General features: G+C 61.2%; 92 protein-coding genes, 5 tRNA genes and 3 pseudogenes (1 of these 100 running past the window's edge). 56 read left to right on the forward strand and 44 right to left on the reverse strand.

Going from position 1 to position 103663, the window contains the following annotated elements; all coding sequences use genetic code 11:
• Window positions 1-862 carry the 3' portion of a tripartite tricarboxylate transporter permease gene (locus Q8O29_RS08635; RefSeq protein WP_305562018.1) on the forward strand. Its footprint begins 632 nt before the window's first position, so 862 of the gene's 1494 nt are visible here — the last part of the coding sequence; the start codon falls outside the window, past its left edge; it ends in the stop codon at window positions 860-862.
• A 110-nt stretch (window positions 863-972) separates the two neighbouring features.
• Here Q8O29_RS08635 and Q8O29_RS08640 read toward each other — a convergent pair whose 3' ends face one another.
• A complete protein-coding gene (locus Q8O29_RS08640) occupies window positions 973-1374 on the reverse strand; it encodes a hypothetical protein (protein ID WP_305561843.1) in 402 nt (133 codons plus the stop codon).
• Between the two features lie 98 nt (window positions 1375-1472).
• Between Q8O29_RS08640 and Q8O29_RS08645 the strand changes: the two genes are divergently transcribed.
• The 9 genes and pseudogenes from Q8O29_RS08645 (at window position 1473) to Q8O29_RS08685 (ending at window position 11126) form a co-directional block, all read left to right on the forward strand.
• On the forward strand, window positions 1473-2570 hold the full coding sequence (locus tag Q8O29_RS08645) for a hypothetical protein (RefSeq protein ID WP_305561845.1): 1098 nt from the start codon (window positions 1473-1475) through the stop codon (window positions 2568-2570).
• Between the two features lie 287 nt (window positions 2571-2857).
• The gene (locus Q8O29_RS08650; protein WP_305561847.1) at window positions 2858-4357 is read left to right on the forward strand and encodes a sigma-54-dependent Fis family transcriptional regulator; all 1500 of its coding nucleotides are present in this window, start codon (window positions 2858-2860) and stop codon (window positions 4355-4357) included.
• A gap of 143 nt (window positions 4358-4500) precedes the next feature.
• Entirely contained in the window at window positions 4501-5703 is a 1203-nt protein-coding gene (locus tag Q8O29_RS08655) for a substrate-binding domain-containing protein (protein WP_305561849.1), read from the forward strand.
• Between the two features lie 155 nt (window positions 5704-5858).
• Window positions 5859-6632, forward strand: a complete 774-nt coding sequence (locus tag Q8O29_RS08660) for an ABC transporter ATP-binding protein (RefSeq protein WP_305561851.1) — start codon at window positions 5859-5861, stop codon at window positions 6630-6632.
• A complete protein-coding gene (locus tag Q8O29_RS08665) occupies window positions 6629-7429 on the forward strand; it encodes an ABC transporter ATP-binding protein (protein ID WP_305561853.1) in 801 nt (266 codons plus the stop codon). Before Q8O29_RS08660 ends, Q8O29_RS08665 begins: the two co-directional genes overlap by 4 nt.
• Window positions 7426-8409, forward strand: a complete 984-nt coding sequence (locus Q8O29_RS08670; RefSeq protein ID WP_305561855.1) for a branched-chain amino acid ABC transporter permease — start codon at window positions 7426-7428, stop codon at window positions 8407-8409. The genes Q8O29_RS08665 and Q8O29_RS08670 overlap by 4 nt, the downstream gene beginning before the upstream one ends.
• A 10-nt stretch (window positions 8410-8419) precedes the next feature.
• Complete coding sequence (locus Q8O29_RS08675; RefSeq protein WP_305561856.1) at window positions 8420-9511, forward strand: branched-chain amino acid ABC transporter permease; 1092 nt, start codon at window positions 8420-8422, stop codon at window positions 9509-9511.
• Window positions 9512-9765: 254 nt separating this feature from the next.
• A pseudogene (locus Q8O29_RS08680) lies at window positions 9766-10191 on the forward strand (ABC transporter substrate-binding protein); the annotation flags it as partial.
• A 47-nt stretch (window positions 10192-10238) separates the two neighbouring features.
• On the forward strand, window positions 10239-11126 hold the full coding sequence (locus Q8O29_RS08685) for an alpha/beta fold hydrolase (RefSeq protein WP_305561858.1): 888 nt from the start codon (window positions 10239-10241) through the stop codon (window positions 11124-11126).
• Between the two features lie 98 nt (window positions 11127-11224).
• Here Q8O29_RS08685 and Q8O29_RS08690 read toward each other — a convergent pair whose 3' ends face one another.
• The 6 genes from Q8O29_RS08690 to hemH all read right to left on the reverse strand — a co-directional run bounded on the left by Q8O29_RS08690 (window position 11225) and on the right by hemH (window position 14867).
• Window positions 11225-11656, reverse strand: coding sequence for a GNAT family N-acetyltransferase (locus tag Q8O29_RS08690; RefSeq protein WP_305561860.1), 432 nt, complete (start codon window positions 11654-11656; stop codon window positions 11225-11227).
• Window positions 11657-11776: 120 nt separating this feature from the next.
• On the reverse strand, window positions 11777-12247 hold the full coding sequence (locus Q8O29_RS08695; protein ID WP_305561862.1) for a GNAT family N-acetyltransferase: 471 nt from the start codon (window positions 12245-12247) through the stop codon (window positions 11777-11779).
• A 35-nt stretch (window positions 12248-12282) separates the two neighbouring features.
• A complete protein-coding gene (locus Q8O29_RS08700; RefSeq protein ID WP_305561864.1) occupies window positions 12283-12903 on the reverse strand; it encodes a hypothetical protein in 621 nt (206 codons plus the stop codon).
• A 225-nt stretch (window positions 12904-13128) separates the two neighbouring features.
• Window positions 13129-13362, reverse strand: coding sequence for a SlyX family protein (locus Q8O29_RS08705; RefSeq protein ID WP_305561866.1), 234 nt, complete (start codon window positions 13360-13362; stop codon window positions 13129-13131).
• Window positions 13363-13382: 20 nt separating this feature from the next.
• The gene (locus Q8O29_RS08710; RefSeq protein ID WP_305561868.1) at window positions 13383-13616 is read right to left on the reverse strand and encodes a hypothetical protein; all 234 of its coding nucleotides are present in this window, start codon (window positions 13614-13616) and stop codon (window positions 13383-13385) included.
• Between the two features lie 147 nt (window positions 13617-13763).
• Window positions 13764-14867, reverse strand: coding sequence for a ferrochelatase (gene hemH, locus Q8O29_RS08715; RefSeq protein WP_305561870.1), 1104 nt, complete (start codon window positions 14865-14867; stop codon window positions 13764-13766).
• 19 nt (window positions 14868-14886) lie between these two features.
• On the opposite strand from hemH, the gene Q8O29_RS08720 reads away from it, so the two are divergent.
• Window positions 14887-15597 carry an HAD family hydrolase gene (locus Q8O29_RS08720; protein ID WP_305561872.1) on the forward strand — a complete coding sequence of 237 codons (711 nt, stop codon included), beginning with the start codon at window positions 14887-14889 and terminating at the stop codon, window positions 15595-15597.
• On the forward strand, window positions 15594-16232 hold the full coding sequence (locus Q8O29_RS08725) for a glutathione S-transferase family protein (protein ID WP_305561874.1): 639 nt from the start codon (window positions 15594-15596) through the stop codon (window positions 16230-16232). Before Q8O29_RS08720 ends, Q8O29_RS08725 begins: the two co-directional genes overlap by 4 nt.
• A 63-nt stretch (window positions 16233-16295) precedes the next feature.
• Here the strand turns inward: Q8O29_RS08725 and hpnE are convergent, their stop codons facing one another.
• From hpnE to hpnC, 3 genes are read right to left on the reverse strand one after another with little or no spacing between them, the layout of a single operon-like run.
• Complete coding sequence (gene hpnE, locus Q8O29_RS08730) at window positions 16296-17573, reverse strand: hydroxysqualene dehydroxylase HpnE (RefSeq protein ID WP_305561876.1); 1278 nt, start codon at window positions 17571-17573, stop codon at window positions 16296-16298.
• Window positions 17570-18412: a presqualene diphosphate synthase HpnD gene (hpnD, locus tag Q8O29_RS08735; RefSeq protein WP_305561878.1), complete on the reverse strand. Its 843-nt coding sequence runs from the start codon at window positions 18410-18412 to the stop codon at window positions 17570-17572. The genes hpnE and hpnD overlap by 4 nt, the downstream gene beginning before the upstream one ends.
• A 49-nt stretch (window positions 18413-18461) precedes the next feature.
• Complete coding sequence (gene hpnC, locus Q8O29_RS08740; RefSeq protein ID WP_305561880.1) at window positions 18462-19346, reverse strand: squalene synthase HpnC; 885 nt, start codon at window positions 19344-19346, stop codon at window positions 18462-18464.
• A gap of 122 nt (window positions 19347-19468) precedes the next feature.
• Between hpnC and Q8O29_RS08745 the strand changes: the two genes are divergently transcribed.
• The 12 genes and pseudogenes from Q8O29_RS08745 to Q8O29_RS08800 form a co-directional block, all read left to right on the forward strand.
• A complete protein-coding gene (locus Q8O29_RS08745) occupies window positions 19469-20620 on the forward strand; it encodes an efflux RND transporter periplasmic adaptor subunit (protein ID WP_305561882.1) in 1152 nt (383 codons plus the stop codon).
• 7 nt (window positions 20621-20627) lie between these two features.
• Window positions 20628-23783, forward strand: coding sequence for an efflux RND transporter permease subunit (locus Q8O29_RS08750; RefSeq protein ID WP_305561884.1), 3156 nt, complete (start codon window positions 20628-20630; stop codon window positions 23781-23783).
• A 123-nt stretch (window positions 23784-23906) separates the two neighbouring features.
• Window positions 23907-23993: transfer RNA gene (locus tag Q8O29_RS08755), tRNA-Leu, on the forward strand.
• A gap of 91 nt (window positions 23994-24084) precedes the next feature.
• A complete protein-coding gene (gene tig / locus Q8O29_RS08760; protein WP_305561886.1) occupies window positions 24085-25395 on the forward strand; it encodes a trigger factor in 1311 nt (436 codons plus the stop codon).
• 117 nt (window positions 25396-25512) lie between these two features.
• A complete protein-coding gene (gene clpP, locus Q8O29_RS08765; protein WP_305561888.1) occupies window positions 25513-26133 on the forward strand; it encodes an ATP-dependent Clp endopeptidase proteolytic subunit ClpP in 621 nt (206 codons plus the stop codon).
• A 126-nt stretch (window positions 26134-26259) separates the two neighbouring features.
• Window positions 26260-27525 carry an ATP-dependent Clp protease ATP-binding subunit ClpX gene (clpX, locus tag Q8O29_RS08770; RefSeq protein WP_305561889.1) on the forward strand — a complete coding sequence of 422 codons (1266 nt, stop codon included), beginning with the start codon at window positions 26260-26262 and terminating at the stop codon, window positions 27523-27525.
• A 134-nt stretch (window positions 27526-27659) separates the two neighbouring features.
• Window positions 27660-30095, forward strand: a complete 2436-nt coding sequence (lon, locus tag Q8O29_RS08775; protein ID WP_305561891.1) for an endopeptidase La — start codon at window positions 27660-27662, stop codon at window positions 30093-30095.
• 64 nt (window positions 30096-30159) lie between these two features.
• Window positions 30160-30235, forward strand: a tRNA-Gly gene (locus tag Q8O29_RS08780).
• 88 nt (window positions 30236-30323) lie between these two features.
• Window positions 30324-30397: transfer RNA gene (locus tag Q8O29_RS08785), tRNA-Cys, on the forward strand.
• A gap of 58 nt (window positions 30398-30455) precedes the next feature.
• A tRNA-Leu gene (locus Q8O29_RS08790) sits at window positions 30456-30549 on the forward strand.
• Between the two features lie 98 nt (window positions 30550-30647).
• Window positions 30648-31286: a DUF6806 family protein gene (locus Q8O29_RS08795; RefSeq protein ID WP_305561893.1), complete on the forward strand. Its 639-nt coding sequence runs from the start codon at window positions 30648-30650 to the stop codon at window positions 31284-31286.
• A gap of 165 nt (window positions 31287-31451) precedes the next feature.
• A pseudogene (locus Q8O29_RS08800) lies at window positions 31452-31619 on the forward strand (multidrug transporter); the annotation flags it as partial.
• Window positions 31620-31688: 69 nt separating this feature from the next.
• Here Q8O29_RS08800 and Q8O29_RS08805 read toward each other — a convergent pair.
• Window positions 31689-32306: an alternative oxidase gene (locus Q8O29_RS08805; protein ID WP_305561895.1), complete on the reverse strand. Its 618-nt coding sequence runs from the start codon at window positions 32304-32306 to the stop codon at window positions 31689-31691.
• 212 nt (window positions 32307-32518) lie between these two features.
• Here Q8O29_RS08805 and Q8O29_RS08810 point away from each other — a divergent pair, with 212 nt between their 5' ends.
• Window positions 32519-33829, forward strand: coding sequence for an MFS transporter (locus Q8O29_RS08810; RefSeq protein ID WP_305561897.1), 1311 nt, complete (start codon window positions 32519-32521; stop codon window positions 33827-33829).
• Between the two features lie 36 nt (window positions 33830-33865).
• Here Q8O29_RS08810 and murI read toward each other — a convergent pair whose 3' ends face one another.
• The 3 genes from murI to Q8O29_RS08825 all read right to left on the reverse strand — a co-directional run bounded on the left by murI (window position 33866) and on the right by Q8O29_RS08825 (window position 37376).
• On the reverse strand, window positions 33866-34681 hold the full coding sequence (murI, locus tag Q8O29_RS08815) for a glutamate racemase (RefSeq protein ID WP_305561899.1): 816 nt from the start codon (window positions 34679-34681) through the stop codon (window positions 33866-33868).
• Complete coding sequence (locus Q8O29_RS08820) at window positions 34678-35727, reverse strand: GSU2403 family nucleotidyltransferase fold protein (protein ID WP_305561901.1); 1050 nt, start codon at window positions 35725-35727, stop codon at window positions 34678-34680. Before Q8O29_RS08820 ends, murI begins: the two co-directional genes overlap by 4 nt.
• 95 nt (window positions 35728-35822) lie before the next feature.
• Window positions 35823-37376: a fumarate hydratase gene (locus tag Q8O29_RS08825; protein ID WP_305561903.1), complete on the reverse strand. Its 1554-nt coding sequence runs from the start codon at window positions 37374-37376 to the stop codon at window positions 35823-35825.
• Between the two features lie 107 nt (window positions 37377-37483).
• Between Q8O29_RS08825 and fumC the strand changes: the two genes are divergently transcribed.
• Window positions 37484-38875, forward strand: coding sequence for a class II fumarate hydratase (gene fumC, locus Q8O29_RS08830; protein ID WP_305561905.1), 1392 nt, complete (start codon window positions 37484-37486; stop codon window positions 38873-38875).
• A gap of 19 nt (window positions 38876-38894) precedes the next feature.
• Here the strand turns inward: fumC and Q8O29_RS08835 are convergent, their stop codons facing one another.
• The 8 genes from Q8O29_RS08835 to Q8O29_RS08870 are packed head-to-tail and all read right to left on the reverse strand — an operon-like array spanning window position 38895 to window position 46672.
• Window positions 38895-39260 carry a Na+/H+ antiporter subunit G gene (locus tag Q8O29_RS08835; RefSeq protein WP_305561907.1) on the reverse strand — a complete coding sequence of 122 codons (366 nt, stop codon included), beginning with the start codon at window positions 39258-39260 and terminating at the stop codon, window positions 38895-38897.
• An 8-nt stretch (window positions 39261-39268) separates the two neighbouring features.
• Window positions 39269-39538, reverse strand: a complete 270-nt coding sequence (locus Q8O29_RS08840; RefSeq protein ID WP_305562020.1) for a K+/H+ antiporter subunit F — start codon at window positions 39536-39538, stop codon at window positions 39269-39271.
• 2 nt (window positions 39539-39540) lie between these two features.
• Window positions 39541-40038 (reverse strand): Na+/H+ antiporter subunit E, encoded by a 498-nt coding sequence (locus Q8O29_RS08845; RefSeq protein ID WP_305561909.1) that lies wholly within the window; start codon window positions 40036-40038, stop codon window positions 39541-39543.
• Window positions 40035-41699, reverse strand: coding sequence for a monovalent cation/H+ antiporter subunit D (locus tag Q8O29_RS08850; RefSeq protein WP_305561911.1), 1665 nt, complete (start codon window positions 41697-41699; stop codon window positions 40035-40037). Before Q8O29_RS08850 ends, Q8O29_RS08845 begins: the two co-directional genes overlap by 4 nt.
• Window positions 41696-42061 carry a Na+/H+ antiporter subunit C gene (locus Q8O29_RS08855; RefSeq protein ID WP_305561913.1) on the reverse strand — a complete coding sequence of 122 codons (366 nt, stop codon included), beginning with the start codon at window positions 42059-42061 and terminating at the stop codon, window positions 41696-41698. The genes Q8O29_RS08850 and Q8O29_RS08855 overlap by 4 nt, the downstream gene beginning before the upstream one ends.
• Entirely contained in the window at window positions 42058-44934 is a 2877-nt protein-coding gene (locus Q8O29_RS08860; protein WP_305561915.1) for a monovalent cation/H+ antiporter subunit A, read from the reverse strand. The genes Q8O29_RS08855 and Q8O29_RS08860 overlap by 4 nt, the downstream gene beginning before the upstream one ends.
• The gene (locus tag Q8O29_RS08865) at window positions 44931-46019 is read right to left on the reverse strand and encodes a calcium/sodium antiporter (RefSeq protein WP_305561917.1); all 1089 of its coding nucleotides are present in this window, start codon (window positions 46017-46019) and stop codon (window positions 44931-44933) included. Before Q8O29_RS08865 ends, Q8O29_RS08860 begins: the two co-directional genes overlap by 4 nt.
• Before the next feature lie 50 nt (window positions 46020-46069).
• A complete protein-coding gene (locus Q8O29_RS08870) occupies window positions 46070-46672 on the reverse strand; it encodes a TIGR00645 family protein (RefSeq protein ID WP_305562022.1) in 603 nt (200 codons plus the stop codon).
• A 157-nt stretch (window positions 46673-46829) separates the two neighbouring features.
• Here Q8O29_RS08870 and acs point away from each other — a divergent pair, with 157 nt between their 5' ends.
• The gene (acs, locus tag Q8O29_RS08875; RefSeq protein WP_305561919.1) at window positions 46830-48827 is read left to right on the forward strand and encodes an acetate--CoA ligase; all 1998 of its coding nucleotides are present in this window, start codon (window positions 46830-46832) and stop codon (window positions 48825-48827) included.
• Window positions 48828-48905: 78 nt separating this feature from the next.
• Here the strand turns inward: acs and Q8O29_RS08880 are convergent, their stop codons facing one another.
• Window positions 48906-49220 carry a c-type cytochrome gene (locus Q8O29_RS08880; protein ID WP_305561921.1) on the reverse strand — a complete coding sequence of 105 codons (315 nt, stop codon included), beginning with the start codon at window positions 49218-49220 and terminating at the stop codon, window positions 48906-48908.
• Window positions 49221-49337: 117 nt separating this feature from the next.
• Between Q8O29_RS08880 and Q8O29_RS08885 the strand changes: the two genes are divergently transcribed.
• Entirely contained in the window at window positions 49338-49577 is a 240-nt protein-coding gene (locus Q8O29_RS08885; protein ID WP_305561923.1) for a TIGR04438 family Trp-rich protein, read from the forward strand.
• A gap of 190 nt (window positions 49578-49767) precedes the next feature.
• Here the strand turns inward: Q8O29_RS08885 and ilvD are convergent, their stop codons facing one another.
• On the reverse strand, window positions 49768-51477 hold the full coding sequence (gene ilvD / locus Q8O29_RS08890) for a dihydroxy-acid dehydratase (RefSeq protein WP_305561925.1): 1710 nt from the start codon (window positions 51475-51477) through the stop codon (window positions 49768-49770).
• 101 nt (window positions 51478-51578) lie between these two features.
• Here ilvD and Q8O29_RS08895 point away from each other — a divergent pair, with 101 nt between their 5' ends.
• From Q8O29_RS08895 to Q8O29_RS08925, 7 genes are all read left to right on the forward strand, one after another.
• Window positions 51579-52493: a LysR family transcriptional regulator gene (locus Q8O29_RS08895; RefSeq protein ID WP_305561926.1), complete on the forward strand. Its 915-nt coding sequence runs from the start codon at window positions 51579-51581 to the stop codon at window positions 52491-52493.
• Between the two features lie 37 nt (window positions 52494-52530).
• Entirely contained in the window at window positions 52531-53337 is an 807-nt protein-coding gene (gene lgt / locus Q8O29_RS08900; RefSeq protein ID WP_305561928.1) for a prolipoprotein diacylglyceryl transferase, read from the forward strand.
• A gap of 446 nt (window positions 53338-53783) precedes the next feature.
• Window positions 53784-54452, forward strand: a complete 669-nt coding sequence (locus tag Q8O29_RS08905) for a GntR family transcriptional regulator (RefSeq protein WP_305561930.1) — start codon at window positions 53784-53786, stop codon at window positions 54450-54452.
• 295 nt (window positions 54453-54747) lie between these two features.
• Window positions 54748-56220 (forward strand): malonyl-CoA decarboxylase, encoded by a 1473-nt coding sequence (locus tag Q8O29_RS08910; protein ID WP_305561932.1) that lies wholly within the window; start codon window positions 54748-54750, stop codon window positions 56218-56220.
• A gap of 49 nt (window positions 56221-56269) precedes the next feature.
• A complete protein-coding gene (locus Q8O29_RS08915; protein WP_305561934.1) occupies window positions 56270-57268 on the forward strand; it encodes a tripartite tricarboxylate transporter substrate binding protein in 999 nt (332 codons plus the stop codon).
• A gap of 196 nt (window positions 57269-57464) precedes the next feature.
• Complete coding sequence (locus Q8O29_RS08920; protein ID WP_305561936.1) at window positions 57465-58241, forward strand: enoyl-CoA hydratase/isomerase family protein; 777 nt, start codon at window positions 57465-57467, stop codon at window positions 58239-58241.
• A gap of 45 nt (window positions 58242-58286) precedes the next feature.
• Window positions 58287-59807 carry a malonyl-CoA synthase gene (locus Q8O29_RS08925; protein WP_305561938.1) on the forward strand — a complete coding sequence of 507 codons (1521 nt, stop codon included), beginning with the start codon at window positions 58287-58289 and terminating at the stop codon, window positions 59805-59807.
• Here the strand turns inward: Q8O29_RS08925 and Q8O29_RS08930 are convergent.
• Complete coding sequence (locus Q8O29_RS08930; RefSeq protein WP_305561939.1) at window positions 59793-60737, reverse strand: DMT family transporter; 945 nt, start codon at window positions 60735-60737, stop codon at window positions 59793-59795. The genes Q8O29_RS08925 and Q8O29_RS08930 overlap by 15 nt on opposite strands.
• A 91-nt stretch (window positions 60738-60828) precedes the next feature.
• Here Q8O29_RS08930 and Q8O29_RS08935 point away from each other — a divergent pair, with 91 nt between their 5' ends.
• From Q8O29_RS08935 to Q8O29_RS08985, 11 genes are all read left to right on the forward strand, one after another.
• A complete protein-coding gene (locus tag Q8O29_RS08935; RefSeq protein ID WP_305561941.1) occupies window positions 60829-61239 on the forward strand; it encodes a gamma-glutamylcyclotransferase in 411 nt (136 codons plus the stop codon).
• 361 nt (window positions 61240-61600) lie between these two features.
• Window positions 61601-62920, forward strand: coding sequence for an isocitrate lyase (gene aceA, locus Q8O29_RS08940; RefSeq protein ID WP_305561943.1), 1320 nt, complete (start codon window positions 61601-61603; stop codon window positions 62918-62920).
• Between the two features lie 355 nt (window positions 62921-63275).
• Window positions 63276-65183, forward strand: coding sequence for a threonine--tRNA ligase (gene thrS, locus Q8O29_RS08945; RefSeq protein ID WP_305561945.1), 1908 nt, complete (start codon window positions 63276-63278; stop codon window positions 65181-65183).
• 87 nt (window positions 65184-65270) lie between these two features.
• Window positions 65271-65888: a translation initiation factor IF-3 gene (gene infC, locus Q8O29_RS08950; RefSeq protein ID WP_305562024.1), complete on the forward strand. Its 618-nt coding sequence runs from the start codon at window positions 65271-65273 to the stop codon at window positions 65886-65888.
• A gap of 234 nt (window positions 65889-66122) precedes the next feature.
• Window positions 66123-66326 (forward strand): 50S ribosomal protein L35, encoded by a 204-nt coding sequence (gene rpmI, locus Q8O29_RS08955; RefSeq protein WP_188708569.1) that lies wholly within the window; start codon window positions 66123-66125, stop codon window positions 66324-66326.
• A 24-nt stretch (window positions 66327-66350) separates the two neighbouring features.
• On the forward strand, window positions 66351-66710 hold the full coding sequence (rplT, locus tag Q8O29_RS08960) for a 50S ribosomal protein L20 (RefSeq protein WP_188708570.1): 360 nt from the start codon (window positions 66351-66353) through the stop codon (window positions 66708-66710).
• Between the two features lie 191 nt (window positions 66711-66901).
• Window positions 66902-67954 (forward strand): phenylalanine--tRNA ligase subunit alpha, encoded by a 1053-nt coding sequence (pheS, locus tag Q8O29_RS08965; protein ID WP_305561950.1) that lies wholly within the window; start codon window positions 66902-66904, stop codon window positions 67952-67954.
• A 134-nt stretch (window positions 67955-68088) separates the two neighbouring features.
• On the forward strand, window positions 68089-70515 hold the full coding sequence (gene pheT / locus Q8O29_RS08970) for a phenylalanine--tRNA ligase subunit beta (protein WP_305561952.1): 2427 nt from the start codon (window positions 68089-68091) through the stop codon (window positions 70513-70515).
• A 38-nt stretch (window positions 70516-70553) separates the two neighbouring features.
• Entirely contained in the window at window positions 70554-70907 is a 354-nt protein-coding gene (locus tag Q8O29_RS08975; RefSeq protein ID WP_305561955.1) for an integration host factor subunit alpha, read from the forward strand.
• 170 nt (window positions 70908-71077) lie between these two features.
• Window positions 71078-71569: a MerR family transcriptional regulator gene (locus Q8O29_RS08980; RefSeq protein WP_305561957.1), complete on the forward strand. Its 492-nt coding sequence runs from the start codon at window positions 71078-71080 to the stop codon at window positions 71567-71569.
• 39 nt (window positions 71570-71608) lie between these two features.
• Window positions 71609-71685: transfer RNA gene (locus Q8O29_RS08985), tRNA-Pro, on the forward strand.
• Between the two features lie 65 nt (window positions 71686-71750).
• On the opposite strand, the gene Q8O29_RS08990 is transcribed toward Q8O29_RS08985, so the two are convergent.
• The 9 genes from Q8O29_RS08990 to Q8O29_RS09030 all read right to left on the reverse strand — a co-directional run bounded on the left by Q8O29_RS08990 (window position 71751) and on the right by Q8O29_RS09030 (window position 80406).
• The gene (locus Q8O29_RS08990; RefSeq protein WP_305561959.1) at window positions 71751-72734 is read right to left on the reverse strand and encodes a recombination-associated protein RdgC; all 984 of its coding nucleotides are present in this window, start codon (window positions 72732-72734) and stop codon (window positions 71751-71753) included.
• A 152-nt stretch (window positions 72735-72886) separates the two neighbouring features.
• Window positions 72887-73432 carry an NUDIX hydrolase gene (locus Q8O29_RS08995; RefSeq protein WP_305561961.1) on the reverse strand — a complete coding sequence of 182 codons (546 nt, stop codon included), beginning with the start codon at window positions 73430-73432 and terminating at the stop codon, window positions 72887-72889.
• Between the two features lie 66 nt (window positions 73433-73498).
• The gene (locus Q8O29_RS09000) at window positions 73499-74551 is read right to left on the reverse strand and encodes a TRAP transporter substrate-binding protein (RefSeq protein ID WP_305561963.1); all 1053 of its coding nucleotides are present in this window, start codon (window positions 74549-74551) and stop codon (window positions 73499-73501) included.
• Window positions 74552-74687: 136 nt separating this feature from the next.
• Window positions 74688-75383: a fumarylacetoacetate hydrolase family protein gene (locus Q8O29_RS09005; RefSeq protein ID WP_305561965.1), complete on the reverse strand. Its 696-nt coding sequence runs from the start codon at window positions 75381-75383 to the stop codon at window positions 74688-74690.
• On the reverse strand, window positions 75380-76447 hold the full coding sequence (gene gtdA / locus Q8O29_RS09010) for a gentisate 1,2-dioxygenase (RefSeq protein ID WP_305561967.1): 1068 nt from the start codon (window positions 76445-76447) through the stop codon (window positions 75380-75382). Before gtdA ends, Q8O29_RS09005 begins: the two co-directional genes overlap by 4 nt.
• 16 nt (window positions 76448-76463) lie before the next feature.
• Entirely contained in the window at window positions 76464-77822 is a 1359-nt protein-coding gene (locus Q8O29_RS09015) for an FAD-dependent oxidoreductase (protein ID WP_305561969.1), read from the reverse strand.
• Window positions 77823-77868: 46 nt separating this feature from the next.
• Window positions 77869-78876: a tripartite tricarboxylate transporter substrate binding protein gene (locus tag Q8O29_RS09020; RefSeq protein ID WP_305561971.1), complete on the reverse strand. Its 1008-nt coding sequence runs from the start codon at window positions 78874-78876 to the stop codon at window positions 77869-77871.
• 25 nt (window positions 78877-78901) lie between these two features.
• The gene (locus Q8O29_RS09025) at window positions 78902-80095 is read right to left on the reverse strand and encodes a 3-hydroxybenzoate 6-monooxygenase (RefSeq protein WP_305561973.1); all 1194 of its coding nucleotides are present in this window, start codon (window positions 80093-80095) and stop codon (window positions 78902-78904) included.
• Window positions 80096-80256: 161 nt separating this feature from the next.
• Entirely contained in the window at window positions 80257-80406 is a 150-nt protein-coding gene (locus tag Q8O29_RS09030) for a hypothetical protein (protein WP_305561975.1), read from the reverse strand.
• Window positions 80407-80427: 21 nt separating this feature from the next.
• On the opposite strand from Q8O29_RS09030, the gene Q8O29_RS09035 reads away from it, so the two are divergent.
• The 4 genes from Q8O29_RS09035 to Q8O29_RS09050 all read left to right on the forward strand — a co-directional run bounded on the left by Q8O29_RS09035 (window position 80428) and on the right by Q8O29_RS09050 (window position 82906).
• Window positions 80428-81327: a dienelactone hydrolase family protein gene (locus Q8O29_RS09035; protein WP_305561977.1), complete on the forward strand. Its 900-nt coding sequence runs from the start codon at window positions 80428-80430 to the stop codon at window positions 81325-81327.
• A gap of 130 nt (window positions 81328-81457) precedes the next feature.
• The gene (locus tag Q8O29_RS09040) at window positions 81458-82327 is read left to right on the forward strand and encodes a ZIP family metal transporter (protein WP_305561978.1); all 870 of its coding nucleotides are present in this window, start codon (window positions 81458-81460) and stop codon (window positions 82325-82327) included.
• Between the two features lie 103 nt (window positions 82328-82430).
• A complete protein-coding gene (locus Q8O29_RS09045) occupies window positions 82431-82592 on the forward strand; it encodes a hypothetical protein (RefSeq protein WP_305561979.1) in 162 nt (53 codons plus the stop codon).
• 2 nt (window positions 82593-82594) lie between these two features.
• Entirely contained in the window at window positions 82595-82906 is a 312-nt protein-coding gene (locus Q8O29_RS09050; RefSeq protein ID WP_305561981.1) for a hypothetical protein, read from the forward strand.
• Window positions 82907-83023: 117 nt separating this feature from the next.
• Here the strand turns inward: Q8O29_RS09050 and Q8O29_RS09055 are convergent, their stop codons facing one another.
• Window positions 83024-83968 carry a sugar kinase gene (locus Q8O29_RS09055; RefSeq protein ID WP_305561982.1) on the reverse strand — a complete coding sequence of 315 codons (945 nt, stop codon included), beginning with the start codon at window positions 83966-83968 and terminating at the stop codon, window positions 83024-83026.
• A gap of 338 nt (window positions 83969-84306) precedes the next feature.
• Here Q8O29_RS09055 and Q8O29_RS09060 point away from each other — a divergent pair, with 338 nt between their 5' ends.
• A complete protein-coding gene (locus tag Q8O29_RS09060; protein ID WP_305561984.1) occupies window positions 84307-84789 on the forward strand; it encodes a hemerythrin domain-containing protein in 483 nt (160 codons plus the stop codon).
• 71 nt (window positions 84790-84860) lie between these two features.
• Here the strand turns inward: Q8O29_RS09060 and Q8O29_RS09065 are convergent, their stop codons facing one another.
• The 4 genes from Q8O29_RS09065 to Q8O29_RS09080 all read right to left on the reverse strand — a co-directional run bounded on the left by Q8O29_RS09065 (window position 84861) and on the right by Q8O29_RS09080 (window position 90727).
• Complete coding sequence (locus tag Q8O29_RS09065; protein ID WP_305561986.1) at window positions 84861-87458, reverse strand: PAS domain S-box protein; 2598 nt, start codon at window positions 87456-87458, stop codon at window positions 84861-84863.
• Between the two features lie 77 nt (window positions 87459-87535).
• On the reverse strand, window positions 87536-88432 hold the full coding sequence (locus tag Q8O29_RS09070) for a sulfurtransferase (protein ID WP_305561988.1): 897 nt from the start codon (window positions 88430-88432) through the stop codon (window positions 87536-87538).
• 134 nt (window positions 88433-88566) lie between these two features.
• Window positions 88567-89508, reverse strand: a complete 942-nt coding sequence (locus Q8O29_RS09075) for a DMT family transporter (protein ID WP_305561990.1) — start codon at window positions 89506-89508, stop codon at window positions 88567-88569.
• Window positions 89509-89608: 100 nt separating this feature from the next.
• A complete protein-coding gene (locus Q8O29_RS09080; protein ID WP_305561992.1) occupies window positions 89609-90727 on the reverse strand; it encodes an aromatic ring-hydroxylating dioxygenase subunit alpha in 1119 nt (372 codons plus the stop codon).
• A 220-nt stretch (window positions 90728-90947) separates the two neighbouring features.
• Between Q8O29_RS09080 and Q8O29_RS09085 the strand changes: the two genes are divergently transcribed.
• The 5 genes and pseudogenes from Q8O29_RS09085 (at window position 90948) to Q8O29_RS09105 (ending at window position 96560) form a co-directional block, all read left to right on the forward strand.
• A complete protein-coding gene (locus Q8O29_RS09085; RefSeq protein WP_305561994.1) occupies window positions 90948-91187 on the forward strand; it encodes an exodeoxyribonuclease VII small subunit in 240 nt (79 codons plus the stop codon).
• Window positions 91188-91194: 7 nt separating this feature from the next.
• Window positions 91195-92109, forward strand: coding sequence for a polyprenyl synthetase family protein (locus Q8O29_RS09090; protein WP_305561996.1), 915 nt, complete (start codon window positions 91195-91197; stop codon window positions 92107-92109).
• A 58-nt stretch (window positions 92110-92167) separates the two neighbouring features.
• Entirely contained in the window at window positions 92168-94075 is a 1908-nt protein-coding gene (dxs, locus tag Q8O29_RS09095; RefSeq protein ID WP_305561998.1) for a 1-deoxy-D-xylulose-5-phosphate synthase, read from the forward strand.
• A gap of 156 nt (window positions 94076-94231) precedes the next feature.
• The gene (locus Q8O29_RS09100; protein WP_305562001.1) at window positions 94232-95311 is read left to right on the forward strand and encodes a TRAP transporter substrate-binding protein; all 1080 of its coding nucleotides are present in this window, start codon (window positions 94232-94234) and stop codon (window positions 95309-95311) included.
• A gap of 166 nt (window positions 95312-95477) precedes the next feature.
• Window positions 95478-96560, forward strand: a pseudogene (locus Q8O29_RS09105) (TRAP transporter substrate-binding protein).
• A gap of 215 nt (window positions 96561-96775) precedes the next feature.
• Here Q8O29_RS09105 and Q8O29_RS09110 read toward each other — a convergent pair.
• The 5 genes from Q8O29_RS09110 to Q8O29_RS09130 all read right to left on the reverse strand — a co-directional run bounded on the left by Q8O29_RS09110 (window position 96776) and on the right by Q8O29_RS09130 (window position 103348).
• Complete coding sequence (locus Q8O29_RS09110) at window positions 96776-98572, reverse strand: TRAP transporter large permease subunit (protein WP_305562003.1); 1797 nt, start codon at window positions 98570-98572, stop codon at window positions 96776-96778.
• Between the two features lies 1 nt (window position 98573).
• A complete protein-coding gene (locus Q8O29_RS09115; RefSeq protein WP_305562005.1) occupies window positions 98574-99176 on the reverse strand; it encodes a TRAP transporter small permease subunit in 603 nt (200 codons plus the stop codon).
• Window positions 99177-99458: 282 nt separating this feature from the next.
• Entirely contained in the window at window positions 99459-100535 is a 1077-nt protein-coding gene (gene selD, locus Q8O29_RS09120) for a selenide, water dikinase SelD (RefSeq protein WP_305562006.1), read from the reverse strand.
• A complete protein-coding gene (senB, locus tag Q8O29_RS09125) occupies window positions 100532-101518 on the reverse strand; it encodes a selenoneine biosynthesis selenosugar synthase SenB (RefSeq protein WP_305562008.1) in 987 nt (328 codons plus the stop codon). Before senB ends, selD begins: the two co-directional genes overlap by 4 nt.
• Before the next feature lie 48 nt (window positions 101519-101566).
• Window positions 101567-103348, reverse strand: coding sequence for a hypothetical protein (locus tag Q8O29_RS09130; protein WP_305562010.1), 1782 nt, complete (start codon window positions 103346-103348; stop codon window positions 101567-101569).
• Between the last annotated feature and the right edge of the window lie 315 nt (window positions 103349-103663).

Raw genomic sequence — 103663 nt, forward strand, 5'->3', positions numbered from 1 at the left:
CGGCCTGTTCGCCGTGGCCGAAGCCATGTACGCCGTGCTGTACGAGGGCCGGGTTGTTGATTCGCAGAACAAGCTCAGCAAGGTGCACATGACGGCCAAAGACTGGCGCCGCTCCTGGCCGGCGTGGCTGCGCGGCACGGCGATAGGCGCACCGTTTGGTTGCATCCCGGCCGGCGGCACCGAGATACCGACTTTCCTGAGTTACGCGACCGAGAAAAAGCTGGCGAAAGACAACACCGAGTTTGGAACCAAGGGCGCCATCGAAGGTGTGGCCGGCCCGGAAGCTGCCAACAATGCCACCGTCACGGCCGCGATGATCCCGCTGCTGACGCTTGGCATCCCGACGTCCAACACCACAGCCATCCTGCTCGGCGCCTTCCAGAACTACGGCATCCAGCCCGGCCCGCAACTGTTCAGCAGCTCGTCGGCCTTGGTCTGGGCGCTGATCGCTTCGCTCTACATCGGCAACGTGATGCTCTTGGTGCTGAACCTGCCGCTGGTCGGCCTGTGGGTCAAGCTGCTGAAAATTCCCAAGCCTTATCTGTACGCCGGTATTTTGATTTTTGCGACCGTCGGCGTCTACGGCATGCGGCAAAGTGCTTTTGACCTGTTCCTGCTCTACGGCATCGGCGTGCTGGGTGTGGTGATGCGGCGCTTCGATTTTCCGACGGCACCGGTGGTGGTCGGTATGATCCTCGGCCCGCTTGCCGAGGCGCAGTTTCGCAATGCGATGTCGATAGGCGAGGGCAGTGCGATGGTGTTTTTGCAGCGGCCGATGTCGGTGAGCTTGCTGGTCATCGTGGTGGCGGTGCTGGTGTTGCCGCGTGTGGCCAAGGCCTTGTCGGCGTGGCGTGCGCGGTAGACCGGCACTGCTTGAGACTGAAAATTAAGTTTGACTAGACGGGTTGTCAGATAAGCTAAGGTAAATTTATTCGTGAAAGCTCGTTGCGAAAAATTTGTTAATGGCAATCTTTAGTAGAGCATTAGCCCCAACAAATCACCGTAACCCCATATCAAAGTTCCCACAACTAGAAACCCAGCCCCTAAAAAGCCAGCTCTCTGATCAAGAGCATGCTCCAGAAATTGCCGTTTTGTGTCTTCGCTATATGCCACTTTGAGTTTTTGCCCAGCCGCTGTCTCATTTGTCGAAACGATAGTTACTCGCGCAAAAGAAATAGCTGCGCCGCCGACCCCATGCGATCCCAAGCGAACAATACTTCTGTATCCCAATATGGCACCAACCAAAACAATCACTGAGCCAGAGCGTTGGAACCAAAACCATGACTTGTTGCCCATATCTTGGTGAATCGACAAAAAAACCGTAATAACGGTTATTGTCAGAAGGACTGGCATGCTCAATAAAAGTTTTTTCATTCCCATCCTTTTTTAATAGAGGTCAACTAGATCTCTTTTGAATTAAAGAGTGTTCCGCGATAGCCTTCCACACACGCTTTACGTAATTGGGAACAGGTATGTACAAAAGAGATTGGTCGACGTACATGGTCAAGAGTGTTATGGCAGAGCGCGAGGAAGCTAAGTGGCCAACTCTCTCAGAAGAGCAACTTCAACAATATAACGAAAGTAAACTCATTGGGTGGCAGGCTTTAGTCTTGCATTTGCCGGCACCAATATTCGCCTTGACTGCCCGAGTATTCAATGTTTTTGAAGTTTCTCAAAACGGAAAACGGGCGCGGCTTTATCCCCCATTTCAGCTAAATCACTCAGAGGTAGAAAGCGCTGCTTTTAAGAATGCTTGGCTTCCCGAGGGACACATGGAGGTTAATCATTGCGTACAAATTGGAGACACTGCAGTAAAAGGACTGCAGATTATTCCGGGCTTTGATGTTAGTGCTTCTTTTTACCAGGGAATGCGTATTGATGAAGAGATGGGATTCAATACTCCAAAGGTCGTTAACGCTTTGATGGAGCATATCTGCCAACAAACTGGGCAGTGGTGGTTGAGAGGCCGAACCAACCCGTTCAAAGGCATGGTTCGTTTGGGGTGTGAGGTCAATAAGGACTTCACCATTCGCGAAATCTTGAAGCATTCTGGTCAAAAACAGCTTGAATCAACTTGGATGGGCGTAGACCAGAGTCTTCGCCCTGATGGCTTTGCGCTGCCTTTGACAAATAGCCTTTGGCTTCGCTGTTGTCACGATGTTTCAGTAGGTTTAAAAGCAGACTCTGCCCTACTGACATTTTACGACGCGGTTAATAACTTTATGAATAGCGAAGATGAACTTTGCGTGCTTAATCTGGCTATCTCAATTGAAATTATGGCGAATAAAGTTAGGCTTTCAAAGGGGCAGCATCCGGCGGCTGTCCCCCAGCTTTTGAAAACCAGCGAGTTATTCTTGAAGGAAGATCGGGCTTTGATTCAAAAAATGTATGCAGATCGCAACAATGTTGCCCATGGAGGAAGGCCACTTTATCTTGGGAAAACTGAAGCCGTATCAATAGAAAAATATCTGGAAATCGTTCTCGCTGTGAAGTCTAAATATATGGAATGTTTGAAAGGCACTGCTTGGCATCGTCTGTCGCAGATCGACGCGACTCCTGCTCGAAAATGAACCGGCCGTGAGAATTCTCAGTTACTTTGATTCGAGCGTTTATGCGCCTGAATGAATGTGTGAAAAGCGGCCAGACATCTCGCAACAAGTTGGCTATCAATTAATTTAATTTTGATTGCGTCCTTGGTGGGACTGGACACTAGCTGCAGAGCATGTCGCTGCCTTTACCCTAGATTTGGGATTAGTCGTCGTCAATGATGAGTTGGAGCGGATGATGCCCATAGGTTTGACCCGTTTGGCAATTGGCTTGAGAGCCAGCATGGCTCGATGGGCGTTACCATCGATGCATGGAACAGCTTGACACCACAACGCATGGCCTGCCGCGCGATGCCCAGAGCATTCTGGAGCTGGCGGCGCGGTCCATGTTTCATTTGTTCTCCAGCATCAGCCAGGGCATGTTTCTGGTGGACCGCAGCGGCCGCATCGTCTGGGTCAACGAGGGTTACAAGCGTTTTTTGCCGGCGCTGGGCTTTTCGTCGGTCGACCAGTTTGTCGGCCACATGGTGGAAGAGGTCATCCCGAATACGCAGATGCGGCGCGTGCTGGAAACCGGCGAAGCCTTTCTGATCGACCTGCTGACCAACCGCGCCGGCACCTTTGTCGTCAGCCGCATTCCGCTGCGTGACGAAAGCGGCGACGACATCATTGGCGCCATCGGCATCGTGCTGTTCGACCACCCCGAGACCACGCTGCAGCCGCTGATCAGCAAGTTTGCGCTGCTGCACCGCGACTTGGACGACGCACGCAGAGAGCTGGCCAGCCAGCGCCTGCAGCACACCGGCGGGCAGCGCCAGTCCAAACACACGTTTGCCAGTTTCATAGGCACCAGTCCGGCGGCGGTCGAGGTCAAGCGCCAGGCGCGCCGCGCCGCGCAGACCACCAGCCCGGTGCTGCTGCTCGGCGAGACCGGCACCGGCAAGGAGTTGCTGGCCCATGCCATCCATGCGGCGTCGAGCCGCGCGCGCGGGCCGTTTATCAGCGTCAACATCGCGGCCGTGCCCGACACGCTGCTGGAGGCCGAGTTTTTCGGCGTGGCGCCCGGCGCCTATACCGGCGCCGACCGCAAGGGCCGCGACGGCAAGTTCAAGCTCGCCGACGGTGGCACCTTATTTCTCGACGAGATCGGCGACATGCCGCAGGCGCTGCAGGCCAAGCTGCTGCGCGCCTTGCAGGAAGGCGAGATCGAGCCGCTGGGATCCAACAAGCTGATTCCGTTTGACGCGCGGCTGATTGCCGCCACCTCGCGCGACCTGGCGGTGCTGGTGCGCGAAGGCAAGTTTCGCGAAGACCTGTTTTACCGCCTCAACGTGTTGCCGGTGCGTGTGCCACCGCTGCGCGAGCGGCGCTCCGACATCCCGGCGCTGCTGGAGGTGCTGGGCGAGGAAATGACCTTGCGCAGCGGCGACCGCCAGCCTGAACTGTCGGCCGATGCGCTGGCCTTGTTGTCGGCGCAAACCTGGCGCGGCAACATCCGCGAGCTGCGCAATGTACTGGAGCAGGCCGCCATGCGCAGCGACTCGGCCAACATCGAACGGGCGCAGTTCGAGCAGGTGCTGAAAGAGGCCGGCATCGAACGTATCGCACCCGCGCCCGCCGCGCTTGAAGGCGCGGACCTGTCGGCAAGCGACCCCCTGCGGCCGCTGGCCGAGCAGATTGCGCAGGTCGAGCGGCGGGCGATTGCCGCCGCTATGGAGGCCACGGGCGGCAACAAACTGGCGGCGTCCCGGCTGCTCGGAATCTCCCGCGCCAAGCTGTATGAACGTCTGGATAACCCTGATCAAAAATAAGGCAATTGCCTGAAATAAATACAAAAATATTGTATTTATTTCAGGCAATTTAAAGGTTATAAAAAAAATATCCATATAAATCAGCGATTTAAAACTGGCACGACCTGTGCAATCCTGGTGCATAACCACAACAGGAGACATCCATGCACCGTCGCACCCTGATCGCGCTTGCCGCCATCACCACCGCCCTGGCTTCGCCACTGGCTTTTGGCCAATCCACCCCGTCCAAAGACATCAAGATTGCGTTGATCGCCAGCAAGACCGGCCCGCTGGAGGCTTACGCCAAGCAGACCATTGTTGGCTTCAATATGGGCCTGAGCTACGCCACCGGCGGCAGCATGATGGTCGCCGGCAAGAAGCTGGTCGTGATTGAAAAGGACGACCAGGGCAAGCCCGATGTGGGCAAGAGCCTGCTGGCCGCAGCCTATGCCGACGACAAGGTCGATATCGCCGTCGGCCCGACCGCCTCTCCGGTGGCGCTGGCCATGCTGCCGGTCGCCGAGGAATACAAGAAAATCTTGCTGGTCGAGCCGGCCGTTGCCGATTCGATCACCGGCGACAAATGGAACAAGTACATCTTCCGCACCGGCCGCAACAGCTCGCAGGATGCCGCCGCCAACGCGGCCGCGCTGGACCAGCCGGGCAACGTGATTGCCTTTTTGGCCAACGACAATGCTTTCGGCCGTGACGGCGTGAAGGCGGCCAAGGACTTCACCAAGAAGGCCAAGGTGGTGCATGAGGAATACCTTCCCGTTGGCACCACCGACTTCACCGCCGGCTTGCAGCGCATCATCGACAAGCTCAAGGACCAGCCGGGCCGCAAGTACATCTCGGTGGGATGGTCCGGTGCGCCCACACCCTTCGGCAAGATCGCCGACCTGGACCTGAAAAAACGCTACGGCATCGAACTGGCCACTGGCGGCAACATCCTGCCCGCGATGGTGGCCTACAAGCAGTTTCCCGAGATGGAAGGCGCCCTGTATTACTACTTCGGCATCCCCAAAAATCCGGTGAACGAGGCGATGGTGGCCGAGCACTACAAGCAGTTCAAGACGCCGCCTGACTTCTTCACCGCCGGTGGTTTCTCGGCTGCGATGGCCGTCGTGACCGCGCTCAAGAAGACCAATGGCGACACCAACACCAACAAGCTCATCACCGCCATGGAAGGCATGAGTTTTGACACGCCCAAGGGCAAGATGACTTTCCGCAAGGAAGACCACCAGGCCATGCAGAGCATGTACCACTTCAAGATCAAGGTAGACCCGGCCTTTGCCTGGGGCGTGCCTGAGCTGGTGCGTGAGATCAAGGCGGAAGAGATGGCTATCCCGATCCGCAACAAACGCTAAAACAGCGTGCTCGGCTACTGCGCAACCGCCATGCCGCGTTGCGCAGTGCTCGAAACCCTCATGGACCGTTAGTCCACTCCGGTTTCTGCGCGCTGTGCGCCTTGCCTGACGATTGCTCGCTACGCCGCTCCCGCTGTTTGGGGGAGCCAAAGAATATGCTTCAAACAAACGAACTCACGGTCCGCTTCGGCGGGCATGTGGCGGTCAATGCTGTCTCGTGTACTTTTACACCGGGCACGCTGACGGCCATTGTTGGCCCCAATGGCGCGGGCAAGACGACCTATTTCAATTTGATTTCGGGGCAGCTCAAGGCCAGCAGCGGCACGGTCACGCTTTATGGTCAAACCTTGTCCGGCATGAGTGCTTCAGCGCGCACACGCGCCGGCCTGGGCCGGGCCTTTCAGTTGACCAACCTGTTTCCGAATCTGACGGTGCTGGAAAACGTGCGGCTGGCCGTGCAGGCGACCAGGCAGGGCGCGCACCGCCACGGCTTAAACCTGTGGAGCATCTGGAGCGACCACAAGGCGCTGGTACAACGGGCCGAAGAAATTCTTGAAGCGGTGGCCATGAACGACAAGGCCGGCATGCCGGTCGCCAGCCTGCCGCATGGCGACCAGCGCAAGCTCGAAGTGGCGCTGCTGATGGCGCTGGAGTCGCAGGTCTTCATGTTCGACGAACCTACCGCCGGCATGAGCACCGACGAGGCGCCGGTGATTCTGAATTTGATCCGCCGCCTCAAGCAGGACAAGACCAAAACAATCTTGCTGGTGGAGCACAAGATGGACGTGGTGCGCGAACTGGCCGACCGCATCATCGTGCTGCACAACGGCGCGTTGGTCGCCGATGGCGAGCCGGCCGAGGTGATTGCCTCACCCCTCGTTCAACAGGCCTACCTCGGCATCAACCCCAGCGAAGAGGAGGCGACATGACAGACCGGAGCCAGCGCGGAACCGGCTTTGCCGGGCCGCGGGTGGCGCGCCCCTGGGGGGGTGACGCCGAAGGCGGCGCAGGGGGGCTTGTCCTTCGTGGCGTCCACACCCACATAGGTGCGTACCACATCCTGCATGGCGTGGACCTGGCCATACCGAAGGGGCAACTGACCATGCTGCTGGGCCGCAACGGCGCCGGAAAAACCACCACGCTGCGCACCATCATGGGCCTCTGGCAGGCCTCGCAGGGCAAAGTCAGTTTTGCCGGCCGCGACATCACCCGGCTCAACACGCCGCAAATCGCCGAACTCAACATTGCCTATGTGCCTGAAAGCATGGGCATTTTTTCGGACCTCACCGTCAAGGAAAACATGCTGCTGGCCGCGCGCAGTGCCAGCCGTGCCAGCCAGATGGACGAGGCGCGCCTCAAGTGGATTTTCTCGCTGTTTCCTCCGGTGGAGAAATTCTGGAACCACCCGGCCGGCAAACTCTCGGGCGGTCAAAAGCAGATGCTGGCCGTGGCCCGTGCGATTGTCGAGCCGCGTGAACTGCTGATCGTCGACGAGCCCAGCAAAGGCCTGGCGCCGGCCATCATCAACAACATGATTGACGCGTTTGCGCAGCTCAAGGCCAGCGGGGTCACGATCTTGCTGGTCGAGCAAAACATCAACTTTGCCAAACGCCTGGGCGACACCGTCGCCGTGATGGACAACGGCCGCGTCGTGCATGCCGGCTCCATGGCGGAACTGGCAGCAGACGCCGCGTTGCAGCAATCGCTGCTGGGACTTGCCATATGAAAACTCTTGATTTCGACTGGAAGCCGCTGGCGTTGGTCCCGCTGCTGGCCGTGTTGGTTTTTCCCTTCATCGGCTCCAGCTCCACCTGGCTCACGCTGACGGTGGCGGGCCTGGCCATGGGCATGATCATCTTCATCATCGCCTCCGGCCTGACGCTGGTGTTCGGCTTGATGGACGTGCTCAATTTCGGCCATGGGGTCTTCATCGCACTCGGTGCGTTTGTGGCTACCAGCGTGCTCGGCGCCATGAGCGACTGGACCGGTTCGCAGGAACTCTGGCGCAACCTGGTGGCGGTGCTGCCGGCCATGCTGATTGCCATGCTGGTGGCGGGTGGCGTTGGCCTGGCGTTTGAGCGTTTCATCGTGCGGCCGGTGTATGGCCAGCATTTGAAGCAGATCCTGATCACCATGGGCGGCATGATCATCGGCGAGGAGCTGATCAAGGTGATTTGGGGGCCGGCGCAAATTGCGCTGCCGCTGCCCGAAGGCATGCGCGGCTCGCTGCTGGTCGGCGATGCGGCGATTGAGAAATACCGCCTGATCGCCGTGGTGGTGGGCCTGGCCGTGTTTGCTGTGCTGGCCTGGACCTTGGCACGCACCAAGATCGGCCTGCTGATTCGTGCTGGCGTGCAGGACCGTGAAATGGTCGAGTCGCTGGGCTACCGCATCAAACGCCTGTTTGTCGGCGTGTTTGTGGTCGGCAGTGCGCTGGCCGGCCTGGGCGGCGTGATGTGGGGGCTGTACCAGCAGGGCGTGACGCCGCAGATGGGTGCCCAGGTCAATGTGCTGATTTTCATCGTCATCATCATCGGTGGCCTGGGCTCGACCGGCGGTGCGCTGATAGGTGCCTTGCTGGTCGGCCTGATGGCCAACTACACCGGTTTTCTGGCGCCCAAGGTGGCGCTGTTCTCGAACATTGCGCTGATGGCCGCGGTGCTGCTGTGGCGGCCCCAGGGCATTTACCCCGTGACCAACCGCTGAGGATGAGGCCATGAACCCCTTCCTCACCCGCGTTCTTTCCAACGACTTTCCGCGCAGCCGCGTGCTGGCCGTCATTCTGGTGGGCCTGTTGCTGGCGCTGGCCTTTGCGCCGTTTATTTTTCCCGGCGTGAAGGCGCTCAACGTTGCGGCCAAGGTGCTGATTTTTATTGTGCTGGTGGCCAGCTTTGACTTGCTGCTGGGTTATACCGGCATCGTCAGTTTTGCGCACACCATGTTTTTTGGCATTGGTGCTTATGGCATCGCCGTAGCGACAACCCGCCTGGGGCCGACCTGGGAGGCGCTGGCAGCCGGGCTGCTGTCGTCGCTGGCCTTGTCCTTTGTGCTGTCGCTGCTGGTGGGTCTGTTTTCGCTGCGGGTCAAAGCCATCTTCTTTGCCATGATCACGCTGGCGGTGGCCTCGGCCTTCCAGACCCTGGCCTCGCAGTTGTCGGAGATCACCGGCGGCGAAGACGGCCTGAGCTTCAAGGTGCCCGAGCTGCTGTCGCCCAGCATGGAGTTTTTCGAGCAACCCTTTCTCGGTGTGTCCATCGACGGGCGTCTGCTGACCTACTACCTGCTGTTTGTGGTCACCGTGGTGCTGTTGCTGAGCCTGCTGCGCATCGTCAATTCACCGTTTGGCCGCGTGCTGCAGGCGATCCGCGAAAACGAGTTTCGCGCCGAAGCCATCGGTTACCGCGTGGTCGTCTACCGCACCACCTCCAGCGTGTTGTCGGCGCTGTTCGCCACGCTGGCCGGTGCCATGCTGGCACTCTGGCTGCGCTACAACGGGCCCGACACTTCGCTGTCGTTTGAAATCATGATCGACGTGCTGCTGATCGTCGTGATCGGCGGCATGGGCACGATTTACGGCTCCGCCATTGGCGCGGTGCTGTTTCTGGTGGCGCAAAGTTACCTGCAAGACCTGCTGCGCCTGGGCAGCGAAGCGGCCTCTGGCCTGCCCTGGCTGGCGGCCCTTCTTTCGCCCGACCGCTGGCTGCTCTGGCTGGGCCTGCTGTTTGTGTTGTCTGTCTATTACTTTCCCACTGGTGTGGTGGGGCGGCTGCGCGCCGCGCAAATCAACAAGTTAGCGAGGCGGTCGTAAGGAGGTAGCAAATGGAAAAGCCTGAGTTCAGGCAACAACAAGCAGGAGACAACACCATGATGAGCAAGACGTTTGGACACGGGGGTCGACAGACGGTGGCCGCGCTGGTGACGCTGGCTTTGAGCGCGGCAGGCGGGCTGGTGTCGGCAGCCGACATCGTGATCGCTCAGGTGGTGCCGCTGTCGGGCGTGCTGGCCAGCACCGGTCACCAGATGGTGGTCGGCGGGAAAATCTACTTTGAGCACATCAACGCCCAGGGGTACCGCGAAACCGGCGGCGGCGCGCAGCTCTACAACATCTCGGTGGTGGACCCGGCCGAACTGGTCAAGCTGGCCGGCCTGAAAAACGCCCACGGCCTGGGCATCAGCCAGGTGGTGCCTTACCCCTTCATGCCCAACGCACCGGTGGTGCGCGAGTACCAGGCGCTGCTCAAGAAGTACGCGCCGAAGGAGCTTGTGAACTACACCAGCTTTGAGGAGTTTGTGGGTGCCAAGGTGCTGGTGGAAGCCTTGCGCCGCGCCGGCCCGAACCCGACGCGCGCCAAGGTGGTCAAGGCCCTGGAAGGCATGACCAGCTACGACACCGGCGGCGTGATCGTCAACTACTCGCCCAGCAACCGCATCGGCTCGCGTTATGTCGAGGTCACGGTGATCGGCAGCACCGGCAAGCTGCTGAAGTAACACCGCCCGCGGTACGCACAACAACAGATCACAGAGAGTCCTGTCCAATGTCCTTCACGTCGCATTACCTGAGCTGCGCCGGCCGCGAAATCCATTACACCGAATGGGGCTCGCAGCACAGCGCCACCGTGATCGCCTGGCATGGGCTGGCGCGCACCGGGCGCGACATGGACGAACTGGCGGCACACCTGAGCACGCGTTACCGCGTGATCTGCCCCGACACGATTGGCCGTGGCCTGAGCCAGTGGAGCCCGGACCCGGCCAAGGAGTACCAGCTCGCGTTTTACGCGCGTATTGCGGCTGAGCTTTTTGACCAGTTGAAGATAGAGCGCGCGCACTGGGTCGGCACCTCCATGGGTGGTGCCATCGGTTTGGTCTGCGCGTCGGGCTTGTTCGAGCCCAGCCTGAAAGCCCGCATCCAGAGTCTGGTGCTCAACGACACCGCGCCAAAAATTGCCGACGCGGCGATACAGCGCATACGCTCTTACGCCGGCAACCCGCCGGCCTTTGACACCGTGCGCGAGCTCGAAGCCTTCTTGCGCCAGGTTTACAAGCCCTATGGCTGGCTCAGCGATGCGCAGTGGCGGCGGCTGACTGAAACCTCAACACGCCGCCTGCCCAATGGCCAGGTCACGCCGCACTACGACCCGGCGATGGTGCAGCAGTTCACGCACCACCCCGACGACTACCTGATCTGGGACCACTACGACGCGCTGAGTATTCCGGTGCTGTGCCTGCGCGGCGCCGACTCCGACCTGGTGCTGCGTGAGACCACAGCCGAGATGCTGATACGCGGCCCCGGAGCGCAGGGCTTGACGCAAGTGGTAGAGATCGAAGGCTGCGGCCATGCGCCAGCACTCAATGTGCCGGATCAGCTCGAGCGGGTATCGGGGTTTATCAAGGCGGCCAGCCGGGCCGGGGTTGCTACTGAATAGATAGCTGCTTGTGCCCGCTGGCTATGGGCTGGAGGCCGATTTGATGCCCAAACGGCGCGTTTGGCTTGTGATTGCGGGCTTGACCCACCATCCAGGAGTCAGGTCTCGTTGATGTAGCCGCGCGCCATGGCACCTGCCTGGTCGTCGAAAATGGCCATCGCGGTTGTCATGCGTTTGAAACCCAGCTTGCGGTAAAAGCCTTCTTTGCCGGGAACCGCGTAAAGAATGATCTTGCGGTGACCGCAGGACAGGTTCACCAGATGGCTGACGATCTCCTTGCCGAGGCCGGTGCCCTGGTGGCTGGGCAACACGGCGATGTCGCAGATGTAAGCGCAGTCCACGCCGTCAGCCAGCACGCGGCCCACGCCGACGAGTTTTCCGTTTTCATGGACGAAGCAGCGGAACATGCTGTGGGTGAAGACGGTTTGCAGGCTGGCAGGACTCTTGTTGCCTAAAGGCGTCGCTGCATACAACGCGGAAAGTTCGTTCCAGTCGATGTCCGTTAACTGATCGGTCCAAATGAAGGGCATACTTTTTTGGATAAAGCTTGACATTTTAGCTGAGCAGCCCGCGCCGGCAGGACACGCATGGCCCAGGATGAAATGAACGCCATGAGCGCCATGCCGATGTGGGTCCAATCGAATGATGGGTTAGGCCGCACTCTCGGGCAGCCGAAGTTCCATGAACAGGCTGTGCGGGTCTTCTTTGTAGTTGGCGAATGGGCCTGACTCTTGGAAGCCTGCACTCCTGTACAACTGCTGTGCAGCCAAGAACGCGGGATGCGTGCCAGTCTCCAGGCTGACCAGGCTATACCTGCGTTGTCTTGCGGTCTCGATGATTCGATGGAGTACTGCACGGCCAGCGCCGCGGCCGCGAAGCTTTTGCGGCGTGCGCATGGACTTTATTTCTCCATGCCTTGAAGTCAACTCCTTCAGTGCGCCACACCCGAGCAACAGGTCGTCGTCCCAGACGGTCCAGAAGGTGATGTCTGGAGACTTTAACTTTGACAGATCCAGGGCGAACACCTGCTCGGGCGGGCTCAACTCGTACATGTTTGCCAAGTGCTCGCTCAGGAGTTCTTGGATTGCAGGGCGGGAGAGGTCGTCGAATTCTATTCGCATGATGTAGGTGTCGTATTGAGCGGCCTAACGTTGAGTTATACGTTCTTCAGTTGCTCCCATACGGCTACCGAAAAATGTGGGGAAACTGGTGCTGGATCAGCAATGAAACCATTGCTCTGCTTAATGGAACTCGGAAGATCCCACAAGCCATGCCGCTTGCCGACAATAACCCTACTACCCGCCTGCATCTGGGGTAGAACGACCTCAATTAGCCAACGCCGAGTGAACTGAGCAGAGTGAAGCTTCTTGATGAGTCTTCGATTGTCGGGTTCTTCGCTGATCTTCGGACTGCGATAAGCGCAAGCATTGACTATCGCAGCCTTGCCGCTGAAGACCAATTCCGAATAGTTGATACCTCGATAGTACGGCGCAACTTCCTGCCAGTCTGCTTCCGCCGGAAATGAAAGGCGCTTCAAATATCGGTCCGCTGCACCAATCGCAGCAAACTCGCCAGGCGTAACGCTTGCGCTGTAGCCCCCATTCGCGGCCAAGACAATAATCTTTGCGTTCTCTATGTCACCCACGAACGCTGGCGGTGGAAAGTCAAGATTGAACGTATGCGGCTCTCTACCAAGCAAGTCTTCGTCATCTGGATGCGCCCATCCTTGCTTTGTCTGCCGCACCTTTGACCAGTATCCGGAAAGATCGATGCTCACTTGCTTGCCCTTGACGTAAAAAGTAATGTATCCCGCAAGAGCAGCGGTATAACTTGGCGGCTGCGGTCTAACTCAGACACCGAGTTATGGTTCAAGGGCTTGTCACGAAACAGTTTTTTGAACATCGCGTCTTCCTCGCAGATCGATAAAAGGCCGTCAAATACCGCACGATTCTAGGCTGGGCAAGGGGGCGGGCGCATCCTGCGAAAGAAGGGGATAAAACCCTCAAAAATGCGGCGGCAAGTCATCCCGCAAACTGCGCACCGCACCCACACCACCCTCCACCGGCGCCTGCTGTTTCAAATCGGCGATCTCGCGGATCAGGGCGTCGATTTGTTGTTGCTGGCGCACGATGACGCTGTCGAGTTTGTCGAGCAGGTCTTCGGTGAAGGAGGCCTTGATCTCGAGCTCGGTCAGGCGCTGGTCTGTCGTGGCGTTTGTGTTGCTGCTGGGTTCCATGGCGCTATTGGACAGGATTTTTAGGGCGACCTTAGCGCTGCATTGACCAGCGCTTCATCGGGCGCCGCAAACACTGTGTTGTGGCGTTCGGTCAGCGGGCCTCCTCCGGGAAAAACTTCACCACCGGGGCCGTAACCCACCGCCTTGAACTTCCACACGCTGCCGATGCGCTTGAGGTTGCCGACGTGGCCCTGCTGGCTGTGCATCACGCGCCAGACACCGTCGTTGAGTGGGCTGAGCAGGAATTCAGGCATCAGTGCGCCCCTCGTCGGTCGCTGAAAGTTTTCGCCTTGCCCCGACAAAACCGATCACTTCCATTTGTTTCATCAAGCATAAAAAAGATGCTAGCCCATGCTGGACGGACGCGAGCAGCTATCAAAAACAGAGCGCCTATTGCCTGCTTACTGCTTGGCACCTAGCGCCAGCGCCGCAGCGCGTGACGCGGCCAACGCTTGCGCATCCGGCGCGGCCCGCGTAGGCCAGCCGGCCAGGTGCTGCTCGGCGATGTCGCCCAGCGCCTCAAGCCATTCGGGGCTGTTGTTGAGGCAGGCGATGTAGCTGAAGCTTGTGCCGCCGGCGTGCAGAAAGGCTTCGCGCGCTTCCATGCTGATTTCTTCCAGCGTTTCCAGGCAGTCACCGGTGAAGCCTGGGCACATCACATCGACGCTGTGGGTGCCGGCCTGCGCCAGCGCCACCAGGGTCGGCTCGGTATAGGGTTCCAGCCATTTGGCCTTGCCGAAGCGCGACTGGAAGGTCACCACGTATTGATCCTTCGCCAGACCCAGCGCTTCGGCCAGCAGGCGCCCGGTTTTGTGGCACTCGCAGTGGTAAGGGTCGCCCAGATGCAGTGTGCGTTCGGGCACGCCGTGAAAACTCATGACCAGTTTGTCGGCCCGGCCCTGTGCGGCCCAATGCGCACGCACGCGTGCCGCCAGCGCTGTCATGTAGCCTGGGTGGTCGTGGTAGTTGTTGACAAAACGCAGCTCGGGAATGCGCCGCACTTTGGCGGCCCAGCTGTACACCGCGTCGAACACGCTGGCGGTGCTGGTGCCGCTGTATTGCGGGTAGGCCGGCAGCACCAGAATACGCGTGGCGCCTTCGGCCTTGAGTGCATCGAGTTGCGAGGCGATCGACGGGTTGCCGTAACGCATGGCGTAAGACACGGCGACGTGGTGGCCACGCGCGCCCAGCGTGTTGCCCAGCGCTGCCGCTTGTGCCGCAGTCCACACCTTGAGCGGGGAGCCTTCCGCCGTCCAGATGCTGGCATATTTGGCCGCCGACTTTTTGGGCCGCACGCGCAGAATGATGCCGTGCAGGACCAGCCACCAGACGGCTTTGGGAATCTCGATCACACGGTGGTCGCTGAGGAACTGCGCCAGGTAGGGGCGCAGCGCGGCGGCCGTCGGTGCATCGGGCGTGCCGAGGTTGCAATACAACACGGCGGTGGCCGATGCGGCTTTTGCGGGCTGGCCGTGCGTGAAGGGTGGTTCGGGGGCGAAAGTCATGGGTTATTCTCCCCTACCTATGCTTGACCTGACAATTATTAAAGCCATATCCATTGACCTTGACGATACCCTCTGGCCCGTGTGGCCCGCCATAGAGCGGGCCGAGGCCGCACTCGATGAATGGCTGGGCCGCCACGCGCCCATGACCGCCGCCATGTTTGCCAACCCCACCGCCAGGCACGATATCCGCGAACAGATCGTGCGAACCCGGCCCGAACTCAAACACAACCTCAGCGCGATCCGGCGCGAGGCGATCCGTCTGGCGCTGTACCGCTCCAAGGAAAATCCGCTGCTGGCCGACGACGCCTTCGAGGTTTTTTTTGCGGCACGCCACGAAGTCACGCTGTTTGACGACGCGCTGATGGCGCTCGAATTTTTGTCCTCGCGTTACCCGGTGGTGGCCTTGTCCAACGGCAATGCCGACATCCAGCGCGTCGGGCTTGACAAGTATTTCCGGGCCGCGATCAGCGCGCAGCAGTTCGGCGTGGGCAAGCCGGACCCGCGGATCTTTCATGCGGCGGCCGGCGCCGTGGAGGTGCCGGCGCACAACGTGCTGCATGTGGGCGACGACGCCACGCTGGACGTGCTGGGCGGGCTCAATGCCGGCATGCAGACCGCCTGGATCAACCGGCTGGACCATTTGTGGACGCATGATGCCTCGCCGCACGAAACCGTGACCAGCCTGACCGAGTTGTGCGACCTGTTCAAGGCCGCAGAGGCGCAGGCATGACCTTGAAGATTTACGGCATCGCCGCCTCGCGCACCTCGCGCCCGCTGTGGGCCGCGCAGGAACTGGGCCTGGCGTACGAACACATCGCGCAGGTCTACGAAGGCGGCGCCACGCGCACGCCAGCGTTTCTGGCGCTCAACCCCAACGGCCACATCCCGGTGATCGACGACGACGGCATCGTGGTGTGGGAGTCCATGGCCTGCGCGCTCTACCTCGCGGAACGTTTCACTGGCCCGGACGGCCAGTCGCTGGCGGCGCAGAACCATGCCGAACGCGCCGAGATCCTGCGCTGGACCTTCTGGGCCGTGACCGAGTGCGAAAAAGACGCGCTGACTTTCCTGATGCACCGCGTGGCGATGGCTGAAGAACGCCGCAAGCCGGAACTGGCGCTGCAAGCCGACCGACGCCTCGCACCAGTGTTGCAGGTGCTGGAGCAACACCTGCAGGGCCGCAGCTATATTGCCGGCGACCGTTTCACCGTGGCCGACATCTGCGTGGCTTCGGTGCTGGCCTGGGCCCAGCGCGCCGACGCGATGGCTGCTTGCCCGCGTGTGGGCGAGTGGCTGGAGCGCTGCCTGGCACGGCCCGCGCAACTGCAGGTGCGTGTGATGGCACGCAACCGGGTCAAGACCTGAGTTCCCGTAGATTTACAAGCAAAAGAGGCCTCCAGCCCTTATCGGGCGGGCGCTAGCAGCTATTTATTTGATAGCATGTTGTGCTGCCTGCAAGCCAGAACGCACCGCGCCTTCGAGTGTCGCCGGGTAGGGGCCGTCCACATAGTCGCCGCAGGCCAGCAGCCCTGGCAGCAGTTGCGCTGCAGGTCGCAGCAAGCCGGGCAGGCAGGCGAAGGTCGCGCGTTTTTCAACAATGCTTTGCACAGCGACAGCCTGCGTCAGGCTGAGCTGCTGGCGAGCCTGCGCCAGCACGCGCTGCGTCAGCGCGGCGCTGTCGCCCTGGCTGGCACTGACCACAAAGGCCAGCAGGCCGTCGGGGCCGCCGAGCTGGCTGCGGTCAAACACAAACTGCGCCGGCGCATCATCTTCCGGTTCGCTGGCGCGCAAGGCGAGCATGGGCTGCGCCAGACGCGTGCCGGGTGACGAGACATACACCGTGGTGATGGCTTCAAACTGCAGCGCGCTTGCCCGCGCCACCCAGACATCGCAGGGCAGGTTGCTGCTCAAGGCAAGCCGCGCCGCTTCGCCCGGCGGGCAGGCCAGGATCACGCGCTCAAAAGTTTCGCCATCGACCTGCCAGCTCGCGCCTGCAGGTGCGAGGGCCAACACGCGTGTACCGAGGCGCACATTGGCGCCGTGCTGCGCCAGCCAGGCCAGTGCCGCGTCGGGCAATAGCGCGCTCAGGTCGGTGCGCGGCAGCAGCAGATTCGAGCCGCCGGACTGCGAAAACAGCGCATCGCGCAGCACGCGCAAAAACACCTGGCCGCTGGCGCGGTCGGCGGGGGTGTTCAACGCGGCGACACACAGCGGTTCAATCAGCGTGGCCATGACGGCGGGCGAGAGCTTGCCGCACAAATGCGCGACGGACAGATCCGGGTTGCAGCGGAAACCGCTGAGTTGCCACTGCACTGCGGCGCGCAACAATGAAAACTTGTCGCGCCAGGACCAGCCGCGCGCGCGCAGGATGCCTGCGAATGCGTCCAGCGGTGTCGGCAGCGAAGGAAAGCCCAAACCGCTGCCATCGGAAAACTGCAGCGTCAGCGGCATGCGCAGCAACAGCGTGTTGGCATCCAGGCCCAGGTCGGCCATTAACTGCAAAGTGTCGCTGTAGGCGCCGATCAGGATGTGCTGACCGTTGTCCAGTGGCAGTGCAGAGCCATCGGGCCACTGGCCATCGACGCGCCGCGCTCGGCCACCCGGAATGCGGGCTGCTTCAAACAGCGTGACCTGCTGGCCGAGTCGCGTGGCTTCGACCGCCGCAGCGCAACCAGCCCAGCCCCCGCCGATGACGGCGACCTTCACACCACTTTTCCGAAGGCTTGGGTCTTCCACGCCAGCCAGAACTTGCGCAGTGGCGTCAGACTGACGCGCTGGTGCAGCACCTGGTAGTTGTCGGCCGCGATCTCGCGCAGCAGGGTTCGGTAGATGCTGGCCATCATCAGGCCGGGTTTTTGCGCGCGACGGTCAGCCTCGGGCAGCAGCGCCAACGCCTCGTCGTACAGGGCCAGCGCGCGCCCGGTCTGAAACTTCATCAGCGCGGTGAAACGCTCCGAGTATTGGCGCTTCAAAATTTCGTGCGCCTTCACATCAAACTGCTGCAACTCATTGACCGGCAGGTAGATGCGGCCGCGCAGCGCGTCTTCGCCCACGTCGCGGATGATGTTGGTCATCTGGAAGGCCAGACCGAGCTTGTGCGCGTAAGTTGTGGTCGCCTCGTCGGTCTGGCCGAAGATGCGCGCAGCGACTTCGCCGACGATGCCGGCCACCAGGTGGCAGTAGGTCTTGAGATTCGGGAAGTCGAGGTAGCGGTTTTGCGCCAAGTCCATCTGGCAACCCTCGATCACCGCCTGCAGATGCCGCGCTTCGATGCGGTAGGCGGGCGCCAGCGGCATCAGCGCCTTCATCACCGGGTGTGTCGGTTCGCCGGCATAGGACTTGAGAACCTCGGCATGCCACCAGGTGAGCTTGGTGTAGGCCACGCCGGGGTCGCTCACCTCATCGACCACATCGTCAATCTCGCGGCAAAACGCGTAGAAGGCGGTGATGGCCGCGCGTCGCTCCTTCGGCAAAAACAGGAAGGCGTAGTAAAAACTGCTGCCGGACGCGGCGGCTTTCTGCTGGACGTATTCCTCAGGGCTCATGCTTCGGATTGTCGCAGGCCGGTACGGTCTTTTGTCAGTGTGTACTGCGTCACGGCCACAGAGCCTTGCCAAAAATCACCACCGCATCCCAGGCGCCTAGCTTGGGCCGTTGCACGAGGGTTCGGTGCTCCATCGCTGCCATTTTGTCGAGGATGCGCAAGCCGCCCTGGATCACGCAGCGCAGCTCCAGCGCGGCGCGCCAGCCGTCGAAACCGCCCAGCCGGCGCGCCACGGCGGCCGGAAGTTTGATGCCCTGGAGCATCCTGGCCCTTGCCGCACGGGTGCAAGTTGCTATCAATTCAGTAGTGGCGGGGTTGACGTCGCGGGCCATTAGCTGCGCCTCGTCCACGCCGTGTACCGCCCACAACTCGCGCGGGATGTAGATGCGGCCGCGCGGAATGTCCACGCTGAGGTCTTGCCAGAAGTTGATCAGTTGCAGGGCGCTGCAGATGTTGTCGCTCTGGCCCAGGGATTCGGCGTCGTGCACGCCGTACAGGTGCAGCAGCAGGCGCCCGACCGGGTCGGCCGAGCGGCGGCAGTAGTCCAGCAGCTCGGCCTCGGTGGCGTAGCGCTGCTTGACCACGTCCTGCTCAAAGGCGCTGAGCAGGTCGGCCAGCAAGCCCACCGGCAGGTCAAATTCGGCGATGACCGGTTGCAGCGCGTCAAATACAGGGGGCCAGCGCCTCGAACCGGGCCGCCCTTCTGCCGCCGCGAACAGGTCGTCGCGGCAGGCCGCCAGGTCTTGCAGGCGTTGGGCGGGTCGGGCCTCGCCTTCATCGGCGATGTCGTCGGCGGTGCGGGCAAACCAGTAGATGGCGGCGATGGCCGGCCGCAGGCGCGGCGGGCACAACACGGAGGCCACCGGGAAGTTTTCATAGTGGCTGGACGGCGGCTGCAGCGCCGGCGGCGTGCTGTGGGGGGAGCCTGAATGCATGGCCCGGATTGTCGCTTGACAGCGCTAGTGATTTACCCTAGATTACTAACCGGTCAGTCATTAGCGCGGGATTTGTTCCTCAATCTTGCTGATCCTCCGCCACCGCTTTTTCCCACCACATCATGCATAAAACAGCCTTTGTTCTCCTCAGCAGCGCCCTGATTCTGGCCGCCTGTTCCAAGCCTGCCCCGCCTGAGGAGCCGGTCCGTGCGGTCAAGGTGGTGACGGTGGGAACCGATTCTTTCACGGCCAGCTACGAGTTTGCCGGCGAGGTGAAAGCCCAGGTCGAGTCTCGGCTGGGGTTCAGGGTCGGCGGAAAAATCATCCGGCGCCAGGCCGAGCTCGGCCAGCATGTGAAAGCCGGCCAGGTGCTGGCGCAACTGGACCCGCAGGACTACAAGCTTGCCGCCGATGCCGCACGCGCCCAGGTGGCCGCCGCCAGTACTAACCGTGACCTGGCGGCTGCCGACTACAAGCGCTACAAGGAACTCAAGGACCAGAACTTCATCAGCGGTGCCGAACTGGAGCGCCGCGAAACCACGCTCAAAGCCGCGCAGGCGCAGCTCGAGCAGGCGCAGTCGCAACTGGCAGTGCAGGGCAACCAGGCCAATTACGCGTCGCTGGTCGCCGACGTGTCGGGTGTGGTGACTGCGGTCGAGGCTGAGGCCGGCCAAGTGGTCACGGCCGGCACGCTGGTGCTGCGTATTGCCGCAGACGGCCCGCGTGATGTGGTGTTTTCGGTGCCCGAAGACAAGGTGGCCGCGATCAGGGTCGGCACGCCGGTCAAGGTGCGCGTCTGGTCGCAGGCCGGTGAACTGGCCGGCCGGGTGCGCGAGGTGTCGGCCAGCGCCGACACCGCCACCCGGACCTACCCGGTGAAAGTGGCCCTCGACACCAAAGAGCCACCCGTGCTGGGCGCCACGGTGTATGTGCAGCCGCAGGGCCTGGGCGCGACCAAGTTGCCGGTCATCAAGCTGCCGACCAGCGCCTTGCGCCAGGAAGGAAAAAACAGCGCGGTCTGGGTCCTCGACAAGGCAAGCATGACGCTCAAGTCGCAGGTCATCCAGATCGCCACCGCCGACGGCAACGAAGCGGTGGTGGCCGCCGGCCTGCAGCCCGGCATGCTGGTGGTCAGCGCCGGGGTGCATGTGCTTTCACCCGGCCAGAAGGTCACCATTTATCAGTCAAAAGTGGCTGTAGCCCCTGTCCCGCCTGCGCAAGCCGCTATCAATTCAATAGCGACTGCAGCCGCTGCTGCGCCTGCGGCGAAGTGAGGCTGGTATGAACCAGAAACAACCAAAAGACAGCTTCAACCTGTCCAAATGGGCGCTGGACCATCCGGCGCTGACGCGCTACCTGATGGTGGTGCTGATGCTGCTGGGGTTTGCCGCCTACTTCCAGCTCGGGCAGGACGAAGACCCGCCGTTCACCTTCCGCGCCATGGTGGTGCGCACTTACTGGCCGGGCGCGACGGCGCAGCAGGTGGCCGAGCAGGTGACCGACAAGCTCGAACGCACGCTGCAGGAAGTGCCTTACGCCGACAAGATACGCAGCTACTCCAAGCCGGGTGAGTCGCAGATCATTTTCCAGATCAAGGACTCGTCGAAAGCAGACGACGTGGCCGGCGTCTGGTACGCGGTGCGCAAAAAGATCGGCGACATGCGCGGCACCTTGCCGGGCGGGGTGGTGGGGCCGTTTTTCAACGACGACTTCGGTGATGTGTATGGCGTGATCTACGCGCTGCAGGCCGACGGCTTCAGTTATGCCGAACTCAAGACCTTTGCTGACGATGTGCGCCAGCAGTTGCTGCGTGTGCCCGATGTGGCCAAGGTCGAGCAGTTTGGTGTGCAGGACGAAAAGCTGTTCATCGAAATTTCGCAGAAACGCCTGGCCCAGCTCGGGCTGGACTTCAACCAGGTCTTGAGCCAGCTCGGCCAGCAAAACGCCGTGGAATCGGCTGGCGCCATCCAGACCCCGCTCGATGTGGTGCAGGTGCGGGTGGCCGGGCAGTTTGAGGCGGTCGATCAACTGCGCGCCATGCCGATACGCGGCAATTCGGGCAGCCAGTTGCGCCTGGGCGACATTGCCGAGATCAAGCGTGCTTATGTCGATCCGCCGGCGGTCAAGGTGCGGCACCAGGGCAGGGAGGTGATTGCGCTGGGTGTGTCCATGGGCAAGGGCGGTGACATCATCGCGCTGGGCAAAGCGCTCAAGGCCACCACGGCCCACATCAGCACCACTTTGCCGGCAGGGATCGAGCTGGTGCAAATCCAGGACCAGCCGACTGCCGTGGCGACCTCGGTCAATGAATTTTTGCGTGTGCTGATTGAGGCCGTGGCTATTGTGCTGGCCGTCAGTTTCATCGCGCTGGGTTTTCATCGGCGGCCGGGTCAGCACCCGCTGTGGCGGCGTTATTACATCGACATGCGGCCGGGGCTGGTGGTCGGCATCACGATTCCGCTGGTGCTGGCGGTGACTTTTCTGGCCATGAGTTATTTCGGTATCGGGCTGCACAAGATTTCTCTGGGCTCGCTGATCATCGCGCTGGGCCTGCTGGTCGATGACGCCATCATTGCGGTCGAGATGATGGTGCGCAAGATGGAAGAGGGTTACGACAAGGTGCGCGCCGCGACCTTTGCCTACGAGATCACCGCCATGCCGATGTTGACCGGCACGCTGATCACGGCGGTGGGCTTCCTGCCGATTGGCATGGCCAAATCGACGGTGGGCGAATACACCTTCGCGATTTTTGCAGTCACGGTGATTGCGCTGGTGTTGAGCTGGATCGTGTCGGTGTATTTTGTGCCCTACCTGGGCACCTTGCTGCTCAAGGCCAAACCGCTGCCGGAAGGTGCAGATGCCGGCCACCAGGAGCATTTCGACACGCCGTTTTATCGCGGCTTTCGGCGCCTGGTGAACTGGTGCGTGGAATACCGCTGGGTCACCATCGGCGCCACGGTGCTGACCTTCGCGCTGGGCATCGTCGGCATGGGCCAGGTGCAGCAGCAGTTCTTCCCCGATTCAAGCCGGCCCGAGATCATGGTGGACATCTGGTTCCCGGAAGGCACCTCGTTCGCAGCCAATGAGTTGACGGCAAAACGTGTCGAGGCGCGTCTGCTTCAGGAGGAAGGCGTCAGATCGGTCAGCACCTGGGTGGGCTCGGGCGTGCCGCGCTTCTATTTGCCGCTGGACCAGGTTTTCCCGCAGACCAATGTGTCGCAATTTATTGTGCTGCCCAAAGACCTGAAGCTGCGCGAATCGCTGCGCATCAAGTTGCCGGCACTGCTGGCGCAGGAGTTTCCGGAGGTGCGCGGCCGCATCAAGCTGCTGCCCAACGGCCCGCCGGTGCCCTACCCGGTACAGTTCCGCGTGGTCGGCATCGACCCGCTGGTGCTGCGGGAGCGGGCTGACGAGGTCAAGGCCGCCATGCGCGAAAGCGCCAACACCCGCGGCGTCAACGACAACTGGAACGAGTCGGTCAAGGTGCTGCGCCTGGAAGTCGACCAGTCCAAGGCGCGCGCCTTGGGCGTGACCAGCCAGTCGATTGCGCAGGCGTCCAAAACCTTGCTGAGCGGCAGCACTGTGGGGCAGTTTCGCGAGGGCGACAAGCTCATCGACATCGTGCTGCGCCAGCCGATGGACGAGCGCAACGCCATCACCGACATTGCCAATGCCTACCTGCCAACGGCGTCCGGCAAGTCGATTCCGCTGACGCAGATCGCCAAGCCGGTGTTCACCTGGGAGCCGGGCGTGATGTGGCGTGAAAACCGCGACTACGCGATAACGGTACAGAGCGACATCGTGGAAGGCCTGCAAGGCGCGACGGTGACCGCCGAATTGCTGCCAGCCCTGAAGGCAATTGAGGCCAGGTGGCAGAAAAACGGCATGGGCGGCTACCGCATTGAGGTCGCCGGCGCCGTCGAGGAGAGCAGCAAAGGCTCCAGCTCGATTGTGGCCGGCGTGCCCATCATGCTGTTTCTGACCTTCACCCTCCTGATGCTGCAATTGCACAGCTTCAGCCGCGCGATGCTGGTGTTCCTGACCGGGCCGCTGGGTATTGCCGGCGTGGCCGGCGCGTTGCTGCTGCTGGGCCGGCCGTTTGGATTTGTCGCGCTGCTGGGTGTGATCGCGCTGATGGGCATGATCCAGCGCAACTCGGTGATCCTGATTGACCAGATCGAGCAGGACCGGGCAGCCGGCATTCCGGCCTGGGACGCGATTGTCGAGTCGGCGGTCCGGCGCCTGCGCCCCATCGTGCTGACGGCTGCGGCGGCCGTGCTGGCGATGATTCCGCTGTCGCGCAGCGTGTTCTGGGGGCCGATGGCCGTCGCCATCATGGGCGGGCTGATTGTGGCCACGGTGCTGACCTTGCTGGCCCTGCCTGCGATGTACGCTGCGTGGTTTCGGGTAAAAAAGGAAACACCCCTGCCAGCCTAAATCCAAGCGTGGGGTAATCGGCGGTCGAATCTGGCGCCGATACAGGCTAAAATAGAAAGTTAACCGATTTCAGGCGGGGGTCCAGCAGCCTAAAAGCTGAGGATTCCCGTTTTTATTTCAGGCGCGCGGGTGGCGAAATTGGTAGACGCACCAGGTTTAGGTCCTGACGGTAGCAATACTGTGCGGGTTCGAGTCCCGCCCCGCGCACCACTATTTGAGATTTTCAGGACGATTGCCGCACAGCCTTGAAGTGCCGTGCGCCGGTCCGTCTTTTACATATTCTGGATATTAGGAGCAGACCATGGCCGTGACTGTTGAAACCCTTGAAAAGCTGGAACGCAAGATGACCTTGACCCTGCCGGTCAACACCATCCAGTCCGAAGTCGATTCCCGTCTGAAACGGCTGGCGCGCACGGTCAAGATGGACGGCTTCCGTCCCGGCAAGGTCCCCATGAATGTGGTGGCCCAGCGTTACGGCTACTCGGTGCATTACGAAGTCATGAACGACAAGGTCGGCGAGGCTTTCTCGCAGGCCGCCAACGAGGCCAAGCTGCGTGTGGCTGGCCAGCCGCGTATCAGCGAAAAGGAAGGCGCGCCCGAGGGCGAGCTGGCTTTCGACGCCATTTTTGAGGTCTACCCCGAGGTCAAGATCGGCGACCTGGCCAACGCCGAAGTCGAAAAGCTGACGTCTGAAGTCAGCGACGAAGCCATTGACAAGACCGTGGACATTTTGCGCAAGCAGCGCCGCACCTTTGCCCAGCGCGCCATGGACGCTGCGGCCCAGGACGGTGACCGCGCGACCATCGACTTTGAAGGCAAGATCGACGGCGAAACCTTTGCCGGCGGCAAGGCTGAGGCTTTCCAGTTTCTGGTCGGCGAAGGTCAGATGCTCAAGGAATTTGAAGATGCGGTGCGCGGCATGAAAAGCGGCGAAAGCAAGACCTTCCCCCTGAGTTTCCCGGCCGACTACCACGGCAAGGACGTGGCTGGCAAACAGGCGGACTTCATGGTCACGGTCAAGAAAATCGAAGCCGCACACCTGCCCGAAGTCAACGAAGCCCTGGCCAAGTCGCTCGGCATTCTTGACGCCAGCGTCGAGGGCTTGCGTGCCGACATCAAGAAAAACCTGGAGCGTGAAGTCAAGTTTCGCTTGCTGGCCCGCAACAAGAATGCCGTGATGGACGCACTGCTGGCCAACGCCGAACTGGATGTTCCACAAGCGATTGTCCAGGCCGAGCTGGAGCGCATGGTCGAAGGCGCCCGCGCCGACCTCAAGCAACGCGGTATCAAGGACGCCGACAAGGCGCCGATTCCCGACGACATCTTCCGCCCGCAAGCCGAAAAACGCGTGCGCCTGGGCCTGGTGGTGGCCGAATTGACCCGCGCCAACAACTTGTTCCCCACCAGTGAGCAGGTCAAGGCCCATGTGCAGGAACTGGCTTCCAGCTACGAGAAGCCCGAAGACGTGGTGCGCTGGTATTTTGGCGACGAAAAGCGAATGGCTGAAGTCGAGTCCGTGGTGATTGAAAACAATGTCACCGACTTCGTGATGGGCAAGGCCAAGGTTGTTCAAAAAGCCGTTGCCTTCGACGAGTTGATGGCGCAGAACTGACCGGCTGGCGGGCGCTCCGCCCGCCACTTGGTGGCAAATATCTGATGCGGGGGCTTGCGGCTACGGCTTCAAGCCCCATTTATTTTGGGTAAAGTAGGCCCAACCTTTGGAGAACATATGAGCCCGTATAGCAGTGCACAGGAAATTCAGGGCCTCGGCATGGTGCCGATGGTGATCGAGCAGTCCGGCCGCGGTGAGCGCTCGTATGACATTTATTCGCGTCTTTTGAAAGAGCGCGTGATTTTCCTGGTCGGGCCGGTCAACGACCAGACCGCCAACCTGGTGGTGGCGCAGTTGCTCTTCCTGGAGAGCGAGAACCCCGACAAGGACATCTCCTTCTATATCAACTCGCCGGGCGGTTCGGTGACGGCCGGCATGGCGATTTACGACACCATGCAATTCATCAAGCCCGACGTGTCCACGCTGTGCACCGGCATGGCCGCCAGCATGGGCGCTTTCCTGCTGGCCGCCGGCGCCAAGGGCAAGAGGTTTTCGCTGCCCAACTCGCGGGTGATGATTCACCAGCCCTCGGGCGGCGCCCAGGGGCAGGCCACGGACATTGAAATCCACGCCCGCGACATCCTGAAAACGCGCGAACAACTGAACCGCATCCTGGCCAACAACACCGGCCAGACCGTCGAAAAAATCGAGCGCGACACAGAACGTGATTACTTCATGTTTGCAGACGAGGCCAAGGCTTATGGCGTGGTGGATGAGGTGATCAGCAAGCGCCCCTGAGCGCGCAGGCGCAAAAACCGGTCAGTTGCGACACGGCAACGGCGTTTTCTGTAACAGAGAACGCCGTTTTTATTTGGTTATCATTGACTCATCAACCCTTTCGGGATCCACAAAGGCACTCCACCAATGGCCGAGAAAAAAGGCTCTTCCAGCGAAAAGACCCTGTATTGCTCCTTCTGCGGCAAAAGCCAGCATGAAGTCAAAAAGCTGATCGCAGGGCCGTCGGTCTTCATCTGTGATGAATGCATCGATTTGTGCAATGAAATCATTCGTGATGAGTTGCCCGCCGGGGAAGATGTGCGCGAAACGCGCGGCGACCTGCCGACGCCGCTGGAAATCAAGACCACGCTGGACGGCTATGTGATTGGCCAGGAACTGGCCAAGCGGACATTGGCCGTGGCAGTCTACAACCACTATAAACGCCTGCGTCACAAGGACAAGGCCAAAAAGGACGAGGTCGAGCTAACCAAAAGCAATATTTTGCTGATCGGCCCGACCGGCTCCGGCAAGACCTTGCTGGCCCAGACCCTGGCGCGCACCCTCAATGTGCCGTTTGTGATGGCCGACGCCACCACGCTGACCGAAGCCGGGTACGTTGGTGAAGACGTCGAAAACATCATCCAGAAACTGCTGCAAAGCTGCAACTACGAAGTCGAGCGCGCGCAGCAGGGCATTGTCTACATCGACGAAATTGACAAGATTTCGCGCAAGTCCGACAACCCCTCCATCACACGTGACGTGTCGGGCGAGGGCGTGCAACAGGCCCTGCTCAAACTGATCGAGGGCACGATGGCGTCGGTTCCCCCGCAGGGCGGCCGCAAGCACCCGAACCAGGATTTTCTGCAGGTGGACACGACCAACATCCTGTTCATCTGCGGTGGTGCCTTCTCGGGGCTGGAAAAAGTCATTGAAAACCGCACCGAGGCCTCGGGCATCGGTTTTGGCGCAGCCGTCAAAAGCAAGAAGGCGCGCAGCCTGACCGAGTCCTTCAAGGACGTCGAGCCGGAAGACCTGATCAAGTTCGGCCTGATCCCCGAACTCGTGGGCCGCATGCCGGTGGTCGCCACCCTGGCCGAACTGACAGAAGACGCGCTGGTGCAGATCCTGACCGAGCCCAAAAACGCGGTCGTCAAACAGTTCAGCAAATTGTTGTCCATGGAAGGCGTGGACCTTGAGATTCGTCCTTCCGCGCTCAAGGCGATTGCCCGCAAGGCGCTTGCCCGCAAAACCGGGGCGCGCGGTCTGCGTTCGATTCTTGAGCAATCGCTGATTGACACCATGTTTGACCTGCCCAACACCAGCAATGTTGAAAAGGTTGTGGTCGATGAATCGACCATCGAAGAGAACAAGGCGCCACTGCTGGTTTACCGTGAGTCTGCCAAACAGGCCTGATGCCGATGCAGAGGACCGGGTTGAAAACCGGACAGCATCCCCCACGTTCAAGGTTATTGTTGTTGCCGAACCATGAAAGCCTGATACCCGTCACGATGCCAGGGCTTTCGTTCAAGGCTTACCTCTAAGGTTCTATGTCCGCACAAACCACGCTGCCTTCCAGTCCGATCGACCTGCCACTGCTTCCGCTTCGCGATGTGGTGGTCTTTCCCCACATGGTGATTCCACTGTTTGTTGGCCGGCCTAAAAGTATCAAGGCCCTCGAATCGGCGATGGAGGCCGAGCGCCGCATCATGCTGGTGGCCCAAAAAACGGCAGCCAAGGATGAGCCGTCCGTCGAGGACATGTTCGAGGTCGGTTGTGTGGCGACCATCCTGCAGATGCTCAAGCTGCCCGACGGCACGGTCAAGGTGTTGGTCGAAGGCCAGCAACGCGCCAAGGTCAACAAGATCGAGGAGGGTGAGCTTCACTTCAGCGCCAATGTGACGCCGGTTGAACCGGAGGTCGCGCTGCCCGGCGACAAGACCAGCGAAGTCGAGGCCTTGCGCCGCGCGGTGATGCAGCAGTTCGACCACTACGTCAAGCTGAACAAGAAGATACCGCCCGAGATACTGACATCGATCTCCAGCATCGACGATGCCGGGCGTTTGGCAGACACCATCGCTGCGCATCTTCCGCTCAAGCTTGATGCAAAACAGGTCATTCTGGATCTGGATAAGGTCAAGACCCGCCTTGAAAATCTGTACGAGCAGCTTGAGCGCGAGGTCGACATCCTCAACGTCGATAAAAAAATCCGTGGCCGCGTCAAGCGCCAGATGGAAAAAAACCAGCGCGACTTTTACCTGAACGAGCAGGTCAAGGCGATCCAGAAAGAGTTGGGTGAAGGCGAAGAAGGCGCCGACATCGAGGAGATCGAGAAAAAGATCAAGGCCGCCAAGATGCCGCAGGAAGCCCGCAAAAAGACCGAGAGCGAGCTCAAAAAACTCAAGCTGATGTCGCCGATGTCGGCCGAGGCCACGGTGGTGCGCACCTACATCGATGTGCTGACCGGTTTGCCATGGAGCAAGAAGACCAAGATCAAACACGACCTGGCCAATGCCGAAGTGGTGCTCGACGAAGACCACTACGGGCTGGAAAAGGTCAAGGACCGCATCGTGGAATACCTCGCGGTGCAGCAGCGCGTGGACAAACTGAAGGCGCCCATTCTTTGCCTGGTCGGCCCTCCGGGTGTCGGCAAAACTTCGCTGGGTCAGTCGATTGCCAAGGCCACGGGCCGCAAGTACGTGCGCATGGCCCTCGGTGGCATGCGTGATGAAGCCGAGATTCGCGGCCACCGCCGGACCTACATCGGCGCGCTGCCGGGCAAGGTGCTGCAAAGCCTGGCGAAGGCCGGAACGCGCAACCCGCTGTTCCTGCTCGACGAGATCGACAAACTGGGCACGGACTTCCGGGGCGATCCTTCCAGCGCCTTGCTGGAGGTGCTGGACCCTGAGCAGAACCACACCTTTGGCGACCATTATGTCGAGGTCGATTTCGACCTGAGCGACGTGATGTTCGTGGCGACTTCCAACTCCATGAACATTCCGCCTGCGCTGCTGGACCGTATGGAAGTGATCCGCCTGTCGGGTTACACCGAGGATGAAAAAACCAGCATCGCCATGCGTTACCTGTTGCCCAAGCAACAGAAGAACAACGGCGTCAAGGAAGACGAGCTGGAGATCCAGGAGCAGGCGGTGCGCGACATCGTGCGTTACTACACGCGTGAAGCGGGTGTGCGTTCGCTTGAGCGCGAGCTCTCCAAGATATGCCGCAAGGTGGTCAAGGGCATCCAGCTGAAAAAGATGGAACCCAAGGTCATCGTGACTGCGGACAACCTCAATGACTACCTGGGAGTACGCAAATTTGACTATGGCCGTGCGGAGAACCACCACCAGGTCGGCCAGGTGGTGGGCCTGGCCTGGACCGAGGTCGGCGGTGACCTGCTGACGATCGAGGCCGCCATGATGCCGGGCAAGGGTGTGATCACACGCACCGGATCGCTTGGCGACGTGATGAAGGAATCCGTGGAGGCCGCGCGCACCGTGGTGCGCAGCCGTTCACGGGTGCTGGGCATCAAGGACGAGATGTTCGAAAAACGCGATATCCACATCCACGTGCCCGATGGCGCCACGCCCAAGGATGGCCCGAGTGCGGGTGCGGCGATGACAACGGCCTTTGTGTCGGCCATCACCGGGATCCCGGTGCGCGGCGATGTCGCCATGACCGGCGAGATCACCTTGCGCGGCGAAGTCACCGCCATTGGTGGCCTGAAGGAAAAGCTGCTGGCCGCGCTGCGCGGTGGCATCAAGACCGTGATCATTCCGGAAGAGAACGCCAAGGACCTGCAGGAAATCCCCGAGAACGTGAAGAACGGCCTCGAGATCGTGCCGGTCAAATGGATTGACCAGGTGCTGCAGATTGCGCTGGTGCGCCAGCCCATCCCCTTGACCGAGGAAGAGGCTGCCGTCGCGACGGCAGCAGCAGTGGTGGTTGCTCCGGCCGTGGAAGTGACGGGCAGCATCACTCATTGAGCAACCTTTTTACCGGCTTGTTCGTAAGGGGTAAAAAACTGCGCTATAATTTGAGGCTGTAATCGCGGGAGTAGCTCAGTTGGTAGAGCGCAACCTTGCCAAGGTTGAGGTCGAGAGTTCGAGACTCTTCTCCCGCTCCAATTCAAAAGGGCAGCACGTCAAAATGCTGTCCTTTTTCATTGGGTTGTTGCTGTTAGTAGAATTGGTTTATTGAGCCCGACAGATCAAGGCGCGGTAACAAAGCGGTTATGTACCGGATTGCAAATCCGGCTAGCCCGGTTCGACTCCGGGCCGCGCCTCCACCCAAGTTTTTTTGCCAGCCCCTGCAATGGGGCTTTTTTGTTTCACAATGAGAGCCCTGCCCGGGTGGTGAAATTGGTAGACACATCGGACTTAAAATCCGCCGCTTTCCTGCATAAGGGGCGTACCGGTTCGATTCCGGTCCCGGGCACCACATGACAGTTTCCTGATGCATTGCAAGTCCTTGGCGCTGCAATTTCCCCCTTCCGTGGTCATGTTTATTTCAGGCTGCAACTGGTTAAGATAGATTCCATGGCCCGCTACAACACACCTCCTTTTGAAATTCACGTTCACGGCGAAGTGCCCTTGCGTGACGACATCGGTTTCGAGCAGTTGCAGGATGCGCTGAAACCACTGTGGGCATACGCGGGCGCCAAATCGCTGGCGGATGGCGCGGCCAGCGTGTACGAGGAAGAGCCGGGCATACGTTTCGACGCCCACCAGCATTTGCTGCAGCTATGCTGGACGGTTCCGGGTGATGAAGACTTTCGGCAGGTGCTTGACGAAGTCTGCATGGCCCTCAACGAGATGGCCGTCAGTGGCGCACCGATTGAAGTCACGTTTTACGATGCCGATTTTGACGAAGATGAAGAGCGCGACGGCGAAGAAGCCAGAGACGACTTTGCCATGTATTTTGTGGGCCCTACGCCGGCCGCCATCATGCAGGTCCAGCGCGACCTGCTGGTGCAGGACATGATCGGCCTGATGGAGCGGCATTTCGATGCCACCGAACTCGGTGACGTGGTGGCGGCGGTGGACAAGTTGTTCGAGCAGCGCTTTGAAACATTGGTCAATTCCATGCAACTGGGCCGACCCCCGCGCGGCCTAGGCGGGCCGCAGGGTGGCTCCAGTCACGGTGGTGGTGGGCGCAAGCCGCGACACCTGCACTAGGAGCCTGGGCGGCAGAAGGGACGTCGGCTGCAAAGCGGCCGCGACGGTCCATTTTCCGCCGGTTTTTTGCCCCATAGCTACGGCTATGAGGCTGCAAACCCGGCAAAAACTGTCCTCGCCGGGGCCACTTTTCGCTTCGACGCCTTCTGTCGCCCAGACTCCTAGCAGAACGGCATTGCGAGTCAGCCTGATTTGCTGGATGCTCAGCGCTCGCTGTTTTCGGCGCGGCAAGCGGTGGTGCAGACCCGGCTGCGGCAATGGCAGAACCAGGTCACGCTTTACAAAATACTGGGCGGTGGCTGGAAGGACGAGGGCGCGCAGGCCACACCCTGAGGAATCGCTTTCGATCCGGCTGCCGCGCATCGGCAAGGACTTGTTCAGCGCTTCACCCAGTTTTCGGTTTCAGCGGCTGAGCCGGTCGGCAAAGTTGTGGTTCACATCGCGATGGCCTGCCTCGTCATCGCGTATCAGCAAGATGACATCGCGCAGGCGCGCACCGGCGGGTAGCTTCCAGTAGTCGATTGCGACCTGCGGCGCAGCCACGTTCTCGTACTGGCCGCTGTCTATGCCGGCCAGGTATTCGGTGTAGCTGTACACCGCTTCTTCCTCAAAATAACCGACCAGGCGGTGGGCGGTACGCGCTGACACCAGGTACAGCAGAAAAAACAGGTTGTAGAAAATGCCCTGGGCCAGCATGACCATCGCGCGCTCTAGCTGACTGGGTTGTGCAATGTGGATGAAGGTCATCAGGTGCATGCGCTCATTCTCGGCTTCATCAAGCAGGGTGCGAATCCAACCCTCGTCATCCTTCATGCTGCGCAGGGATTTCAGGTGGATCAACGCACCCCCCACCATGCCGGGCACCGCCGCGACGGTTTCCAGCACAACGGCCCGGTTGCCGTAACGCCCGGCAAAGAAGGTGTCTGCCAGAAAACGCAGGAAACGGGTGGTTCGCCATGCAAACCAATCCGAAAAGTCCGACTGGGCATGGTGCAGTTGTTGGGGCGGTTTTGGCAGCACGGCGAGGTTCCTGAGGTCAAGAGGGGCTGGGCGACCCAAGTGTGCGTTCATTCGGATTTCACCCCTGCAACAAGGGGCTTCCCGAGTATGTTTCAGCCCCTAAGCCCTTGTCTGGTATGCGCGAGCAGCTATAAAAAACATAGCGTTCGATTCCGCTGCGCGGAATTGTCAAAACAGTGGTTTATGCTTGGTGCCACTTCAGGAGTTCAATCATGGCGCTTTTCTCCCAGGATGCCCTCAACCCCGGCGTGCGCAAACGCGAACTGTTTGGTTGGGCCATGTACGACTTTGCCAACTCGGGCTACACCACGGTGGTGATCACGGCGGTGTTTGCTGCCTATTTTGTGGGGGGTATTGCGCAGAAGGCAGAGTGGGCCACTTTCGCCTGGACGGCGGCGCTCAGCGTGTCCTACGCGATCGTCATGCTGACCATGCCCAGCTTGGGCGCCTATGCCGACCTGCGCGCGGCCAAAAAGCGCCTGCTGATGCTGACCACGGCGGGCTGCGTGCTGACCACGGCCGCGCTGGCCCTGGCGGGCCCCAGCAGCGTGGCGTTTGCGATTGTGCTGATCATTTTGTCGAACACTTTTTTTGCCTACGGCGAATCGCTGACCGCTGCCTTTCTGCCCGAGCTGGCCCGACCCGAAGCCCTGGGCAAGGTCAGCGGCTGGGGCTGGAGTTTTGGTTATTTCGGCGGCATGCTGGCTCTGGGCATCTGCCTGGGTTATGTGTTGTGGGCGCAAGCCAGGGGCATCCCGGCCGACCAGTTTGTGCCGGTCACCATGCTGATCACGGCGGTGATTTACGGGCTGGCATCGCTGGTGACTTTTCGCCTGCTCAAGGAAAGGGCGCAGCCCAACCCGATGGCCTTGCAGCAGGGTGGCCTGAAGGCTTCGTTGGCGCAGTTGAGGCAGACTTTTCGCCAGGCCAGGCGCTACAAGGACTTCATGTGGCTGCTGGCCTGTGCGGTCTTTTACCAGGGCGGCGTGGCCGTGGCGATTGCGCTGGCGGCGATCTATGCCGAACAGGTGATCGGCTTTCAGCCGCAGGAAACCATGGTGTTGATTTTTGTTCTCAACTTTGCGGCAGCGGGCGGCGCATTTGCGTTTGGTTATTTCCAGGATCGGCTTGGCCACAAGCTTGCGCTGGGCATCACGCTGGTCGGCTGGATCGCCACCTGTGTGATTGCCGCCGTCACCACCACCAAGGGCGGCTTCTGGTACGCGGCTGCCATTGCGGGTGTGTGTATGGGCTCCAGCCAGTCGGCGGGTCGCGCCATGGTCGGCATGTTTGCGCCCAAAAAACAACTGGCGGAGTTTTATGGCCTGTGGACATTCGCTGTCCGGTTGGCGAGCATCATCGGGCCGCTGAGCTACGGCGCCATTACCTGGGCGACCGGCGGCGACCAGCGCACCGCCATTTTGTCCACCGCTGTCCTGTTTGCCGTGGGCTTGCTGTTGCTGCTTCCGGTCAATATGCAACGCGGGCGTGAGGCGGCGCTGGCGGCTGACGCCCGGGCCTGAAACCTTCTTCCTGGGGCCCCCATCCGCCCGTGGGTGTCATTCAACGCGCAGCATGGTGACTGTGCTGTCTAGCTGTAGCCAGCGCTGCACAGCGGCCTGTAGGGTGCTGGCCTGGCCAGTGGTGAGCAGCCTGAGTTGACCGCTGCCGCCTGCGGCTTTGGCTCCCAGCCGCAAGCGGGTTTGACGCGCAACTGGCGCGCCGGTGTCCACCAGTTGCACCTGGGCACCAAGAATTTCACGCAGTGCCGGACTGGCAAACGGGTAGTGCGTGCAGCCGAGCACCAGCGTGTCGATCTCGCCATTATTCAAGCCAAATGTGCCCATGGCCCTTGTGTGACGGGCGCAAGCAGCTATTATTTTCATAGCGTCTTCCGATCCTTGGGGCGCGTGTACCGCTTGCTCGATTGCGTCGGCCAGACCATCGCAGGGCTGAAGCACAAATTCTGCCTGGCCCGCCAGCGGCTCCAGCAGCAACCTGAACCTGGCGCTGGCCAGCGTGCTGCGGGTGGCCATCACACCGATGCGGCGCGTCCGGCTGAGTAGCGTGGCTGGCTTGAGCGCTGGTTCCACGCCAATGATGGGGAGTAGGGGATAGTCTGCACGCAGCTCGTTTATGGCCGCTGCGGTGGCGGTGTTGCACGCGACTACAAGCGCCCCGATGTTTTGCTGCACCAGGTGCGCTGCAACAGCCTGCGAACGTGCCCGCACATGGGCTGCATCACGCTCGCCGTAAGGCGCGTGGCCGCTGTCGGCGATGTAGATGAAATCGGCCTGCGGCAGTTCGGTGCGCAGGGCCTGCAAAATGCTCAGGCCGCCGACGCCGCTGTCGAAGACGCCGATGGGGAAGTTCATGAGGCGGGGATGAATTGCCGCTCTGCGCACCATGCGTCGAAGGTCGGTCTGAGATCGTTGGGGACTGAAAATAGAAAATCGACATTCAGCGGGTGGCTCTGCTGCATGAAGTGGCGCACGGCGTCGAGCAGCACATCGCCTTGCCTGCGGTCTTTGTCGCGTTTGACAGGGTTGCGCTCGGGTTTGTCGGCCAGCCAGAGTTTGTGCAGGCCCATAAAGCGAGGGTCGGGCACCGTCAACGGACAGGCCCTGCCGCGTTCAGTGGCGACCACAGCGCTGACCGGGCTGCCCAATAACAACCACTCTTGCTCGATCAGTGTCTGCATGGGTGCGAAGGCTTCTTCTTTGGGTAACGGGTGACAGCTGGGTGCCGCCAGAAGCTCTACTTCGTAGCCGTCGGCGTCGAGTGCTTGATACGGTTTGCGTGGGTTGATTTTGTAGCTGGGGTCAATGCTTTTTAAAACGCTGAAAAGGGTTTTGCGACGCTCCTTGGGAGCAGAGTCAGTACCGGCGAAGGTTAATGATGCCGGTGTGTCCCGGCACCATGTCAAGTCAAAGTTTTGCGTTTCTTCGTTGCCCGCTGGAAAGATGGCGTTGGCGGCCCATTCGTAGGCTGAAAAAGCGTTGGTACCGACGACCATCAGGTCGGTGCCAAGCAAACCTTCAATATCCAGCTTGCGCAGAATTTCAGCTTGTTTGTCGGGCAGGGTGGGCATGCGCAGGCGGCGGTACAACGTTGAGCGGGTCGCAATCAGCGCGTCTGCAGAAGCTGCGCGTTCCTGTGCTTGTTTTTTTTCTTCAGTGAACGATGCAAACTTCTGCTCGGTTTCCGGGCTTCGCACGCCTTGGCTGGTGCCGTTGTCAGTGCCGTTTTGTTTGGCGTACAGGTACTGACTGCCTGAACGCTCGGCCCAGTACATGGACGCTGGCAGTGTCTGCAGTGCTTGACGAGCGCTTAGCCAAAAGCTGTAGGCTTGTTCAAGATTCGCCGCCATGCGTTGTGCGTCGCTCGAAAACGGCAGGTATTGGTGTTTTTCATAAATCATAAGTCTATGATTTTAAACGATTTGCACCAAAATTGCGTGTTTTAGCGCGTATACGGTGCAAAACGGCAACGAGGGGTGTTGCCGCCACACCAAACTCAACCCGCAGCGACCGCAATCCCTTTGAACTCCCCGGTGGCAATCCGCTTTTGCCACTCGGCCGGGCCAGTGATATGTGCGCTGGTGCCACCCGAATCGACCGCTACTGTCACTGGCATGTCCACCACATCAAACTCGTAAATCGCTTCCATGCCCATGTCGGTAAAACCCCGCACCTTGGCATGTTTGATGGCCTTGGAGACCAGGTAAGCGGCGCCGCCCACGGCCATCAGGTAGGCGCTTTTGTGTTTCTTGATGGCCTCGATGGCCACCGGGCCGCGCTCGGCCTTGCCTATCATCGCGATCAGGCCGGTTTCGGCCAGCATCATTTCGGTGAAGCCGTCCATGCGGGTGGCGGTGGTCGGGCCGGCCGGGCCGACAGCTTCGCCAGCCACCGGGTCCACCGGACCCACGTAATAGATCACCCGGTTAGTAAAGTCCACCGGCAGTTTTTCGCCTTTGGCCAGCATGCCCTGGATGCGCTTGTGCGCGGCATCGCGGCCGGTCAGCATCTTGCCGCTGAGCAGCAGGGTGTCGCCGGGCTTCCAGCTGGCGACTTCGGCCTTGGTCAGCGTGTTGAGGTCCACCTTTTTGCTTTTCTTGTAGTCGGGCGCCCACTGCACATCGGGCCAGAGGTCCAGCGAGGGCGGGTCGAGGTAAACCGGGCCGCTGCCGTCCATCACAAAATGTGCGTGGCGCGTGGCGGCGCAGTTCGGGATCATGGCCACCGGCTTGCTGGCCGCATGCGTCGGGTACATCTTGATCTTGACGTCGAGCACCGTCGTCAGGCCGCCCAGGCCCTGCGCGCCTATGCCCAGCGCGTTGACTTTTTCAAACAGTTCCAGCCGCAGCGCTTCGACCTTGCTGAGTTCGGATCCTGAGGCGGCCTTGGCCTGCAGCTCGTACATGTCCAGGTGGTCCATCAGGCTTTCCTTGGCCATCAGCACGGCTTTTTCGGCGGTGCCGCCAATGCCAATGCCCAGCATGCCGGGCGGGCACCAGCCGGCGCCCATGGTCGGCACGGTTTTGAGCACCCAGTCGACGATGGAGTCGCCTGGGTTGAGCATGGCCATCTTGCTTTTGTTTTCGCTGCCGCCGCCTTTGGCCGCGACCGTGATGTCCAGCTTGTTGCCCGGAACGATCTCGGTGAAGATCACGGCCGGCGTGTTGTCTTTGGTGTTTTTACGGTCAAAGTGCGGGTCGGCCACGACCGAGGCGCGCAGGGTGTTGTCCGGGTGGTTGTAGCCGCGCCGCACGCCTTCGTTGATGGCGTCGTCGATGCTGCCGGTGAAGCCTTCCCAGCGCACGTCCATGCCGACCTTCAGGAACACGTTGACGATGCCGGTGTCCTGGCAGATGGGCCTGTGGCCGGTCGCGCTCATCTTGCTGTTGGTCAGAATCTGCGCTATCGCGTCTTTCGCTGCCGGGCTTTGCTCACGCTCGTAAGCGCGCGCCAGATGCGCGATGTAGTCAGCCGGGTGGTAGTAGCTGATGAACTGCAGTGCGGCGGCAACGGATTCGATCAGGTCGGCTTGCTGGATGGTCGTGGTCATGGTGGGGGGGACTTCTTGGAGGGGCGTGGGAGTTTTGGCTTTTCAAAAGCGGCCACCGTGTGCTACGGTAGCTGTCAACCCGCTATTTTGACAGGTCAGCCCACAGCATGAAAACACGTACTGAACGCGACACCTTTGGCCCGATTGAAGTCCCTGCGGACAAGCTTTGGGGCGCGCAAACCCAGCGCTCGCTGCAGAACTTTGACATCTCGGGCGAGCAGCAGCCGCACGAGATCATCCGCGCGCTGGCGCAGGTGAAACGCGCCTCGGCCACGGTCAATCTGGCGCTGGGTTTGCTGGACGAAAAAAAAGCGCAGGCCATCATGGCTGCCGCTGATGAAGTCCTTAGTGGCCAGCACGCCGGGGAATTCCCGCTGGTGGTCTGGCAAACCGGCTCGGGCACGCAGACCAACATGAACGTCAACGAGGTGCTGGCCAACCGGGCCAGCGAGTTGCTGGGTGGTGGGCGCGGCGAGGGCAGGCTGGTGCACCCGAATGACGATGTGAACCGCAGCCAGTCGTCCAACGATGTGTTTCCCACAGCGATGCATGTGGCGGCGGTGGACGCGATCACACACAAGCTGCTGCCGGCGATTGGCAAACTGCGCAGCACGCTGGACAAAAAGGCGCAGGACTTCGACAGCATTGTGAAGATAGGCCGCACGCATTTGCAGGACGCCACGCCGCTGACCCTTGGCCAGGAGTTTTCCGGCTACGTCGCCCAGCTGGCCCACGGCGAAAAACACCTGCGCGCCGCCTTGCCGCACCTGTGCGAACTGGCGCTGGGCGGCACGGCTGTGGGTACCGGGCTGAATGCGCCGGTGGGTTACGCGGAGCAGTCAGCGACCGAGCTGGCGCGGCTGACCGGCCTGCCGTTTGTCACGGCACCCAACAAATTTGAGGCGCTGGCAGCCTGCGACGCGCTGGTGCATGCGCACGGCGCGCTCAAGACACTGGCCGCCAGCCTGATGAAAATCGCCAACGATGTGCGCTGGCTGGTCAGCGGGCCACGCAGCGGCATTGGCGAGCTGTCGATTCCCGAGAACGAACCCGGCTCGTCCATCATGCCGGGTAAAGTCAATCCGACGCAGAGCGAAGCGGTGACCATGCTGTGCTGTCAGGTCTTCGGCAACGACGTGGCGATCAACCTCGGCGGCGCGTCGGGCAATTTTGAGCTCAATGTGTTCCGGCCCATGATCGCGCACAACTTCCTGCAAAGCGTGCGCCTGCTTGCCGACGGTATGCGCAGCTTCAACGACCATTGCGCGGTGGGCATAGAGCCGAATCGTGACCGCATTGCCGAGCTCGTCGGTCGCTCGCTGATGCTGGTGACGGCGCTCAATCCCCACATTGGTTATGACAAGGCCGCCTTCATCGCCAAGAAGGCGCACAAAGAGGGCAGCAGCCTGCGTGATGCGGCGCTCGCGTCCGGCTACGTCACCGCTGAACAGTTTGACGAATGGGTCAGGCCGGAAAAAATGGTGGGCACACCAACTTAGAAATTGATCAAAAGGCCCGTCAAGATGACGGTGGTATTTCGGACGGTAGCGCTGGTGGTGGTGGTCGTTGCGACGGGTCTACCTTCAAGGCCGCCTTGATCAGCAAATGCGCCGATACCGGTGCCGTCATGAACAAAAACAGCGTGATCAGCAGCTCATGCAGGCTGAGGGTCTCGCGCGCAAAGCTAAACCAAATGGCGGAAGCGATTAATATGCTGCCCACGCCCAGCGTTGTGGCTTTGGTCGGGCCGTGCAGCCGTTTGAGAAAGTCTGACAATCGGGCCAAACCCCACGAACCGATCAGCGCAAAGACCGTACCGATGACCACCAGAAACGCCAGCAAGGCATCCAGCGCGACGGGTAACTCAAACAAGCTTGGGTTCATAAACTGGCTTACTCCACAATATCGCCGCGCAGCAGGTATTTGGACAGCACCACCGTGCCAATAAACCCCAGCATTGCAATTAACAGGGCGACCTCAAAGTAAACATCGGTGCCGAACCAGACACCCAGCAGCACCAGCAGCGCCAGGGTGTTGATGTAGAGCGTGTCCAGCGCCAGGATGCGGTCAGGCAGGCCGGGGCCGCGCAGCAGCCGCCAGGCATTGAGCAGCAGCGCAAGCGCAAAACCACCTATTGCCCACGGCAGCACGTTGGCCAGCAGGTTCATTTGAATATCTCCATCAGGGGGGCTTCGTAACGTGACTTGATGCTGGCAATCAGCGCCGCTTCATCATCGATGTTGAAGGCGTGGACCAGCAGATGCTGGCGGTCGGCTGAGAGGTCGGCAGACAGGGTGCCGGGTGTCATGGTGATGATGCCGGCCAGGGTGACGATGCCGTGCGGATCGGTAATGGACAAAGGGAGCCAGAAAAAGCCAGGACGAATGGCCGATTCACGTCCCAAGATCAGCCTTGCCACGTCGATATTGGAGGTGATGATGTCTTTGAGCACAATGAACAGCAGCCGCAGCGCCACGCCGGGCCGCCGCAACACCGCGCGGTCGGCGCGCAGCCGCTCAGTAAACACAGGGATCAGCAGCGCCAACAAAGCACCCAGCAGCATGTGCCCCAACGACCACGATTGGTTGAGCACCGGCCAGATCAGCGCCAATACCAGCGACAGCAGCGGTGAAGGCAGCAGGCGTTGCCGAATCTTGTTCATGGTTTAGTCTCGCCGATGGCGCGCTTTTTGCGTTCGCGCATCTCGCGCCGTACATCGATAGCGGCGGGCACGGCGCTGGCCCCCAGCACCGCGCCAATATACGCCTGCCGCTCAAACAGTTGGGCGGATGTGGCCTGTGTAAAGCGCGAGAGCGGCCCGGCAAATACGGCGCAAGCGACCAGCAAGGCGAGTAGTAGCGCCAAGCTGGCAGAGTGTGCCGCGTGGCCCGGCAGGGCAGGGATTGATGAGCGGTCAGTTGGGCTGGCAGGTGGTATAGCGTCCGTTGCCAGGCCGTCAGCACTGCTTGCCACAGGTTTCCAGAACAGGACGCTTCCCGACTGGACAAAAGCAATCATCAGCAACAGGCTGCTGGTCAGCAGCACCGCCACAATCCAGCCCGCCCAGACCGTTTGGCCCGCAGCCTGTAAAAGCATGGCCTTGCCCAGAAAGCCGGCCAGCGGCGGCAGGCCGGCTGCACCCACAGCCAAGGTAAAAAACAGCACACCCAGCAAAGTGGGGGAGTCTCCCGCATAAGCGACATGACCGGCATCACTCATGCTGGCAGATCGAAAATCATCATCCGCCCATCCACGGCTGGCCCGCAACCGGTCAGCCAGCAAAAACAGGGCGGCGGCCACCAGGGTGCTGTTGACCAAATAAAAAAGACCTGCTGCCACCGTGTCAGGTCGCCCCAGCGCCACGGCCAGCAGCAGGGTGCCAGCTGACGCGACGACCACATTGCCGATCATGACGCGCAGACTTTTAGCTGCCACAGCACCCACCGCTCCGAGCAGCAGCGTGCCAAGCGCTAGAAACTCAAGCCAGGGCGAAGTGACGAAAGCTGCCGGGCCACCCGTTTCACCAAAGATCAGCGTGGTGACCCGCAAGATGGCATACACGCCCACTTTGGTCATGATGGCAAACAGGGCCGCCACCGGCGCAGAGGCCGCGCTGTAGGTGGCCGGCAACCAGAAATAAAGCGGCAGCAGCGCCGCCTTGACGCTGAACACCACCACCAGCAACAAAGCAGCGCTTTGCACCAGCAGGGTTCGGTCCGCTGTTACCAGCGGCACCCGCTGCGCCAGGTCGGCCAGGTTGAGCGTGCCGGTCAGGCCATAAAGCAGGCTGGCGGCAATCAGAAACAATGCTGATCCTGCGAGGTTGAAGCTGACATAGTGAATCGAAGCCCTGAGCCGCGCTGCGCCCGCGCCATGCAGCAGCAAACCATAGGAAGCAATCAGCAGCACCTCAAAAAACACAAACAGGTTGAACAGATCTGCCGTCAGGAAGGCGCCGTTTAATCCCATCAACTGGAACTGCAGCAGGCTGTAAAAATGCCGACCGCGTTGCGCGTCACCACCGCTTGCATACAGCAGCGTGATGCAAGCGATGACGGAGGTCAACAGCACCATCAGCGCCGACAGGCGGTCCAGCGCCAGGGCAATGCCAAACGGAGCTGCCCAATTGCCCAGCAGGTAGGCTTGTACGTTGCCAGTCAACGCACGCTCAAGCAGCAGCAGCGCTACCACCAGCCCAGCCAGCGAGCTCGCCGCCGCCAGCCAGCCAGGCAGCCGTGCGCTCTTGCGTTCAACCAGCACCAGCAACGCGCCCGTCATCAGCGGCAGCACGATAGGCAGAATGATCAGGTCGGGCCAGTTCATTGAGGGGGCTTTTGATTTACCGTGATGTCGGCGCCATCCACGTGATCAGATCCAGTTTCGGCGCGGGCACGCAGCGCAATCACCAGCAGCACGGCGGTCATGGCAAAGCTGATGACAATGGCAGTCAACACCAGCGCTTGGGGCAAGGGGTCGGCATACCGCGCTAACGTGGCGTCCCCCTGAGCGTCAACGATGGCCGCTGCGTTAACTTTTAACCGCCCCATGAAAAAGATGAACAGATTGACGGCATAGGACAGCAGCGTCAGCCCCAGCACCACATCAAAGGTGCGCGGCCTCAGCATCAGGTAAATGCCGCTGGATGCCAGCACCCCGAGCGCGATTGACACCAGCAGGGCCGTCATGGAAGGCTCCTTTTTTCATCGCTGCCTGAAAGTGCAACCGGGCCGGCAGGTTGCGCCGGTGCGGTCAGGCGCGCCACCGACAGCAGCGCCACCATGGTGGCACCGACCACCGTCAAAAACACACCCAGGTCGAACAGTGCGGCGCTGGCCAGCGGCACTTCGCCAACGAGCGGCCAGACCGGGTAGTCGTACGTGCTGGTCAGAAAAGGCGCATCAAAAAACCAACTGCCCATGCCGCTGGCACCGGCAATCAACAAGCCCCAGCCGACCCAGGGCTGAAAGTCGGTGGACATGCGCTGGCCCACAAAAGCCTGGCCATTGGCCACAAACTGGAGCAGCAGGCCAATGGCCAGCACCAGACCGGCAATAAAACCGCCGCCTGGCAAATTGTGGCCGCGCAAAAACAGATACACCGCCACGATGGCCGTCAGCGGCAGCAGCAGCCGACTGATTAATGCCAGCATCAGCGGGTGGCTGTCTGACGGATTCGCGGGCATTGTTTGGCGGTGCGTAGGCTGCCAGTCGGCCAGCAGCGCATGAATCACCAGCGCGGCAATACCCATGACCGTAATTTCACCCAGGGTGTCGAAGCCGCGGTAGTCCACGATGATGACGTTTACCGCATTGGCACCGCCGCCTTGCGCCAGCGTGGTTTGCAGAAAAAAGGGTGAAATTGAATCGAACGGACGCCCCAACACCATCCAGGCCAGGGCCGCTATACCGGCACCCGCAGTCAACGCGATGACGGCATCGCGGCTGCGGCGCAGGCGGCTGTCGTTGGCAGTGTCTTGCGACACCTCGGGCAGCCAATGCAGAGCCAGCATCATGAGCATGATGGTGACCACCTCGACCAGCAACTGCGTCAGCGCCAGATCAGGTGCCGAAAAATGCACAAAAGCCAGGCTGACCACCAGCCCAACCGCACCCAACAACAGCAGCGCTAACAGCCGCTGGCGGTGGAAGATCACGCAAGCAGCGCTGGCAGCCATGCCGATGGCCCAAATAGCAACAAAGGCAAAACTGGCCGGCGGTGAGCTTTGCGTCGGGCCGGCCTGGCTTGCGCCCTGCAAAAACGGTAGCGCACCCGCCAGCGTGGCCATGAGCACCAGCAGCAGCAAATAATTTTGCAGGCTACCGGTTTGCAATGTTGCAGACAGCCGCGTCGCCTGGCCGGTGACCCGGCCTAGTGCTGTCGTGAACAATTCGCGGCCGCCGGTGTTGGGCACGGCGGGTACCTTGTCAAGCCGGTGCAGGTTGACCCGGCGCTGCAGCCCAAAGTAAATCGCTGTGCCCAGCGCCAGCGCCAACGCACTCATCAGCAGCGGCAGGTTGAACCCATGCCATAGCGCCAAGGTGTAATCGGGCAAGCCGCCGACGTTGGGCCCCAGCAAGGCAGCCTTTGCCGCCACGGCCAGCAAAGGCCCTATGACCCAGGCCGGCATCAGCCCAACAACCAGACACAAGAGCACCAAAAATTCGACCGGCACCCGCATGAAACGGGGTGGCTCGTGGGGCACACGGGGCAGACCCGAAGGTTTACCATTGAAAAACACGTCATGTATGAAACGCAGGCTGTAGGCAACACTCAGGGCTGCGGCCAGCGTCGCTCCGGTGGGCAGCAACCATTCCAGCGCCAGATAGCTCTGCTTGGTAATGGTCTCCGCAAAAAACATTTCCTTGCTCAAAAAACCATTGAGCAGCGGTACGCCTGCCATGGCCGCAGCAGCCACCATGGCCAGCGCGCCGGTAATCGGCATGTATTTCCAGAGGCCGCTCAGCTGCCGCATGTCGCGCGAGCCGGTTTCGTGCTCAATAATGCCTGCCGCCATGAAGAGCGAGGCCTTGAACGTCGCATGGTTCAGGATGTGGAACACGCCCGCCACCACCGCCAGCGGCTCGTCCAGGCCAAACAGCAAGGTGATCAGTCCCAGGTGGCTGATGGTTGAGTAAGCCAGCAAACTCTTAAGGTCGTGTTTAAACAGCGCCATGTAAGCACCGAACAGCAGGGTAGTCAGACCGGTCAGCGACACGATCCAGAACCAGGGCTCTGAGCTGCCCAGCGCCGGGTACAGCCGCGCCAGCAAAAACACGCCGGCCTTGACCATGGTGGCCGAATGCAGATAGGCCGATACCGGCGTTGGCGCCGCCATGGCGTGGGGCAGCCAGAAATGAAACGGAAACTGCGCACTTTTGGTAAAGCAGCCCAGCAGAACCAGTACCAGCGCCACCTCATAGAGCGCATGCTGGCGGATGATGTCGCCGGATGCCAGCACACGGTCCAGGTCGGTGCTGCCGACGATCTGGCCGATCAGCAGTGCCCCAGCCAGCAGGCACAAGCCGCCAGCCCCTGTGACTGACAGCGCCATGCGAGCACCTTCCCGCGCATCCTTGCCCTTGTGCGGGTCGGCGTGCCAAAAGCCGATCAGCAGAAACGAAGACAGACTGGTCAGCTCCCAAAACACCACCAGCAAAATCAGGTTGTCGGCCAACACCACGCCCAGCATGGCACCCATGAACAGCATGAAGAACATGAAAAAACGGGCGGGCGGATCCTTGCGGTCCAGGTAATAGGCGGCATACAGCACCACCAGGCTACCGATGCCCAGCACCAGCAGTGCAAACATCCAGGCCAGACCATCCATCCGGAACCCCAGCCGCAGGCCCAGCGCAGGCAGCCACTCTACCGACCACCGGATGACCTCGCCTGCAAAAACCGCCGGTGCCAGCATGGCCAACCCGGCGCAGCCCGCCAGCGCGGCCAGGCCAGCCAGCCAGGCTGCCAGACCCGGCCGGTTGTTGCGCACCCCCGCCAACACCAGTGCGGCCAGCCATGGCAGCACGGCCAGCCATGGCAGAAGGTCGCTACCGGTCATGCTGATTTGTCGGGCGATCCGCCGCGCCTGAGCAGCACCACGATCAGGGTAACGACTGTGATGGGAATCACGAAACTCATCATGGCGATCGAAAACGCGCCAAGTGCAGCGTGTTGCTGGGTGGCCAGAAGCAGGTAAGCCACGTAAGCGACGTAATACGCCAGAAAAACGCCAGCTTCCCAGCGCGCAATTTCTCGCCCAGTCATAAATATAGGCAGACAGGCCAACGCCACAGCCAGCATGACCCAGATGTCAAAAGCCAGCAGTGATGGCGCCATCACCACCCCCATATCGCCTGAGACGAGGCCTGACAAACCCAGGCAGCCCAGGATGTTGAAGGTATTGCTGCCCACCACGTTGCCAACAGCAATATCACGCTCGCCTTTGATGGCTGCGGTAATGGATGTCGCCACTTCCGGCATGGAGGTGCCCGCCGCAACAATGGTCAGCCCGATGACCAGATCACTCACGCCCAATGCCTTTGCAAAAATGATGGACGCGTCAACCAGCCATTCGGAGCCCAGTACCAGAAAGCCCAGGCCAGCAATGATCAGCATGATCTGCACGGGCAGCTTTGCGTCCCAGCTACCCGCGCCGGCAGGCTTGATTTCTGCCGCGTATTCGTCCTTGGCCGCCTTGGTTTCTTTGCGCGACTGCACAATCAGGAACACGGTGTAGGCGATCAGCAGCGAAAACAGGAACGCGCCATCCCAAAAGCTCAGGTTGCCATCGAGCGTCAGGGCCAGCAACAGCAGCGAAGCCCCGATCATGATGGGCACCTCTTGCCGGATCAACTGAATGTTGACCACCAGCGGAACAATCAGCGCTGACACGCCCAGGATAAACAGCACATTGAAAATATTGCTGCCGACCACATTGCCAATCGCAATATCCGAATTGCCGTCCAGCACGGCGCCCACCGAGACCGCCACCTCGGGTGCGCTGGTGCCGAAGGCCACGATGGTCAGACCAACCACCAGTGGCGAAATGCCGAAAGACAGCGCCAGCTTGGAGGCACCCCGCACCAGCAGTTCAGCACCAACGATCAGGCCAATCAGGCCACCAATAAACATCAGGATAGTCATGTCAGGTCCGCGTGAATTTACAGTCAGATCAGGTCGCTAGCGACGAAAGTTTAATGGACGGGACGCTGAGCATGAGACATCAGTCGATCAGTCAGCGCAATCGCCAGTGCACTCAACAAAAACACGGTGTGAATGATGGTTTGCCACATCAGCACCTTCACGTCGTAATTAGCGGCATTGATAAAAGTCTTGAGCAAATGGATCGAGCTGATGCCAATAATGGCCGTGGCCAGCTTGACCTTGAGCACAGAGGCATTGACGTGACTCAACCACTCCGGCTGGTCAGGATGATCCTCAAGGTTCATCCGGCTGACAAAGGTTTCGTAACCGCCCACAATCACCATGATCAGCAGGTTAGAAATCATCACCACGTCGATCAGGGCTAACACCACCAACATGATGATAGTTTCATTGAGAGCTGTGATTTGAACGTCCGACTTATAGCCGATGCTGCTGATAAGTGCTTGTAGTGAAGCCTGATTGCCGAAAACAGCTTCCAGGAGATGCACCAATTCCACCCAAAAGTGAAACACATACACAGCCTGCGCCAAAATCAGGCCCAGATAAAGTGGTAGCTGAAGCCAGCGGCTAGAGAAAATGAGGCCGGAAGCTCGGCGAAGGGGAAAAGACCTGGGGGGTTTGGGTTCTGACATGGGGTGGAGTAGATGAAAATTAGGCGCATTGTAGGCGGCGCTGTCCAGCTTGCCCAAGTTGGGTTTAAATCTGTAAGCTTGGCGCCAGTCAGTGCACTGTAAGTGCGTAAGATGACATTAGCACGCATTGCACTACAAACCGAGGAGACAAGTCATCATGAGCGCGCCTTTATCCGCTATCGAATCCACACTGGTCGAAAACCGGGTGTTCTTCCCAGACCCGGCAGGGGTCAAAAGCGCTCGTATCTCCGGCATGGACGCCTACCACGCGCTGTGCGCAGAAGCTGAAAAGGATTTTGAAGGCTTCTGGGCCCGTCTGGCGCGTGAAAATTTAAGCTGGAAAAAACCTTTTACCCAGACGCTGGACGAGTCCAACGTTCCGTTTTACAAATGGTTTGCCGACGGCGAGCTCAACGCCTCGTACAACTGCCTGGACCGGCACCTCGGCACCGCCACCGAGAACAAAAAAGCCATCATTTTCGAGAGTGACGATGGCAAGGTGACCAACGTCACCTACAAAGAGCTGCACGCCAGAGTGTGCCAGTTTGCCAACGCGCTCAAGGCCATGGGCATCAAAAAGGGCGACCGCGTCATCATCTACATGCCGATGACGGTGGAGGGGGTGGTGGCCATGCAGGCCTGTGCCCGCATCGGCGCCACGCATTCGGTGGTGTTTGGCGGCTTTTCCGCCAAAAGCCTGCAAGAGCGTATCCAGGACGCTGGTGCGGTCGCGGTCATCACCGCCAACTACCAGTTGCGCGGCGGCAAGGAGCTGCCGCTCAAGGCCATCGTCGATGAAGGCATCGCGATGGGCGGCTGCGAATCCATCAAGAATGTGGTGGTATACCAGCGCACGGCCACCGCCTGCAACATGGTTGCCGGGCGCGACAGCCTGATGCATGAGGTCACGGCGAAGCAGCCGGCGACCTGCGAGCCCGAGTTTGTAGGTGCCGAACATCCGCTGTTCATCCTCTATACCTCTGGTTCGACCGGCAAGCCCAAGGGTGTCCAGCACAGCACTGGCGGCTATTTGCTCTGGGCTAAGCTGACGATGGACTGGACCTTCGACATCAAGCCGTCCGATGTGTTCTGGTGTACCGCCGACATCGGTTGGATCACCGGCCACACCTATGTGGCTTATGGCCCGCTGGCGGCGGGTGCCACCCAGGTCATCTTTGAAGGCATCCCGACCTACCCGAACGCCGGCCGCTTCTGGCAAATGATCGACAAACACAAGGTCAGCATTTTCTACACCGCGCCCACTGCCATTCGTTCGCTGATCAAGGCCGCCGAGGGCGACGAAAAAATCCATCCGGCGCGCTCAGACCTGAGCAGCCTGCGCATACTTGGCACCGTGGGTGAACCCATCAACCCCGAGGCCTGGATGTGGTACTACAAAAACGTCGGCGGCGAGCGCTGCCCGGTGGTCGACACCTTCTGGCAGACCGAGACCGGCGGCCACATGATCACGCCGCTGCCCGGCGCCACGCCGTTGGTGCCCGGAAGCTGCACTTTGCCGCTGCCCGGCATCATGGCGGCGATTGTTGACGAGGTGGGCAAGGACGTGCCCAACGGCTCCGGCGGCATGCTGGTGGTCAAGCGGCCCTGGCCCTCGATGATTCGCACCATCTGGAACGACCCTGAGCGCTTCAAGAAGAGTTATTTCCCCGAAGAGATGGGCGGCACGTTTTACCTGGCCGGCGACGGCGCGGTGCGCAGCCTTGATCGCGGTTACTTCCGCATCACCGGCCGCATCGACGATGTGCTCAATGTGTCCGGCCACCGCATGGGGACCATGGAGATCGAGTCCGCGCTGGTCTCGCATTCGGCACTGGTGGCCGAGGCCGCCGTGGTGGGCCGTCCCGACGACTTGACTGGCGAGGCAATCGTGGCCTTTGTGGTGCTCAAGCGTTCGCGCCCAACCGGCGACGAAGCCAAGGCGATTGCCAAAGAGCTGCGCGACTGGGTCGGCAAGGAAATCGGCCCTATCGCCAAGCCGAAAGACATTCGTTTCGGCGACAACCTGCCCAAGACCCGCAGCGGAAAAATCATGCGCCGCCTGCTGCGCGGCATCGCCAAAGGCGAAGCCATCACCCAGGACACCTCGACCTTAGAGAATCCAGCCATCCTCGATCAACTGTCGGAGAACCTGTAGTTTCGGTGCTTGCGTCATTCAGGCGTCATGAAAAAAGCCCGCTGAAGAGCGGGCTTTTTTTTCGCTGGCGAGCCCGGCTTACTTTTGCGTCATCACCCAGGCGGCGAGCTTCTTGGCTTCAGCATCGTTGACCTGTGCGTTGGCAGGCATGGGCACAGGACCCCAGACGCCTGAGCCGCCTTTGATGATTTTTCCGGCCAGTTTGTCTACCGCGTCTTTTTGTCCGGCGTATTTGGCGGCTATGTCTTTGAACGACGGACCGACCAGCTTGGTCGCTACCGCATGGCAGGCCATGCAATTTTTGGCCGTGGCCAGTTGCAGGTCGGCCAGTGCCGGGGAGGAAGCCACCACACCGGCAGCCAGGGTAGCAATCGCCAAAAATACACGTTTCATCGTAAACCTCGTGGGAAGAGTTTTAAATTTGGATTGGGGTACAGTCAGGAAACGCAATTGTAGTGATGTGGGTTGACCTTGCTTACAAAAGGTTTCCACGGATTTGAGGGATCATCCATGTTTTTCCTGTTCATAGGCGTCATTGGCCTCCTGCTGAAGTATCTGGAAATCGGTCCTGTGGGCACGCTGGACTGGTGGATGGTCTTGGCCCCGTTTGGCCTGGCCGTGATCTGGTGGTGGTGGGCGGACGCCAGCGGCTACACCAAAAAGAAGGAAATGGAAAAAATGGACAAGCGCAAGCAGGAGCGTATCGACAAGCAGCGTGATGCGATGGGGATGCTCAAAAAAAGGAAATAAATAGAGCCCCCACGTTCGCTCACTGCGTGTAGCTCTCTGCCCCCCCCCGAGGGGGCGCTGCGCCTGCGGGCCGGCAAAGCCGGACCCGCAGCCCCTGCTTGAATAAGAGCCGCTCGCTACACTCCGGCAAGAAAAAAGCCCCCGCAGATGTTCTGCAGGGGCTTTTTTGATGGCGAGCGCGTTGCCGGGATTAGTAGTCGTCGAGCACTGCGCCCTTGCTGGCGCTGGAGGCGTTGAAGGCGAACTTGGCCTGTACGCCGCGCATGTAGCGCGGCAGCGGCGCTTTCCAGCCGACCTTGCGTTGGGCCAGTTCGGCATCGGCTATGTTCAGTTGCAGCAGCAGTTGTTTCGCGTCGATGGTGATCGAATCGCCTTCCTTGATGAAGGCGATGTTGCCGCCGGCTGCGGCTTCGGGAGCTACGTGGCCGACCACCATGCCCCAGGTGCCGCCAGAAAAGCGGCCATCGGTGATCAGGCCGACGCTTTCGCCCAGGCCAGCACCGATCAGCGCACCGGTGGGTGCCAGCATCTCGGGCATGCCGGGGCCGCCCTTGGGGCCGAGGTAACGCAGCACCATCACATCACCCGCGACAATCTTGCCGGCCAGGATGGCCTTGAGCGCCGACTGCTCGTCGTCAAACACGCGCGCTGGTCCCGTCATTACCGGGTTTTTCAAGCCGGTGATTTTGGCGACACAGCCTTCCGGCGACAGATTGCCTTTGAGAATCGCCAGATGGCCTTGTGCGTACATCGGCTTGTCAATCGGACGGATCACGTCCTGGTCGGCACGCGGTGCATCCGGCACATCCTTGAGCACCTCGGCAATGGTCTGCCCGCTGATGGTCAGGCAGTCGCCGTGCAGCAGGCCGGCCGCCAGCAGTGTCTTCATGACCTGCGGGATGCCGCCAGCCTTGTGCAGGTCCACCGCCAGGTATTTGCCGCTGGGTTTGAGGTCGCACAGCACCGGCGTCTTGACACGCACACGCTCGAAGTCGTCAATCGTCCAGTCCACCTCGGCCGCATGGGCGATGGCCAGGAAGTGCAGCACCGCGTTGGTCGAGCCGCCGGTGGCCATGATGACGGCCACCGCGTTTTCAATGGCCTTCTTGGTCACGATGTCGCGCGGCTTGATGTTCTTTTTGATGGCCTCGACCAGCACCTTCGCCGACTCCTTCGCCGAGTTGGCCTTTTCGTCGTGCGGATTCGCCATGGTGGACGAGTAGGGCAGGGAAATACCCAGTGCTTCGAACGAGGAGGACATGGTGTTGGCGGTGTACATGCCGCCGCAGCTACCGGTGCCGGGAACCGCGCGGCGCTCGATCTGCAGCAGGTCCTCGTCGCTCATGCGGCCAGCGGCGTGTTCACCCACGGCCTCGAACACACTCACGATGTTCAGGTCCTGGCCCTTGTAGCGGCCGGGCAGAATGGTGCCGCCATAAACATAGATGGCAGGCACATTGGCGCGCAGCATGCCCATCAGGCCGCCCGGCATGTTTTTGTCGCAGCCGCCTATGACCAGCACGCCGTCCATCCACTGGCCCTGCACGCAGGTCTCGATGCAGTCGGAGATCACTTCGCGGCTGACCAGCGAATACTTCATGCCTTCGGTGCCCATGGCCATACCATCGGAAATAGTGGGGGTGCCGAAAACCTGCGCCTTGCCGCCGGCTTCCTCAATGCCGGCAATCGCTGCGTCCGCGAGTTTTTGCAGACCGCTGTTGCAGGGGGTGATGGTGCTGTGCCCGTTGGCCACGCCGACCATGGGTTTCTTGAAGTCGCCGGCCTCGTAGCCCATGGCGTAGTACATCGAGCGGTTCGGCGCGCGCGCGGTGCCTTCGGTGATATTTTTACTGCGGCGGTTGATCGCGTCGCCGTCACCGTCTTTGTCCTGCTGGTTCATGGGGGTCTCTTCTTTGTAGTGGGGAGTCGAAGGGCAAAGTATGCCCCGCCTTGTTTTGCGCTTCCAATATATTCTTGAGCTTCTATTAATATGTAGCGCATATGGGTAACCCGAGTATTGAACTGCGACTCTGGCGCCAGTTTGCCGCTGTGGCCGAAGACCTGCACTTCGGCCGCGCCGCAGCGCGCCTGCACATGACGCAGCCGCCGTTGACCCAGGCGATTGCGCACCTGGAAACGCTGCTGGGCGTGCGCCTGTTCGAGCGCACCAAACGCAGCGTGCAGATGACAGCAGCAGGCGAGGCACTGCTGCCGCTGGTGCTGGACCTGCTGGCGCGGGCGCAGGCGCTGCCCGAGCAGGCCAGGGCTGCCGACGCCGGTGAGCTCGGGCGGCTGCGGCTGGCTTTTGTATCGACCGCCGGGTTTTCGCTGCTGCCCGAATGGGTGCGGGTTTTTCGCGAGCGCAACCCCTTGGTCCAGCTTGAGCTGCTGGAGGCGACCGGCGACATGCAACTGCAGGCCTTCGAGCGCCACGACATCGATGCCGGCGTGGTCCTGCATTCGCCGGGCTTTGCGCCGCCCGGCCTGCACAGCCGTCTTGTAGCGCGGGAACCGCTGGTACTTGCAATGAGTGAGCACCATCCGCTTGCAGCGCGGCCGGCGCTCGCGCTCGATCAGGTGCTGGTGCATCCGCTGGTAATTTTTCCGCGCCGCATCCTGCCTTCGCTGTACGACGCGATCTTCGGCATGTACCACGCCGCTGCGCAGTCGCCGCAGGTGGCGCAGGAAGCGATCCAGATGCAGACCATCGTCAACCTGGTGTCGGCCGGCCTGGGCGTGGCCTGGGTTCCCGATAGCGTGCGACAGTTCCAGCGGCCCGGTGTGGTTTACCGCAGCGTGGCGGGCAAGAAGGGTCGCCAAGTGCCGGTGTGTGAAACCAGCCTGGTCTGGCCCGAGGGGGAGGCCCCTGCCTGTGTGACGCGTTTCATTGACTGCGCGCCAGTATTGCCACGCTGAAGGCGGCCCGACTGTGGCCGCTGGCACAATAAGCCTCATGCTGATTCACCCCACCATCGACCCCGTTGCCCTTCAGTTGGGTCCGCTGGCCATTCACTGGTACGGCCTGACCTACCTTGCCGCCTTCGGCCTGTTCCTGTTTCTGGGCCTGCGCCGCCTGCGCCACGAGCCCTATGCGTCGATGACCGGGCTTGCCGCCTGGAGCCGCAAGGACATCGAGGACATCCTGTTCCTGGGCGTGATTGGCGTGGTGCTGGGCGGGCGTATTGGTTATTGCCTGTTTTACAAGCCCGGCTACTACCTGGCCAACCCGCTGGAGATTTTGTACGTCTGGCAGGGTGGCATGAGTTTCCACGGCGGCATGCTGGGCGTGCTGGTCTCGCAGATCTGGTTTGCGCGCACGCGGCAAAAACCCTGGCTGCAGGTGATGGACTTCATCGCGCCCTGCGTGCCGACGGGGCTGGCGGCCGGGCGTGTCGGCAACTTTATCAACGGTGAGTTGTGGGGTCGCCTGAGCAGCCCCGACTTGCCCTGGGGCATGGTGTTCAAGAACAGTGGCACGCTGGCGCCGCGCCACCCCTCGCAGGTCTACCAGTTTTTGCTGGAGGGCCTGTTGCTGTTCGTGCTGCTCTGGCTGTACGCGCGCAAGCCGCGCAAAACCGGACAGGTGTCGGCGGCCTTTTTGGTCGGTTACGGCGTGTTCCGTTTCATCGCCGAATTTTTCCGCGAGCCGGATGACTTCCTCGGCGTGCTGGCGTTGGGCATGAGCATGGGGCAGTGGTTGTGTCTGCCCATGATCGCGGCCGGTGTCTGGCTCTGGTTATGGGCCGAAAAACGGCCTTAGCCCATGCCAAATATGCCTAGGAGCCTGGGCGGCAGAAGGAACGTCGGCTGCAAAGCGGCCGCGACGGTCCTATTTTTCACCGGCTTTTTGCCCCATAGCTACGGCTATGGCGCTGCAAACCCGGCAAAAACTGTCCTCGCCGGGGCCACTTTTCGCTTCGACGCCTTCTGCCGCCCAGGCTCCTAGTTTGCTATCGATAACATAGCGAATTTGCTGCCGGAGTGGAAGCAATCTGCGGCAGCAAACCCCGGCCTCCGGGTTTTTACCTGTGGTTTGGTGCACCAGCCCCGTTGCCATAACCCCCTGAATTTTTAATAATTACATGTAATTATAGGAAATTATAAGAATTCAAATGATTCAACGACAAGGCTTTACAAGCGAGGACTGCCGGCGCAGCCTCTGCCCGTCGAATCATGGGCGGCATTTCGCCAGGACGGATTGACAGCATGCGCCTCGTTCAGAACTCACTGCACCAGGAAGTCGCCGCCACCTTGCGCGAGCAGATTTTTGCCGGCCTGTATGCACCCGGCAGTTTTCTCGATGAACTGGTGCTGTGCGAGCGGCTGCAGATCTCGCGCACGCCCCTGCGCGAAGCGCTCAAGGTGCTGACCGCCGAGGGCCTGCTGCGCCACGAGCCGCGGCGCGGCTGCTTCATCAGCGAGGTGACGGAAAAAGACCTGGACGACATTTTTCCGGTGATTGCGCTGCTCGAAGGGCGCTGCGCTTATGAGGCAGCACGCAATGCAAGCGACGCCGATCTGGCCACGCTGGTCACGTTGCACGAGCGCCTGAACAGCCACGCCCATGCCGGCCGCATCAACGACTACTACGACACCAATTTCGCGATCCACGAAGCCATCATCACGCTGGCCGACAACCGCTGGCTGGCCATGGCGATCTCCGATCTGCGCAAGATCCTCAAGCTGGCCCGCTCGCAACAACTGCACGCGCCCGGTCGTCTCGCGCAAAGCCTGTCCGAACACATGGCGGTGTTTGCCGCACTGAAAGCCAGAGACAGCGCAGGCGCCGAAGCCGCCATGCGCACCCACCTGACCCGCCAGCGAGAAGCCCTCAGAGACCTCGCAAGGAATCAGAGATCGAGGGTGCTGGCATGACCTACCTGACGAGGGGCCCCGGCGGAACGCCGGGGATCGGCAGTAAAGGTCATGCCAGCAAGGAGTCGACACCTTTTCGCTCGCAAATCGTTAGCGCAACGGGAGGCGACAGCATGACCTACCTGACGAGGGGCCCCGGCGGAACGCCGGGGATCGGCAGTAAAGGTCATGCCAGCAAGGAGCCGACACCTTTTCGCTCGCAAATCGTTGACCCCTCGGGAGGCGACGGCATGAGCGCTCTCGTGACAACTACGTCAATAGTTCCCGACTTTCAAATGCTTCCACAGGCCACGCCATGAACACGCCCGACTGGATCACCCGCAGCGTGGCCATCCTGCGTAGCCCCGAAAAACCGGAGCCAAAGAAGGCACCAGCCCCTGCGGAGCGGGCGCAGGCTGCTACAAAATCAGGAGCAGGTGCGGCCGCCCTGCGCAGTACCCGCGAACGGCTCAACGCCACCTTGCGCCACAAAGAGGAGGCGCTGTCTCCGCGCGTACTGCGCCGCACACTGGAAGAACTCAAAGCCATCGTCGACCCGCAGGTCAGCGAGGTCGAGGGCGGGCGCCGCGCCATGGGCGTCGCCGGCTGGTACGCCAACGCCTCGCTGGATGAGCGGCGCGACATGTGGCTGCTGATGAGCGAGCAGTTTGTCGCTGATGCCGCCAAGGTCAAACTGGCGCAGACGCAGTTTGCCGCCGCAGTCGGCACGCCGGATGAGGCTGTGGCCGAGGTGCGTTACCGCCGCGCCACGGTGTCGCCGCGCCGGCGTCTGTTGCAGCGTTTCAGCGCCTTCCCGGAAGGGTTCCGTTTTCTGGTGAACCTGCGCGCCGACCTGCTTCCACACCTCAAGGCCGACAAGCGCCTGCAGGCGCTGGATGTCGAGATGGAATACATGTTCTCGACCTGGTTTGACGTGGGTTTTCTGGACCTGCGTCGCATCAGCTGGGACTCGCCAGCGTCGCTGATCGAAAAACTCATCAAGTACGAGGCCGTGCACGATATCAAAAGTTGGGCCGATGTGAAAAACCGGCTCGATAGCGACCGCCGCTGTTACGGCTTTTTTCATCCGCGCATGCCTGACGAGCCGCTGATTTTTGTGGAAGTGGCCTTGATGGACGACATGGCCGACAACATCATGCCGCTGCTCGACGAGTCGGCAGCGCCGGCCGATCTGAAAAAGGCCACGACCGCGATTTTTTATTCAATCAGCAATACGCAGACCGGCCTGCGCGGCGTGAGTTTCGGCGACTCGCTGATCAAGCGCGTGGTCGAAACCCTGCATGAAGAGTTTCCGCGCCTAAAGAATTTTGCGACCCTGTCGCCGATCCCCGGTTTTCGGTCCTGGCTCGGCAAGAATGCGGCCACCTTGCTTGCGCAACTTGACGAAAAAGAATTCACGCTGCTGGGGCGTGCCGTCGGCTTCGAGCCACCGACCGCGCAACATTTTCTGACCGCTGCAGACAACGCGCTGGCCCTGAACGAGAAGTCGGCGGTGCGCCGCGTGCTGCTGCATGGCGCCGCGCAGTACCTGGGGCGCGAGCTCGACGACGGCAAGCCGCTGGATCCGGTCGCGCGTTTTCATCTGGGCAACGGCGCGCGCGTGGAACGCATCAACTGGGGTGGTGATCCCTCGCCCAAGGGCCTGAAACAGTCGTGCGGCCTGATGGTCAATTACCTCTACGACCTCAAGCGGCTGGACAAGCACCGCGCGCTGCTCGCGCAGGGGAAAATCCCCGTATCGGGCGCCATCGAAGATTTGTATATTTGATCTTTGTTTTTGAACCGTTTTTATTGATTCACAACGACAGGAGACATGCATGACAGCGAGTTTTGACATCAAGGCATCCCGACGGGATGTGCTGCGCGCCGCTGCGGCGGGCGCCGCTGCATTTTCAATGGGCAGCTACGCGCAATCGACCTGGCCGGTCAAACCAGTCACCTTGATCGTGCCTTTCCCGGCAGGCGGCGGCACGGATGCGTTTGCGCGTCCGATGTCGGCACAGTTTGCGCGCCTGACGGGCAAGCAAATGGTCATCGACAATCGCGGCGGTGCGGGCGGCACGCTCGGTGCCAGCATGGCAGCCAAGGCCGCGCCCGATGGCTACACGCTGTTCATGGGTGCGGTGCACCACACCATTGCCCCCAGCATGTACCCCAAGCTGGATTACGACATCGAGAAAGACCTGGTGCCGCTGATTCTGGTGGCCAGCGTGCCGCAGGTGGTGGTGGTCAACCCGCAAAAAATGCCGGTCGCCAACTTCAGGGAGTTTCTGGACAACGCCCGCAAGAACCCGGGCAAGCTCAATTACGGCTCCGCCGGTGCCGGCACCTCGCACCATCTTGCTGGCGAGTTGTTCAAGCAGCAGACCAAAACCTTCATCACCCACATTCCCTACCGCGGCGCCGGCCCGGCCCTCCAAGGCCTGATCGCCGGTGATGTCGAGATGATGTTTGACGGTCTTGGTTCCTCGGCGGCCCACATTGCCGGTGGCCGTATCAAGGCGCTGATGGTGTCCGGCAATAAGCGCAACCCGGCGATTCCCGACGTGCCGAGCGCCGCCGAGATGGGCCTGCCCGACTACAACGTGACCACTTGGTACGGCGTGTGGGGACCCAAAGGCATGCCGGCTGACGCCCAGGCGCGCGCGATCGAAGAAATCCGCAAGGCCTGCACCACCGACGAAGCCAAGGCGGTCTGGGCGCGTCAGGGTGCGGAGTTTGCCGGCTTGAGCGGCCCGCAGTTTGGCAGCTTCATCAACGCCGAGGTCAAGAAGTGGGCGCAGGTGGTCAAGGCTTCCGGCGCCAAGCTCGATTGAAGAATGGCCCCCACGCTTTTCACTTCGTGTAATGCGCTGCCCCCCGAGGGGGCTGTGCTTGCTTGGGACGGCCCTGCGCTGCGCACCCGGCCCCCACGCTTTTCAGTTCGTGTAGTTCACCGCCCGCTGAGGGGGCTGTTCCACCTTGGGGCGGCCCGGCGGTGGAACTGGTTTTTGTCTCTGTCGGCAGGAGTGCATGAGGGGACAGGTTCGGCTGGCCATCGCGGGCAGCATCGCGCGCGTCACCCTGTCCCATCCCGGCAAGCTCAACGCCATGTCGCGTGTGATGTGGCGTGAGCTTCGCGAGGTGTTTGAGTGCATCCAGCAGGACGCTGCCTTGCGCTGCGTGGTGCTGGCGGGAGAGGGCGGCAACTTCTGCGCCGGCGGCGACATTTCGGAGTACGCCGATTTTCGTTTTGAGGAAGCAAGCCTGCGCCACTTTCATGATGAGCTGGTTTGGGGCGGCCTGCAGGCCGTGCTGGACTGCGATGTCCCCATCGTGGCGCAGATCGAGGGCGCCTGTTTGGGGGCGGGCCTGGAGATCGCGAGTTGCTGCGACCTGCGGCTGGCCGGTGCCTCGGCCAGGTTCGGCGCGCCGATAGCGAAGCTGGGCTTTCCGATGGCGCCGCGCGAGATGGCGCTGGTGATGTGCGCGGCTGGTGAGTTGAGCGCGCGCGAGATGCTGCTGGCTGCGGCGGTGCTGGACGCAGCCACGGCGACGCAGCGGGGCTTTCTCAACCGCGTGTTGTCAGACCATGAGGTGGTGACCGAGGCCGTAGCGACGGCTGAGCGTATGTGTCGCCTCGCGCCGCAGGCTGCACGCTTAAATAAACAGTCTTTTTGGGCTCTGGCCCATATCCAGCTTGCCCAAGCAGCTACTGATTTAATAGCAGATGCATACCGTTACGCGGCTTCCACTGAACACCGTGAAGGTGTGATGGCCTTTGTCGAAAAACGCCTACCGCAATTCTGAGACCTTGCCTGTCCTTTTTTTTTTCGATTTCCAGATGAACCAGCTATGAAAAATAACAACCTGTTCGCTGCCATGCGCGCGGCCTTTCCCGAGGATCTCGACGCGATTGCGGTCGAGACCGACAACGGCCTCTATTACTCATGGCGCGACCTGGAGCGCGGCACGGCCATGCTGGCCAACTTGCTGAAGTCGCTGCAGTTGCCTGAAGGCGCGCGCATCGCGGTGCAGGTTGAAAAATCGGTCGAGGCCATGATGCTGTATCTGGCCACCCTGCGCGCCGGCTATGTGTTTTTGCCGCTCAATACCGCCTACCAAAGCGCCGAGATGGCGTACTTCATCGCCAACGCTGAACCCTCGGTGGTGGTGTGTGGCCGCAAAAATTTTGGCTGGGTCAGCAAGATCGCGTTCCAGCAGGGCACCTACAACGTCTTCAGCCTGGATGACAACCGCATCGGCTCGCTGCTGGACCGCGCCGCGCAATGCAGCGACAGGCACGAGGTGGTGCCGCGCAAGGCCGACGACCTGGCGGCGATTTTGTACACCAGCGGCACCACCGGACGCAGCAAGGGCGCCATGCTGTCGCACCGCAACCTGGCTGACAACGCGCAGGTGCTCAAGGACTACTGGGGCTGGAAGACGGGCGACGTGCTGCTCCATGCGCTGCCGATTTTTCATGTGCACGGCCTGTTCGTCGCCATCCACGGCGCGCTGATCAACGGCAGCAAAATGATCTGGCTGTCGAAGTTTGATCCGAAGCTCGTGGTCGAGAAGCTGCCAGAGGCCACGGTGTTCATGGGCGTGCCCACGCTGTACGTGCGCCTGCTGGCCGAGCCGGGGCTCACGCGTGAGGCCTGCCGCACTATGCGCCTGTTCGTCGCCGGGTCGGCGCCGCTGCTGATCGAAACCTTCAGGGCCTGGCAGGAGCGCACCGGCCACACGATTCTCGAGCGTTACGGCATGAGTGAGACCGCCATGCTGACCTCCAACCCCTATGAGGGCGAGCGCCGTGGCGGCACCGTCGGTTTTGCGCTGCCGGGCGTGAGCCTGCGGGTGCAGGGCGATGGTGGCCAGACCCTGCCGGCCGGCGAGGTCGGCGGCATCGAGGTCAAGGGCCCCAACGTGTTCCAGGGCTACTGGCGCATGCCGGAAAAGACCAAGGAAGAGTTCACCGCCGATGGTTTCTTCAAGACCGGAGACGTCGGAAAAATCGACGAGCGCGGCTACATCCACATCGTCGGGCGCAGCAAGGACCTGATCATCAGCGGCGGCTACAACGTCTACCCGGCCGAGATCGAGGGCTACATCAACGACATGCCGGGCGTGGCCGAAAGTGCAGTGGTCGGCGTGCCGCACCCCGACTTTGGCGAGGTCGGCGTGGCCATCGTGATCGCCAAACCCGGCAGCACGCTCGACGGCGACGCCATCATCGCCGCGCTGAAATCGGGCCTGGCCAACTTCAAGATTCCCAAGCGCTGTTTTGTGGTGACCGAACTGCCGCGCAACACCATGGGCAAGGTGCAGAAGAATTTGCTGCGCGAGCAGCACAAGGCGCTATTTGCAGGCTGAAGGAGGGGCTTGATTTTTCGCGCGTTCCGGCAGTGTGGCCAGCATCACGCCGGCCAGCGCCAGCGCAAAAGCCGCCAGTTGCGCCGCGCCCATGGGCTCACCGAGCACGAACACACCGACCAGCGCGGCGCTGATGGGCAGCATCACAGTGAAGACACCTGCCCGGCTGGCCGGCACACCCTTCAGGCCGGTCATCCACAACCACACCGTCCAGACACTGGCAGCGAGCGCATAAAACACCAGCAGCAGCCAGCTTGTCGGCGCCACTGCCGCAAAGTCAAAACCCCAGGCCAGCCACAGGCCCATGGGGGTGACCAGCACAAAGCCCCAGAGATTGATCAAGGCCGTGATGCGTTTGGCGCCCAGCGCACCAGTGAGCTTTTTGCCGATCACCGCATAGGCCGCTTCACAAAATACCGCGCCCAGCAGCAGCAAATTGCCCAGCCAGGCGGTTTTTGAAGCCAAATCAGCCTCCAGCCCATACGGAACGGGCGCAAGCAGCTCTGTTTTTGATAGCGAAACGAGTGCGATGCCGAGCACCGCGCAGGCCACCGCCAGCCACACACGCGGGCTGATACGCTCGCGCAGGAACAGCCAGCTCAGCACCGCCACCACCGCAGGAATCGCCGCCATGATGACGCCGGCGGCCACCGCGCTGGACAGGCTGACGCCATACAACATGCAGATCGAAAACAGGAAGTTGCCGAGAAAGGATTCCAGGAACACCAGTTGCCGCGTCTGGCGCGTCATCGGCGCTTCGCCGGCGGGTTTTTTCAGCCAGTGCAGCATGGCCGCGCCGCCGATGCCGAAACGCAGCCAGGCCAGCAGGAAGACCGGGAAGATCGCCACCAGCGGTTTGGACAGCGCCACGTAGCTGCCGACCAGCGACATGCTGAGCGCAAGGCAGGCGTAGGCCAGAATGCGGTTCATTAAAACGGGGGTTCTTTCTAGAGGTGATGCGGCGCTGCTGCCGGGGCTGCAACAATGAGCGGAAATCATGCCTTAATTCCGGACCTGAACGATGACTGCTCCCGCCACCCGGCACGTTTTTGTCTACGGTACCTTGCGCTGCGGGGAGGTGCGCGACATCACGCGCCTGTGCCCGGCGCGGCAGTTCATCGGCATGGGCAGCGTGGCCGGCGTGCTCTACGACCTCGGCCCGTATCCCGGCCTGCGGCTGGGTGGCGCGGGCAGGGTGACCGGCGAGGTCTATGCCATCCCTGCTGAACTGGAGCGTCTGCTCGACGAGATCGAGGAAATCTGGCCACAGCAGACCGGCGAGTACAGCAAGCGCGAGGTGACGGTGCAGATGGACGGCGTGCCGGCCGCTGCCGGGCCGGTTTGCCTGGTCTACGAAATCAATGCTTCACTTCTGGCCGGCTGCCCGGTCATCACCAGTGGCGATTGGCGCCTCCACAGGCTGGCCTCCTGAGTTTCAGGCGCCCGGCCGTGTGTTCGGCGGGCGATTTCCGCAGAACACCTTCATGCTTGGCGACCAGCACGGCGGGAAGCGGGGCATATTTCATGATCCGGGAAAATAATTCCATATCGTGAGATGCAAAAATGTTGCAGTGCGCCAAAATTTCTCAATGCAAGAAAATAACTTCCGTATTGCAAAATTTTCTTCAAAGACTGTTGATTTCATTGGGAAAGTTTTTTGTCTTATATAAGACATAAGAGCTTCACAAAGTCTTGTAGAAGACTTAAAGTGGAGTCCAGAACAAACAACACGGCCTTCAAACAAGTGCAGCGCGGTTTGTCCCCTTTTTCCTTTCAACCTCTGGAGTGACCCCATGCCACAGACCCTCACCGAACAACTGAGCCGCGAACAACAAATTGCCGCCCTCGAAAAAGACTGGACGACCAACCCCCGCTGGAAGGGCATCAAGCGCGGCTACAGCGCCGCCGACGTCGTGCGCCTGCGTGGCTCCTTCCCGATTGAGCACACGCTGGCGCGCCGCGGTGCAGAAAAACTGTGGAACATCCTGCACAGCGAGCCCTACGTCAACTGCCTGGGTGCGCTGACAGGCGGCCAGGCCATGCAACAGGTCAAGGCTGGCGTCAAGGCCATCTACCTGTCGGGCTGGCAAGTCGCCGCCGACAACAACACTTACTCCAACATGTACCCCGACCAGTCGCTGTACCCGGTGGACTCGGTGCCCAAGGTTGTCGAAACCATCAACAACACCTTCCGCCGTGCCGACGAAATCCAGCACTCCAAAGGCATCGACGCTGGCGACAAGGGTTACATCGACTACTTCGCGCCTATCGTGGCCGATGCTGAAGCCGGTTTCGGCGGCGTGCTCAATGCTTTTGAACTGATGAAAGCCATGATCAAGTCGGGCGCCGGTGGCGTGCACTGGGAAGACCAATTGGCTTCGGTCAAGAAATGCGGTCACATGGGCGGCAAGGTGCTGCTCCCAACCCGCGAGTCCTGCCAGAAACTGATCGCTGCCCGCATGGCTGCCGACGTTTGCGGCGTGCCCACACTTGTTATCGCCCGTACCGACGCTGAAGCCGCCGACCTGCTGACCTCCGACTATGACGAGATCGACAAGCCTTTCCTGACTGGCGAGCGCACGGCCGAAGGTTTTTACAAGACCCGCAAAGGCCTGGACCAAGCCGTGTCACGCGCCAATGCCTATGCACATTACGCCGACCTGGTGTGGTGCGAGACCGGCACGCCCGATCTGGATTTTGCCAAGCAGTTTGCCGATGCCGTGCACAAGGTGCACCCCGGCAAGATGCTGGCCTACAACTGCTCGCCATCGTTCAACTGGAAGAAAAACCTGGACGACGCGACCATCGCCAAGTTCCAGCGCGAGCTCGGCGCCATGGGTTACAAGTACCAGTTCATCACGCTCGCCGGTATTCACTCCATGTGGTACAACATGTATGACCTGTCGCAAGACTACGTCAAGCGCGGCATGACGGCCTACATCGAGAAGGTGCAGGAGCCCGAATTCGCAGCCCGTGACCGCGGCTACACCTTTGTGTCGCACCAGCAGGAAGTCGGCACCGGTTACTTCGACGAAGTCACCACCGCCATCCAGGGCGGCAAGTCCAGCGTGACCGCGCTGACCGGCTCGACTGAAGAAGAGCAGTTCCACTGAGCTGACATGCTCTCATCGCGGTCGCCTGCGGGCGGTCGTGGCCCGGCCCACGCTACACGCGTCGGCCGGGCTTTTTTCTGGCGCTTGCGATTGGCGGACACGGTCCCCCTGCCAGGAATCCAAAGCTGCCGTAAAATAGGGCCATGCAATCAATCAAGCTGGAAACAGGAAGGATAGTTCGGGTTATGACACCGCGAACTACGACCACGCCTCCGGTTTGGAGTCATCCAGGGCGCTTGCCGCATCCCCCGATGATTAGTAGCTACTGAATAGATAGCAAACCTCCATTCCTCAGCATCTCAAAGCGCGGCATTCACCGCGCTTTTTTATTTCCGAATCTCTGAGTCCCACCACCATGATCAAAATTACGCTGCCAGACGCTTCGATCCGTGAATTTCCTGAACCGGTGACGGTGGCCGAAGTGGCCGCGTCAATCGGCGCCGGCCTGGCCAAGGCGGCCTTGGGCGGCAAGGTGGCAGGCAAGGTCGTGGACACCAGCTACCTGATCACCGCCGACAGCCCGCTGGCCATCATCACGGCCAAGGACCCTGAAGGCCTGGACGTGATCCGCCATTCGACCGCCCACCTGCTGGCCTATGCGGTCAAGGAGCTGTTTCCCGATGCGCAGGTCACCATCGGCCCGGTGATCGAGAACGGATTTTTCTACGACTTCTCTTACAAGCGGCCGTTCACGCCGGACGACCTGGTCGCCATTGAAAAAAAGATGAGTGAACTCGCGTCCAAGGACGAGCCGGTGACACGCCGTGTGTTGCCGCGCGACGAGGCCGTGGCCCACTTCAAGGAAATTGGCGAGCACTACAAGGCCGAGATCATCGCCAGCATTCCGGCCAACGAAGATGTGTCTCTGTACCGTGAAGGCAAGTTCGAGGACCTGTGCCGTGGCCCGCATGTGCCCAGCACCGGCAAGCTCAAATTCTTCAAGCTCATGAAGCTGGCCGGCGCCTACTGGCGTGGCGACCACAACAACGAGATGTTGCAGCGTGTCTACGGTACCGCCTGGGCCACAAAAGACGAACTGCAGCAGTACCTGACCATGCTGGAAGAGGCTGAAAAGCGCGACCACCGCAAGCTGGGCCGCGAGCTGGACCTGTTTCACATCGACGAGCACGCGCCCGGCCTGGTGTTCTGGCATCCCAAAGGCTGGACGGTGTGGCAGGGCGTCGAGCAGTACATGCGCAAGGTCTACCAGGACAACGGTTACCAGGAGGTCAAGGGGCCGCAGATCATCGACAAGACGCTGTGGGAAAAAACCGGCCACTGGGACAAGTACCGCGACAACATGTTCACGACCGAGAGCGAAAAGCGCGAGTACGCGCTCAAGCCGATGAACTGCCCGGGCCACATCCTGATTTTCAAGCAGGGCATCAAGAGTTACCGCGACCTGCCGCTGCGTTATGGCGAGTTCGGCCAGTGCCACCGCAACGAGCCTTCGGGCGGCCTGCACGGCATCATGCGCGTGCGCGGCTTCACGCAGGACGACGGCCACATCTTCTGCACGGAAGAACAAATCCTCAAGGAATGTGTGGACTACACGACCCTGCTGCAGAAGGTCTACACCGATTTTGGCTTCAAGAACATCATCTACAAGGTGGCGACGCGGCCGGAGGCTCGCATCGGCTCCGACGAAAGCTGGGACAAGGCCGAACACGCGCTGATGGAAAGCCTGCGGGCGTCGGGCTGCGAATTCGAGATTTCTCCCGGCGATGGCGCGTTTTACGGCCCCAAGATCGAGTACACGCTGAAGGACGCGATCGGCCGGCAGTGGCAGTGCGGCACCATGCAGGTGGATTTTTCGATGCCGGAGCGGCTGGACGCCGAATATGTGGGGGAAGACGGTGCCCGCCACCGCCCGGTGATGCTGCACCGCGCCATCGTCGGCAGCCTGGAGCGATTCATTGGGATTTTGATCGAGGAGCATGCCGGAGCGCTGCCAACCTGGCTGGCGCCGGTGCAGGTTTCGGTGCTCAATATCACCGATGCCCAGGCTGAATACTGTCGCGAAATAGCTAAAACGCTTCAAAATCAAGGGCTTAGGGTCAATGTCGACCTGCGCAACGAGAAAATTACGTATAAAATACGGGAGCACTCAATGCAAAAGCTGCCTTACATCCTGGTCGTCGGCGACAAGGAGAAGGAAGCTGGCGCGGTTGCCGTGCGCGCACGGGGTAACAAAGACCTTGGCGTCATGTCACTCGAAGCCTTCGTCCAGACGATTGCCTCTGACATTACCCAAAAAGCCTGATTGTTGACTTGTTTGTGAGTCAAATCAGCTATTCGTCCTTGCTGGACGGGCGCAGGCCGCTATAGCTTTTATAGCAATGTTTACAGGATTAAAACCATCGCTACTGAATTTCGTGACCGCCGTCACCGTGAAGAACGCAAGCACCGCTTGAACCGTGAAATCATGGCCCCTGAGGTACGCCTGACAGGGCCCGACAATGAGCCTTTGGGCGTTGTCAGCATCATGGAAGCCTTGCGCCTGGCAGGTGAGGCGGACGTTGATCTTGTTGAAATCTCCCCCACAGCGGTTCCGCCAGTGTGCCGGTTGATGGATTACGGCAAGTTCAAATACGCCGAGCAGAAAAAAGCGGCCGAAGCGAAGTCCAAGCAGAAGGTCATCGAGGTCAAGGAAATCAAGTTCCGGCCCGGTACCGACGATGGTGACTACAACATCAAGTTGCGCAACATCAAGCGCTTCTTGGAAGAGGGCGATAAATGCAAGATCACCTTGCGTTTTCGCGGTCGCGAGATCACGCATCAGGAATTGGGCCTGGCCCTGCTGGCGCGTATCCGCGACGAGTTGGCTGATTTGATTGTGGTGGAGCAGTTTCCCAAGCTCGAAGGCCGGCAGATGGTCATGATGATCGCGCCGGGCAAGAAGAAGGTGGCTGCCAAGCCCGCAGCGGTGCCCGCGGAAGCGGCACCGGTTGCATCGACAAACGCCTGAGGGCGTTGTCGCGGAAAAGGATTTGAGCCTGCAGGTGTGGTTACCGGCAGGTTCTTGAGGGGGATGCGAAAGCATGTCCCGCGAAGGCAGGTCACACTGCTTTCCAAACGTGGTGATGTGAAAATCGCCACGACAAGTGGAAGAGTTAAAAACTCGCCACACAAGTGGCTCGGGGCCATCAAGTCTGCGTAAGGTTCGCAGCGCCTCACGAGCACAAATGAAAAGGAGCATTTAATGCCCAAAATGAAGACCAAAAGCGGCGCCAAAAAGCGTTTCCGCGTTCGTCCTGGTGGCACCGTCAAGCGCGGCCAAGCCTTCAAACGTCACATCCTGACCAAGAAGACCACCAAAAACAAACGTCACTTGCGTGGTTCAGTTGCTGTTCATGAGACCAATATGGGTCACATGGCACAGATGCTGCCCGGCATGGGCATTTAATAACGACGAACAAGGAGTACTCACATGCCTCGCGTCAAACGTGGTGTAACGGCTCGCGCCCGCCACAAAAAAGTTCTCGCCCTTGCAAAAGGTTTCCGCGGCCGCCGCGGCAATGTCTTCAGGATCGCCAAAGAAGCGGTGATGAAGGCCGGGCAATATGCCTACCGTGACCGCCGCACCAAAAAGCGCGTGTTCCGCCGTCTCTGGATTGCGCGTATCAACGCCGCAAGCCGTTCGTTCGGCATGACCTACAGCCAGTTTGCCAATGGCCTGAAGAAAGCCGGTATCGAGATCGACCGCAAGGTTCTGTCCGACATGGCGATCCATGACAGTGCCGCTTTTGGTGCCATCGTGGACCAGGTCAGGGCCAAGCTTGCTGCTTGATTTTTTGAGGGCTAGCCAGCTATTGAATTGATAGCTGCTAGCGCACAAAAGACGAGGGCTGGAGCTTGAAAAGGCTCTGGCCCTTTTTTTCGATTGAACAAGGAGGTCAAAGAGATCAAAGAACAATTCGAGGTGAATTTTTTCAGCCTCCTTTATCTCTTTGATCTCCTTGTTAAATAGGTTTTTGCACCATGACCGATTTAGATTCCATTGTTGAAGACGCTGGTGCCGCTTTTTCTGTAGCCATCACACCGGCCGATCTGGAAAATGCCAAGGCGCAGTTTCTGGGCAAGTCTGGCCGCATCACGGAGTTGATGAAGGGTCTGGCGGCCCTCCCGGTGGAAGAAAAAAAGTCCCGCGGCGCCGCCATCAACCAGGCCAAGCAAGGCGTTGAAGCCGCACTGACCGTGCGCCGTCAGGCACTTGCTGATGCCGAACTGCAGTTGCAGCTCAAGGCCGAGGCCCTCGATGTGAGCCTGCCCGGCCGCCAGCGGCCCCAAGGTGGCCTGCACCCGGTGTCGCTGACCCTGGAGCGCATTGAGGCCATCTTCGGCTCCATGGGTTTTGATGTCGCGCAAGGCCCGGAGATCGAAACCGACTGGTTCAACTTCACCGCGCTGAACACGCCCGAGGACCATCCGGCGCGTTCCATGCACGACACCTTTTATGTCGAGGGCGGTACCGACACCGCTCCCAACCTGCTGCGTACCCACACGAGCCCGATGCAGATCCGCTATGCGGTGCAACATGTCAAGAAGCACCGCGCACTGATTGATGCCGGTGGTGCGATGCCGGAGATCCGGGTGATCGCGCCTGGCCGCACCTACCGCGTCGACAGCGATGCCACGCATTCGCCGATGTTCCACCAGTGCGAAGGCCTGTGGATAGGCGAAAACGTCAGCTTCAAGGACCTGAAGGTCGTCTTCACTGACTTCTGCCGGACGTTTTTCGAATCCGATGACCTGGTGTTGCGCTTTCGCCCCAGCTTTTTCCCGTTCACCGAGCCCAGCGCAGAGATTGATATCCAGTTCCAGGCCGGTCCACCGGCCGGCCGCTGGCTGGAAGTGGCCGGCTCCGGTCAGGTGCACCCGAACGTGGTCCGCAACATGGGCCTGGACCCGGAGAAGTACATCGGTTTTGCCTTCGGCATGGGGCCGGACCGGCTGACCATGCTGCGTTATGGCGTCAATGACCTGCGTCTGTTTTTTGACGGCGATATCCGCTTTTTATCGCAATTTCAATAAATTGGAATTGAAGAATTTGAACAAAGAGATCAAAGAGGAAAGGAGGAAAAACCAATGGAATCTTCCTCCTTCATCGCCTTCAACTCCTTGACCTCCTTGACCTCCTTGTGGCATTAAATGGTATTTGACTCATCATGCAATTTCCTGAATCCTGGCTGCGCGAATTCTGCAACCCGCCGTTGACCACGCAGCAGCTAGCCGACACCCTGACCATGGCCGGCCTGGAGGTCGAAGTACTCAAGCCGGTGGCGCCGTCGTTCACCAAAATCGTCGTCGGCGAGATCAGGGAGGCTGTACAGCACCCCGACGCTGACCGCCTGCGCGTCTGCCAAGTGGATGTGGGGCAAGGTGCCCTGCTCAACATCGTTTGCGGCGCGCCGAATGCGCGTGTCGGCATCAAGGTGCCCTGCGCGCTGGTCGGCGCGGAGTTGCCGCCCGGCGAAGACGGCAAACCCTTTCTGATCAAGGTCGGCAAGCTGCGTGGTGTGGAGAGCCAGGGCATGTTGTGTTCGGCCCGTGAGCTCAAGTTGTCCGAAGACCACGCAGGCCTGCTGGAACTCGCCGCAGATGCACCGATCGGCCAGAACATTCGTGAGCACCTGCATCTCGATGACACACTGTTCACGCTGAAACTCACGCCCAACCTGGCGCATTGCCTGAGCGTGTATGGCGTGGCCCGCGAAGTCGCCGCCCTGACAGGTGCGCCGCTGAAAGCCCCGACCTTCCCACCGGTAGCTGTGTCGGGTGCTGACAAACTTCCCGTCACCATCAGTGCGCCTGACCTCTGCGGCCGTTTTTCCGGCCGCATCGTACGCAAGGCCAACACCCAGGCGGCCACGCCCGCCTGGATGGTGGATCGTCTCGCGCGTTGCGGCCAGCGCAGCGTCACCGCGCTGGTGGATATTTCGAACTATGTGATGTTTGAGCTGGGTCGCCCCTCGCATATTTTCGACCTCGACAAGATTCACGGCGGCCTTGATGTGCGCTGGGGCAAACCCGGCGAATCGCTCAAGCTGCTCAACGGCAACACCGTGACGGTTGACGAAAAAGTCGGCGTGATCGCCGATGACCATCAGGTCGAATCGCTGGCCGGCATCATGGGCGGCGACGCCACGGCGGTGTCGGAGGCGACAGAAAACATTTATGTCGAGGCCGCCTTCTGGTGGCCCAAAGCGATTGCCGGGCGTTCACGCCGCTACAACTTCTCCACCGATGCCGGCCACCGCTTCGAACGCGGTGTCGATCCCGACCAGACGGTTGAGCACATCGAACGCATCACGCAACTGATTTTCGATATTTGCGGCACACCGGACACTGTCTGCGGCCCCATCGACGATGTGCGTGTCAGCATGCCGGAAGCCGCTCCCGTCACGCTTCGGGTTGCACGCGCCGTCAAGGTCATCGGCATGCCCCTGACACAGGCGCAGTGCGCCGACGCGCTGCTGCGCCTCGGGTTGCCTGTGACGGAAGGCGAGGGCACGCTGACGGTGACGCCGCCGAGTTACCGCTTCGACCTGCAGATCGAGGAAGACCTGATCGAGGAAGTGGTGCGTCTGGTCGGCTACCAGCAACTGCCGGCGACACCGCCGCTGGCGCCCATCACCGCGCGTATACGCCCGGAAGCGCAGCGCAGTGCATTTGCTGTGCGCCGCGCGCTGGCGGGCCTAGGCTACCAGGAAACCATCAACTTCAGCTTTGTCGAGGAGCGCTGGGAGCGTGAACTCGCCGGCAACGCCAATCCCATCAAGCTGCTGAACCCGATCGCCAGCCAAATGAGCGTGATGCGTTCGTCCCTGGTTGGCTCGCTGCTGCAGGTGCTGAAATTCAACCTGGACCGCAAGGCCGGCCGTGTCAATGTGTTTGAGTTGGGGCGCGTGTTTTTGCGCGACCCGGCCAGCCTGAACACCGACACCACGGTCGCGGGTTTTGACCAGCCGATGCGCGTGGCCGGCCTGGCTTACGGCCCACGTGAAGGATTGCAGTGGAGCCTGTCCGGCAAGGGCGTAGATTTTTTCGACGTCAAGGGTGATGTGCAGGCCTTGTTGTCGCCGTTGCCGGCGGTGTTCATGCCGGCCAGCCATCCCGCCATGCATCCCGGACGTTGCGCCAGTGTGGCGGTCAACGGCCAGGCCATCGGTTTTGTCGGCGAGCTGCACCCGCAGTGGCGCCAGGGCTATGAGCTGGCGCAGGCGCCGATTATTTTTGAACTCGACCTGGACGCCCTGTTGCAGCGGCCTGTGCCCGTGTTCCAGCCGGTCAGCAAGCTGCAGCCGGTCGAGCGTGACATCGCCGTGATTGTGTCCGAAGGGGTGACACACGCTGCCCTGATGGCGGGCATCCATGGCGCCGACACCCAGGGTTTGCTGAAGTCTGCCACCCTGTTTGATGTCTACAAACCGCAACAAGGCAATACCGCCATGCAACTCGGCGAAAAAAGCCTGGCGGTACGCTTGGTCCTCGGCAGCGACGACGCTACACTGACCGACGAACAAATCGAAGCTGTCACTCAGGCGGTGCTGGCCAGTCTCCAGGTTCGGTTGCAGGCGCGCTTGCGTGCCTGAGGTTTCCAACAACAACAGTTATCAGCGAGGAGTGCAGCGTGGAATTTTCCGTTGAAAGTCTTGAAAGCCCCGCGCTCACCAAAGCCCATCTGGCCGAATTGTTGTTTGAACAGATCGGACTGAACAAGCGCGAATCCAAGGACATGATCGACGCTTTTTTTGACCTGATTTCCGACAGCCTGGTCGAAGGCAATGACGTGAAAATTTCAGGCTTTGGCAATTTCCAGATTCGCACCAAAGCCCCGCGTCCGGGGCGCAATCCCCGCACCGGAGAGTCGATCCCCATTCAGGCGCGCCGCGTGGTGACTTTTCATGCCAGCCACAAGCTCAAAGAACACATCCAGGGTCAAACGGCCGGTGCCGTCGACCCGCTGCTTGTTCCGGGCAAATAGTTGCCAGAAGTCCGTTGGTGGCCACCCCTTGGCCCGGTTAGGGTTTGGATGTCGGTATGAACCCGGCATGGGACCTAAACAACACATCTGAAATATCTCTTTGTAACTATTTGCGCTAAGTTTGGACTTAGAGTAGATTTGTAGATTTACCGCTTAGCGCATTGATTTAATTGGAGAAAACTCTCCCCCCCATTCCCGCCAAACGTTACTTCACCATCGGTGAAGTCAGCGATTTGTGTGGTGTCAAACCTCATGTGCTCCGTTATTGGGAGCAAGAGTTCACGCAGCTACGCCCGATGAAAAGGCGCGGCAACCGTCGCTACTACCAGCACCATGAAGTGCTGATGATTCGCAGAATCCGGGATCTGCTCTACGACCAGGGTTTCACCATCAGTGGCGCGCGCAACAAGCTGCAGGAAATCGTTCAAATCGAACGCGACAAGCGCCGCAATGGTGAAGTGATGCTCGAAGGTGTCGATGTGATGGAAGGAGGCGACTCCATCCTGGATGACTTCGGCGACTCGGCGGATTTCGAAGACAGTGCGATGGACAGCGTCCTGGACATCGCCCATTTGCCCGACAGCAGTGCCGCGCTGCAGCGGCTGCAACTGGTACGCCGCGAATTGTTTGAAATTCGGGATCTGCTCAGCGCCACCTCCTGAAGTGGCCAGGGGAAGCGCGTTATAATTTCAGGCTTGAGACGGTGTGTGGCGCAGCCTGGTAGCGCACTTGCATGGGGTGCAAGGGGTCGAAGGTTCGAATCCTTTCACACCGACCAGATACACCAGTGAAAAACTGGCCAAAAAAGCCCGCTTGAAGCGGGCTTTTTTGTGCCCGAACTGTTTATGCGAGAGCCAGCTCGGGCGTGGGCTTGGCGATTTCTGCCCCGGATGCAGAGGCCTCGCGGTCGAGCTCTCCGCCCAGGGCTTCCAGCAGGTCCGGAATCAGCGCTGCCAGTTCGCCAGTCAGGATGGCGGCATCGGCGTCGAAACCATCGTCGTCCTTGCCTTTGTCCTGCACGCCATCAAGCACCACATCGAGTAGCTTGAGTTTTTTCACCTGCGCCGTATCGGTAAGGACAAACGACACCCGGTCGTGCCAGGTCATCGCCAGCTGTGTGGGCACCTTGCCGGCCGCAATATGTTCGGCCACCTCGTCAATCTCCAGCGTGTGGCGTGAATAACGAACCGTCGACTTCTGGTCATCGGGCATCTTGAGTTCACAGTCGCGGTCAATCGTGAAGCCCACAGGTGCTTCGCGGCTGGCCAGCCAGTGCGCCATGGCGGTGGCGGCTGCCAAAGTGGTCTGCACTGGCCTGGCCATCAGGCCGGCGCTGGAACCCGGTATCTCGCCGAGGATTTCCACCCACTGACTCACCACCTTGTCGGCGCCCGTCAGACTGCCGGAATCAACGACCAGAAACTTGCGGACCGGATCGATCCACAGAGTGGTGGTGGATCGTTTGGTGAAGGCCCGTGGCAACAGGCTTTGAATGGCCTCTTCCTTGAATTCCTTCTTGACCTTTTTACCAACCCGCTCATGACCGGTTTCCTGTTTGTACTGCTCAATACGCTGCTCGACCGCATCCTTGATCGCCGAGGCGGGCACGGGCCGGCGTTCGGTACAGAGCCGCAAAATAAGCTGGCCGCCCACTTTTTCAGCCAGCACGGTGCTTTTGTTGCCGCGCGGTGGCACCCAGCCGCTGGACTCTGGCTGGGTCGCGCCGCAGGGCAGGAAGCGGCTGGCCTGCAAGGCTTCTTCCAGGGCGTCCAGTGGGGGCAAGGTGAAGTCGTCGGCAATGCGAAAAAACGAAGCGGCTTTGAACATGAAACTCCGGGGTAGATGAGGTGGGAGGAAGTCAGACGGGCTGTGCCGGCAAGACCAACCGTCACAAGGGGGACGCGGAGGGCCAGCCAGCCTGGAAATTTTAAGTGCGGCCCCACCAGCGTGGCGCACTTGTTGAGATATGGGCCGGCGGCTTATGCAATATCGATGGTGTGAATGCCATAACTGCCCTGGCGACGATCAGCAAAGTAGCGCTCCAGCGTTTCCTTGACGGTTCTGAAGGCCAGTTCGTCCCAGGGGATTTCGGCCTCGGTGAAAAGTCTGGCCTCAATCGTTTCATGGCCTGGCTTGAACTGGTCGCTGAGCAGGCGGGCGCGGTAAAACAGATGCACCTGGCCCACACGTTCAACGTTCAGCACGCTGAAAAGCGCTTCCATTTCAAACTGGGCGCCGGCTTCTTCGTCGGTCTCGCGCGCAGCGCCCTGCGAAGTGGTTTCGTTGAGCTCCATGAAGCCTGCCGGCAGCGTCCATTTGCCCCAGCGCGGCTCGATGTTGCGCTTGCAAAGCAACACGCGATCTTCCCAGTGCGGCACGGTGCCGACGACGTTGAGCGGGTTTTCGTAGTGAATGGTGCCGCAGGCCGGGCAGACCGCACGCTGCTTGACGTCCCCGTCGTCGGGTACCCGGTAGACCACGGCGCTACCGCAGTTTTTGCAATGTTTGATCGGGCTGCGGTACATGCGGACAAGTGTAGATTGAAAGTAAAAAGGGCTCCGTGAGGAGCCCCTTGATCTACTGCTTCAGGCTCAAGTTTTGGTGGTTTTGGTGTGCTTTTCGATCAGGCTGCGTGCGGTGTCGAGCAGCTTTTTGCCGTCGAAGCCTTTCTTGTTCATGTCTTCCACCCACTCAACCTCCACCGTGCGGGACTTGCGGCGGAATTCCTGGGCCTCAACCGGATTGACCGTATAGATCGAGTTGCCGCGGTCGCTCGCGCTCTTGCGGCCTATGCCGTCGTTGCCCTGCTGCGTTTTTCCCAGCCAGGCGGATGTTGCCATGCCGGAGTTGTTGTCAATGACTTTCTTTAAATCCGGGGCCAGCGAGTTGTACTTGGCCTTGTTCATCGCCATCACAAAAGTGGTGGTGTACAAGCTGCCGCCGGCAGGATCAAACTCCGCATGGAATTTGGTCAGTTCGTTGACTTTCACCGCTGGCACCACCTCCCACGGAATAACGCAGCCTTCGATGGTGCCTTTGCTCAACGCATCCGGAATGCTGGGTAGGGGCATACCGACGGGGATAGCGCCGAGTATGCCCATCAGCTTGGTGACTTGGCGGGTGGGGGCACGGATTTTCAGGCCGCGCATGTCGGCAATGGACTTCACCGGTTTGGCAACGGTGTGAATCACGCCGGGGCCGTGGACCTGCAATGCGATGACCTGCGTGTCCTTGAACTCGTCGGGTGCCACGGTTTGCACATATTCCCAGTAGGCTTTGGAGGTCGCCTCAGCGTTGGACATCATGAAGGGTAGCTCAAACACCTCTATGCGCGGAAAGCGGCCGGCGGTGTTGCCCGGCAGTGTCCACACCACATCGACCACGCCGTCTTTGGCCTGGTCATACAGTTGCACCGGTGTGCCGCCGAGCTGCATGGCCGGATAGGCTTCGAACTTGATGCGGCCCCCCGATTCTTTTTCGACCTTGTCCATCCAGGGCTTGTGCATGGTCAGCCAGACGTTGGACGCCGGTGACATGAAGGTGTGGAACTTCAGGGTCACCGCCTGCTGGGCCAGGCCCGACAGGGCGGGTGCGCCCAGGGCAGCGGCGGCGCCGGTTTTAAGAAGAGTGCGTCGTTGAATCATGTGTAGTCTCCGGTAGGGGTGCGTAGAAATTAATTCAAGAAGGCCCGCTTGGGAACCCGTGCTTGCCCTGATGAAGAGGTGTCAGGCGAAAACTTTACAAGGTACGGCGGCGCGCAGGGTGCGATCCGGCGGCACTTCATGCCACTTTGACTGTCAAGCTGCCCAGCCCCCGCACTTCACCGACCATGGTGTCGCCCGAGACAACAGCGGCCACGCCCTCGGGCGTGCCGGTGTAAATCAGGTCGCCAGGCTGCAGCTCCCAAGCTGCGGACAGGTGCTCGATGGTTTCCGCGAGGTTCCAGATCAGCTTGCTGACGGTGCTGCGCTGGCGATCTTTTCCGTTGACCTGCAGGTAGATCTCGGCGTTGGCCACATCACCGGCCTTGTCAGCCGGCGTGATCGGGCCGATGGGGGCGGAGTGGTCGTAGGCCTTGCCAATGCACCAGGGGCGTCCCTGTTTTTTCATCTCGCCCTGCAGGTCTCGGCGGGTCATGTCCAGGCCGACGGCATACCCAAAGATGTGCTTGAGCGCATCAGCGGCCTTGATGTTCTTGCCGCCGGTGCCAATGGCGGCGACCAGTTCGATTTCGTGGTGCAGGTTGCTGGTCAGCGAAGGGTAGGGGATGACGCCGGTCTGGCCGGCTTCGACCACCACCACTGCATCCGCCGGTTTGAGAAAGAAAAACGGCGGCTCGCGGCCGGTGAATCCCATCTCCTTGGCGTGTTCCTCGTAGTTGCGGCCGACGCAGTAAACGCGGTGCACCGGGAAACGGTCCAGCGTGCCGACCACGGGGACCGAGACCAGCGCCGGCGGGGTAAATACAAAGCTCATGACAACCTCTCTTCTCTGTGGATGCCCAGTGCCTGATGCACCGGACGGTCTGAAAAACTGAATAACACGCAGCCCTGCGCCGAATGCAGGCTGGCCGTGTGCCAGGATGGAATCACAAAATGGTCGCGCGGGCCGAACTCGAACACCTGCTGCCCGGCGCCGTGCGAGATGCTCACGCTGCCGTGCCCCTCCACCACACTGAAAACGGCGCCATCGGTCTGGCGCCAGGGCTTGCCGTCAAAACCGGCCGGCAGGCGCTGCATGAAGGTGGCCATGGTCGGCATCGGCGAGCCGCCGGTGGCCGGGTTCACGTAGCGCAGCTTGACGCCCTCCCAGTCGTCCACCGGCGCCTGGCGCTCCAGCGTATACAGCGCCTCGCACGTGCGCTCGTAGGGGTAGCGAAAGATAGGCGAGGTCTGTCCGAAGGGCGCGTCGTAACGCACCGGCAGCATGTTGGCGCCGTAGCGCTGGTAGCTGGTGCCTTCGGCTTTGGTCACCGGCTGAGAGCGCTCGCTGTGGTTTTCCGCGAAGCCGGCGTCGAAAAACCGCAGCATGGGAATGTCCAGGCCGTCCAGCCAGACCACCGGCTCACCGTCGGTTTGCGTTCCTTCATGACCATGGTCGTGCCAGGTCCAGCTTGGGGTGATGATGAAGTCGCCCGGTGTCATGGTGGTGCGCTCACCATCGACTGCGGTGTAAGCCCCTTGTCCCTCGACCACAAAACGCAGGGCGCTCTGGGTGTGGCGGTGGCTGGGAGCCACTTCGCCGGGAAGAATCACTTGCAGGCCGGCATACAGTGACTGGGTGATCGCCGATTGCCCCTGCAGAGCCGGGTTTTCCAGAATCAGCACACGGCGCACGGCTTCTTCGGCGGTGATCAGTTGGCCGGACTCCATCAGGTAAGGGCGCACTTGGTCATAGGCCCAGAACGCCGGCACACACGGTGTGGTCGGCTGCTGTGGCACCAGCGCATGCAGCACCTCCCACAATGGGGTCATGTGCTGCGCGCGGATGGCGTCATAAAAGGCCTTGCGCGTCCTGCCGGGAGGTGGGGTCATGTCCATCGGGCACTCCGTCGGTTCATCGGTCGAGGAAAACGCCGTCCTGCGACAGCTGCTGCTGCAGGACGGCAACATTGATGTCGCGGAAGGTTTGGCCGCTTTCGAGCAGCGCCGCAGCCGTACCGGCGGCCTGGCCCATCACAAAGCAGCCGCCACTGGCGCGTGCTGCCGACTGACCTTCGTGGGTCATGGAAGCACAGCGCCCGGCGACCAGCAGGTTGGGCGTTGCGCTGTTGGTGAGCATGCGCCACGGCAGGTCGTTGTAGGCGCGTTGGTCGTCGCGCGGGAAGCCCCAGCTGATGGCGCCGTCGACATGCATTTCCATGGGCCAGGCATTGATGCCGATCACGTCGTCAAAACGCGCCGACGACAGGATATCCTCGCCGGAGAGCGCGTAGTCGCCGCAGATGCGCCGCGTTTCGCGGATGCCGACCTGGGCGGCGATATCAACAATGGCCGACTGCTCAAAGCCGGGCACTTCGTTCTTCAGAAAACGGAAGTACTCGGTGATCTGCCGGCGGCCTTCAAGCTCGCCCTCGCTGAGCTGGCGCGCGTCGGTGGCGTCCATGGCCATGCCAGCGGCGTTGCGGATCTGCGTGACATTGGCACGCCATTCGGTGGGATTTTTGTTGGGGCGCAGGATCGCACCCTGGCGCGGAAATTGATAACGGCCGGGCGCGCGCAACTGGCTTTCGTTCATGAGCTTGTTGATGGCGCTGAACTCACCCACTGCAGCCAGCGCGCGCGCTGCGTCAACCTGGCCGACGCGAAACATGGTGGTCGGAAACAAGGCGCTGCCCTGGCCGTCGCCCAGCTCAAAAGGCACGCCGGCAAAATGTGCCACGTCGGCGTCACCCGAGCAGTCGATAAAGCGCTGGGCACGAAGCGCCTGGCGGCCGGACTTGGTCTCCACCACCAACGCTGCGATGACCGGACCGTCCATCACCACGGCCGCAGCCCAGGCATGGAACAGCAGTTGAACGCCGGCCGACAGCAGCACCTGGTCGGCGGCGCATTTGTAGGCCGAGACATCGTAGGAGCGCACGCGGATGCGGCCCTGCATGCCGTCTTGCGGCTGGTTCAGTCCACCCAGGACATCAATACGTTCAAGCAGGTCGTCCACCACACCATGCACGACCTGCTTCATCTCGCCGTTCTTGCGACCATACAGGCCCGCGAAGTTGCTGACGCCGCCGGCCGTGCCCATGCCGCCCAAAAAACCATACCGCTCCACCAGCAAGGTGCGCGCACCGTGCCTGGCGGCACTGACACTGGCCGCCAGTCCGGCGGGCCCGCCGCCAATCACGACGACATCGAACTCGCCGTAAACAGGCAGCGTGCGTGCGGGTTCGTTAACGGTTGTGCAGCTGGGTCCCATGGGTAGGTCAGTCAGATGCGGCAGTGAGCGAACGTGGGGGCATTAGCTACTCGATTTTTATGCCCCGAACCGCGATGATGCCGCGCATGATGGCGGTCTCGCTGCGGATACGGCTGGTCAGGCCTTCGGGTGAGGTGCCCACGGCCTGCCAGCCCTGGTTGAACAGTTTCTGGCGGGTGTCTTGATCGCGGATGATGCGCGGCACTTCCTGGGCCAGGCGTGTCTGCGCGGCCTTGGACAGATTGGCCGGGCCGACCAGCGCGGTCCAGACTTCGAGGTTGAAGTTGCGCACTCCCGCATCGGCCAGCGAGGGAATCTCCGAGGCCAGGGCACTGCGGCCGCTGGTCAGGCCAATGGCCTTGAGCTTGCCGGCCCTGATCTGCGGCAGCGCGATGCCAGGCGGCACCAGCGCCATCTGGATCTGGCCCCCCAGCAGCGCGGTGACGACCTGGGGGTTGCCCTGGTAGGGCACATGCACAGCGCCGAGGTTGCCGGCGGTGGACTTGAGCAGTTCCATGCCCAGATGTCCGACTGAGCCATTGCCGACCGAGCCGTAATTCCATTTGTCGCCGCCGTTGCGAGCGGCCAGGAAAAAATCGCTGCCCGAAGGCTGGTTTATGGGGGCAACCAGCACCAGCGGTGCGGTGGTCAGCAGCGAGATCGGGGCGAAGTCTTTGGCGGGGTCGTAGGGCAGCTTGGCATACAGCATCTTGGCCGAGGTCAGGTTGCCGTTGATCACCACCGCCAGGGTGTGATCGTCGGTGGCTTTGGCCGCCAGGTCGGCGGCGATATTGCCGGATGCACCAGGGCGGTTTTCCACGATGACGGGTTGCCCGAGGGCGCGCGACAAGGGCTCGGCCAGTGTGCGTGCCGCCATGTCAGGCGTGGAGCCGCCGGGGAAACCCACCAGCAGCTTGACCGTGCGTGTCGGCCAAGCCGACGCAGCAGAAGCGGTTTCTTTGAGGGCTGGTTTTTTCGAGGTATTTTGGGCTGTAGCCAGCGTGGATAGAGCGAGAGCCGCTATCAAAAGTGTAGTGCGCTTGGACAATTTCATGCAAACCTCCAGTTTTGAAAGGGCTCTATTTGAACAGCTTTGACGGCTCGATTCCGTCGTACATCCACTGCAGGCCTGCAAAACCTGCATTTTCTTTTTCGCTTTGGAACATCTGGTTACGCAGCTCGCGCTGCACGCCCGCCGCATGGTAGATGTCGCCATAAAAGCGCGCGGTCAGTTGCACCCGCCCGGTGCGCAGGTAGCGTGCCTGCTGGTATTTCTGGAAGGCTTGAGGTAGGTCGCCGTGCGTAAAGCGCAGCGCCTCGCGCAGCACCACGGCATCCTCGATGGCCTGGCCAGCGCCCTGCGCCAGGTACTGCAGCATGGGGTGCGCCGCATCGCCCAGCAGCGTGACGCGCCGGTCGGTCCAGTTTTTCACTGGCTCGCGGTCGCACAGCACCCACATTTTCCAGGTCTCGATTTTCCCCAACAGTTCCCGGACCTGCGGGCAGGCCTGGGCAAACCGCTCCGTGAGCTCCGCCGTGTCGCCAAAGGTGTTCCAGCCTTCGTCGTACTTGTTGCTGTGAAACACTGCGACCAGGTTGAACAACTCGCCGCGGCGCAGCGGGTAGTGCACCAGGTGGGTTTTCTCGCCGCCCCAGAGCAGCACGTCGTCGCTCCACAAATGCGCCGGCACATCTTCGCGCTTGAGCACGGCGCGGTAAGCGATGTGGCCCGACACGCGCGGCTTGCCGTCGCCCACCACCACCTCGCGCACCTTGCTCCAGATGCCGTCGGCGCCGATCAGGGCTGCGCCCTGTAGCACCTCGCCGCCCACCAGGTGGGCCTGCACGCTGGCTTCGGATTGCGCGAAAGATTCGACTTTTGCGTTGGTGCGCAGTGTCACGTTCTCTTGCGCCGCGCAGGCCTCCAGAAACACCTGGTGCAGATCGGCGCGGTAAATCACGCCATAGGGAAAGCCGTAGGTGGCGCGCGCCATGTCGCCCAGCGGCACGCGGACGATTTTTTCGCCGGTACGCACGTCGTTCATCCCCAGGCCCGGCGGGAAGAAAGACACCTTGCTGACCACGTCGGTCAGGCCCAGGTAGGCGAACATGCGGAAAATATTCGGACCAAGCTGGATACCCGCGCCGATTTCACCAAAGTTTGCGGCTTGCTCCAGCACCGTCACCGCATGGCCGTCGCGCGCCAGCACGAGCGCGGTGGCCAGGCCGCCAATGCCGCCGCCAGCAATAAGGATGGGGTAGGGAGATGTCACGATGATGGGTCTTGAAAGTCAGAGACGAGTTCAATACTAAGTATACTTAGTATTGATGTGCACGGTGAATACCCTGAACTTGGGGAGCGCTGAACAGGCACCCGGCGGCGCGCGATCAGCCGGGCTCGGGCGGTCTGCTTCGTTGAATTTCTTGCCAATAGTCAACTATTGGCTGCGAAATCCGCCTTGCACCCCATCCCGATCCGGCTGCCGCACATCCGCAAGGACTCATTCAGCGCTTCCCTAACCTTGTATTTCACGTTGCTGGCAAGAATTTTTGCGGCAGCATAAACTTCGATGGCTTGATTCATTCACCCTTGGAGGACACCGTCATGCTAAATAGCGACCAGAAAAACGAGTTTGATTCTCTGCTTCCCGGCCAGAGCACCGACATCGGCGCCACCCGCCGCACCGCGCTGAAGGCGGCTCTGGGTGTGGGTTATGCCGCCACCGCCTTGCCCATCATGGCGCAGACCGCTATCAAGACCTCCGCCGACGGGCTGAAGGCCGGCGAAACGACGTTTGAAGTCAACGGTTTCAAGGTACCGGCCTATTACGCCGCACCCGCCGGCAAGACCCATCTGCCGGTGATCCTGGTGATTCAGGAGATTTTTGGCGTGCATGAATACATTGCCGACACCGCGCGCCGCTTTGCCAAGGCCGGCTACCTGGCGATTGCGCCTGAGTTGTATGCCCGCCAGGGCGATCCGGCGCAGTACGGCGAGATCGCCAAGCTGATGGCCGAAGTTGTCTCCAAGGTGCCTGACGCGCAAGTCATGGCCGACCTCGACGGCGCAGTGAAGTGGGCCGGCGCCAACGGCGGCGACACCGGCAAGGTCGGCATCACCGGCTTTTGCTGGGGCGGCCGCGTGACCTGGCTGTATGCGGCGCACAGTGCCAGCGTCAAAGCCGGCGTCGCCTGGTATGGCCGTTTGGTCGGCGCCTCCACACCGCTGACGCCGAAACATCCGGTGGAGATTGCGCCCATCCTGAACAGCCCGGTGCTCGGCCTGTACGGCGGCCAGGATGCCGGCATCCCGCTTGACACGGTTGATCAGATGAAAGCCGCTCTCGCCATCGGCAGCCCGGCGGCGAAGGCCTCGCAGTTTGTGGTGTACCCTGATGCCCCGCATGCGTTTCACGCCGACTACCGCCCGAGCTTCCGCAAGGAACCGGCCGAGGACGGCTGGAAACGCGCTCTGGCGTGGTTCAAGGCCAACGGCGTTGCTTAAACTGTAGCGCGCCGGGCCTGGAGCCGCCCCACAGCAATGTGTGGCGGCTTTTTCGTGCCTTGGCCTCGGCAAGGTAGCGGTTTATATAACTTTTAGGGCTCCAGCCCATACGGGGTGTGCGTAAGCAGCTATGACTTTGATAGCAATTTTGACCGGAACCCTGGCCGCTGGCATCGGCAGCGTGTGGCTGGCCGCGCTGCTGAGCTTTGGCATCCTGGCGCGCTACACCACCCACATGCTGAGCCTGGCGGCTGGCGCGCTGCTGGCTACAGCCTTCATGCACCTGCTGCCTGAAGCCTTTGAAAGCCAGGCGGGCGCGCAGGAGCTGTTTACCTCCTTGCTGGTCGGCTTGGTGTTTTTTTTCCTGCTCGACAAGGCAGAGCTGTACCACCATGGCCATGAGCACCACGACCCGGAGGGGCGCGACAAAGATCGGGGCCATGTGCTGGCGCCAGTGCGCACCGGCAACTCCCTGCGCGCAGAACGGGTAGAGACCTCGCCCAGCCCGTTGGAGCATGGGCACGATCACCATCACAGCCATCTGGTCAAATCCGGTAGCTGGGCGGTGCTCACCGGCGACAGCGTGCATGCCTTCGGCGATGGCATCCTGATCGCTTCGGCCTTCGTGGCCGACATGCGCCTGGGCGTGATCACTGCGCTGGCCGTGCTGGCGCACGAGATCCCGCACCACATGGGCGACCTGGTGGTGCTGCGCCAGACCTCCAGCAACCAGCGCGCCGCAGTGGTCAAGGTGTCGCTGGCTGGCGCGGTGACGGCGCTCGGTGGCCTGGTCGGCTACGCGCTGGTGGACATGCTGCACGACTGGCTGCCTTATTTCCTGGTGGTTGCGTCCAGCAGTTTTGTCTATGTGGCGCTGGCCGACTTGATTCCGCAATTGCAAAAACGCCTGAGCGCCCGCGAAACCTTTGCCCAGATTGCCTGGCTGGTGGTGGGGATCGCGCTGGTCACGGCGGTCAGCGGGCTGGCCCACAGCCTGTGACGCTGGCGTGTCAGGCGGACGCTGACACGAACAGGGCATCGCTGCCTATAAACGCGGCGTTTCCGGAGGGCGATCATGGAAGCATTCTTTTCAAGGATGCGCCATGACACTGCCCACCCCCCGTCACCGTCCCGCCAAGCCCCGCCGCGCCCGCCGCCTGATGGCGGCCTGGATCGCCTACTTCACCACCGTGTGCGCCAGCATGGCGGCCGCTGCTGCCGTGGTCACCGAGACCGCGCCCATCCTGCTGGTTACGGGCCTGTGACCATGCACGCCGAACCGAAACCCGCGCCGGACAGCCCGGAAGAAGACAGCGTGCCCCCCGGCGACGACAGCAACACCGACCCGACGCCGCCGCTGCCGGCCGACCACCCCGGCCGCAATGGCGGTGAGCGCAATCCCTCGGCGTCTGCCCCTCAGAAGCATCTTCGGCCCCTGGACGAAGAGCCGGAGATCAACAAGGAGCGCGACATTCCGTCTGACGGCCGCGACCCCGAGGGTGAAGCCATGATCCGCGACCTCGACAAACCGACCGAGCCTTCGGGCGACAAACCCACAGGCCAGGCCCATGGCCACTGACCCCAACGTGCCGCCACCGGAGCCGGTGCAACCGCTGCGTACGCCGCCCAACCCCGGACAGGTGCAACCGACGCCACAACCGATGTAATTGCCAGGCGGCCAAGCGTCGATTCAGCCTCACATTCCGGCAGCTTCGAGTTCCGCGCGTGTCGGCAGGCCTTCACTGTCGCCGAGCACCTGCACCGCACGCGCGCCTATCCAGGCGCCGCGCCTGACGGCGGCCGGCACGTCGCAGCCGGCCAGCAGGGCGCTGATCACACCCACGGCAAAACCGTCGCCCGCGCCCACGGTGTCCACCACCTTGTCGACCGGAAAGCCCGGCACCCGGCCGCTGCCGTGTTCGCCATCGAAGTACGCGCCTTGGCTGCCGAGCTTGACAAGCACCAGCCTGGCGCCGCGCTCGCGGTAGAAGCGGGCAATGCCTTCGGCAGTGTTCTCGCCGGTCAGCAGCCGGCCTTCTTCCAGTCCCGGCAGCACCCAGTCGGCGCGCGCCGCCAGGTCGTTGATGGCGGCAACCATGGTCTCGGGCGTGGCCCACAGCGTGGGCCGCAGATTCGGGTCAAATGACACACTGCGGCCCGCAGCGCGCATCACGTCCATGCTCAGTCGCGCCAGCGGCAAGGTGGTCGCCGAGAGGGCCGGAAACACGCCAGTGGCGTGCAGATGCCGCGCCGACAGCAGCCAGTCGGTGTCAAGGTCGTCCAAGCCCATGTGGCTGGCGGCCGAGCCCTTGCGGTGGTATTCAACCGGCGGGTCGCCGCCGTCCAGCACCCTGCCCTTGATCATGAAGCCGGTGGCTTGCGCGTCGGTGAGTGCCACATGCGAGCAGTCAATGCCTTCGGCCGACATTTCTCGGAGCAGGTAGCGCCCCATCATGTCGGTGCCGAGACGGCTGGCCCAGCCTACCTTCAGGCCAAGGCGGGCCAGGCCGATGGCGACATTGGTTTCCGCGCCGGCCGTGTATTTGTGAAACGAAGCAGCGTCCTCCAGCGCGCCGGGCCGGTCGGCCACCAGCAGCATCATGGCCTCACCAAAAGTGACGACGTCCATCGCGTTTGTCATGAAAAGTTCTTGGGGGAGTGCAGGGTGCGCGAATCGCAGCACCCTACGATTGCTATGCTATTGATAGCTGGTAGTGCTTGTTGCATATGGGCTGAAGCCTTATTTGATGCATAAATATTGGGGTGCGCGCTGATGCCCGGATGCCCCATGCTGCGGTGTCCATGCGGGATCCGGGCCGGTGCCTGTCGTCCTACAACAGGATCAACAGCGTCTGACACGAGCAAATTCGGCCCTTGCCTAAAGTGAATTTGTGTGTGTGGCAGCCCGCCATACACACAGCACCGCCGGTGCCGTGAATGACCAGCAAATCCATAACCCACCCGCCAGGAAATCCCACCATGAGCAAAGCACCCTCCAAGATGAATGACGCCGTTGACCTGCTCGACGCCGACCACGTTGCCGTCAAGAAACTATTCACTCAATTCAAGAAACTCAGCGAAGCCAAGGCGCCCGGCGACGAGCGTAAGGCCCTGGCCGACAAGATCTGCAAGGAGTTGACGGTGCACGCAGAGATTGAAGAGCAAATCTTTTACCCCGCAACGCGCGCGGCCGTCCATGACGACGATCTGCTCAACGAAGCCGAAGTCGAGCATGCCTGTGCCAAAGACCTGATCGCGCAAATCTCGGGCATGGACGCCGACGAAGAACTGTTCGACGCCAAAGTCATCGTACTCGGTGAATACATTGACCACCATGTAGAAGAAGAGCGCGAAGAGATGTTTCCCAAGGCCCGCAAGAGCGAGATGGACCTCAAGGCCATGGTGACGGATCTGAAGGCGCTGAAGGAGGAGCTGATCGCCAACTACGAAATGCCGGCCTGATGGCTGGGACGGCGCAGGCTGCTTGAACGACGCGCGCCCAGGCTTGTTCGGCCTGAGCACCCCTGGCCTGTTCAGCCGCGCGCCGTCCCAAATCGGGGATCAAACGAGAAATAGAAACATGCGCCGGCGCCTTCCGCCGACTCCGCGCGTATGGTGCCGCCGTGTCGTTCCAGGATGCGGTGTACCGTGGCCAGGCCGATGCCGCTGCCTTCGAACTCGGTCTCATGGTGCAGTCGGTGAAAGGGTTTGAACAGGCTGTCGATATAGGCCATGTCAAAACCTGCGCCGTTGTCGCGTATGAACAGCATCTTGCGCCCGCCCTCGCGGGCAGGTAAGGCGCCGAAGCTGATGCTGGCGTGGGCTGCGTTGCGCGAATATTTCCAGGCGTTGGCGATCAGGTTTTCCAGGATGATGCGGGCGAACTTGCTGTCGCAGCGCACGCTGAGGCCGCTTTGTATCTCCACCGTGACCTGGCGCATGGGCTCACGCTGGCGCAGTTGGGCGACGACCTGCTCGGCCATGACGCTGAGATTTACCTGATCCAGCACCAGTTTGCCCTTGCTGGCGCGGGCCAGGGCCAGCAGGTCGTTGATCAGTTCATGCATGCGCACCACGTTGATACGCACCCGGTCAAACAGGCGCTCTTCTTCCTCGCTGAGCCGGCCCTTGAGCTGGCGCGCCAGCAGCACGCTGAAGCCTTCAATGCTGCGCAGCGGCGACTGCAGGTCGTGTGAGACGGAATAACCGAATGACTCCAGCTCGGCATTGGTCGCCTTGAGTTGGTCGGTGCGTTCGTTCACGCGTTGCTCCAGGGTGTCGTGCAGACGCTGAATCTCGCGGTCGCGGCGCAGTCGCACCAGCTCGGCGGTGATGCGGTTGGAAAAAATCTGCATCAACGCGTCGCGGTCAGTTGAGGCGGCTTGCGGCTTGCGCCAGAATGCGTTGGCGATGCCGATGGCACTTCCGTCCGCATCGCGCAGCGCAACGCCTGCATAGGCGTGGTAGCCGCCTTCCACCAAAAAGGGGTCTTGAGGAAACAACTCCTGAATGCTTTCGCCATAGACGCATAAACCGTCCCCGACGATAGCCATGTCGCAGGGGGTGCCGACCAGGTTGTATGTGATGTCGGGCTGATGCACGCCGTCCAGCATCATGGCCAGCGAACTCACGGTCTGGTCGGGGCCGGTTTCACCAACCATTACCAGGTCGGCAGCAATCGCCTGGCCCAGATGCTGCACCACCGAGCGGAAAAATGCTTCCCCGGTTTCCGCCGACAGACCCTTGGCCATGTCGATCAGCAGGGCTTCGCGCCGTTTCTGCTCGCTGATGTTGATGGTAGAACTCAGGATGCAGGGCTCGCCGGCAATCTCGACGATGACGGCCCACATCTGGCAGTCGATCATGCGGCCATTCTTGTGGCGCATCTGCGTCTGGCGGCTCAGGTGGCGCGTTGTGCTCAGCTCTTTAACAAACTGCACGCGGTCCTCATGGTTGCGCCAGACCCCCGTCTCCACCGAGGTGCGGCCTATCAGCTCGCTGGGCCTAAAGCCTTGCACCGAGTCCTCGGCGGCATTGACCGCCAGAAAGGTGCCGTCCGAGACCCGTGTGATGGCCATGTTGATGGGACTGAAGTCAAAGGCCTTGGAAAACAGTTCGGCCGACTGGCGTGCCGCTTGCCGGGTAAGGGTTTCGGCGGTGGCATCGGTGATGGTGGACACCACAATGCGCCCGTGCCCCATGCCTTCGATTTCGGTCGAGAGCAGAACGTGCAGTCGCCTGCCGTCCTTGGCACGCGCCTCCAGCGGCATGTTGATGGCACGGCCGGCCGCAGCCATCTGGCGTTGGAGGGCCTTGCGTTCCTCCGGGTCGCGCCACAGGGGCGCGTCGGTACCGCCGATGAATTCCTCCCGCGTGTAGCCGTACAGGCGCTCAAAGGCCGGGTTGACGTCCAGCACCGTCATGTCTTCGAGCGCCTGCACAATGATGGCGGCGGGGCTGCTGCGGAAGATGCGACTTAAGCGGTCTTCACTCAGGCGTAGCTGGTTCTCGGCCTGTTCACGGCGTTGGAGGTCGGCGTGCTGCTCGCGCAATGCCAGCAGCACCACCTGGCGGCCGGCGTACACGCAGGCGGCGATGCCGACAAGCAGCATCACATGGGTCAGCCAGAACACCAGGTTGACATTGAAGTCTGGCCTGCCAAGCCAGCCCGACGCCTCGGCCCAGACCAGCAGGGCCAGCGTTGCCGCACTGAGCACGACGGTTATCACCAGCGACTTTTTCCCTAGCATCATGCCGGCGACCACCACCGCACCGGCAAAGCCCATCACCATGGCGCTGCGCGTGGATCCGTAGGCAATGATGCTGGCCGCAGAGCAGGCGATCATGGAAAAAACCAGCACCTGGCTGGCCAGCACATGCCGGCCGCGCACCAGCAAGAGGTAGGTCAGACCGGTGAAAGTGATCGCCGCCGCCGCAATACCGAGCTGCAGGTACGCGCTGGTATGAATGACGGACACCCCGAACACCAGCATCACAGTCAGCCCCCCCGCCATCAGCACCTGCAGGATCAGCAACGCCCCCAGCAACGACCGCAGGCCGCGTATCGGCCCTTTCTCGGTCAGGTGTGCATCAAGCAGGTAGGCAGATTCTGGCGGGGAGGTATGGGGCATGGCAGTGTGGGCTCAGTCAATACTAAAGCAAGGCATTGCGCCCGGCTGGATTTTTCTACCCGGAACCCGCCGGTTTTCTAACCCAGAGCCACTGGCCGATCGGGCTCGCTGACCCAATCGCTCCAGCTACCGGCGTACAGGCCGCTGCGGCCCAGGCCCGAGATCTCCATGGCGACCAGGTTGGGCAAGGCGCTGACGCCGCTGCCGCAGTGGTGCACCACGCTGGCCGGGTCCCGCCCGCCTAACAAAGCGTCAAACTCGGCGCGCAGTTCGGCGGCAGGCTTGAACTTGCCGTCTGCGCCCATGTTTTGGCCGAAAAAGCGGTTCAGCGCGCCGGGGATGTGGCCGGCTACCGGGTCCAGCGGCTCGACCTCACCGCGAAAGCGGGCCGGGGCGCGGGCGTCGATCAGGGTGTGGGTTGGCCGCCCAAGCTGGCGCGACACCTGGCCAGCATCGACCAGCGTGGCGCGTTCGGGGCCGAGCTCGAAGTTGGACTGGAAGTGCGAGGCCTCTTCGCCGCTGGCGACGGCACCGCCGGCCGCCTGCCAGGCCTGCAGTCCGCCGTCGAGGATGGCCACGCCTTCGTGGCCGGCCCACTTGAGCATCCACCACAGGCGGCCGCAGTAGTTGGCGCCGTTGCGGTCATACACCACGGCCTGCAGGGTGTTGGCAAAACCGACGCTGGACAGCCAGGTCGCAAATTTTTCGCGATTCGGCAGCGGATGCCGCCCACCGGACGCTGGCTGGTCGGCGCCGCCAGCGGTGACCACGCCGTGGGCGCCGGGCACGCCATGCCTGGCGCTCAGGTCGGTGTCGAGGTTGGCATACACCGCGCCCGGAAGATGGGCCAGCAGGTACTGGTCTTTGCCAGCATGCGGCTGCATCAGGTCAAAGCTGCAGTCAAAAATCCGCAAAGGCTTGGCGTCGGCCATCAGCGCCTGCAGTTGTTCGGCAGAGATCAGGGTGGTGTACATAACTGTGCCTTCAAAAGAAAGAGGCGCTGGCGTCAGCCGGGGCCGGTCGTGCGGAGTCAAGTATGGCGCGCCGCAGCGGGCAAGGGCAAGTGAATTGACTGCGGCGCATGTGGAACAAGGACGAAAATCGGCGCTCAGTGCTCTTCAGCGGGCGCGCCGGGCGCGGCACGGGCACGCAGCACAGTGGCCGCGATGCCGCTGACCATGATCAGGCCCATGCCGGTCCAGCCGATCAGCGGTAGCTGCTCGCCGAACAGCAGCAGGCTGTAAATCGCGCCGAAGACGATGCCCGAATACTGCAGGTTGGCGACCACCAGCGTGGCGCTGCGGGTTTTGGCGCGGGTGTAAGCCCGAGTCATGCAGAGCTGCCCCAGCGAAGCCAGCACGCCCAGCGGGATCAGCCAGAGCGCCGGCTTCCAGTGCCATTCGGAAACGCCTGCGACGCCCATGGCCAGAGCGCCAGCCACGGCCGAACCCACGGCGAAATAAAACACGGTTCGGGTCTCGGGCTCGCCGACACGCGCCAGCGCCATCACCTGCATGTAGGCAAATGCCGCCAGCAGGCCGGACATCAGGCCGACCAGGCCGGCAAAGGCCTGGTTTTGATCGATGGTGGGGCGCAGCATCATGATGACGCCGATGAAACCTGTGACCACCGTAAGCACCAGCGGACCCTGGCTGAATGTTATCCCTACGCTTGTCGCTTCTCTAGCCACGCGGTCGCCGCGCGCAGGCAGCAAGCCCATCAGCAGCGCGCCGCCGACCAGAAAGGCCGCAATCCAGACGCTGCTCATGTAGTTCAGGGTCATGGCGGTGGCCAGCGGCAGATGGGCAATCGCGTAAAACCAGGCGCCCAGCGAGATCACGCCGACCAGGCTGCGCCACATGTGCATGCCCGCGTAACGCGTGGCCAGTGTGATGCCGCGCGAGCGGGCCAGTGCCCACATGAAAAACATGCCCAGCAGGCCGCGGTAAAAAACCAGCTCGGCGCTGTTGAAATACTCCGAGGCAAACTTGACGCAGACCGCCATGGTCGCAAAGAAAAAGGCGGCGGCTACCATCCATAAGGCTTGCATCGTTGTCCTGGTTTTATAGGTAAAAAATGGCCTCAGCCCATACCAGTCGGGCGTGAGCAGCTATCAAATCAGTAGTAGCAGGCGGTGCCAGAATGCGGCTTCACAGCATCTGCGTGGTTTTGCTGGCGCCCATCTCGCGCCGGTACCACTCGTGAAAATGCTGCATGCCGTCTTCCATCGGGCTCTGGTAAGGGCCAAACTCGTTGTCTCCGCGCTGCATCAGGGCCTTGCGCCCGGCGTCCATGCTGAGCGCAATTTCGTCGTCCTCGACGCAGGTCTCCATATAGGCGGCCTGCTGCGCATCCATGAACTCGCGTTCGAAGGCACAGATTTCCTCGGGGTAGAAAAACTCCACCACGTTGAGGGTTTTGTCGGGCCCCTGCGGGTGCAGGGTGCTGACCACCAGCGCGTGCGGATACCACTCGACCATCACATTCGGGTAGTAGGTCAGCCAGATTGCGCCGTATTTGGGCGGTACGCCGTGCCGGTATTGCAGCACCACGTCGTGCCATTTTTTGTAGATGTCGGTGCCGGGCTTGCCGAGTTTGTCGGAGACGCCGACGATTTGCACCGAATAATTGGGCGTCAGCTCCCAGCGCAGGTCATCGGTGGTCACAAAAGCGCCCAGGCCCGGGTGATAGGGGCCGACGTGGTAGTCCTCCAGATACACCTCGATGAAGGTCTTCCAGTTGTAGTTGCACTCGTGCAGGTGAACCCGGTCCAGCTGGTAGCCTGAAAAATCAAGATCCGGCATGGCGCCCAGTGGCGCCATCTCGGCGGCAATGTCGCGGCCGTTGTCTTCAAACACCAGGCCGTTCCAGCTGCTGGTTGTGTAGCGGTTCAGGTTCAGGCAGGGATCAACCTCGAAGTGCGGCGCGCCAATCAGCTCGCCGGTGGTGTTGTAAGTCCAGCGGTGCAATGGGCAGACAATGGTGCTGCCGGTGTTGCCGCGGCCTTGCAGCATGGTGGACTGGCGGTGCCGGCAGACATTGGAGATCAGTTCGACGCCGCCGGCATTGCGCACCAGCGCGCGGCCGCCGAGCTCCTGCGGCAGCGCATAGTAGTCGCCCAAATTCGGCACCGACAGCTCGTGCCCCACATAACGCGGACCGCGGGCAAACAGCTTTTGCTGCTCCCGCTGGTAGAGGCCGGCATCAAAGTAGCTGGAGATCGGGAGCTGGCTGGTGGCCTGCAGGAGACGGAGGCTTAGATCAGACATGCATTTGCCGGAACCGGCGATCAAGTGCAACACTGCACTGTAGGGTAGAGGGACAGGCAGGCAGCCTGCACTAAGGCGGGGCTGCGAGGACGAAAACCGCCTTTGATTGTAGCCTGCCCCTTGTGGGGCGGCGTGCGGCAATGGGCAAGGCACCGCTTGGCGCGGCCGCAAACAGGGGGGACTTTAGAACGGCCTAAAATCAGTGCACTCAAGAAATACCATGGCCAAAACTTCTTCCGCTTCCCTCCCACCCAGCCCCGCCAGTTATGAAGCTGCGCTCGAAGAGCTCGAAGCCCTGGTAGCTCGGCTCGAATCGGGCCAACTGCCACTGGACCAGTTGCTCACCGGCTACCAGCGCGGCGCCGAACTGCTCAAGTTCTGCCGCAGCAAGCTTGAGGCTGTGGAAGGCCAGATCAAGGTGCTGGAAGGCACAGAGCTCAAGCCCTGGAACCAAGAGTAAGCATCCATTGACTGACCACCGACCCTCTTTTGCACTGGGCGCCTGGAGCGCCCGACAACTCGCCGACGTAGAACAGGCTTTGAAGCGCTGGGTGGCACCGCCGGTGCCGGTGCCGGCGCCGGCCGGGCTCGGTGACGCCATGCGTTACGCCGTGCTCGACGGAGGCAAGCGTCTGCGGCCGCTGTTGGTCATGGCCGCCTGCGATGCGGTAGACGGCAGTTCGGCCGCCGCCCTGCGCGTGGCCTGCGCGGTCGAGCTGATCCACGCCTATTCGCTGGTCCACGACGACCTGCCCTGTATGGACAACGACATCCTGCGGCGCGGCAAACCGACAGTGCATGTCAAATTCGGCGAGGCCCAGGCGCTGCTGGCCGGCGATGCGCTGCAGGCGCTGGCGTTCGAACTCTTGACACCGGATGACGGCTCGGTCGATGCCGCGACCCAGGCGGCGTTGTGCCGCATGCTGGCGCAGGCCGCTGGCTACCAGGGCATGGCCGGTGGCCAGGCGATTGACCTGGCCAGCGTTGGCAAGGCGCTGTCGTCGGAGCAACTGCATGACATGCACCGCCTGAAAACTGGCGCTTTGCTGCAGGCCAGCGTGATGATGGGCGCGGCCTGCGGCGCTCTCACACCGGCAGCGCAAAATGCGCTGCGCGATTACGGCGCGGCCGTTGGCCTGGCCTTCCAGGTGGTCGATGACATCCTTGACGTGACGGCCGATTCCGCCACGCTCGGCAAGACGGCCGGCAAGGACGCGGCGCAGGAAAAGCCCACCTTTGTCTCGCTGATGGGGCTGCGGGCCTCACGCAATTACGCGCAGGAGCTGCTTTCGCAGGCGCACCACAGCCTCAAGGTCAGCGAGCTCAAGCACACGGACGCGCTCAGCGCGCTGGCCGACATGCTGGTCAACCGCAGGACGTGAGCGGATAGCCGGAAAACAGGGATGAGGCGCACGGCGCCAAATAACAAGGCACACCACGATGTACCCACTGCTAGAAACCATCAACCGCCCCGCAGACCTGCGGCTGCTGCCGCGCGCCCAGCTCAAGACGCTGGCCGACGAACTGCGCAACTATGTGCTGCACAGCGTTTCGCAAACCGGCGGGCATTTGAGCTCTAACCTGGGCACGGTCGAACTCACCGTGGCCCTGCATTACGTCTTCAACACGCCGGACGATCGGCTGGTCTGGGATGTCGGCCACCAAACCTACCCGCACAAGATACTGACCGGACGGCGCGAGCGCATGGGCAGCCTGCGCCAGCTGGGCGGCCTCAGCGGGTTTCCGCGCCGCGACGAAAGCGAGTACGACACCTTCGGCACCGCGCATTCGTCCACCTCGATATCGGCGGCGCTGGGCATGGCGATGGCGGCCAAACAAAAGGGCGAGGACCGGCATGCGGTCGCCATCATTGGCGACGGCGCCATGAGCGCCGGCATGGCTTTCGAGGCGATGAACAACGCCGGTGTCTGCGACTGCAAGCTGCTGGTGGTGCTCAACGACAACGACATGAGCATCAGCCCGCCGGTGGGCGCGCTGAACCGTTACCTGGCGCAGTTGATGAGCGGGCAGTTTTATGCCTCGGCCAAAAATGTCGGCAAGCAGGTGCTCAAGGTGGCGCCGCCGCTGTTCGAGCTGGCCAAGCGGCTGGAGACCCATGCCAAGGGCATGGTGGTGCCGGCCACCTTGTTCGAGAATTTCGGCTTCAACTACATCGGACCGATTGACGGCCACGATCTGGAGTCGCTGATCCCGACGCTGGAAAACATCAAACACCTGATGGACAAGGGTGAGGGCCCGCAGTTTCTGCATGTGGTGACCAAAAAAGGCCAGGGCTACAAGCTGGCCGAGGCCGACCCGGTGGCCTACCATGGGCCCGGCAAGTTTGACCCGGCCATGGGTTTGCAAAAATCAAGCGCACCCGCCAAGCAGACCTTCACCCAGGTGTTTGGCCACTGGCTGTGCGACATGGCGGAAAAAGACAGTCGACTGGTTGGCATCACGCCGGCCATGCGCGAGGGCTCGGGCATGGTCGAGTTTCACCGGCGTTTTCCCGAGCGTTATTACGACGTCGGCATCGCCGAGCAGCACGCGGTGACCTTCGCGGCTGGCATGGCCTGCGAGGGCCTGAAACCGGTGGTGGCGATTTATTCAACATTTTTGCAGCGCGCTTATGACCAGCTGATTCACGACGTGGCGCTGCAAAATCTGCCAGTGGTGTTTGCGCTGGACCGCGCCGGCCTGGTCGGTGCCGATGGCGCGACCCATGCCGGGGCCTACGATATCCCTTACCTGCGCTGTATCCCCAACATGAGTGTCGCCTGCCCGGCCGACGAGAACGAATGCCGCATGCTGCTCAGCAGCGCGTATGCGCAGAACCATCCCGTGGCCGTGCGTTATCCGCGCGGCGCTGGTGCCGGTGTGGCGACACAGGCCAACCTGGATGCGCTGCCTTTCGGTAAGGGCGAGATACGCCGCCAGGGCGGGGGCCTGGCCATCCTGGCCTTCGGCACGCTGCTGTATCCGGCGCTGCAGGCGGCGCAGAAGCTGGGTGCGACCGTGGTCAACATGCGCTGGGCCAAACCGCTGGACCTGGAGCTGCTGCTGCAGGTCGCCGCCGGTCACGAAGCGCTGGTCACGATTGAAGAAGGCGCGGTGATGGGCGGCGCCGGCAGCGCTGTCGCCGAGGCGCTGGCCGAAGCGGGTATCGGCAAACCTTTGCTGCAACTGGGCTTGCGCGATGAATTCACCGAACATGGTGATCCGGCCAAGCTGCTGGCCCAGCAAGGCCTGGATGCAGCGGGCATTGAACGGGCTATCACTGCGCGTTTTGCCAGCATGCTCGCAGCGGCCAGGGCAGCCAAGCCGGTGCTCAAGTCGGTGGGTTAACCCGCACGGTCGGGGTCAGTGACCTGATGTGAGTTCACGGGAAAACCCGTGAAAGTGCGCGGCGCGAGGTTTTTACAATCAGGGCAAGGCGGCGCAAGCATGCCATGCCGTGATCGCGGCCCCCCGCAGGCCGGTTTTCCCCTTTCGGAGTGTTCCATGAATCGTCGCGCCCTGATCAGACATGCCGGTATCGCCGGCGTGCTTGCGGCCGGCGTTGCGCCCGCCGTGTTTGCGCAGGCGTCCATCCGCTGGCGCCTGGCATCAAGCTTTCCCCAGTCGCTGGACACCATTTATGGCGCGGCCGAAAGTTTTGCCCAGCACGTGAGGACGGTGTCGGGCGGCAAGTTTGACATATCTGTGTATGCGGCCGGTGAGCTGATGCCCGCCTTCGACGTGGTGGATAACGTGCGGCGGGGCTCCATTGAAGCGGCGCATACCGCCCCCTATTATTTTGCGGACAAGGATGAAACCTTTGCCATCGGCGGCGCGATTCCCTTTGGCTTGAACAGCCGGCAGATGAGTGCCTGGACCTTTGAGGGCAACGGCCTGAAGTTGATGCGCGAGTTTTATGCCGGCTACAACATCATCAACTTCGCCTGCGGCAACACCGGCGCGCAGATGGGCGGCTGGTTCCGCAAGGAAATCCGCTCACTTGCGGACCTGAAGGGCCTGAAATTTCGCGTCGGTGGTTTTACTGGCCAGGTCATCGAGCGGCTGGGCGCGCTGCCGCAAAACCTGCCGGGCGGCGATATTTACCAGGCACTGGAACAGCGCGCCATCGACGCTGCCGAATGGATAGGACCCTACGACGACCAGAAGCTGGGCTTCAACAAGGTTGCACCCAACTATTACTACCCCGGCTGGTGGGAAGGCGGCCTGCAGCTAGACCTGTACATCAACCAAAAAGCCTATGAGGCGCTGAGCACGGCCAACAAAGCGGTCGTGAAAATCGCAAGCGCCGCGGCGCATGTGGAGATGCAGGCCAAATACGATGCCAGAAACCCGACGGCGCTCAAGCAATTGGTCGGGGCGGGCGCCAGACTCAGGCCTTTCCCTGCGGATCTCATGAACGCCGCATTCAAGGAATCCATGCAGCTCTACAGCGAGCTGTCGGCCAGCAACAAGAACTGGCGCAAGGTCTACAGCGACTACGCCAGGTTTCGTGGCGACCAGAACCTCTGGTTCCGTTTCGCCGAGTCCACGTTTGACCGCTTCCTGCAAAGCCAGAAACTCTGAAAGCGGCGGGACTGACAACTGGCTGACTGGGTCGTCGAAGCACGATTTTGCGCAGGGAAAACCCGCCCTTGGCCCGCGAAAAGCGAGTTTTACAATCGGGCACAACTTGCAAAAGTTGATGGCCCGGCCATAAGCCGTGTTTTTCAAAATCACCTGGAGTCAATTCATGGATCGTCGTTCCCTTATCAAAAATGCCGGCATTGCCGGCGTGCTCGCTGCTGGCGTGGCACCGGCCGTGCATGCCCAGGAGGCCATTCGCTGGCGTCTGGCATCGAGCTTTCCAAAAGCGCTTGATACCATTTACGGTGGAGCAGAAACCTTTGCCAAAAAGGTCAGCGAGATGTCTGGCGGCAAGTTCCAGATTTCGGTGCACCCCGGTGGCGAGTTGATGCCTGCCATTGCCGGCATGGTCGACAACGTGCAGAAGGGCACGACCGAAATGGTGCACACAGCGCCGTATTACTTTTTTGGCATCAACGATGTGTTTGCTTTGGGATGCGCGATTCCGTTTGGCCTCAACAGCCGCCAGATGACGGCCTGGATGTACCAGGGCAACGGCCTGAAACTGATGCGCGAGTTTTACGGCAAATACAACATTGTCAATTTCCCGATGGGCAATACCGGCGCGCAAATGGGTGGCTGGTACCGCAAGGAAATCAAGGGCGCGGCTGATTTCAAGGGCCTGAAATTCCGGGTCGGCGGTTTTGCCGGGAAGGTGCTCACCCGCATGGGCGTGGTGCCGCAAAACATTCCCGGTGGCGAGATTTACCAGGCCCTCGAAAAAGGCACCATCGACGCGGCTGAGTGGGTCGGTCCCTATGACGACCAGTAGCTGGGCTTCAACAAGGTGGCGCCGTTTTACTACTACCCCGGCTGGTGGGAGGGTGGCCCGCAACTCGATGCGTTTGTCAACAAGACAGCGTACGACAAACTCTCGGCCGAAAACAAGGCCATCCTGGAGTCTGCAGCTGCCTTCGCACACACCGACATGCAGGCCAAGTACGATGCCCGCAACCCCGGTGCGCTCAAGGAGCTTGTGGCTGCCAAGACCAAGGTGCTTCCTTTCCCGAAAGATGTGATGGACCTGGCCTTCAAGGAGGCCATGGCCCTGTACGCCGAGCTCAGCGCCAGCAACCCGGAGTGGGCAAAGATTTACGGCGATTATTCGGCTTTCCGCAAGGACCAGAACCTCTGGTTCCGCTTCACCGAAATGCGCTTCGACCAATTCATGCAGGCGCAGAAGCTGTAAAGCAGCTTTTCCGCTGCCCGAAGCCCCGCTCTGCGGGGCTTTTTTTAGGGTGCGCCCGGCCGGGCGTACCCTAAAAAAATGCGCCCCTGTTCAGGGGGCGCATTGGGTCAGAGGGCATCAACACATCAACAGCTCAGGAGAAACCTCGTTGGGCCTTGCTGCCCTCTTGACGATGGGTAGAGACGGCACGGGCTGGCCGCACCGCGCTACTCGTGCTACTTCTTGTCCTTGGCCAGGGCGTCTTCTATGGCTTTCATCGGGTCGTCTTCCTTGCTCTTGTCGTCAGCGGACGGAGCAGCGCCCGGAAGGCTTTCCTGCGGCGCATCCGGCTCGGACTTGGGCATTTGCAGTTGCTCCATCACCTGCGCGTCGCTGAGCTTGTCGATCTTTTCAATGCCGCCCGTGACCAGGCTCGGGAAAATCATGATGGCCGCCACCATGATCAGTTGCAGGATGATGAAGGCAATTGAACCCTTGTAAATCTGCGCGGTGGTTACCGCCGGAATGGTGGCGCCCGTGACCCGGTCGCGGTAGTCGAACTTGGCCGCCACGCTGCGCAGGTAAAACAGCGCGAAACCGAACGGCGGCGTCAGGAATGAGGTTTGCAGATTCATGGCGATGATCACGCCGAACCAGATCATGGCGTCGTCCACCGTCATGCCCGGCACCAGGCCCGGCAGGATTTTCTCGGCCACCGGTGCCAGCAGCGGAATCACGATAAACGCGATTTCAAAGAAGTCGATGAAGCAGCCCAGAATAAAGACCAGGATGTTGACAACAATAAGAAAGCCCCACGCGCCGCCGGGCATGCCGACAAACAGTTTCTCTACCCAGAAGTGTCCGTCGGCCGCGTTGAAGGTGAAGCTGAAAACCGTGGAGCCGATCAGGATGAACAGCACAAACGAGGCAAGTTTGGCGGTGTTCTCCAGCGCCTGTTTCAGCAGCGGCATGGTCATGCGGCGTTTGCCCAGCGCCAGGATCAATGCACCGAGCGCACCCATGGCGCCGCCCTCGGTGGGTGTGGCCACGCCGAGAAAAATAGTGCCCAGCACCAGAAAGATCAGGATCAGCGGCGGCATCAGCACAAAAGTCACCCGCTCGGCCAGCTTGGACAGCAGGCCCATGCCGGTCACGCGGTTGATGATGGCCAGGAACAAACCAAGCAGCGAGGCCAGGGTCATCGACAGGATGACAATTTCATCGCCGGGTGCCGGCATCGGACGCTTGAGCAGCGGGGTCAGCACCGCGTTGTGCACCTGGGCCCAGGCCATGCCAGCCACTGCACACAGCACAACCAGAAACATCAGGGACTTGTGCCCCGAGGCGCCGCCCGGCTCTTTGTAGATGCGCGCCTCCAGCGGCAGCGGCGGCACCATCGCCGGTTTGACAAAAGAAACCACCACGATGAACAAAATGTACAAACCCACCAGCAGCAGGCCCGGCACCAGCGCGCCGGAGTACATGTCGCCGACTGAGCGTCCAAGCTGGTCGGCCAGCACGATCAGCACCAGGGACGGGGGAATCGCCTGGGCCAGCGTGCCTGAAGCGGTAATCACCCCGGTGGCGATGACCCGGCTGTAGCCGTAACGCAGCATGATGGGCAGGGAAATCAGACCCATGGAAATCACCGCTGCAGCCACCACACCGGTTGTTGCTGCCAGCAGCGCCCCGACCAGGATTACCGCAATTGCCAGACCGCCGCGCAGCGGGCCGAAGACCTGACCCACCGTCTCAAGCAGATCTTCTGCCATGCCGGAGCGTTCAAGAATGATGCCCATGAAGGTGAAAAACGGAATCGCCAGCAGCGTGTCGTTTTGCATGATGCCGAAAATGCGCGAGGGCAGCGCCTGGAACATGGTGGCAGGAAAAAGGCCTGCCTCCATGCCGATAAAACCAAAGGCCAGACCGGTGGCCGCCAGCCCGAAGGCCACCGGAAAACCGGTCAGCAGCAGGACAAACAGGCCTGCAAACATCAGAGGCACAAACTGTTGTGCAAGAAAAGTGGTTTCCATCTTATTTATCTCCAGCCAGGCGCGCTGTAGCAATCCGCTCCAGCTCTTCCAGGTGTTTTTGTTCATCGGTTTTGGCGGCTTCTCCACCAATGGGGTCGTCGATCACGCCGCGCAGAAAGGCGATGCGTTTGATCAGTTCGGACACACCCTGGATCGCCAGGATCGCGAAGCCGACCGGCACCAGCAGGTACACCGGCCAGCGGATCAGGCCACCGGCGTTTTGCGACATCTCGCCACTGGTGTAGGCGCCCATGAAAAAAGGCCAGCTCAGCTTGACCATCAGGATGCAGAACGGGAACAGCACAAAAACAATGCCCAGTACATCGATCCAGTTGCGCGTGCGGGCGCTCAGCAGGGTGGAAATGAAGTCAATGCGCACATGCGAGTTCGACAGAAAGCCGTAGCCCGCGCCCAGCATGAACACAGTGGCAAAAAGATACCACTGCACCTCCAGCAGGCCGTTGGAGCTCATGTCGAATGCCTTGCGGACGATGGCGTTGCCGGCACTGATCAGTGTGGTGGCAAGAATCAGCCACATCGTGGTCTTGCCAACCCAAGTGCTGAAGGCATCAATCGACCGGGACAGCGAAAGAAGAGGGGTCATGGTGGGTGTCTCCTGGGGATCCTGGGAAAAGGTTCGCGCATAAAAATCATCCGGCAACCTTCTGTAGGAGGGCGTGCCGGATGCAGCTTGGCGCGTGAGGGATTCTATAGGGCACTATAGAAGGCAAACTGACAGCTTTGTGACGGTGTTATCCCGTAGCGGCCATAGACATTGCGCGGACGGTAGCCCCAAAAAGTCGCGCCGCTCAATCCCTCACCCCACACCTCTCCCACAGGGCGAGGGTGAGCGCCGTCCAACTCACTGTCGTGTCGTTGGAAAAGATCAATAAATTAGCTCGACACCGCTGCCCGCCAGCATGTGGCCGATGGCGCGCGCATCGCCAAAGCCCTGGCTGTGAAAACAGGCCAGAACCTGGTCGGCAATGCCGGGGTCGCAGGACACCAGCAGCCCGCCGCTGGTCTGCGGGTCGCTGAGCAACGCCTGCTGGGCCGGGCTGATATCGGCAGGCAAGCTGACTTCGGTGCCGTAGCTGGCCCAGTTGCGGCCCGAGGCGCCGGTGACCATGCCTTGTGCGGCCAGCTCAAGCACGCCCGGCAGCAGCGGAATCTGGCTCATCTGCAGTTGCATTTTCAGCCCCGCGCCGCGTGCCAGTTCCAGGCCGTGGCCGGCCAGCCCGAAGCCGGTAATGTCGGTCAGCGCATGCACGCCGTCGAGTTTGGCCAGGTCGATGCCGGGTGTGTTGAGCTGGGTGGTGACGGCGATCATGCGGGCGTAACCCTCGGCATCAAGCGCGTCTTTCTTCAGCGCGGCCGACAGGATGCCGACGCCCAGCGGCTTGCCCAGGATCAGCACATCGCCGGCGCGCGCACCCGAGTTTTTCTTGACCCGCGAGGGATGCACCAGCCCGAGCACCACCAGGCCGTAAATCGGCTCGACCGAGTCGATGGTGTGCCCGCCCGCAATCGGAATGCCGGCATCACGGCAGACATCCTGGCCACCACGCAGGATGGCGCCTATGGTCTCCAGCGGCAGCACATTGATCGGCATGCCGACCAGGCCCAACGCCATGATCGGCGTGCCGCCCATGGCATAGACGTCGCTGATGGCGTTGGTCGCTGCGATGCGGCCGAAGTCATAGGGGTCGTCCACGATGGGCATGAAGAAGTCGGTGGTGGCAATCAGCGCCTGCTCGTCGTTGAGCAGGTAAACCGCCGCATCGTCGGAGGTTTCGATGCCGACCAGCAACTGCGGGGGAATCGGGAGGTTGCTAGAGTTTTTCAGGATCTCGGCGAGCACGCCGGGCGCGATCTTGCAACCGCAGCCGCCGCCGTGCGACAGGCTGCTCAGGCGGGGAGTTGTTGCGGGAACCGTGGCAGGAAGTTTGTCGGGGGCATTCATGGGGGAGCTTTCAGTGCGCTGTTGACCAAGTTTATGACAAGGCGCTTTTCTCGGGCAGGGCTGAACAAATGGGCGCGCTCGCGGCATTGCTTTTCCAGCCGCAGCAAAAAGGCCGGCTCCGTGGCGCAGCGCTGCAGCAGCGCCGCCAGTGCGGCGTCGTCACCCACCGGGAAGTAGCCTGCGTAGTCGTCGCCCAACATGCCGAGGTTGCCGCTGATGCGGGAGGCCAGCACTGCGGTGCCGGACTGGACGGCCTCCAGGATCACATGCGCGCCGCCCTCCATCAGTGAACTGTTGACCAGCACATGCGCGTGTTTGATGCGCTGGCGGGTGAGGGCGCGCGGCAGGCCGCCTAGCCAGCGGTAGTGCGGCATCCCGGCTTGCGCTGTGCTGGCGGCCCGCGCCAGCTCGGGTTGCAAGGCCTCGCCGATGGACTCAAACAACATGCGGCGGGAGTCGCTCCTGGCGGCTGCCCTGAGATAGGTCAGCGGGTCTTTCTCGTCACGCAGGTGGCCGACCATCACTGCCCGAAACCGCCGCCTCGATTTGGCAGCCGGCAACAAAGGCCGGGCCGACTGGAAGATCACACACGTCTTGTGCCAAAGGGCGGGCGGCAACTCGTGCAGCCCGGCTTCCTGCAGCACCACCAGGTGGGTTGCCAGTGCCAGTGACTGCTGTGCATCAGAATCGCTGCGGATGTCGCGGTACAGGTCGGTGCCGGTCAAGACCACAATCAGCGCTTTGCCCGGACACTGCCGGGCCCAGGCTTGAATCGATGCTGCCGAGCGCCGCGCATGCAGCGCGATCATGGCGGCGGCAGGCTGGTTGTTCGCGGAAGGGGGCCAATGCGGCAGCAAGGCGGTCTCGCAATGACCGGATAGAAACTGCGCCCAGCGCCACGCGGTGTGCCAATTGCCGTTGTTGGCTTCGCGCATCGCCGGGCTGACGATGATAACTTTGCCTGTTTCAGATCTGCTGTCCAATGCGTGGCCCCATGTTCCGGGCCCGATGCCCGCGCCATAGGTTAACAGTCAGGAGGCAGGTTCACCCTCGCGGATTCTTGCCTGCAGCTCGCCTTTTGCCGCGTTGTAGCTGAAGTGTTTTCTGGCCAGCGCCGGCTGGTAGTTGAGCATGTTGATCAAAAAGCTCAAGGCGCCGAGGTTGTTGCCCAGGCGATCAAAGCTGCCGGTCGCCCGCGCTTCCTGTTCGGTGCTGCCGGTCTGCAGCATCTGCTCGACCAGCTCGTGCATGTGGGTGACGGCCAGTGCAGCCTGCTCCAAATCGAGCACGGCCAGCACCCCGCGCATCTGCTCAAGCTGCCCCGGTACCGCAGCGAGAATGGCCTTGTCTTCGGGGCTACGGAAAAAATGGTCCAACGCCACCTCAAGCTGGCCCAGCAGCCTGCGCAACTCGGTGACCACACTTTCCATGGTTTGTTTGTCGTTGACGCGCCGGTACAGCGCTTCCATCCAGGCGTCGGGCGCCTGGGCCTGGCCGGTCCGGGCGCTGTCCAGCCTGTGCGCCAGGCGCCCTGTGCGGGCCGTGAGCTGCGGGTCTTTCGGGTCCAGATCGTCAAACGCCGCTTCCAGGTACAGCAGCGCTGTCGCAACTTCAAGTCCGAGGTCCGGCGAGGGCGCTTGCCCGGAAGCCGCCGTGGTGTTGATCGCCTGCGTCAGTGCCTGGGCCAGCGGCTCGCTGGGCGGGTGCAGCTTGACCAGCGAATCGGTCACCAGGCTGAACTGGTCGCTGACCATCTTGAAGCGGTTGAGGTCGCCGGCGGTCACCGCAGACCAGCTCTTTTTGGCCGAACTGATGCGTTTGCGGGCCTGTTCAATCAGGGCCGGCGCAAAGCGGTCGAACTGGACCGCCTCGTAGTCCACGGGCTGGAAACGCGCCAGGCCGTAGCTGGCCCGCACCGCTGTCAGTGCCGGCGCGTCGCTGGCACGCCGGGCCACCGCCTGCGTACACAGAAAAAGCAGGTCCTGCGCGAGCCGGTCCGAGGCATGCGGTAGGCCGCGCGCCAGGTTGGCATAGTGCAGGAGGATGCGCAAAATCGCCCTTTTGGCATACACGTCCACCTTCAGCAGACCCTGCGCCAGCGCTTCAAAAAAGCCTGCGGCAATTTTCCAGAATGTTTTCAGCTCGACCTCGGTGTCGGTTTGCGCCAGGCCCAGACACATGTCGGACAGGCTTTGCGCGGCCTGTGCATCGCCGCTGCGCACCAGCTTGAGCGTGAGTCGGTCCAGCAACTGCCGCGATGTGTCGCTGTAGGCCGTGGCCTCGACGCTGACAGCGAGCTCGGGCTCCAGCCAGCGCCATTCAAACGCCCAGAGGTCCGCCGGGTGAACCCGGTCCGCGCCGATCAGGCTTTGGATATCGCGGTACTGCGGGAACAGCGAGACTGCCGACACCGGCTTGTCCGCCAGCACGTCCTCCAGGTAGGCCGTCAGCGCGAGGCCGGCCAGCTCGATCTGGTTGCCGGCTTGTTCCGTGCATTGCTTCGGAGACTGGATAAAACGCTGGACCACTGTTTCCATGGCACGCAGTAGCAGCGCCGGCGCGCTCATGCCCACCATTTCCAGGGCGCCCGCAGCCTGGTGCAACTGCTGGCGGGCCAGACGCAACTGGCTGGCGTCCAGCGCCTCCAGCTCCGCGCCCTTCGCCAGAGCGGCCTCGCGCACAAACCGTTTCAGGGCTTTGCTCGCGCCATCCAGGGATTTGTGGAGCTCCTCCAGCACCCAGGCCAGCGGGCCCAGGTCCATGATGCTCACGTCCAGGTCTTCAGGGGACGGATTCAGCGCGTTGGTTGTCATACATGGCGTACCGGTTGAAAGGACAGGCGCCCCCGGCGCAGGCGCGGGCGGGTCGCCGCAGTCTATGCGCGGGCCTGCGAAATTTGGCACCAAAACGCAAGCGGGGTGACAGTCGGCGCATGGCGCCCGCTGACAGGTCGCGCGGGGCACGTTTTGTACTGCTTTTTGGCAATTAGGAGCCTGGGCGGCAGAAGGAACGTCGGCTGCAAAGCGGCCGCGACGGTCCATTTTTCACCGGCTTTTTGCCCCATAGCTACGGCTATGAGGCTGCAAACCCGGCAAAAACTGTCCTCGCCGGGGCCACTTTTCGCTTCG

It is taken from the genome of Polaromonas sp., assembly GCF_030689685.1.
Taxonomy (GTDB): domain Bacteria; phylum Pseudomonadota; class Gammaproteobacteria; order Burkholderiales; family Burkholderiaceae_C; genus Polaromonas.

Coding starts and splice junctions, on each gene's coding strand:
- Q8O29_RS08640 (WP_305561843.1), bottom strand. CDS start 1,374: ATGAAAAAACTTTTATTGAGCATGCCAGTCCTTCTGACAATAACCGTT.
- Q8O29_RS08645 (WP_305561845.1), top strand. CDS start 1,473: ATGTACAAAAGAGATTGGTCGACGTACATGGTCAAGAGTGTTATGGCA.
- Q8O29_RS08650 (WP_305561847.1), top strand. CDS start 2,858: ATGGAACAGCTTGACACCACAACGCATGGCCTGCCGCGCGATGCCCAG.
- Q8O29_RS08655 (WP_305561849.1), top strand. CDS start 4,501: ATGCACCGTCGCACCCTGATCGCGCTTGCCGCCATCACCACCGCCCTG.
- Q8O29_RS08660 (WP_305561851.1), top strand. CDS start 5,859: ATGCTTCAAACAAACGAACTCACGGTCCGCTTCGGCGGGCATGTGGCG.
- Q8O29_RS08665 (WP_305561853.1), top strand. CDS start 6,629: ATGACAGACCGGAGCCAGCGCGGAACCGGCTTTGCCGGGCCGCGGGTG.
- Q8O29_RS08670 (WP_305561855.1), top strand. CDS start 7,426: ATGAAAACTCTTGATTTCGACTGGAAGCCGCTGGCGTTGGTCCCGCTG.
- Q8O29_RS08675 (WP_305561856.1), top strand. CDS start 8,420: ATGAACCCCTTCCTCACCCGCGTTCTTTCCAACGACTTTCCGCGCAGC.
- Q8O29_RS08685 (WP_305561858.1), top strand. CDS start 10,239: ATGTCCTTCACGTCGCATTACCTGAGCTGCGCCGGCCGCGAAATCCAT.
- Q8O29_RS08690 (WP_305561860.1), bottom strand. CDS start 11,656: ATGCCCTTCATTTGGACCGATCAGTTAACGGACATCGACTGGAACGAA.
- Q8O29_RS08695 (WP_305561862.1), bottom strand. CDS start 12,247: ATGCGAATAGAATTCGACGACCTCTCCCGCCCTGCAATCCAAGAACTC.
- Q8O29_RS08705 (WP_305561866.1), bottom strand. CDS start 13,362: ATGGAACCCAGCAGCAACACAAACGCCACGACAGACCAGCGCCTGACC.
- Q8O29_RS08710 (WP_305561868.1), bottom strand. CDS start 13,616: ATGCCTGAATTCCTGCTCAGCCCACTCAACGACGGTGTCTGGCGCGTG.
- hemH (WP_305561870.1), bottom strand. CDS start 14,867: ATGACTTTCGCCCCCGAACCACCCTTCACGCACGGCCAGCCCGCAAAA.
- Q8O29_RS08720 (WP_305561872.1), top strand. CDS start 14,887: ATGCTTGACCTGACAATTATTAAAGCCATATCCATTGACCTTGACGAT.
- Q8O29_RS08725 (WP_305561874.1), top strand. CDS start 15,594: ATGACCTTGAAGATTTACGGCATCGCCGCCTCGCGCACCTCGCGCCCG.
- hpnD (WP_305561878.1), bottom strand. CDS start 18,412: ATGAGCCCTGAGGAATACGTCCAGCAGAAAGCCGCCGCGTCCGGCAGC.
- hpnC (WP_305561880.1), bottom strand. CDS start 19,346: ATGCATTCAGGCTCCCCCCACAGCACGCCGCCGGCGCTGCAGCCGCCG.
- Q8O29_RS08745 (WP_305561882.1), top strand. CDS start 19,469: ATGCATAAAACAGCCTTTGTTCTCCTCAGCAGCGCCCTGATTCTGGCC.
- Q8O29_RS08750 (WP_305561884.1), top strand. CDS start 20,628: ATGAACCAGAAACAACCAAAAGACAGCTTCAACCTGTCCAAATGGGCG.
- tig (WP_305561886.1), top strand. CDS start 24,085: ATGGCCGTGACTGTTGAAACCCTTGAAAAGCTGGAACGCAAGATGACC.
- clpP (WP_305561888.1), top strand. CDS start 25,513: ATGAGCCCGTATAGCAGTGCACAGGAAATTCAGGGCCTCGGCATGGTG.
- clpX (WP_305561889.1), top strand. CDS start 26,260: ATGGCCGAGAAAAAAGGCTCTTCCAGCGAAAAGACCCTGTATTGCTCC.
- lon (WP_305561891.1), top strand. CDS start 27,660: ATGTCCGCACAAACCACGCTGCCTTCCAGTCCGATCGACCTGCCACTG.
- Q8O29_RS08795 (WP_305561893.1), top strand. CDS start 30,648: ATGGCCCGCTACAACACACCTCCTTTTGAAATTCACGTTCACGGCGAA.
- Q8O29_RS08810 (WP_305561897.1), top strand. CDS start 32,519: ATGGCGCTTTTCTCCCAGGATGCCCTCAACCCCGGCGTGCGCAAACGC.
- murI (WP_305561899.1), bottom strand. CDS start 34,681: ATGAACTTCCCCATCGGCGTCTTCGACAGCGGCGTCGGCGGCCTGAGC.
- Q8O29_RS08820 (WP_305561901.1), bottom strand. CDS start 35,727: ATGATTTATGAAAAACACCAATACCTGCCGTTTTCGAGCGACGCACAA.
- Q8O29_RS08825 (WP_305561903.1), bottom strand. CDS start 37,376: ATGACCACGACCATCCAGCAAGCCGACCTGATCGAATCCGTTGCCGCC.
- fumC (WP_305561905.1), top strand. CDS start 37,484: ATGAAAACACGTACTGAACGCGACACCTTTGGCCCGATTGAAGTCCCT.
- Q8O29_RS08835 (WP_305561907.1), bottom strand. CDS start 39,260: ATGAACCCAAGCTTGTTTGAGTTACCCGTCGCGCTGGATGCCTTGCTG.
- Q8O29_RS08845 (WP_305561909.1), bottom strand. CDS start 40,038: ATGAACAAGATTCGGCAACGCCTGCTGCCTTCACCGCTGCTGTCGCTG.
- Q8O29_RS08850 (WP_305561911.1), bottom strand. CDS start 41,699: ATGAACTGGCCCGACCTGATCATTCTGCCTATCGTGCTGCCGCTGATG.
- Q8O29_RS08855 (WP_305561913.1), bottom strand. CDS start 42,061: ATGACGGCCCTGCTGGTGTCAATCGCGCTCGGGGTGCTGGCATCCAGC.
- Q8O29_RS08860 (WP_305561915.1), bottom strand. CDS start 44,934: ATGACCGGTAGCGACCTTCTGCCATGGCTGGCCGTGCTGCCATGGCTG.
- Q8O29_RS08865 (WP_305561917.1), bottom strand. CDS start 46,019: ATGACTATCCTGATGTTTATTGGTGGCCTGATTGGCCTGATCGTTGGT.
- Q8O29_RS08870 (WP_305562022.1), bottom strand. CDS start 46,672: ATGTCAGAACCCAAACCCCCCAGGTCTTTTCCCCTTCGCCGAGCTTCC.
- acs (WP_305561919.1), top strand. CDS start 46,830: ATGAGCGCGCCTTTATCCGCTATCGAATCCACACTGGTCGAAAACCGG.
- Q8O29_RS08880 (WP_305561921.1), bottom strand. CDS start 49,220: ATGAAACGTGTATTTTTGGCGATTGCTACCCTGGCTGCCGGTGTGGTG.
- Q8O29_RS08885 (WP_305561923.1), top strand. CDS start 49,338: ATGTTTTTCCTGTTCATAGGCGTCATTGGCCTCCTGCTGAAGTATCTG.
- ilvD (WP_305561925.1), bottom strand. CDS start 51,477: ATGAACCAGCAGGACAAAGACGGTGACGGCGACGCGATCAACCGCCGC.
- Q8O29_RS08895 (WP_305561926.1), top strand. CDS start 51,579: ATGGGTAACCCGAGTATTGAACTGCGACTCTGGCGCCAGTTTGCCGCT.
- lgt (WP_305561928.1), top strand. CDS start 52,531: ATGCTGATTCACCCCACCATCGACCCCGTTGCCCTTCAGTTGGGTCCG.
- Q8O29_RS08905 (WP_305561930.1), top strand. CDS start 53,784: ATGCGCCTCGTTCAGAACTCACTGCACCAGGAAGTCGCCGCCACCTTG.
- Q8O29_RS08910 (WP_305561932.1), top strand. CDS start 54,748: ATGAACACGCCCGACTGGATCACCCGCAGCGTGGCCATCCTGCGTAGC.
- Q8O29_RS08915 (WP_305561934.1), top strand. CDS start 56,270: ATGACAGCGAGTTTTGACATCAAGGCATCCCGACGGGATGTGCTGCGC.
- Q8O29_RS08920 (WP_305561936.1), top strand. CDS start 57,465: ATGAGGGGACAGGTTCGGCTGGCCATCGCGGGCAGCATCGCGCGCGTC.
- Q8O29_RS08925 (WP_305561938.1), top strand. CDS start 58,287: ATGAAAAATAACAACCTGTTCGCTGCCATGCGCGCGGCCTTTCCCGAG.
- Q8O29_RS08930 (WP_305561939.1), bottom strand. CDS start 60,737: ATGAACCGCATTCTGGCCTACGCCTGCCTTGCGCTCAGCATGTCGCTG.
- Q8O29_RS08935 (WP_305561941.1), top strand. CDS start 60,829: ATGACTGCTCCCGCCACCCGGCACGTTTTTGTCTACGGTACCTTGCGC.
- aceA (WP_305561943.1), top strand. CDS start 61,601: ATGCCACAGACCCTCACCGAACAACTGAGCCGCGAACAACAAATTGCC.
- thrS (WP_305561945.1), top strand. CDS start 63,276: ATGATCAAAATTACGCTGCCAGACGCTTCGATCCGTGAATTTCCTGAA.
- rpmI (WP_188708569.1), top strand. CDS start 66,123: ATGCCCAAAATGAAGACCAAAAGCGGCGCCAAAAAGCGTTTCCGCGTT.
- rplT (WP_188708570.1), top strand. CDS start 66,351: ATGCCTCGCGTCAAACGTGGTGTAACGGCTCGCGCCCGCCACAAAAAA.
- pheS (WP_305561950.1), top strand. CDS start 66,902: ATGACCGATTTAGATTCCATTGTTGAAGACGCTGGTGCCGCTTTTTCT.
- pheT (WP_305561952.1), top strand. CDS start 68,089: ATGCAATTTCCTGAATCCTGGCTGCGCGAATTCTGCAACCCGCCGTTG.
- Q8O29_RS08990 (WP_305561959.1), bottom strand. CDS start 72,734: ATGTTCAAAGCCGCTTCGTTTTTTCGCATTGCCGACGACTTCACCTTG.
- Q8O29_RS08995 (WP_305561961.1), bottom strand. CDS start 73,432: ATGTACCGCAGCCCGATCAAACATTGCAAAAACTGCGGTAGCGCCGTG.
- Q8O29_RS09000 (WP_305561963.1), bottom strand. CDS start 74,551: ATGATTCAACGACGCACTCTTCTTAAAACCGGCGCCGCCGCTGCCCTG.
- Q8O29_RS09005 (WP_305561965.1), bottom strand. CDS start 75,383: ATGAGCTTTGTATTTACCCCGCCGGCGCTGGTCTCGGTCCCCGTGGTC.
- gtdA (WP_305561967.1), bottom strand. CDS start 76,447: ATGGACATGACCCCACCTCCCGGCAGGACGCGCAAGGCCTTTTATGAC.
- Q8O29_RS09015 (WP_305561969.1), bottom strand. CDS start 77,822: ATGGGACCCAGCTGCACAACCGTTAACGAACCCGCACGCACGCTGCCT.
- Q8O29_RS09020 (WP_305561971.1), bottom strand. CDS start 78,876: ATGAAATTGTCCAAGCGCACTACACTTTTGATAGCGGCTCTCGCTCTA.
- Q8O29_RS09030 (WP_305561975.1), bottom strand. CDS start 80,406: ATGAATCAAGCCATCGAAGTTTATGCTGCCGCAAAAATTCTTGCCAGC.
- Q8O29_RS09035 (WP_305561977.1), top strand. CDS start 80,428: ATGCTAAATAGCGACCAGAAAAACGAGTTTGATTCTCTGCTTCCCGGC.
- Q8O29_RS09040 (WP_305561978.1), top strand. CDS start 81,458: ATGACTTTGATAGCAATTTTGACCGGAACCCTGGCCGCTGGCATCGGC.
- Q8O29_RS09045 (WP_305561979.1), top strand. CDS start 82,431: ATGACACTGCCCACCCCCCGTCACCGTCCCGCCAAGCCCCGCCGCGCC.
- Q8O29_RS09050 (WP_305561981.1), top strand. CDS start 82,595: ATGCACGCCGAACCGAAACCCGCGCCGGACAGCCCGGAAGAAGACAGC.
- Q8O29_RS09055 (WP_305561982.1), bottom strand. CDS start 83,968: ATGACAAACGCGATGGACGTCGTCACTTTTGGTGAGGCCATGATGCTG.
- Q8O29_RS09060 (WP_305561984.1), top strand. CDS start 84,307: ATGAGCAAAGCACCCTCCAAGATGAATGACGCCGTTGACCTGCTCGAC.
- Q8O29_RS09065 (WP_305561986.1), bottom strand. CDS start 87,458: ATGCCCCATACCTCCCCGCCAGAATCTGCCTACCTGCTTGATGCACAC.
- Q8O29_RS09070 (WP_305561988.1), bottom strand. CDS start 88,432: ATGTACACCACCCTGATCTCTGCCGAACAACTGCAGGCGCTGATGGCC.
- Q8O29_RS09075 (WP_305561990.1), bottom strand. CDS start 89,508: ATGCAAGCCTTATGGATGGTAGCCGCCGCCTTTTTCTTTGCGACCATG.
- Q8O29_RS09080 (WP_305561992.1), bottom strand. CDS start 90,727: ATGTCTGATCTAAGCCTCCGTCTCCTGCAGGCCACCAGCCAGCTCCCG.
- Q8O29_RS09085 (WP_305561994.1), top strand. CDS start 90,948: ATGGCCAAAACTTCTTCCGCTTCCCTCCCACCCAGCCCCGCCAGTTAT.
- dxs (WP_305561998.1), top strand. CDS start 92,168: ATGTACCCACTGCTAGAAACCATCAACCGCCCCGCAGACCTGCGGCTG.
- Q8O29_RS09100 (WP_305562001.1), top strand. CDS start 94,232: ATGAATCGTCGCGCCCTGATCAGACATGCCGGTATCGCCGGCGTGCTT.
- Q8O29_RS09110 (WP_305562003.1), bottom strand. CDS start 98,572: ATGGAAACCACTTTTCTTGCACAACAGTTTGTGCCTCTGATGTTTGCA.
- Q8O29_RS09115 (WP_305562005.1), bottom strand. CDS start 99,176: ATGACCCCTCTTCTTTCGCTGTCCCGGTCGATTGATGCCTTCAGCACT.
- selD (WP_305562006.1), bottom strand. CDS start 100,535: ATGAATGCCCCCGACAAACTTCCTGCCACGGTTCCCGCAACAACTCCC.
- Q8O29_RS09130 (WP_305562010.1), bottom strand. CDS start 103,348: ATGACAACCAACGCGCTGAATCCGTCCCCTGAAGACCTGGACGTGAGC.